Source organism: Pseudarthrobacter kochi (assembly GCF_055412805.1).
This window is the reverse complement of sequence record NZ_JBVAYV010000015.1, coordinates 1-84,787: the sequence shown is the minus strand read 5'-3', so window position 1 is coordinate 84,787 and position 84,787 is coordinate 1. Positions and strand designations below refer to the sequence as shown.

The 84,787-nt window shown below is 68.4% G+C and carries 63 protein-coding genes and 2 pseudogenes; 44 read left to right on the top strand and 21 right to left on the bottom strand.

The window, feature by feature from the left end:
- Positions 1 to 176 precede the first annotated feature (176 nt).
- From ACZY0Y_RS09805 to ACZY0Y_RS09795, 3 genes are all read right to left on the bottom strand, one after another.
- A complete protein-coding gene (locus tag ACZY0Y_RS09805) occupies positions 177 to 869 on the bottom strand; it encodes a hypothetical protein (RefSeq protein ID WP_463957696.1) in 693 nt (230 codons plus the stop codon).
- A 78-nt stretch (positions 870 to 947) separates the two neighbouring features.
- On the bottom strand, positions 948 to 2,207 hold the full coding sequence (locus ACZY0Y_RS09800; RefSeq protein ID WP_463957694.1) for a neutral zinc metallopeptidase: 1,260 nt from the start codon (positions 2,205 to 2,207) through the stop codon (positions 948 to 950).
- 54 nt (positions 2,208 to 2,261) lie between these two features.
- Complete coding sequence (locus tag ACZY0Y_RS09795; RefSeq protein ID WP_463957692.1) at positions 2,262 to 2,900, bottom strand: hypothetical protein; 639 nt, start codon at positions 2,898 to 2,900, stop codon at positions 2,262 to 2,264.
- Positions 2,901 to 3,385: 485 nt separating this feature from the next.
- Here ACZY0Y_RS09795 and ACZY0Y_RS09790 point away from each other — a divergent pair, with 485 nt between their 5' ends.
- Together ACZY0Y_RS09790 and ACZY0Y_RS09785 are read left to right on the top strand one after the other, a co-directional pair.
- Positions 3,386 to 3,571, top strand: a complete 186-nt coding sequence (locus tag ACZY0Y_RS09790) for an excalibur calcium-binding domain-containing protein (protein WP_463957705.1) — start codon at positions 3,386 to 3,388, stop codon at positions 3,569 to 3,571.
- A 328-nt stretch (positions 3,572 to 3,899) separates the two neighbouring features.
- On the top strand, positions 3,900 to 4,535 hold the full coding sequence (locus ACZY0Y_RS09785; protein WP_463957690.1) for a hypothetical protein: 636 nt from the start codon (positions 3,900 to 3,902) through the stop codon (positions 4,533 to 4,535).
- A 133-nt stretch (positions 4,536 to 4,668) separates the two neighbouring features.
- On the opposite strand, the gene ACZY0Y_RS09780 is transcribed toward ACZY0Y_RS09785, so the two are convergent.
- Genes ACZY0Y_RS09780 through ACZY0Y_RS09770 form a run of 3 tightly spaced genes read right to left on the bottom strand, consistent with a single transcriptional unit; the run spans position 4,669 to position 9,900 of the window.
- Positions 4,669 to 6,225 (bottom strand): FAD-dependent oxidoreductase, encoded by a 1,557-nt coding sequence (locus tag ACZY0Y_RS09780; protein ID WP_463957688.1) that lies wholly within the window; start codon positions 6,223 to 6,225, stop codon positions 4,669 to 4,671.
- The gene (locus tag ACZY0Y_RS09775) at positions 6,222 to 8,462 is read right to left on the bottom strand and encodes a molybdopterin oxidoreductase family protein (protein ID WP_463957686.1); all 2,241 of its coding nucleotides are present in this window, start codon (positions 8,460 to 8,462) and stop codon (positions 6,222 to 6,224) included. Before ACZY0Y_RS09775 ends, ACZY0Y_RS09780 begins: the two co-directional genes overlap by 4 nt.
- A 1-nt stretch (position 8,463) precedes the next feature.
- On the bottom strand, positions 8,464 to 9,900 hold the full coding sequence (locus tag ACZY0Y_RS09770) for an MFS transporter (RefSeq protein ID WP_463957703.1): 1,437 nt from the start codon (positions 9,898 to 9,900) through the stop codon (positions 8,464 to 8,466).
- A gap of 335 nt (positions 9,901 to 10,235) precedes the next feature.
- Between ACZY0Y_RS09770 and ACZY0Y_RS09765 the strand changes: the two genes are divergently transcribed.
- Complete coding sequence (locus ACZY0Y_RS09765; RefSeq protein ID WP_463884261.1) at positions 10,236 to 11,648, top strand: MFS transporter; 1,413 nt, start codon at positions 10,236 to 10,238, stop codon at positions 11,646 to 11,648.
- A 136-nt stretch (positions 11,649 to 11,784) separates the two neighbouring features.
- On the opposite strand, the gene ACZY0Y_RS09760 is transcribed toward ACZY0Y_RS09765, so the two are convergent.
- The 3 genes from ACZY0Y_RS09760 to ACZY0Y_RS09750 all read right to left on the bottom strand — a co-directional run bounded on the left by ACZY0Y_RS09760 (position 11,785) and on the right by ACZY0Y_RS09750 (position 15,239).
- Positions 11,785 to 12,516: a glutamine amidotransferase gene (locus ACZY0Y_RS09760; RefSeq protein ID WP_463957684.1), complete on the bottom strand. Its 732-nt coding sequence runs from the start codon at positions 12,514 to 12,516 to the stop codon at positions 11,785 to 11,787.
- A gap of 67 nt (positions 12,517 to 12,583) precedes the next feature.
- A complete protein-coding gene (locus ACZY0Y_RS09755; protein WP_463884322.1) occupies positions 12,584 to 14,359 on the bottom strand; it encodes an acetyl/propionyl/methylcrotonyl-CoA carboxylase subunit alpha in 1,776 nt (591 codons plus the stop codon).
- Positions 14,360 to 14,561: 202 nt separating this feature from the next.
- Positions 14,562 to 15,239, bottom strand: coding sequence for a Maf family protein (locus tag ACZY0Y_RS09750; protein WP_463884257.1), 678 nt, complete (start codon positions 15,237 to 15,239; stop codon positions 14,562 to 14,564).
- Positions 15,240 to 15,494: 255 nt separating this feature from the next.
- Here ACZY0Y_RS09750 and arsD point away from each other — a divergent pair, with 255 nt between their 5' ends.
- Entirely contained in the window at positions 15,495 to 15,887 is a 393-nt protein-coding gene (arsD, locus tag ACZY0Y_RS09745; protein ID WP_463884255.1) for an arsenite efflux transporter metallochaperone ArsD, read from the top strand.
- Between the two features lie 8 nt (positions 15,888 to 15,895).
- Positions 15,896 to 17,656 carry an arsenical pump-driving ATPase gene (gene arsA / locus ACZY0Y_RS09740; RefSeq protein WP_463957682.1) on the top strand — a complete coding sequence of 587 codons (1,761 nt, stop codon included), beginning with the start codon at positions 15,896 to 15,898 and terminating at the stop codon, positions 17,654 to 17,656.
- Here arsA and ACZY0Y_RS09735 read toward each other — a convergent pair.
- From ACZY0Y_RS09735 to ACZY0Y_RS09725, 3 genes are all read right to left on the bottom strand, one after another.
- The gene (locus tag ACZY0Y_RS09735) at positions 17,653 to 17,883 is read right to left on the bottom strand and encodes a hypothetical protein (protein ID WP_463957680.1); all 231 of its coding nucleotides are present in this window, start codon (positions 17,881 to 17,883) and stop codon (positions 17,653 to 17,655) included. The two genes, arsA and ACZY0Y_RS09735, sit on opposite strands and share 4 nt — an antisense overlap.
- Before the next feature lie 71 nt (positions 17,884 to 17,954).
- Positions 17,955 to 18,440: a GNAT family N-acetyltransferase gene (locus ACZY0Y_RS09730; RefSeq protein WP_463957701.1), complete on the bottom strand. Its 486-nt coding sequence runs from the start codon at positions 18,438 to 18,440 to the stop codon at positions 17,955 to 17,957.
- A 35-nt stretch (positions 18,441 to 18,475) separates the two neighbouring features.
- Positions 18,476 to 18,826, bottom strand: coding sequence for an ArsR/SmtB family transcription factor (locus ACZY0Y_RS09725; protein WP_463957678.1), 351 nt, complete (start codon positions 18,824 to 18,826; stop codon positions 18,476 to 18,478).
- Between the two features lie 102 nt (positions 18,827 to 18,928).
- On the opposite strand from ACZY0Y_RS09725, the gene arsB reads away from it, so the two are divergent.
- Genes arsB through ACZY0Y_RS09680 form a run of 9 tightly spaced genes read left to right on the top strand, consistent with a single transcriptional unit; the run spans position 18,929 to position 25,233 of the window.
- Positions 18,929 to 20,020: an ACR3 family arsenite efflux transporter gene (arsB, locus tag ACZY0Y_RS09720; protein WP_463957699.1), complete on the top strand. Its 1,092-nt coding sequence runs from the start codon at positions 18,929 to 18,931 to the stop codon at positions 20,018 to 20,020.
- Positions 20,021 to 20,046: 26 nt separating this feature from the next.
- On the top strand, positions 20,047 to 20,469 hold the full coding sequence (locus ACZY0Y_RS09715) for an arsenate reductase ArsC (protein WP_463883795.1): 423 nt from the start codon (positions 20,047 to 20,049) through the stop codon (positions 20,467 to 20,469).
- Between the two features lie 10 nt (positions 20,470 to 20,479).
- Positions 20,480 to 21,454 (top strand): thioredoxin-disulfide reductase, encoded by a 975-nt coding sequence (gene trxB, locus ACZY0Y_RS09710; protein ID WP_463957676.1) that lies wholly within the window; start codon positions 20,480 to 20,482, stop codon positions 21,452 to 21,454.
- Positions 21,455 to 21,483: 29 nt separating this feature from the next.
- Positions 21,484 to 22,869: an FAD-dependent oxidoreductase gene (locus ACZY0Y_RS09705; protein ID WP_463957674.1), complete on the top strand. Its 1,386-nt coding sequence runs from the start codon at positions 21,484 to 21,486 to the stop codon at positions 22,867 to 22,869.
- Between the two features lie 46 nt (positions 22,870 to 22,915).
- Positions 22,916 to 23,593 (top strand): arsenate reductase ArsC, encoded by a 678-nt coding sequence (locus ACZY0Y_RS09700; protein ID WP_463957672.1) that lies wholly within the window; start codon positions 22,916 to 22,918, stop codon positions 23,591 to 23,593.
- The gene (locus tag ACZY0Y_RS09695) at positions 23,590 to 24,012 is read left to right on the top strand and encodes an arsenate-mycothiol transferase ArsC (RefSeq protein WP_463883789.1); all 423 of its coding nucleotides are present in this window, start codon (positions 23,590 to 23,592) and stop codon (positions 24,010 to 24,012) included. The genes ACZY0Y_RS09700 and ACZY0Y_RS09695 overlap by 4 nt, the downstream gene beginning before the upstream one ends.
- Complete coding sequence (locus ACZY0Y_RS09690) at positions 24,009 to 24,302, top strand: hypothetical protein (protein WP_463883787.1); 294 nt, start codon at positions 24,009 to 24,011, stop codon at positions 24,300 to 24,302. The genes ACZY0Y_RS09695 and ACZY0Y_RS09690 overlap by 4 nt, the downstream gene beginning before the upstream one ends.
- A gap of 43 nt (positions 24,303 to 24,345) precedes the next feature.
- Positions 24,346 to 24,672, top strand: coding sequence for a hypothetical protein (locus tag ACZY0Y_RS09685; protein ID WP_463883785.1), 327 nt, complete (start codon positions 24,346 to 24,348; stop codon positions 24,670 to 24,672).
- A gap of 18 nt (positions 24,673 to 24,690) precedes the next feature.
- A complete protein-coding gene (locus ACZY0Y_RS09680; RefSeq protein WP_463957670.1) occupies positions 24,691 to 25,233 on the top strand; it encodes a DinB family protein in 543 nt (180 codons plus the stop codon).
- 145 nt (positions 25,234 to 25,378) lie between these two features.
- Here ACZY0Y_RS09680 and ACZY0Y_RS09675 read toward each other — a convergent pair whose 3' ends face one another.
- From ACZY0Y_RS09675 to ACZY0Y_RS09665, 3 genes are all read right to left on the bottom strand, one after another.
- Positions 25,379 to 27,919 (bottom strand): MMPL family transporter, encoded by a 2,541-nt coding sequence (locus ACZY0Y_RS09675; RefSeq protein ID WP_463957668.1) that lies wholly within the window; start codon positions 27,917 to 27,919, stop codon positions 25,379 to 25,381.
- Position 27,920: 1 nt separating this feature from the next.
- On the bottom strand, positions 27,921 to 28,598 hold the full coding sequence (locus tag ACZY0Y_RS09670; protein ID WP_463957666.1) for a TetR/AcrR family transcriptional regulator: 678 nt from the start codon (positions 28,596 to 28,598) through the stop codon (positions 27,921 to 27,923).
- A gap of 96 nt (positions 28,599 to 28,694) precedes the next feature.
- A complete protein-coding gene (locus ACZY0Y_RS09665; protein WP_160666969.1) occupies positions 28,695 to 29,087 on the bottom strand; it encodes a YbjQ family protein in 393 nt (130 codons plus the stop codon).
- 213 nt (positions 29,088 to 29,300) lie between these two features.
- Between ACZY0Y_RS09665 and ACZY0Y_RS09660 the strand changes: the two genes are divergently transcribed.
- Positions 29,301 to 29,864, top strand: a complete 564-nt coding sequence (locus ACZY0Y_RS09660) for a hypothetical protein (RefSeq protein WP_463957664.1) — start codon at positions 29,301 to 29,303, stop codon at positions 29,862 to 29,864.
- A gap of 93 nt (positions 29,865 to 29,957) precedes the next feature.
- Here ACZY0Y_RS09660 and ACZY0Y_RS09655 read toward each other — a convergent pair whose 3' ends face one another.
- The 4 genes from ACZY0Y_RS09655 to ACZY0Y_RS09640 all read right to left on the bottom strand — a co-directional run bounded on the left by ACZY0Y_RS09655 (position 29,958) and on the right by ACZY0Y_RS09640 (position 35,258).
- On the bottom strand, positions 29,958 to 31,424 hold the full coding sequence (locus ACZY0Y_RS09655; protein WP_463957662.1) for a dicarboxylate/amino acid:cation symporter: 1,467 nt from the start codon (positions 31,422 to 31,424) through the stop codon (positions 29,958 to 29,960).
- A gap of 245 nt (positions 31,425 to 31,669) precedes the next feature.
- A complete protein-coding gene (locus tag ACZY0Y_RS09650) occupies positions 31,670 to 33,379 on the bottom strand; it encodes a DUF885 domain-containing protein (protein ID WP_463957660.1) in 1,710 nt (569 codons plus the stop codon).
- Between the two features lie 53 nt (positions 33,380 to 33,432).
- Positions 33,433 to 33,678 carry an acyl-CoA carboxylase subunit epsilon gene (locus ACZY0Y_RS09645; protein WP_463883775.1) on the bottom strand — a complete coding sequence of 82 codons (246 nt, stop codon included), beginning with the start codon at positions 33,676 to 33,678 and terminating at the stop codon, positions 33,433 to 33,435.
- Entirely contained in the window at positions 33,675 to 35,258 is a 1,584-nt protein-coding gene (locus ACZY0Y_RS09640; protein WP_463957658.1) for an acyl-CoA carboxylase subunit beta, read from the bottom strand. The genes ACZY0Y_RS09645 and ACZY0Y_RS09640 overlap by 4 nt, the downstream gene beginning before the upstream one ends.
- 276 nt (positions 35,259 to 35,534) lie before the next feature.
- Here ACZY0Y_RS09640 and ACZY0Y_RS09635 point away from each other — a divergent pair, with 276 nt between their 5' ends.
- The 24 genes and pseudogenes from ACZY0Y_RS09635 to gatB all read left to right on the top strand — a co-directional run bounded on the left by ACZY0Y_RS09635 (position 35,535) and on the right by gatB (position 77,357).
- Positions 35,535 to 36,440, top strand: a complete 906-nt coding sequence (locus ACZY0Y_RS09635) for an SDR family oxidoreductase (RefSeq protein ID WP_463883771.1) — start codon at positions 35,535 to 35,537, stop codon at positions 36,438 to 36,440.
- 71 nt (positions 36,441 to 36,511) lie between these two features.
- Complete coding sequence (locus tag ACZY0Y_RS09630; RefSeq protein WP_463883769.1) at positions 36,512 to 37,438, top strand: biotin--[acetyl-CoA-carboxylase] ligase; 927 nt, start codon at positions 36,512 to 36,514, stop codon at positions 37,436 to 37,438.
- The gene (locus ACZY0Y_RS09625) at positions 37,431 to 38,036 is read left to right on the top strand and encodes a PH domain-containing protein (protein WP_463957656.1); all 606 of its coding nucleotides are present in this window, start codon (positions 37,431 to 37,433) and stop codon (positions 38,034 to 38,036) included. Before ACZY0Y_RS09630 ends, ACZY0Y_RS09625 begins: the two co-directional genes overlap by 8 nt.
- Entirely contained in the window at positions 38,026 to 39,405 is a 1,380-nt protein-coding gene (locus ACZY0Y_RS09620; protein ID WP_463883766.1) for an adenylate/guanylate cyclase domain-containing protein, read from the top strand. Before ACZY0Y_RS09625 ends, ACZY0Y_RS09620 begins: the two co-directional genes overlap by 11 nt.
- Before the next feature lie 263 nt (positions 39,406 to 39,668).
- Positions 39,669 to 45,767: an Ig-like domain-containing protein gene (locus tag ACZY0Y_RS09615; protein WP_463957698.1), complete on the top strand. Its 6,099-nt coding sequence runs from the start codon at positions 39,669 to 39,671 to the stop codon at positions 45,765 to 45,767.
- Between the two features lie 254 nt (positions 45,768 to 46,021).
- A complete protein-coding gene (locus ACZY0Y_RS09610) occupies positions 46,022 to 52,060 on the top strand; it encodes an Ig-like domain-containing protein (protein WP_463957655.1) in 6,039 nt (2,012 codons plus the stop codon).
- A 91-nt stretch (positions 52,061 to 52,151) separates the two neighbouring features.
- Positions 52,152 to 53,126, top strand: coding sequence for an AAA family ATPase (locus ACZY0Y_RS09605; RefSeq protein ID WP_463883764.1), 975 nt, complete (start codon positions 52,152 to 52,154; stop codon positions 53,124 to 53,126).
- A 71-nt stretch (positions 53,127 to 53,197) separates the two neighbouring features.
- Positions 53,198 to 54,529, top strand: a complete 1,332-nt coding sequence (locus ACZY0Y_RS09600; RefSeq protein ID WP_463957654.1) for a DUF58 domain-containing protein — start codon at positions 53,198 to 53,200, stop codon at positions 54,527 to 54,529.
- Positions 54,526 to 57,096: a transglutaminase-like domain-containing protein gene (locus tag ACZY0Y_RS09595; RefSeq protein ID WP_463883762.1), complete on the top strand. Its 2,571-nt coding sequence runs from the start codon at positions 54,526 to 54,528 to the stop codon at positions 57,094 to 57,096. The genes ACZY0Y_RS09600 and ACZY0Y_RS09595 overlap by 4 nt, the downstream gene beginning before the upstream one ends.
- Positions 57,093 to 58,532 (top strand): RDD family protein, encoded by a 1,440-nt coding sequence (locus ACZY0Y_RS09590; RefSeq protein WP_463957652.1) that lies wholly within the window; start codon positions 57,093 to 57,095, stop codon positions 58,530 to 58,532. Before ACZY0Y_RS09595 ends, ACZY0Y_RS09590 begins: the two co-directional genes overlap by 4 nt.
- Positions 58,529 to 59,566 carry a PP2C family protein-serine/threonine phosphatase gene (locus tag ACZY0Y_RS09585; RefSeq protein ID WP_463957650.1) on the top strand — a complete coding sequence of 346 codons (1,038 nt, stop codon included), beginning with the start codon at positions 58,529 to 58,531 and terminating at the stop codon, positions 59,564 to 59,566. Before ACZY0Y_RS09590 ends, ACZY0Y_RS09585 begins: the two co-directional genes overlap by 4 nt.
- Positions 59,553 to 61,367 carry an FHA domain-containing protein gene (locus tag ACZY0Y_RS09580; protein ID WP_463957648.1) on the top strand — a complete coding sequence of 605 codons (1,815 nt, stop codon included), beginning with the start codon at positions 59,553 to 59,555 and terminating at the stop codon, positions 61,365 to 61,367. Before ACZY0Y_RS09585 ends, ACZY0Y_RS09580 begins: the two co-directional genes overlap by 14 nt.
- Entirely contained in the window at positions 61,364 to 63,031 is a 1,668-nt protein-coding gene (locus tag ACZY0Y_RS09575) for a serine/threonine-protein kinase (protein ID WP_463957646.1), read from the top strand. The genes ACZY0Y_RS09580 and ACZY0Y_RS09575 overlap by 4 nt, the downstream gene beginning before the upstream one ends.
- 29 nt (positions 63,032 to 63,060) lie before the next feature.
- Positions 63,061 to 63,741, top strand: a pseudogene (locus tag ACZY0Y_RS09570) (hypothetical protein); the annotation flags it as partial.
- Between the two features lie 95 nt (positions 63,742 to 63,836).
- On the top strand, positions 63,837 to 68,282 hold the full coding sequence (locus ACZY0Y_RS09565; protein ID WP_463957644.1) for a type VII secretion EssC family protein: 4,446 nt from the start codon (positions 63,837 to 63,839) through the stop codon (positions 68,280 to 68,282).
- Between the two features lie 132 nt (positions 68,283 to 68,414).
- Positions 68,415 to 70,685, top strand: coding sequence for an NAD-dependent DNA ligase LigA (gene ligA / locus ACZY0Y_RS09560; protein ID WP_463957642.1), 2,271 nt, complete (start codon positions 68,415 to 68,417; stop codon positions 70,683 to 70,685).
- On the top strand, positions 70,682 to 71,518 hold the full coding sequence (locus ACZY0Y_RS09555) for an inositol monophosphatase family protein (RefSeq protein WP_463883748.1): 837 nt from the start codon (positions 70,682 to 70,684) through the stop codon (positions 71,516 to 71,518). The genes ligA and ACZY0Y_RS09555 overlap by 4 nt, the downstream gene beginning before the upstream one ends.
- A 110-nt stretch (positions 71,519 to 71,628) precedes the next feature.
- Positions 71,629 to 72,132 carry a GNAT family N-acetyltransferase gene (locus tag ACZY0Y_RS09550; protein ID WP_160666929.1) on the top strand — a complete coding sequence of 168 codons (504 nt, stop codon included), beginning with the start codon at positions 71,629 to 71,631 and terminating at the stop codon, positions 72,130 to 72,132.
- Between the two features lie 77 nt (positions 72,133 to 72,209).
- The gene (locus ACZY0Y_RS09545; protein WP_463957640.1) at positions 72,210 to 72,731 is read left to right on the top strand and encodes a hypothetical protein; all 522 of its coding nucleotides are present in this window, start codon (positions 72,210 to 72,212) and stop codon (positions 72,729 to 72,731) included.
- A gap of 245 nt (positions 72,732 to 72,976) precedes the next feature.
- Entirely contained in the window at positions 72,977 to 73,360 is a 384-nt protein-coding gene (locus tag ACZY0Y_RS09540; RefSeq protein WP_463883745.1) for a RidA family protein, read from the top strand.
- Positions 73,333 to 73,818: pseudogene (locus ACZY0Y_RS09535) on the top strand (citrate:proton symporter); the annotation flags it as partial. The gene ACZY0Y_RS09540 and the pseudogene ACZY0Y_RS09535, both read left to right, overlap by 28 nt.
- 158 nt (positions 73,819 to 73,976) lie before the next feature.
- Positions 73,977 to 74,273, top strand: a complete 297-nt coding sequence (gene gatC, locus ACZY0Y_RS09530) for an Asp-tRNA(Asn)/Glu-tRNA(Gln) amidotransferase subunit GatC (RefSeq protein ID WP_024367481.1) — start codon at positions 73,977 to 73,979, stop codon at positions 74,271 to 74,273.
- Between the two features lie 4 nt (positions 74,274 to 74,277).
- Positions 74,278 to 75,852, top strand: coding sequence for an Asp-tRNA(Asn)/Glu-tRNA(Gln) amidotransferase subunit GatA (gene gatA, locus ACZY0Y_RS09525; RefSeq protein WP_463883743.1), 1,575 nt, complete (start codon positions 74,278 to 74,280; stop codon positions 75,850 to 75,852).
- Positions 75,852 to 77,357 (top strand): Asp-tRNA(Asn)/Glu-tRNA(Gln) amidotransferase subunit GatB, encoded by a 1,506-nt coding sequence (gene gatB, locus ACZY0Y_RS09520; RefSeq protein ID WP_463957638.1) that lies wholly within the window; start codon positions 75,852 to 75,854, stop codon positions 77,355 to 77,357. The genes gatA and gatB overlap by 1 nt, the downstream gene beginning before the upstream one ends.
- A 23-nt stretch (positions 77,358 to 77,380) precedes the next feature.
- Here gatB and ACZY0Y_RS09515 read toward each other — a convergent pair whose 3' ends face one another.
- Positions 77,381 to 78,286, bottom strand: a complete 906-nt coding sequence (locus tag ACZY0Y_RS09515) for a LysR family transcriptional regulator (protein ID WP_463883739.1) — start codon at positions 78,284 to 78,286, stop codon at positions 77,381 to 77,383.
- A 160-nt stretch (positions 78,287 to 78,446) separates the two neighbouring features.
- Here ACZY0Y_RS09515 and tdh point away from each other — a divergent pair, with 160 nt between their 5' ends.
- From tdh to hutI, 4 genes are all read left to right on the top strand, one after another.
- A complete protein-coding gene (gene tdh, locus ACZY0Y_RS09510) occupies positions 78,447 to 79,493 on the top strand; it encodes an L-threonine 3-dehydrogenase (RefSeq protein ID WP_463883737.1) in 1,047 nt (348 codons plus the stop codon).
- A gap of 50 nt (positions 79,494 to 79,543) precedes the next feature.
- Positions 79,544 to 80,752 (top strand): glycine C-acetyltransferase, encoded by a 1,209-nt coding sequence (locus tag ACZY0Y_RS09505; RefSeq protein WP_463957636.1) that lies wholly within the window; start codon positions 79,544 to 79,546, stop codon positions 80,750 to 80,752.
- 96 nt (positions 80,753 to 80,848) lie between these two features.
- Complete coding sequence (locus ACZY0Y_RS09500; RefSeq protein WP_463957634.1) at positions 80,849 to 81,973, top strand: NAD(P)/FAD-dependent oxidoreductase; 1,125 nt, start codon at positions 80,849 to 80,851, stop codon at positions 81,971 to 81,973.
- Positions 81,974 to 81,984: 11 nt separating this feature from the next.
- Positions 81,985 to 83,187: an imidazolonepropionase gene (gene hutI / locus ACZY0Y_RS09495; protein WP_463957632.1), complete on the top strand. Its 1,203-nt coding sequence runs from the start codon at positions 81,985 to 81,987 to the stop codon at positions 83,185 to 83,187.
- A 21-nt stretch (positions 83,188 to 83,208) separates the two neighbouring features.
- Here the strand turns inward: hutI and ACZY0Y_RS09490 are convergent, their stop codons facing one another.
- Positions 83,209 to 83,889, bottom strand: a complete 681-nt coding sequence (locus ACZY0Y_RS09490; RefSeq protein WP_463957630.1) for a histidine phosphatase family protein — start codon at positions 83,887 to 83,889, stop codon at positions 83,209 to 83,211.
- 87 nt (positions 83,890 to 83,976) lie between these two features.
- Between ACZY0Y_RS09490 and ACZY0Y_RS09485 the strand changes: the two genes are divergently transcribed.
- A complete protein-coding gene (locus ACZY0Y_RS09485; protein ID WP_463883729.1) occupies positions 83,977 to 84,732 on the top strand; it encodes a CPBP family intramembrane glutamic endopeptidase in 756 nt (251 codons plus the stop codon).
- Positions 84,733 to 84,787: the final 55 nt, after the last annotated feature.

Genomic DNA, 84,787 nt, shown 5'->3' with positions numbered 1-84,787 from the left:
ATCATCGAACGCGGCTGACACACGCGTGGATCTATGGAAAAGTTGCACCTGCGAGATGCCTCTCGGATTGGCCAAACGGAGTTCTAGACAAACCCCATTTTTCCCGATCCGACAGGCATTCTCCGTTTAAACCGCCGATACAACCTCAACCCGACCGGTGGATCGAGGCTTAGGGCTCAGGAGCGGGCGTAGGGCGGAACCGTGTCCCAGGCGTTGTAGGGCTTGAACCAGTATTCGAAGCCCAGCCTGTCGGCGTCGTCCTCAAGGACGTCGAGGCTGTCCGAGTAGAGGGCTTCACTGTCCGCGTCCTCCAGCAGGACTTCCTCAACCTGCGCCCGCCAGTCCTCCGGGAGGTCGAGTTCGTAGATGTCTTCGGTGATTTCCGCCTGGTCGAGCAGGCAGCGGACCGCGAGTTCGGCGGCGAGGCATCCGGGGGCGGTCCAGCCGCGGACCAGGGACGCCGTGACGTCGGCGGCGACGACGATGAACTTCTGGGTGAATTTCGAGTCGAAGTTGGACGCGAACTGGGGCGGCAGCGAGGACAGCACCGAGGTCCCGGCGATGTCGGACGGGGTGACGGTCTCCAGTTTGCTCAGGGTGCCCAGATCGCGGAAGAGCTGGTCAATGAGGATACTCGACGAGTTCCACAGCAGGCCGGCCAGCAGGCGGGTCTGCGTCACGGCTTGCTGGCGGTCCTCCGGGGAGACGGCGGCCATTTCGGCCAGATCCTCCGGATCGAACTGGAGCCGCTGTTCCGGGGTCATGTCGTCCGGGTGGGGGTCGAGGCCCAGCAGCTCCAGGCTCAGCCCCGTCAGCTTGTTGGCGTCGGCCAGGAGTTCTTCGGTGATGTCGTCGTCGTCGGCGCTCATGGCACCGATGCTACCCGCCGTCCGTTCCGTGCCCGATTCGCGTTACGCGGCGGTGCCGGGCCGGAGCAGGCCGCAGTGTCACCGGGGCGGCAGTTCCCCCTCGAAGGATGCCGCCCAGTCCACCGCCGGGTTGGGTCCGGGGACCGCCACCCGGACTGTCAGTTGGCCGGCGGGAATGATGGCGCTGACTTGGATCCTTTTGGTCTGGCCAGGTTGCAGGATCCCCAACGGGGTATCGGTCGCGGCTGCCGGAACGGTCTCGGCAAGCAGTCCGCGTTCGCCGTAGCGGACGATCGGGTTGCCCATTCCAGTGGCATCGAATGCCGCCGGGCTGCCGTTCTTCACCGTGATCTCGAAGACCGCAGCCACGCGTACCGTGCTGCCGGCTGCCGCGGTCCCGGTCGGGGTTGGCGTCGCGGTGGAGGGCAACGGCCCTTCAACGTTTTTGTATCCCAGCGGGCTAACGGAAACTTCAATCCCGCTCCGGTAAACGAGCGCGCCGTTCCAGCCGCCGAACTTCATGCCCGGGACGCATCGGGCAATGCCATGGACGCGGCCCTCGTCGAAAGACCGGATGCGTTCAAACGAATCGCCGTGATCGGCGCTGGCGGTCCACGGCGTTTCGTCGCCCAGGACATTGAGGCCCGCGGCCAGTTCCTTCTGGTCGCCTGTTTCCAGGATGAGTTCCCCGTCCGCTGCGGCGCCGAACAGGGCCGCGCCCGCCAGACAATCTGCCTGCAACTCGGAGGCCTTCTCGGTCAGCGAGTCGCCGAGCCGGTCCTGGATGGCATGGCCCCACTCATGCGCGATCACCAGATAGGGCCAGGTGTCACCGTTGGCGTAGCCTTTCTCCATCAGGCCCTTGTCCCACACGACGAAGTCTGCCGGTCGACAGTAGAAAGCATTGTCGGCCGAAAGCGGGGTTTGCCCGCACAGCGGAACACTCGCGGAGTTTCCGTCGTACAGCCCGAGTACTTTGGGCGGACTGTACGTGCCCGGGAAATAGTCGCCCCAATGGCGCGTCCAGAACCCATTGGTGATGATCTCCGCGGTCTGGAGTTCAGCCAGCAGAAGTGCCGGGTTGGGCGTCGGGGTGGGCGTGGGCGTTGGCGTCGGGCTGGGTGTCGGCGTCGTTACCACCGGCGAGGGAACAGTGGCGGTGGAAGGCGGTTTGTCGACCGACGTCGACGGCGTCTGCGCGCTGGCCGCGCCGGTGGGCGTCCCGAACCAGCCGGGCTGGAATATCCAGACGCCCACGGCGGCCACAACCACCATGGTTAAGACCGCAACGCTGACGGCTAAGAGTCGATGGCTCCAGCTACTCTGTGGGTTCGCCATGTGCGAAGACTAACGGCTGGGTCCCGGCCAGAACAGACCTTGCGCCCATCCCGCCTAAGCAGCCGCGGCCCGCTGGTTCCCGGCGGTGGTGCCTCCGTGTGCTATCCGGGCGGAGACGAGATAGGCGATCCCCGCGATCAAGGGGACCACGCTTGCCGCGGCGAGCGAGGTGACCGGGCCCGACCTGCTGACGAGCGTGATCAGGAGCGGCAGCACACCCAGGGCCACGAGCAGCCAGCCGGCCAGCGCGGTGCGCTTCAGGCCGAGCACGGCTGCCGGGAACGACAGGGCGACGACGCTGATGGCAATCACAGGTCCGTTGTCGCTGATGAATGCCCGCAGGGCCGAGGGGTCAAAGGCGAGCCACACGCAGGCCGCAATGAAGGCGGAAGTCAGGGCGAGCAGCAGGGGAGCGGTCACGGCCGGCCAGAACCAGGCCGCCACTGCAAGGATCAGCATCGGCAGCACCCAGGCGAGGGTCATCAGCAGCCCGGCATTCCCGCCCGGATCCTGCAGCGCATAGCCGCCCATGAAGACACCCCCGAGGACCGTGAACACCGCCATGATGGCCGCCCCGGTCCGTTTCAGCGCCGCGGCCCGTCGCTGCGGATCCTTCTCCCGCGCGAAGACAAGACCCAGCACGACGGCGATCACCACGATCGCGGCGAGCGCCAGAATGATGGGGACGTTCATGGGGTGCCTCCTGCGGATGGGCGGGTCCTGGGTTCAGTACACGCTGGTCGAGGGGGCGGGCCAAGGGGAGAAAGGCCCGTTTGGCTGGTGGAGGGATGTGTATTTGTCCAACTGGGCAAGTGTTGGCGACAACACAGGGGAGTTGGAGCGTCTCGCGGTACGGCGACTCCCTAGCCCATCCCAGCCGGACCGGCCCAGGCGCCGGGGCCACCAGCCCCGCCTCCTCCGCGGTCGTCGTTTTTGCCGCAACGTTTGCAGCGCTTATATAGGGCGCCATCGTCTGTGTGTTCAATATGCCAATCGTGTTGAATGTTCAGCTTGCACAGCAACGTCTTGAGCATGAGATCTTCTCCGATCGAATCGAGGGCAAGCGGAGGCCGTTAATCCAATCATCGCCTTCGTGCCGCCGCCGCAGAAGACTGAAGCTGAATTCCTGAACTGTGCGTGACAGGTTTTCGGGTTGCCCGACTTGAGGAGCTGATCAGCTGGCAGCCCAGCAGGCTGTCAAGAACGTTCCAGCTGCTCCTGCGGCGCCGGCAGCTCCGACGGACGTTTACTTCGCAAACTGCACCGAAGCCAAGGCAGCGGGAGCAGCCCCTATCCGCGCGGGTGCGCCGGGGTATCGCACGGCCCTGGACCGCGATCGTGACGGAATTGCCTGCGATAAGTAAGAGACTTCTGGCGGTAAGCAATTAAAGTGGACCACTCTTTGAACTGCACATCCGAGAATCAGATTCTCAATTTCGAATCCAATTTTCTGGGAGTCTTTCAAAGAGTGGTCCGTTCGGCTTTTGGATGCTTAGGGATTGGCTGCCGCTAAGGTACCGGATCACCGGGGCCGGTGGCTTTGTGTCCTCGGGGGCAGTTTCTGATCAGCAATTCCGCAGGATCGGCCCACCTGCCCGCCGAGACCCGTTTCTGTCGAGTAACGTGACGCCCGGCCGGCCGTTTGGGGCGGCCTCCAGATCAACGCACGTCCCTTATCCCGAAAGGCCTTTCATGTCAGGAATCTTCTCCTTTTTCGGTGCCCTGGGCACCACTACCAAAGCTGTCGCGGTAGCTTCAGTCGTCGCAGTTGCCGGCGGCGGGGCCGCAATGGCCGCCTCTGCCGAAACCACAGAGCCAGTCTCCGTGGTATCGGAGGTCCCGGCGGAGACCGCCGATCCGGTTGAGCCTGCGCCGGTTGAGCCTGCGCCGGTTGAGCCTGCGCCGGTTGAGCCTGCGCCGGTCGAGCCTGCAACGGTCGAGCCTGCAACGGACGACCCGGCAACGGTCGTCCCGGCTCCGGACGAGTCGGAGCCTGCAGAGTCGGCTTTGGACGAGCCGGAGCCTGCAGAGTCGGCTCCGGACGAGTCGGAGCCTGCAGAGTCGGCTTTGGACGAGCCGGAGCCTGCAGAGTCGGCTTCGGAAGAGCCGGAGCCTGCAGAGTCGGCTTCGGAAGAGCCGGCGGGCAACTCCGCATGGGCACACGAGAACGCAGCCGCGAAGCGCGCCGCCGGTCAGGCAAACGCGGCAGAGCACCGCAGCGCCAATGCAGCCACACCGGCAACGCCCTCATACGGCGAAGGCCCGGCTGCCAAGGCATCCCCGGCCTCGAAGGCTGAGAACCCGGGCAAGGACAAAAAGAACAAGTAGCCGGCCCTGCAAGGCCCCGGACCCCAGCGGTTCCGGGGCATTTTGCATCGGATTCCACCGATGGGCCGCGGGCTTCGGCGCAGGAGGGGACGGGGGCAGGGGCGACTGGGGCTACAACCTCGGCGGCCCGGCGTCAGGCAACCGCCCCCTGAAAGTGCTTCTCGATCATCCCCTTGATGTCGTCATGGCAGCCGCCGCAGCCTGTCCCGGCGCGGGTGGCGCCTGAAACCTCGGCCACCGTCCCGCAGCCGTCGGTCACCGCAGCAGCAATCTTGGTCCCGCTGACTCCCGCGCACCGGCACACGGTCCGCTCGGGGTCGGCCGCGCCGGGAGCCGCCGCCTGGTCCGGTCCGTCAAGGCGCAGCAGGAGCGACCGGTCCGCGGGGAGCTCGGCGCCTCGCTCGAACAGCTGCACCAGTTCCGCAGCGGTGCGGGGCATGCCCACCGCAACGAGGCCCTCGAGCACCCCGGCACGGGTCGTCATCTTCACGTAGCGGCCATGCTCGGGGTCCGCCCACTGTGCGATCTGCAGCCGGGGGCGGCCGTCCGCGGCCCCCGCAGACAGGGCTTCCTCATCCCAGGGATCCGCGGAAACATCCCCGGCGACGGCCATGGTCAGGCCGCGGGCCTTAAGGACAATGACGCCCGGCAGTTCGGCCGGCAAGGGAAGCAGGAGCTCCGCCTCCTGCGCCCCGGAAGCCAGCAGCGTCAGGTACTCGGCGAGCCATTCCGCCTGCCGCCAGCCCGGGCCCACCAGCCCGGACGGACCGCGCGCCGTGCGGCACTCAAGGCATTCCGGATCGGGACAGCGGACCTCGGCGCAGTCGCCGATCGCAAAGATGTGCGGCTCGTGGTGGGCCCGGAGCTTGTGGTCCACCAGAATTCCGGCGCCGGTGGAGAGCCCGCTGCCCTCCGCGAGCTCGGTCCGCGGCCGGACGCCGCAGGAGAGCACCAGGAGGTCGCCGTCGATCGCGGACCCGTCATCGAGGAGCAGCGCCGAGAACCCGCCGTCGGGTCCGTTGTGCTCGACCCCCGTGGAGCGGGCGTTGCCGGCCATGCGCACGCCGCAGTTCCGCAGCGCCGCCGCAAGCACCGCCCCGCCGCCGCGGTCGATGTTCCGGCCCAGCGGATGCGGGCCGTTGTGCACCACGGTGACCGTGGCGCCTTCCTCGGCCGCGGCGAGGGCCGTCTCCAGGCCCAGCACGCCGCCGCCGAGGACCACCACGCGCTTGCCGCCGGCCACTGCTGCCCGAAGTACTGAGGCATCGCGCAGATCCCGCAGCGCGGTGACGCCCGGCGGCAGCACCGGGGCAGCGGGGTCCGGGTTGATCCCGGTGAGGTTGGGGATCACCGGGCGGGAGCCGGTGGCGAAGACGAGCCGGTCGTAGCCGGCGGCGGTGCCGTCGCTGAGGACCAGCTGCTGCCGGGCGCGGTCCACGCGGCGGACCCGGACGCCCAGGCGGACGTCGACGCCGTCGGCAACCAGCGCGGCGGCATCGGACAGGGCCAGAGCCGACGCCGTGGTCCGGCCGACCCCGAGGTCCGCCACCAGCACGCGGTTGTACGCGGCTTCCGCCTCCTCGCCGACCACCGTCAGGTGCGCCAGCCCGCTGCGGACCGCCGGCAGCAGCTCATCGACCAGCCGCGCGGCCACCGGCCCGAAGCCCACAACAACAATGCGCTCAGTCATGACGCACCCTCTTTCTGCACTTCAGTGGCGCGGAGATTGGCAGCGCCGGGCCGGACCCAGACGTGGCTGAATTTGAATTCCGGCATCCCGGAGATCGGGTCCGTGGCCGCCTCCGTGAGGCGGTTGGCGCTTTCCAGCTCCGGGAAGTGGAACGGCAGGAACACCGTTTCGGGCCGGATCTCCGTGCTCAGCGCGGCGCGGCAGGACACCTCGCCGCGCCCGTTGGTAATGGAGACGACGTCGCCCTCGGCGATGCCCTGCGCGGCGGCGGCCGCCGGATGGATCTGCAGCCGTGCTTCCGGCTGGGCCTCGGCCAGTGCGGCCACCCGCCGGGTCTGCGCGCCGGACTGGTAATGCTCCATCAGCCGGCCGGTGATCAGGGTCATCGGTGTGCCGGCCCGGTCCGCCACAGCCGCAACGCCGGCGGACGCCGAAGAAACAGCACGACGGCGGGGCGTCACCGGGGTGAACACCGCCCGCCCGTCCGGGTGGGCAAAGGAATCGAGGAACAGCCGCGGCGTTCCGGTGCTGCCGGCGGGGTAGGGCCAGTAGGCGGCTTCGCCGCGGTCCAGCATGGCGTAGCCGATCCCGGAGTAGTCGGCCAGGCCGCCGGAGGACGCGAGCCGGAGTTCCTCGAACACGGTTTCCGGATCCTCGCTGAAGGTGGAGGGTGCGTCCAAGGCCTCGGCCAGCCGGGTCATGATCCACAACTCGCTGCGGACCCCGGGCGGGGGAGCGAGGGCCCGGCGGCGGCGGAGCACGCGGCCCTCAAGGTTGGTGAGGGTGCCTTCCTCCTCGGCCCACTGGGTGACCGGCAGGACCAGGTCGGCCTCGGCTGCGGTCTCGGAGAGGAAGAAGTCGCAGACCACCAGGAAGTCCAGGCTTCGCAGCCCGGCGATCACGGCGTTGGCGTCCGGCGCGGAAACGGCGACATTGGCGCCGTGCACGAAAAGGCAACGGACGCCGTCGGGCTGTCCCAACGACTTGAGAAGTTCGACGGCGGGGAGGCCGGGTCCGGGGATCAGCGATTCAGGAACGCCCCACACGGCAGCCACGTGGGCGCGGGCGGCGGGGTCGGTGATCTTGCGGTAGCCGGGGAGCTGGTCCGCCTTCTGGCCGTGTTCGCGTCCGCCCTGGCCGTTGCCCTGGCCCGTGAGGGTGCCGTAGCCGCTGCGCGCGGAGCCGGGCAGGCCCAGCAGCAGCGAGAGGTTGATAGCGGCGGTGGCGGTATCCGTGCCGTCGACGTGCTGTTCCACGCCCCGGCCGGTGAGGATGTAGCTGCCGCCCCGGCGTGCGCCGTCGGCCAGCCGTTGGGCGGTGTCGCGGATCAGGCCGGCCGGGACGCCGGTGAGGGACTGGACGCGTTCGGGCCAGTAGGAGGCGACGCTCCGGGCCAGGGCGTCGTAGCCGTTTGTGCGGGACGAAATATAGCCGGCGTCGGCGAGGCCCTCGTGGATCACGACGTGGGCCAGGCCCAGCAGCAGGGCGAGGTCGGTGCCGGGCAGCGGTTGCAGGTGCAGGCCGCCGCCGCCGTCGGAGGTGAACGCCGCGGTGGCCGAGCGGCGGGGGTCGACGACGATCAGGCCGCCGGCGTCGCGGGCCCCCTGCAGGTGCTGGACGAACGGCGGCATGGTTTCGGCGACGTTGGATCCGAGCATCAGGATGGTGCTGGCGGAATCGAGGTCCGCCAGCGGGAACGGGAGGCCGCGGTCCAGGCCGAAGGCGCGCATCCCGGCGGCCGCGGCGGAGGACATGCAGAACCGGCCGTTGTAGTCGATCCGCGAGGTGCCCAGGGCCAGGCGGGCGAACTTGCCCAGCTGGTACGCCTTCTCGTTGGTGAGCCCGCCGCCGCCGAAGACTCCGACGGCGTCTGCCCCGTAGCGGGTGCGGGTGTTCTTGACGGCGGTGGTGATGAGTTCCAGGGCTGTGTCCCAGCTGACCGGGCGGTGGACGCCGTCGGCGCCTTTGAGCAGCGGTTCGGTGACGCGACCGTGGTGGTTCAGCAGCGTCGCCGACGTCCAGCCCTTGCGGCAGAGTCCGCCGCGGTTGGTGGGGAAGTCACGGCCCGTCACGTTGAGGGGCGCGTCGAGGGGCGCGTCGGGGAGGGCGGCGGCCGGCTGCTCCGGCACGGGGTCTGACCCCGGCCGGGTAGCCGGGGTCAGGACCGCGGGGGTGGTGAGCGTCATGGCGCACTGCAGGGCGCAGTAGGGGCAGTGCGTGTCGGCGCCGGTGGTCATGTTAGACGTGTCCCATCGCGTTTCGGTTGGCGTTGCGGATGTAGCAGAACCAGCACACGGCCAGCATCAGGACATAGGCCCCGACGAAGCCGTAGAACGCGGGGGTGTAGGAGCCGCTGGCGCTGTTGGAGGCGTTGAGGACCTGCGGGATGACGAACCCGCCGTACGCTCCGATGGCCGAGATCAGGCCGAGGGCGGACGAGGCCAGGCGTTGGGTGGTTACCGTGCTGGCGCCGGCCCGTGCTGCCCGGCTGGAGGTGGCGAAGATGACCGGGATCATCCGGTAGGTGGCGCCGTTCCCGAAGCCGCTGACGGTGAACAGGAACAGGAACAGGACCAGGAAGAGCCAGAAGTTCTTCAGCGGGAGCGTCCAGATCATGGTCAGGGTGATGACGGCCATCGCGGCGAAGGCGGCGACGGTCATCCGGGCGCCACCCATGCGGTCCGCCATGCGTCCGCCGTAGGGGCGGGCCAGCGAGCCGACCAGCGGGCCCAGGAAGGCGAGGGACAGGGCAACGGTGCCGACGCCGATCGAGGAGAACGCCGGGAAGTAGTCCTTGATGAGCTTGGGGAACACCCCGGCGAAGCCGATGAAGGAGCCGAAGGTTCCGATGTACAGCAGCGCCATGATCCACAGGTGCGGTTCCTTGAGCGCGGCGAGTGAACCCGCGACGTCGCCCTTGGCGCTGGTGAGGTTGTCCATGTACTTCCAGGCGCCGAACGCGGCGAGGAGGATCAGCGGGACCCACATGAGTCCGGCGACCGGCAGGTTGACGGTGCCGGCTGCCAGCAGGGTGATGGCGATCGGTACGGCAAGCTGTGCGACGGCGGCGCCGAGGTTCCCGCCGGCGGCGTTCAGTCCCAGTGCCCAGCCCTTCTCGCGGGCCGGGTAGAAGAAGGTGATGTTGGCCATGGAGCTGGCGAAGTTGCCGCCGCCGAAGCCGGCCAGCGCCGCGACGAACAGCATGGTCCCGAACGGGGTCTCCGGGTTGGCGACGCACATGGCCAGGCCGATCGAGGGGATCAGCAGGAGCAGGGCCGAGACGATGGTCCAGTTCCGGCCGCCGAAGCGGGGGACCATAAAGGTATAGGGGATCCGGAGGGTAGCGCCCACGAGGCTGGGCATGGAGATCAGCCAGAAGATTTCCGACGTGGTGAAGGTGAAGCCGGCCGCAGGCAGCTGGACCACCACAATCGACCACAGCTGCCACACCACGAAGCCCAGGAACTCGGCGAAAATGGACCAGTTCAGGTTGCGGCGGGCGATGGAGCGTCCCTGGGACTCCCACTGTTCCTTGTTCTCGGCATCCCAGTTGGCGATCCAGCGGCCGGGACGGAATTCGAGGGCGGAACCGCCGGGGGTGGTGCCGGCGTCGAGGCGGGGGGAAGTGCCGGGGGAAACGCCGGTATCGGCGCTCGCAGTTCGTTCAGCAGTCACGGGGACCTCCTTCGGGGAAGTCACGGGGACCTCCTTCGGGGAAGTCACGGGGACCTCCTTGGGGGATGTTGTCCTTCCAAAGTAGGGAAGCCGCGTTTCCGGGACCCTCGCCGTTTGTTAACGTGCTGTGACGTTTGCCTATCGGCGCGTTTGTGGCGGCGTGAGGGGCGAAGGTTGGCGTAGTGTGATGACCACCACGTGAGACCAATCACGATGTCCAAATAGTGGAACTTCTGTCCATTGATTGGACGCGAGATCATATTATGTAAGCATACGTATCCTCTTCCGGGCGGCTTTTTGCAGCACCGGTCCGGTCTTCATGAAAGCGCTACTACATGTCATCCACTGCCACCTCCACGGATCATGGGTCCGCCAAACCAGTGAACTCGCGCGGCCGCGTCATCGTCGCCAGCCTGATTGGCACCACCGTTGAGTTCTACGACTTCTACGTGTACGCCACGGCCGCTGTGCTCGTCTTCCCGAAACTGTTCTTCCCGAACCAGAACGAGACCACACAGCTCCTGGCATCCTTCGCGGTGTTCGGCGTCGCGTTCATCGCCCGGCCGCTCGGCTCCATTGTCTTTGGCCACTTCGGTGACAAGTTCGGCCGCAAGGGCACCCTGGTCGCATCGCTGCTGACCATGGGTATTGCCACGTTCCTGATCGGCTGCCTTCCGACGGCCCTTGTCCCGGGCTGGACCTTCTGGGCCCCGGCGCTGCTGGTTGTCATGCGCTTCGCCCAGGGCCTTGCGCTCGGCGGCGAATGGAGCGGCGCGGCCCTGCTCGCCACCGAAAACGCCCCGGCGAACAAACGTGCCATCTACGGCACGTTCCCGCAGCTGGGTGCCCCGATCGGCTTCATCATCGCCAACGTGATCTTCCTGGTCTTCAGCTACACCCTGACACCGGACGCCTTTATGGAGTGGGGCTGGCGTGTGCCGTTCCTGCTCAGCGCCGTGATGGTCATCATCGGCCTCTACGTCCGGCTCAAGCTGATCGAGACCCCGGCCTTCACCAAGGTCCTGGAATCCAACGAGGTCGCCAAGCTGCCGCTGGCCCGGGTCTTCAAGACCAGCTGGCGCCAGCTGATCCTGGGCACGTTCATCATGCTTGCCACCTACGTGCTGTTCTACCTGATGACAACGTTCACGCTGACCTACGGCACCCGCGCCGCCACCCTGGACGCAGCCAAGGCTGCCGCCGAGAAGGCCGGCAAGCCGATGACCGAGGCGGCCGCGGCGGCGTTCGTCCCCGGCCTGGGCTACACCCGCAACGACTTCCTCTGGATGCTGATTGCCGGTGTTGTGTTCTTCGGTATCTTCACCCTGGTCTCCGGCCCGCTGGCGGAGAAGTACGGCCGCCGCAAGATGCTGATCGCCGTGACCCTCGGCATCTTCGGCTTCGGCCTGCTCTTTGTCCCGCTGTTCAGCGCCGGCTTCGTGGGCACGATGGCCCTGCTGATCATCGGCTTCTCCCTGATGGGGCTGACCTTCGGGCCCATGGGTGCGCTGCTGCCGGAGCTGTTCCCGACGAACGTCCGGTATACCGGCTCCGCCATCAGCTACAACTTCTCCAGCATCCTCGGTGCGGCCGTTGCCCCGTTCATCGCCGTCTGGCTTTGGGAAATGGCGAAGGGCAGCCCCGTCCTGGTCGGCGTGTACCTTGCCTCCATGTCCGTGCTGACGCTGATCGCACTGTTCGTCAGCAAGGAAACCCGCGACCTGGACTACACCAACAACGTGGCCTGACGCCCGCTTCCCGGCCGGGGTTGACGCTCCAGCCCGGTTGCTGAGAGAAATGCCCGGCGTGTTCACTGAACACGCCGGGCATTTCCGTGTCGGCAGGAGGATCCGGGAAAACAACTGGGCGGGAGCACGGCGGGGGCTAGCGCGCGTAGAGCCCCACGAAGTTCCGCAGGATTTTCATCGGTTCCGAGGCGGAGAACCGGCGCGCGTCCTCGATCAGCATTTCGGCCGATTCGGGCGGGAAGTAGCCCGCATGGCGGTAGATGTCGATCCTGGTGGCCAGGCCCTGCGCATCGAGCTCCGGGTGGAACTGGGTGGCGTACAGGTTGGTCTTGATGCGGAACATGTGCACGGGGCAGGCAGCGGAGCTGGCCAGGAGCACCGCGTGGGAGGGCAGGAGGGTGCAGGCTTCCTTGTGGCCGGTGAAGGCCGTGAAGCTCTCCGGCAGCCCGCGCAGCAGGGGGTCCACCAGCCCGTCCTCCGTCAGCTTGATGGTCACGCCGCCAAGGCCCTCGCCGTAGGTCCGGTCGATCACGGCGCCCTGGTGCCGGCCCAGCGTCCCGACCCCGTAGCAGGCGCCGAGGAACGGGAAGTCCGCCGGCACGATCCGGTCGAGCAGGGCCGCGAGTTCATGCTCCACCCGGTGCTGGACGTCGCTTTTCTGCCCGGCGGGGTCGCTGGACGTGAACGGGCTTCCGCCCACAATCACACCGGAGTACTCGGAAAGGTCCAGCGGGGGCAGCGGTGCGGCTTCCATTCGGATGCGCCGCAGCTGCGCGGGTTCGAGGCCGCCGTAGCGCAGGTAGGCTTCGTATTCGTCCTCGGCGGCGGCGTCCTCGGCCCGGGACGCGAGGAGCAGGAATGGTTTCACAGACCAAGTCTGCACGGACGGGACGCAGGGGCACCAGAGGCGCGCCTGCGTCCCGCCAGTCGGGCAGCTACTCGGCGGCCGCGTCCTCAATCAGCGCGATGATGGCGCCGGCGGAGACCGTTTCGCCAGCCGCGGCGGCCAGCCCGATCACGATTCCGGCGCGGTGCGCGGTGAGCGGCTGCTCCATCTTCATGGCCTCGAGCACCACAACAAGATCACCCTCGGCCACAAGGTCACCCTCGACGACGGCCACCTTCACGATGGTTCCCTGCATGGGGGAGGTCAGGGCGTTGCCACTGGCTGCTGCCACGGCGCCGCCGCTGCGGGAGCGCTTCTTGACCTTGGCCGGCTTGGCGGCCCCCGAACCGGCCCCTGTGCCCAGCGACGCCGGGAGAACGACCTCCAGGCGCTTGCCGCCGACCTCGACGACGACGCGCTGGCGTTCGCCGCCGTCGGCCGGTTCAGCCTCGGTGCCGGTCGGCGTCCAGGCGGGGATGTCGTTGACGAAGGCCGTCTCGATCCAGCGGGTGTGGACCTTGAACGGGCCGTCGGCGGGGGCGAAATCCGGGTTGGTGACGACGGCGAGGTCGAACGGGATGACGGTGGGGATGCCCTCAACCACCATCTCCTCGAGGGCGCGGCGGGCGCGCTGCAGGGCCTGCGTGCGGGTGGCGCCGGTGACGATCAGCTTGGAGAGCATCGAGTCGAAGTTGCCGCTGATGACATCGCCCTGCTCCACGCCGGAGTCGATCCGCACGCCGGGGCCGGTCGGGTTCAACAGCCGTGTGATGGTGCCGGGGGCGGGCATGAAGTTCCGGCCCGGGTCCTCGCCGGTGATGCGGAACTCGATCGAGTGGCCGCGGACTTCGGGGTCCCCGTAGCCGAGTTCCTCGCCGCGGGCCAGCCGGAACTGCTCGCGGACGAGGTCGATGCCGGTGACTTCCTCGGAGACGCAGTGCTCCACCTGGAGGCGGGTGTTGACCTCAAGGAAGGAGATGGTGCCGTCCTGGCCCACAAGGAACTCGCAGGTGCCGGCGCCGAGGTAGCCGGCCTCCTTGAGGATGGCTTTGGAGGACTCGTAGAGGCGGCGGTTCTGCTCCTCCGTGAGGAACGGGGCCGGTGCCTCTTCGACGAGCTTCTGGTTCCGGCGCTGCAGCGAGCAGTCGCGGGTGGAGACCACCACAACGTTGCCGTACGCGTCGGCGAGGCACTGGGTCTCGACGTGGCGCGGGGCGTCCAGGAAGCGTTCAATAAAGCATTCCCCACGGCCGAAGGCCGCGACGGCCTCGCGGACGGCGGATTCGAAGAGCTCGGGGATTTCCTCGCGGGTGCGGGCCACCTTGATGCCGCGTCCGCCGCCGCCGAAGGCTGCCTTGATGGCGACCGGCAGGCCGAACTTGTCCACGAACTCAAGGATTTCCTCGGCGGACTCCACCGGGTCGGCGGTGCCGGGAACCTGCGGTGCGCCGACCTTTTCGGCGATGTGGCGGGCCTGGACCTTGTCGCCCAGGGCGGCGATCGCGGCGGGGGAGGGCCCGATCCAGGTGATGCCGGCGTCGATCACCTTGGCGGCGAACTCGGCGTTCTCGGCGAGGAAGCCGTAGCCGGGGTGGATGGCGTCGGCGCCGGAGCGGCGGGCCACCTCGATCAGCTTGTCCATCACGAGGTAGGACTCTGCGGCGGTGTTGCCGCCCAGGGCGTAGGCCTCGTCAGCGAGTTTGACGTGCAGGGCGTCGCGGTCCGGGTCCGCGTACACCGCAACTGAGGCGAGGCCTTCATCGCGCGCGGCGCGGATGATGCGCACCGCGATTTCGCCGCGGTTGGCGATCAGCACCTTGCTCATTCGGCGGGTTTCTGCCGCGGTGCCTTCTTGGGCTGATCGCTGCACGGGATTTGCGGACTGCTCCGAATTTGCTGACAAGGCGTCTCCTTCTTTCCTTCAGGGAGCCTAGCGCGGTTTTGTGGGTTCCGCCGATATTAGTTGCGGATTCCGCGGGTAAAGCGCCCTGCCTTTGTAGGGTTGCTACAAAGGCGCGCGAATTAGCTCACTCGGCCCGGAGCAGTGCGGGATCCGCTGCGCCGGTGGTCCACAGTTCGGTGATGCCCACCTGCGCCTGTCCCAGCAGCCCGCGGAGGGTGGAAATGGACAGCCCGACGACGGCGTGCGGGTCGCCGTCGACCTTGCGGATGAAGGCCCCGCCGTAGCCGTCGATCGTGAAGGAGCCAGCGCACTGCAGTGGCTCCCCGGTTGCGATGTAGGTGTCGATTTCCTCGGGGGTCATCTCCATGAAGTGGACCTCGGCGGAGGTGACGTGCCCGAGGGTAGCGCCGGAGCCGGCGGCCTGGGACTCATCGGTGCCCTCGGTGTCCCTGCAGTCCACGAGCCAGTGGCCGGTGTGCAGTACTCCTTTACTGCCGCTCATCCGCAGCATCCGCTCTTTGGCGACGTCGGCCGTGTACGGCTTGCCGTGTGCCTCGCCGTCGAACTCAAAGACCGAATCGCAGCCGATCACCAGGGCGCCGTCGGCTTCGGGCAGCGAGGCGACGGCCTCGGCCTTGGCCCGGGCAAGCAGCAGGGCGGTGTCGTGCGGGTCTGTCACGCCGTAGCGGGCCTGGACGGCGTCCTCGTCGACGTCCGAGACGAGGATTTCGTGCCGGATGCCGGCATCGGTCAGCAGCTTGGTGCGGGCAGGGGACTGGGAGGCAAGGATAAGGCGGGTCACTGCTCCAGCCTAGTTCACGGCCGGGTGGGGGCCCATGGACTGCGGCGGATCTTCCGGCCGTGCGGCAGCGCCGGGAACTCCATGAGCGGCGTTGCCAACGTCACCCCGGACCCCGCTTTTGCATATCGACAATTATCGATACGCTGAAAGGGTCGCAATCATGATGGTCACGTCCCCGCCGGGACCGCGGCCTGAATGCGTGGGACTCAGTGGTCCGGTATCGCATCGAACCACCACACAGTCAAGGAGCACCACATGCCTGCCATTCGAATCTACGAATCCGCCCTCTGCTGTGACACCGGGGTTTGCGGCCCCGACGTCGACCAGTCCCTCGTGGCTGTGACCGCGGACGTGCGTCATCTCCAGGGCCTCGGTGCCGACATTGCGCGCCACAACCTCGCCAGCGAACCGACTGCCTTCGCGGAGGACGAAACGGTCCGCGGGTTCATGCACCTGGTCGGATCCAAAGGCCTGCCGCTCACCATCGTCGACGGCGTTACGGTCGCCACCGGCAGCTACCCGAGCCGCGGGCAGTTGCTCGCCTTCGCCGGACTGGGCGAAGCCAAGGTTGACCCGCAGTCCCGCCCGGAGCTCGGACTGAGTGAAAAATCCGGCGGCTGCTGCGGCGGCTCGACGAGCTGCTGCTAGGTCCCGGCGTGAAGTTTCTCGAGAACGCGCCCCGTTTCCTGTTCTTTACCGGCAAAGGCGGTGTGGGCAAGACCTCGGTAGCGTGTGCAACAGCGCTCACCCTTGCCAAGTCCGGTCACAAGGTTTTGCTGGTCAGCACCGACCCCGCATCCAATGTGGGGCAGGTCTTCGGCGTGACCATCGGGAACACTGTCACTCCCATCCAGGATGTGCCGGGCCTATTGGCGCTGGAAATTGACCCGGAGCAGGCCGCCGAGGCCTACCGGGAGCGGATCATCGCACCTGTCCGCGGGCTCCTGCCCGAGACTGAACTGGCCGGCATTGCCGAGAGCCTCTCGGGCTCCTGCACCACCGAGATCGCCTCCTTCGACGAGTTCACCAACCTGCTCGCCGGCGACACCTCCTACGGCGACTACGACCACATCGTCTTCGATACCGCGCCGACCGGCCACACGATCCGGCTGCTGCAGCTGCCCGGCTCCTGGACCGATTTCCTGGCGGCAGGCAAAGGGGACCCGTCCTGCCTGGGCCCCCTGTCGGGACTCGACAAGCACAAGCAGGTGTACGCCCAAGCGGTCCAGGCCCTCACGGACCCGGCGAGGACCCGGCTTGTCCTGGTCAGCCGCGCGCAGACATCGTCACTGAGCGAAATTGAGCGGACATACCTCGAGCTCAACCAGATCGGGATCGGGGGAGGATACGTCGTCGTCAACGGCGTCCTGCCGGAAGCCGCAGGGGACGAGGAGCTGGCGCAGGCGCTGCGCGCCCGGGAGGCCGCTGCCATCGCAGCCATTCCCGAGGCGGTCGCCGGTCTGCCCCGTGATGTCCTGGATCTGAAAGCGGGCAATATGGTCGGCATTGCGGCGCTTGAATCCCTGTTCGCGCCCACTTCCCGCGCCGAGATCCCTGATGACGCTGCGCTGGTCCCCGAGATTGAGGACGCCCCACTGGCTGCCCTGGTGAACGAAGTGGAGCTCGGCGGCCACGGCCTCGTGATGTGTATGGGCAAGGGCGGGGTCGGGAAGACCACCGTGGCTGCCGCCATTGCGGTCGCCCTGGCCAAACGCGGGCATGCGGTCCACCTCACCACGACCGATCCCGCAGCCCACCTCACCGAAACACTCCACGGCTCCATCCCGGGCCTCACGGTTTCGCGCATCGATCCGGAAGCAGCCATCCAGGAGTACCGCTATCACGTGATGGAGACCAAGGGCAGGAGCCTGGACGATGACGGGCGCGCTGCCCTCGCCGAGGACCTGATGTCCCCGTGCACGGACGAGGTGGCTGTCTTCCGGCAGTTCTCCAAGGTGGTCCAGGAATCCCGCCGGCACTTCGTGGTGATCGACACGGCACCGACCGGCCACACCCTGCTGCTCCTGGACGCCACCGGTTCGTACCACCGGGAGATCACCCGCCAGGTCGGCGCCACCAAGGGATTCGTGACGCCCCTCATGCGGCTGCAGGACCCGGCCCAGACCAAGGTTGTCCTCGTTACGCTGGCCGAAACAACGCCGGTACTGGAAGCCCAAGAGCTGAAGAGTGATTTGGAACGGGCCGGAATCCACCCGTGGGCCTGGGTCATCAACAACTCGATCGCCGCAGCACACCCGCAGACGCCTTTCCTGCGGGCCCGCGCCGCGAGCGAAATCGAACAGATCACGAAGGTGCACACCCTGACGGACCGGGTCGCCCTCATTCCGTTGCTGCCCGAGGAACCCATCGGCGAGGAGAAGTTGTCGGCCCTGACTGGGACGCGTCTGGCTTGCTAGCCGTCCAGTCGCCCGGCCAGCAGTGCTTCGATGTCCCGGACGGTCGCGTCCAGCCTGGCGATCGTGTCCCGTTGGATGGCCCGCAGGTATTCGGCATCGGACTCGCCGTCCTGCACCCAGTTCTCGTCGCCCGGGGCGTCCATCGCCTGGCGCGTGTTGGCAGTTGCCGTCCTGACGTTGTCCAGCATCGCGCGCAGCAGGTCTTCTGTGGTGGGGGCCTCGGTCATGATGTTCTCCTTGGGTGCGGTCCAGTTGCCAGGTCCTTGGGGCGACTCTGTCGGCATGTGCGTCGCAGGAACTAAAGGGCCTGCGTGCGACGTTCGATCAGGACGGTGTCCCGCCATCGGCCGGCGGCGGGGCCGTGGGCCATCCGGGCGATCTTTTCCCGTCGCCCCACGACCCTGAATCCGTGGGCGAGGTGTAGCTTCAGGCTCGGCTCGTTCTCAGGAAAAATGCTTGCCTGGATGGTCCAGATTCCGTCTTCCTCCGTCGAGACAATCAAGGACCGGAGGAGCGCGGACCCTATCCGCCGGCCGCGGGCCGCCTCGGAAACGTAGATGGAGTGCTCGACGACGCCGGCGTACACCGGACGGGCGGAAACGCCGGACACGGCCGCCCAGCCGAGAATCCCGCCGTCGGGCGCCTCCGCCACCAAACGGTGTGAAGCGAGCCGCGTGCCGTCGAAACCGCGCCAGTCCGGCGCGCCGTGCTCGAACGTTGCCTGCCCGGTCGCGATTCCCTCGCTGTAGATCCTTTGGACCTCAGGCCAGTCCGATTTCTGCATCGGCCGGACCGTGACGCCGGACGCCGGACCGCGGCTCACAGGGACGCCAGGAGGCCGGCCGTCTGCTCCAGGGCGCCAGGGATGAGGGAGTAGTAAGCCCACGTGCCGCGCTTTTCACGGTGCAGCAGGCCGGCGTCGACCAGGATCTTCAAGTGATGGGAGACGGTGGGTTGGCCCAGGTCCAGCGGCTCGGTGAGGTCGCAGACGCAGGATTCACCGGACGCCTCGGCCTTGACCATGGAGAGCAGACGCAGCCGGGTCGGATCAGCCAGGGCCTTGAAGACGAGGGCCTTTTGACGGGCATCCTCCGCGCTGAGGATCGGCCGCGCGGACGGTGCACAGCAGGTCGCGGCGAGGGCCGGCTCAACAGTTTGCAGGGAATTCATGTGTCTATTATGCACACAGATTGACATTCATCGATATAGTTGGGAATACTTCATATCGACAAGCATCAATCTAAAGCTGAGCAGCACAGGAGTCCCGTGAGCATCCAGACTGACCCGTCGCCCGCCCTTGAAGGCGAGGTTGCCGTTGTCGGCAAACTTTCCACCCTGGACCGTTTCCTGCCCGTGTGGATCATCGCAGCTATGGTCCTGGGGCTGCTCCTGGGCAGCTTCATCCCGGGCCTGAACACTGCCCTCGAGTCGGTCAAGATCGGCGAAGTCTCGCTGCCAATAGCCATCGGGCTGCTGGTGATGATGTACCCCGTGCTGGCCAAGGTCCGCTACGACCAGGCGCACCGCGTCGTCGGGGACCGCAAGCTGATGGTCACCTCGCTGGTCCTGAACTGGGTGCTGGCCCCGGCGTTCATGTTCGCCCTGGCCTGGATCTTCATCCCGGACCTGCCCGAGTACCGGACCGGCCTCATCATCGTGGGCCTGGCCCGCTGCATCGCCATGGTGATGATCTGGAACGACCTCGCCTGCGGGGACCGGGAAGCTGCCGCCGTGCTGGTCGCCATCAATTCCGTCTTCCAGGTCATCGCGTTCGGCGCGCTCGGCTGGTTTTACCTGCAGCTGCTGCCGGGATGGTTGGGCCTGCCGACCACCAGTGCCGGCTTCTCCTTCTGGGCCATCACCGCTTCCGTGCTGGTTTTCCTGGGAATCCCGCTGCTGGCCGGATTTCTCACCCGCACGATCGGCGAAAAGGCCAAGGGCCGCGACTGGTACGAAGGAACGTTCCTGCCGAAGCTCGGCCCGTGGGCGCTGTACGGCCTCCTCTTCACGATCACCCTGCTTTTCGCCCTGCAGGGCGGCACCATCACCTCCCGTCCGTTGGACGTCGTCCGCATCGCCCTGCCGCTGCTGGTCTACTTCCTGGTGGTCTTCGGCGCCGGCATGCTGATCGGCAAGTGGCTGGACCTCGGCTACGCCAAGACCACCACCCTGGCGTTCACCGCCGCGGGCAACAACTTTGAACTCGCCATCGCGGTGGCAATCGGCACTTTCGGTGTCACGTCCGGCCAGGCCCTCGCCGGCGTCGTCGGGCCCTTGATCGAGGTCCCGGTGCTTGTTGCACTGGTGTACGTGGCACTTTGGGCCCGCACACGCTTCTTCACGTCCAGCGCCCTTTCCGTCTAACCCCCCAGAAACTTCAGGAGAAACCCGTGAGCACCGAAACCGCCAAGAAGCCCTCTGTCCTGTTTGTCTGCGTCCACAACGCCGGCCGCTCCCAGATGGCCGCCGCCTTCCTCACCACCCTGTCCGACGGCGCCATCGAGGTCCGCTCCGCCGGCTCCCAGCCCGCCGACAAGGTCAACCCGGCCGCCGTCGAGGCCATGGCCGAACTCGGCATCGACATGTCCGCCGAGATCCCGAAGGTCCTCACCACCGAGGCCGTCAAGGAATCCGACGTCGTGATCACCATGGGCTGCGGCGACACCTGCCCGATCTTCCCCGGCAAGCGCTACGAGGACTGGGAACTCGAGGACCCGGCCGGCCAGGGCGTCGAAGCCGTCCGCCCGATCCGCGACGACATCAAGGCCCGCATCGAGGACCTCATCGCATCCCTCACCCCCGCCGCCAAGTAGGAGCACGGCCATGACCGAACAGCTGATCATCATCGGGTCCGGCCCTGCCGGCTACACCGCGGCGATCTACGCCGCCCGCGCCGGGCTCAAGCCGCTCGTCATCGCCGGAGCCGTCACCGCCGGCGGTGCCCTGATGAACACCACCGAGGTGGAAAACTTCCCAGGCTTCCCCGCCGGCGTCCAGGGCCCAGAGCTGATGGACGGCCTCCAGCAGCAGGCCGAGAAATTCGGCGCGCGCGTGGTGTTCGACGACGTCACCGAAGTGACGCTCACCGGGCACCTCAAGCGCGTGGTCACCGGAGCCGGCGAGACCCATGAGGCAGTGGCCGTCATCCTCGCCACCGGCTCCGCCTACAAGGAACTCGGCCTGGCGGAGGAGAAGAAGTTCAGCGGTCACGGGCTCTCCTGGTGCGCCACCTGCGACGGGTTCTTCTTCCGCGACCAGGACATCATTGTGGTCGGCGGCGGAGACTCGGCCATGGAGGAAGCGACGTTCCTGACCCGGTTCGGGAAGTCCGTCACGGTGGTGGTCCGCAAGGGCGAACTCCGGGCCTCCCGCATCATGGCCCAGCGGGCCAAGGACAACCCCAAGATCAGCTTCGCGTGGAACTCCGCCGTCACCGCGATCCACGGCGACGGCAAGGTCACCGGCGTCACCCTGATCGACACCCGGACCGGGGAAACCCGGGAACAGGGCGCCACCGGAGTCTTCGTCGCGATCGGCCATGTCCCGCGCACTGAACTGCTGCACGGCCAGGTGGAGCTCGATGCCGAGGGTTACATCATGGTCGATTCACCCACCACGGTCACCAACCTGTCCGGCGTCTTCGCCTGCGGGGACGCCGTGGACCACCGCTACCGCCAGGCCATCACCGCCGCCGGCACCGGCTGCGCCGCGGCCCTGGACGCCGAACGCTACCTCGCCGCCCTGGACGACGCGGACAGCATCGCCACCGCGCTGGTCGAAGACCCCACCCACGCCTGAGCACCACCACGGATGAAACAGAGGACACCATGGCTGTCACCACAACCCTTCCCGTAGCTGTCATTGGAGCCGGCCCGGTCGGCCTCGCCGCCGCAGCGCACCTGATCGAGCGTGGCCTGGAGCCGCTCATTCTCGAGGCCGGCCCGACGGCGGGTGCCGCGATCGGGCGGTGGCGCCACATCCGGTTGTTCTCTCCGTGGCGGTACAACACCGACGCCGCCGCCGTCCGCCTGCTCGCCGGTAACGGCTGGGTATCACCTGAGCCGACGGCGCTGCCCACCGGCGGCGAACTCATCGACGGCTACCTCACCCCGCTCGCCGCGCTTCCCGCGATCGCGTCCCGCCTGCACACCGGCGCCCGCGTCGTGGCAGTGACCCGGCAGGGCCTGGACAAGACCCACAGCCGCAATCGCGACACCACACCGTTTGTGGTCCGGGTCGAACACGCCGACGGAGAAGTCCGCGACCACCAGGCCGCCGGTGTCATCGACGCCTCCGGCACGTGGTCCACCCGCAACCCGCTCGGAACCTCCGGACTGCCCGCCCTCGGCGAAGCCGCCGCCGCTGACAGGATTTCCGCACCGCTGCCGGACGTCCTGGGCCGCGACCGCGAAGCCTTTGCCGCGCGCACCGCCGTCGTGGTCGGCGCGGGCCACTCCGCCGCCAACACCCTGCTCAACCTCTCCGAGCTCGCAGCCCAGGTGCCCGGGACGAAGATCGTGTGGGCCATCCGCGGCGCATCCGCCGCCAAGGTCTACGGGGGAGGCGACGCCGACGGGCTCGCCGCCCGCGGCCAGCTCGGCAGCCGGCTCCGCAGCCTCGTCGAGACCGGCGCCGTCGAACTTCACACCGGGTTCGGGATCGCCGCCCTCGCCACGGCCGACGGCGCCGTCACCCTGACCTCCACGGACGGCCGCACCCTCGAGGCCGACGTCGTGGTTCCCGCCACCGGCTTCCGCCCCGATCTGGACATCCTCCGGGAACTCCGGCTGGAACTGGACCCGGGAGTCGAAGCCCCGCGTGAGCTTGGTCCGCTGATCGACCCCGAATTCCACTCCTGCGGCACCGTCGAGCCGCACGGCGCCAGGATGCTGGCCCACCCGGAGCAGGACTTCTACATCGTGGGCATGAAGTCCTACGGCCGGGCCCCGACCTTCCTGCTCGCCACCGGCTACGAGCAGGTCCGCTCTGTCGCGGCCGCCCTGGCCGGTGACCGTGAAGCCGCCGACGCGGTCCAGCTCGAACTCCCCGAGACCGGCGTCTGCTCCTCAGACATCGGCAGCAGCTGCGACGTCCCCGCGGCCCTACCCTCGGGATTTGTCGCCGAGACTTCCGGCGGCTGCTGCGGAGCGCCCGAACCGGTCCTCGTCGGGTTCCCCACCGGACTGGCCCACGGCCGCTCCGGCGGGAACTGATCTCCTCACCCCTGCTTTTGTCCACTGACCACACTGGAGAGCTGTCATGACTGACCACCCTGAACAGGGCCTGGGCCTGCAGGACAACACCGAAGTCCTGCAGCGGATCAGCGCGCGGCTGGCAGACCGGTTTGCCGGCATTTTTGCCGCAGAGACGGTCGAACGCTACGTCTTCGAGTCGTACACCGCCCTTGCCCGGACCGCGAAGATCAGCACGTACCTGCCGTCCACCACCGAGCACTTTGCCAGCGACCGGCTCAGCGCCCTGGCCAAGTCCAAGGGGGCCGTCGCCTCCGAGGTCCCCGAAGTGCTGTTCGTCTGCGTGCAGAACGCCGGACGGTCCCAGATGGCCGCAGCACTCCTGAATGTCGAAGCCAAGGGCAGGATCCGGGTCCGTTCCGCCGGCTCCCTCCCTGCCGCCGAACTCGACCCCGCCGTCGTCGCGGCGATGTCCGGAATGGGGCTGGACCTGACCAGGGACTATCCCAAACCCCTCACCGACGACGTCGTGCGCGCCTCCGACGTCGTGATCACGATGGGTTGCGGTGACTCCTGCCCGATCTACGCTGGCAAACGCTACGAGGACTGGGAGCTGGCAGACCCGGCCGGCCTTTCCGTTGCGGCCGTGCGGATCATCCGCGATGAGATCCACGACCGGGTCAAGGCATTGGCAGCATCACTGCTCAGCGCCTCCGGCGCACACGAGGAAGAATCAAACGCATGACCGAGACCACGAAGCAGCCCAGCGTCCTGTTCGTCTGCAGCAAGAACGGCGGGAAGTCCCAGCTCGCCGCCGGACTGATGAACCAGCTAGCACACGGGACCGTCACGGTGCACTCCGCCGGGACCAAACCCGGCAAGTCGCTGAACCCCCAGTCCGTGGACGCGCTGGCAGAACTCGGCATCGACATCACCGGCGAACACCCCAAACCCGTCACCGACGACGTACTGAACGCGGTCGACGTCGTCATCGTCCTGGGCAACGAGGCAAAAGTCGAAGCCCCCGAGGGCAAGCGGCTCGAGGTCTGGGACACGGGCGAGCCCTCCGAACGCGGCATCGAAGGCATGGAACGCATGCGCCTGGTCCGGGATGACATCAAGGCCCGGGTCCAGAAGCTGTATGCGGAGCTCGCCGGGAAGTGACAGTGCCCGCGGCCGTGCTCGCCGGCGCGGTCCGCGGGTGCCAGACCCTGCTGCAGGCCACGATCGTAGGCGACCGCTGGGGCACCCGGAACCTCGGCACCCTGCGGGGAGTCTTCGCGGCCCCGCTGACGGCCGTCACCGCCATCGCCCCGGCTGCAGGTCCGCTGCTTGCCGCCTGGCTCGGCAGCTACTCGGCGATGGCGTACGCCATGGCGGCATCGGCCGCTGCGGCTGCCATTTTCGCCGCTGCCATGAGCCTGCGGGAGAACCGTCGGGCCGCGGTCTGGTGAGGGATTTCAGCCCCGAAATGATCTTGGGGGCCATAATGAGGCCATGCACATTGAACTGCTAACCATTCCGGGTTGCCCTCACAGCCGCTCGGCCCGGGAACTGTTCGCCAGTGCACTGGAGCTGGAAGGCATCGATCCGGCGCTGCTCACGGTCACGGAAATCACCACAGACGCGGACGCGGCAACAGCGTCATTCCACGGCTCACCCTCCTTCATCATTGATGGGACCGATCTCTTCCCGTCAAACGCGGCGCCGGCTCTGACGTGCCGCGTCTATCCGAGCCAGCGCGGATTCACCGGACAGCCGGACCTGGATTCCCTCCGCAAAGCAGTCCGCGGAGTCGTACCCCGGGGCCGGCTGCGGACCTGAGGTGTGGGAGCGCACACCATGGAGCCAACAAGGGATGAGATCACAGCAGGCTACCGCCGTGCCGTCCACGACCTCGACATCTGGCTCGGGAGCACAACGTCCGCGGATCTTCACCGCAAAAGCGACGGAACACGGTGGACCAACGAAGAGCTGCCGTTCCACATGGTCTTCGGCTACATGGTTGTCCGCGCTCTCCTGCCCCTGGTCCGGGTCGTCAGCCGCCTCCCCAAGCCGGCCCGCACCGGGTTCGCCGCCGCGCTGAACGCGGGCACCCGACCATTCGATGTCGTGAATTACGGGGGCTCCCGCGCCGCCGCCCTCGTCTACAACCGGCGAAGGATGGGCCGGAAACTTGATCGAACGATCAATGCCTTGACACAGCGCCTGGAACGCGAGAGCTCATCTTCGCTCGCCCGCTCAATGCCCTTCCCCGACAGGTGGGACCCGTTCTTCAAACCCGTCATGACGCTTCACGATGTCTACGCCTACCCCACACTGCACTTCGACTTCCACGCCAAGCAGCTGAATCTCCGTCGCCCGGAGGGCCGGGACTGGCCCTGAAAGCACCTGCTTGCTCCGCGGCGGTAAGCGGTCATCCGACGCCCCGCGGCGCGAACATGATGACAGCCAGCCGGGCCCACCACCACGCTGGGCCAGGCCGTGGGCCGGGCGCACCCGGGAGATTCACACTCGCGTCCGCTGACGGCTACGGGGCGGTTGCCTCAGCGGTGTCCGTGACGGAACCCGGGAGGGCGGCCGCAGGTTTCCGCAGCTTGGCGCCTTCAACATCCACGTCCGGCAGGATCCGGTCCAGCCAGCGCGGCAGCCACCAGGCCTTTTCGCCGAGCAGGTACATCACGGCCGGGACGATGGTCATACGGACCACAAAGGCGTCAATCAGCACACCGAAGGCCATGGCGAAGCCGAGCGGCCGGACCATGTTCAGGTGCGAGAAGATGAAGCCCGAGAACACGCTGACCATGATGATCGCGGCCGCGGTGACCACGGCGGCGGCGTGGCTGAAGCCGGAGCGGACCGCATGCTTGGCCGATTCTCCGTGCATGTAGGACTCGCGCATGCCGGAGGTGATGAACACCTGGTAGTCCATGGCCAGGCCGAACAGCACGCCGATCAGGATAATCGGCAGGAAGCTCAGCACGGCGCCCGGGTTCTCGACGCCGAAGATGGTCCCCAGCCAGCCCCACTGGTAGACGGCGACAACGGCACCGAACGCGGCGGCGAGCGAGAGCAGGAATCCGCCCGTGGCCAGCAGCGGTACCCAGATGGAGCGGAACACGAGCAGCAACAGGATCAGCGAAAGGCCAACCACGATCGCCAGGTAGGGCGGCAGCGCGTCACCGAGCTTGGTGGACACATCGACGTTGCCGGCGGTCTGTCCGGTGAGCCCGATGCTCACGCCGGTGGTGTCCTTGATCTGGCCCTTTTCGGCGCGGAGCTCGGAGACCACCCGGACGGTGCTGGCGCTGGCCGGGCCTTCCTTCGGGATGACCTGGAACACCGCGGTACGGCGGTCCTCGCTCAGGGCCAGCGGCACGGCGGCGCTGACATTTTCAGTCCCGCGCAGGATATCCGCGACGTCGAACTGCGTGGCCTGGGCCTCGGCTGCGCTGAGCCCCTCGGGGAGGTCGCCCACCACGATGATCGGGCCGGTCATGCCCTCGCCGAAGCTCCGTTTGGTGACGTCGTAGGCCTTGAAGGCCTGCGACGCGACCGGCTCGGAGCTGGCGTCCGGCAGGGCGAGCCGCAGCTGGCTCGCGGGCAGCGCCACAACACCGAGCAGTACCACTCCGGCCAGCAGGGCCAGCCACGGGTGGTTGGTGACGATGCCGCCCCAGCCGTGGCTGCTGCGGTATTCGTCCTTCGTGCGGTCCTCGGTTTCGTGTCCGGGGGCGGCGTTGTGCTGCTCCGCCTTGGCCCAGGCCCGCTTGGAGATCAGTTTCCGGCCCACGAGGGAGAGAACAGCCGGCGTCAGGGTCAGGGCAACGACGACGGCGACGGCTACCGTCGCGGCGGCCGAGAGTCCCATGACGGCCAGGAACGGAAGGCCCGGGACCACGAGGGCCGCGAGGGCGATGATGACGGTAAGGCCGGCGAAGAGCACGGCGTTGCCGGACGTGCCGGTGGCCAGCGCCACGGACTCCTCGGGGTCCATGCCGGCGAGCAGCTGGCCGCGGTGCCGGTTGACGATGAACAGGGAGTAGTCGATGCCGACGGCGAGGCCGAGCATCAGCGCCAGCATAGGGGAGATGGAGCTCATGTCCATGGCGCCGCTGAGGGCGAACGTTGCGCCCACACCGACGGCGACGCCGACGACGGCCATCAGCAGCGGGAGGCCCGCGGCGATCAGGGTCCCGAGCATGATGATCAGGACCAGGGCTGCGACCGCGATGCCGAGGATCTCGGCGGTGCCGAAGAGCTCGGAGATGTCCTCGCTGATTTCCTTGCTGGGCAGGGCGGTGACGTTGGCGGCGGAAACCTCCTTGACGATGTCCTGGACTTCCTGGCGGACCTCGGGCTTGAGGCCGTTGATGGAGGTCTTGAACTGGACCTGCGCGATCGCGGCCTTGCCGTCCTCGGAGACGAACCGGAGGCCCTTCGAGGCTTCCAGCTGGCGTGTGCCGAGCGCCAGCTTGGCCTCGCCGGCGTCCAGTTCCTTGGTGCCGGCGTCGAGCTTGGCCTGGCCTTCGGCGAGGGCAGCCTTCTGCTGGCCGAGCTGCGCCTCGATGGCGGCCGGCGGCATTCCGGCGGCCGTCATCTGCTGTTCGGCAGCTTCCAGCTTGGCCTTTCCTGCGGCGAGTTCGGCGGCGGCCGCCTCCAGCTGGGCCTTGCCGGCGGCGGACTGCTCCTTGCCGGCGGCGAGGTCGGCGGCGGCCTTGTCCAGCTGAGCCTGGGTGGCGAACGGGTCAACAGTGCCCTGGACCTCCGGGAGGGTCTTGAGCTTGGCCAGCGCAGCCGTGACGGCATCCTTTCCGGCCGGGCTGAACTGGGCGCCGTTGGCCTCGAACACAACGCTCGCCGAACCGCCGGAGGATGAGGGGAGCTCGCTCTTGAGCTTGTCCGCCATCTGCTGCGTCTCGGTACCGGGGATTTGGAAGTTGTTGGACAGGGTGCCGTGGAAGGCAGCTGCCGCGCCACCGACGGCCACCATCACGGCAAGCCAGACGGAGATGACGAGCCAGCGGTGCCGGTAGGAGAACTTGCCGAGGCGGTAGAGCAAAAGTGCCATGTCAGTGCCGATCTGGGAAAGGGGTGGCGGTGGAATTTTTGGCCGAAATAGTGGCCTGGTGGGTCTCGGGGTTGGCGAATCCGGAGCCCAGCAGACCCATGGAATCGATCAGGAGTTGCCGGAGGGTGGAAAGCGATTCGGCGGAGAGGGAGCCGCCGCAGCGCGCGAACCAGACATCCATGGCGGCTTTGCCGCAGTAGATGACGGAACCGGCGAGGGCGCGCAGGTACAGTTCGTCGATCTCGACGCCGCCGCCCTGACTGAAGCGATCCCGGGCGGCGTCAGTAATCTCGGCGGTGCAGTGGTCCCACGCTTCCAGTTCGGAGCGGTTGAGCTGCGGGTTGGACTGGCCAAGGCTGTAGAGTTCGGCCAGCGGGGCGATGGTCATCGGGTCGGCGAGCTCAACGAGGGCCGCCCGCGCAGATTCCAGGATGGGCTCATCGGCGGGCCGGAGCCGGAACTGCTGGAGCGCCGTGTCCAGGAACCCGTGGGTCACCGAGGCGATGACCACTTCAGTGCTGCTGAAGTAGTTGAAGAAGGTCCGGCGGGAGATTCCGGCGGCTTCGGCAATGTCCTCCACCGTGAAGTTGCCCGGGCCCTTGGAGCGGAGCAGGCCGAGCGCCGCTTCCGTTATGGCCTGCCGGGTGGCGGCCTTATTCAGCTCGCGGCGCGATGGCACTGACAGTAGTTCAGGGGGCGCGGCGGCGGACGCCGGGGGCGCGGCTGCGCGAGAAGGAGACGTGGACACGCGATTACACTACGTGCATGTTTGCACTCAGGGCAAGTTTTTATCCGCGCCGGACTTCGTCAGGAAAACGGACTGGCCGGTGGCGCCCGGTTCGCCCGCCGGGATGGGGACAGCGAACACGGCCGTGCCGTAGGCGCAGACCTCGGTCCACGTGGTCCCCAGCTGCGAGTTGTCGAAGCGCATGGCAACAATCGCGTTGGCCCCGCGCTGTTCCGCCTCCGTGACCATCCGGGCCATGACCTGTTGCCGGCTCTCGTAAAGCATGCGGGTCATTTCGGGCAGTTCCCCGCCGCCGATTGAGCGGAAACCGGCCATCACCTGGCCGCCGATATCCCGGGCCCGGACGGTCAGCCCCATCACTTCGCCGAAGACGGCGTCGATCCGGTGGCCGGGGATGTCGTTGGAGGTCACGATCAGCATGCCCTGAGCCTACCCAGTCGCGGATGCTCCGGACCGGAACCGCCGCGGGAAACCCGGCCCCGTTGAACTGCCCGGGCCGTCACAAACCTTCACAGGAAGATGAAAGGTTCCGAACAGCTCCTGCCGAAGCGGCCGGCGGAGACTGGAACCACGTCTTGGAAGAGACAACCACCAATCGCAGCCGTCACCAGGCTGCAGACCAGGAGACAGCACATGTCACGTACGAAGAGAATGACGCTCGCCATTTCGGCCGGGGCTCTTGCCCTGGGCGCCGGCCTTGGAGTTACCGGTATGGCGGCAGCCGCCACCACTCCGTCCCCCACCCCCAGCTCCAGCGCCTCGGCAGACGCGACGCCCGGCACCACTGACGGCCCGGGCATGCGCGGCGGACATGGACATGGTGGCGGAGAGCGCGGTGCCGCCCAGGCTGCAGCTCTGGCAGCCAAGCTCGGCGTTGATGAGGCCAAGGTGACCGAGGCCCTTCAGGCCTTCCGCGAAGCCAACAAGCCGACCACCCCGCCGGCCGAAGGCACCAAGCCCGACCGTGCCACCATGGACGCGGCACTGGCGAAGTCCCTGGCGGCGTCGCTGGGAATTGACGAATCCAAGGTCACCACGGCCCTGGAGGAGCTGCGGACCGCGGCCCAGGCTGGCCGCGCTGCGGAGCTGAAGACCAGGCTGGACAAGGCTGTCACCGACGGCACCCTGACCCAGGCCGAGGCAGACGCCGTCACCAAGGCCGTGGAGAAGGGCGTGATCGGCGGCGGCGGACACTAGGACCGCCCTTCGCTGCCGTCCCTGACGCGGCAAACAAGAGAAGTCCCCGGGAACCTCCCGGGGACTTCTTTTGTTATGCCTGACCCAAGTGGGTTATGCCTTGGCGCCTGCCAGCTCGCGGCCTTCCGGCGACGCTGTGGGGGCGGCGGAGGGGTCGACGGCGGCGGTAGTGTCGTCTACTGTGCCGTCGACTGTGCCGTCGACTTCGTCGGCGAACGGGTCGCCGTTGCGCGGCGCGTTGTACAGCGACTCGTCCAGGATGCCCTGGCGCTTGGCCACGATCGTGGGGATCAGCGCCTGCCCGGCCACGTTGACGGCGGTGCGGCCCATGTCCAGGATCGGATCGATCGCGAGCAGGAGCCCGACGCCGGCCAGCGGCAGTCCCAGCGTGGAGAGCGTCAGCGTCAGCATCACGACGGCGCCGGTGGTGCCGGCGGTGGCGGCGGAACCGAGCACGGAGACGAGGGCGATCAGCAGGTACTGGGTGAAGTCGAGCTGGATGCCGAAGAACTGGGCCACGAAGATCGCCGAGATGGCGGGGTAGATCGCGGCGCAGCCGTCCATCTTGGTGGTGGCGCCCAGCGGCACGGCGAACGCGGCGTAGGCGCGGGGGACACCCAGGCTGCGTTCGGTCACGCGCTGGGTCAGCGGCAGGGTGCCGACCGAGGAGCGCGAGACGAAGGCCAGCTGCACGGCCGGCCAGACCCCGGAGAAGTACTGCTTGACGGACAGGCCGTGGGTGCGGATCAGGACCGGGTAGACCACGAACAGCACGAGGGCCAGGCCCACGTAGATGGCAAAGGTGAACTTGCCCAGGGAACCGATGGTGTCCCAGCCGTAGATCGCCACAGCGTTGCCGATCAGGCCGACGGTGCCGATCGGGGCGATCCGGATGATCCACCAGAGGACCTTCTGGATGACGGCGAGGGCGGAGGCGTTGAGGTTCAGGAAGGGCTCGGCCGCCTTGCCCACCTTCAGCGCTGCGATGCCGACGGCGACGGCGATCACCAGGATCTGCAGGACATTGAAGCTCACCGCGGTGGTGGCGACGCCGTCGGTGACGGTGGTGCTGGCGCCGAGGCCCAGGAAGTTCTTCGGGAACAGCCCGGTCAGGAACGCCCACCAGTCACCGGACTTGCCGGCGTATTTGGCTTCCTGGGTGATCCCCGTGTTGGCGCCGGGCTGCAGGAACACGCCCAGGCCGATGCCGATCAGCACGGAGATCAGCGCGGTAATGGCAAACCAGAGCAGCGTGTTCCAGGCCAGCCGTGCGGCATTGGAAACGGCGCGCAGGTTGGAGATGGAGCTGACGACGGCGGTGAAGATCAGGGGCACGACGGCGGTCTGCAGCAGCGAGACGTAGCTCGAGCCGATGGTCTGCAGGGTGGCGCCGAGGGCGTTGGGGCTCGCCTTGGTGCTGCCCGTGTACTTGGCCAGGAGGCCAAGGCCCAGGCCCACGATCAGGGCGGCGATGATCTGGAAGCCGAACGAACCGGCCCACTTGGGCAGCGGGAAGCCGGTCTTTCCGGCGGGTGCGGGGGTGCTTGTCTGAGTGCTCACCGGAACACGCTAGGACCGGCGCAGCTATCACGACGAACGGATGTTGAGAAATGTTACGCGGCAGGTTTTAAGGCACGGCCGCGGAATCCCGGGAATGACGCCGCAGGACTGCCCGTTTGTGAAGATATTCCGGCCCCCGGTGTGGCGATTGTCTCGCTGGCCTGCGCCGAGGTGAGAGTTTGCGCCCATGTCATTGAAGGACATGGGCGCGAAATCTCACCTCGGCGGGGCCAGCGGGACAGGCTCTATCCCAGCAGGGCGCGCTTGAGGGTGTCGAGGCCGACGGAGCCGATGTTGAGGGCCTTGGTGTGGAAAGCCTTGAGGTCGAAGCCGGGGCGGGTTTCGAGCTCGGCGCGGATCTGCTCCCAGAGCCGCTGGCCCACCTTGTACGACGGCGCCTGGCCCGGCCAGCCGAGGTAGCGGGTGAACTCGAACTTCAGCTGGCCCTCGCTGATCGCGAGGTTTCGCTGAAGGAACCCGTAGCCCGTGTCCGGAGTCCAGGTGCCCGACCCCCAACGCTCGGGCACCTCCAGCTCCAGGTGGACACCGATGTCGAATACGACGCGGGCGGCCCGCATCCGCTGCATGTCCAGCATGCCCATGTGGTCGCCCGGGTCCTTGAGGTAGCCCAGTTCCTGCATCAGTTTCTCGGCGTAGAGCGCCCAGCCTTCGCCGTGGCCGGAGGTCCAGCAGACGTTCCGGCGCCATTTGTTCAGCAGCTCGCGGCGGTACGTTGCGGTCGCGACCTGCAGGTGATGGCCCGGGACGCCCTCGTGGTAGACCGTGGTGGTCTCGGCCCAGGTGGTGAAGGTGTCCTCGCCCGGCGGTACTGACCACCACATGCGGCCCGGGCGGCTGAAGTCGTCCGAGGGGCCCGTGTAGTAGATGCCACCTTCGTCGGTCGGGGCGATCTTGCACTCAAGGGTCTTCATGACCTCCGGGATGTCGAAATGCACACCCGCGAGGTCCGCCACGGCCTTGTCGGAGAGCTCCTGCATCCAGGCCCGGAGGGCGTCGGTGCCCTTGAGTTGCCGCGCGGGGTCGTTGTTCAGGACCTCTTTGGCTTCCTCGATCGTGGCGCCCGGCCGGATCTCGTTGGCCACGCGCTCCTGTTCGGCGATCAGCCGGTCGAGCTCCTGCACGCCCCAGGCGTAGGTTTCCTCGAGATCCACTGCGGCGCCCAGGAACGCGCGCGAGGCCAGTGAGTAGCGCTCGCGGCCGACGGCGTCCTTCTCCGGGGCGACGGGCAGCAGCTCGGATTCCAGGAACCCGGCCAGCCGGGAGTAGGCCACGCGTGCGGCGGCAGCACCGGCGTCGAGCCTGTACTGCACGTCCTCGGGCAGCGGCCCGTCCGCGGTCTTGGCGTTGGCAGCAAGACTGGCGAAGAAACCGTCCTCCGCGGCGTGCTTCGTGGTCTGTTCGATCACGATCCTGACCTGGCGTGCCGCGGCAACCTTGCCGTTGTCCTTGGCGGCCCGCAGCGACACGATGTAGCCGTCCAGGGCGGCGGGGACGTTGTGTGCCCGGCCCGCGATGTGCTCCCACTGCGTGGCGGTGTCCGTCGGCATGAGGTCGAAGATCGCGCGGATCTCCTGCGCCGGGGAAGCGATGTTGTTCAGCTCGGCCAGGTCCCAGCCGGATTCGTGGATTTCCAGCTGCAGGCCCAGGCGCTCGCGCATGGCATCCAGGGTGACGGCGTCGACGTCGTCCGCTGGCTCCAGCCCGTCCAGCGCGGCGAGGGCCCCGCGGGCGGCCGTGGCGAATTCCTCGTGCCCGGCGGGGGAGAAGTCCTGGTATTCGGTTTCGTGCCCGGGAAGCCCGAGTTCCGTGGCGAAGCTCGGGTTAAGCCGGATCAGAGTGTCCGTGAAGGCATCGGCGACGGCATCGATGGCAGTGTGCGGGCGCACTGGAACCGTGGTGTTGGCGGCAGTGTTGTCAGTGGGTTCGGTAGTCACCCGAAAGACACTAGCCGGGCCGCGCCAGTTATGAAAGGGTTACTGAACTTTTCCTAGCCGCGGCTGCGTTTCCACGAGCCGGGGCCCGGCTTCGGTGCCAGCTGCAGCTGCTGCCGGCGGATCCAGTGCCGGGCGCTCGGCTTTTCCGGGGCGGCCGGCCCGCCGCTGCCCAGGGACAGCACGACGGCGGTCAGGGCCGCGAGCTCCTCCGGCGTCGGCTCGCCCTTGATGACGGCGAGCAGGGGCTGCTCCGCCGGCTGGTTGTCGGCGGGCCCGGCCGCCGGATCCGCCGACGTCACAGCGGGATGTTCCCGTGCTTTTTGGCGGGCAGGCTGGCGCGCTTGTCCCGTAGGGCACGCAGGCCCTTGATGATCTGGACCCGGGTCTCGGACGGGGCAATGACGGCGTCGACGTAGCCGAGCTGGGCAGCCTGGTAGGGGTTGAGCAGCTCCTCCTCGTACTGCCGGATGACCTCGGCGCGCTTGGCCTCGACGTCGCCGCCGGCCTCCGCGACCGCGGCGAGTTCGCGGCGGTACAGGATGTTGACCGCCCCCTGGGCGCCCATGACGCCGATCTGCGCGGTGGGCCAGGCCAGGTTCAGGTCGGCGCCGAGCTTCTTGGAGCCCATCACGATGTACGCCCCGCCGTAGGCCTTGCGGGTGATGACGGTCAGCTTCGGCACGGTGGCCTCGGCGTAGGCGTAGAGCAGCTTCGCGCCGCGGCGGATGATGCCCTGGAACTCCTGGTCCTTGCCCGGCAGGAAGCCCGGTACGTCCACGAGCGTGATGATCGGGATGTTGAAGGCGTCGCAGTGCCGGACGAAACGTGCCGCCTTTTCCGAGGCGGCGATGTCCAGCGTGCCGGCAAACTGCATCGGCTGGTTGGCCACAATGCCCACGGTGTGGCCCTCGACCCGGCCGTAGCCGATCATGACGTTCGGCGCGTACAGGGACTGCATCTCCAGGAAATGCGCGTCGTCGACGATCTGCTCGATGACCTTGCGCATGTCGTACGGCTGGTTGGCCGAGTCCGGGATCAGCGCGTCCAGGGCGAAGTCCTCGTCGTCGAGCTCCAGCGCCTGGGAGTGCTCCAGCACGGGGGCCTCGGCGAGGTTGTTGGACGGCAGGAAGTCCAGGAGCTCGCGGACGAATTCGACGGCGTCGGCCTCGTCGGAGGCGAGGTAGGTGGACGTTCCTGTGTTGGCGTTGTGCTGCCGTGCGCCGCCGAGGGTCTCCATGTCCACGTCCTCGCCCGTGACGGTCTTGATGACGTCCGGGCCGGTGATGAACATGTGCGAGGTCTTGTCCACCATGACCACGTAGTCGGTCAGGGCGGGGGAGTAGGCCGCGCCGCCGGCGGAGGGGCCCATGATGAGCGAGATCTGCGGGACAACGCCGGAGGCGTGGACGTTGTTGCGGAAAATGTCCGCGAACATCGCCAGCGAAGCGACGCCCTCCTGGATGCGGGCGCCGCCGCCGTCGAGGATGCCCACCACGGGGCAGCCGTTGCGGAGCGCGAACTCCTGGACCTTGACGATCTTTTCGCCGTTGACCTGGCTCAGCGAGCCGCCGTAGACGGAGAAGTCCTGGCTGTAGACCGCCACGGGGCGGCCGTCCACGGTGCCGTAGCCGGAAACCAGGCCGTCGCCCAGCGGCTTCTTCTTCTCCATGCCGAACGCCGTGGAGCGGTGCACGGCGAGGGCGTCGAACTCGACGAAGGAGCCGGCGTCCAGCAGCAGGTCGATGCGCTCGCGGGCGGTGTTCTTACCGCGGGCGTGCTGCTTCTCGATCGCTTCCGGGCCGGAGGGCTGCTCAGCACGGGCCTGGCGGTCGCGGAAATCGGCAATCTTTCCCGCGGTCGTGGTCAGATCGTGGCTCATCAAGTGTCTCCGGCTCTGTAGCTGATGTTCTGCTGAATCGTGTGGTGCTTTTTGGTGCTGTGGCCCTGCCCGCGTGGCGCTTTAGCTGGTATCCACAAAAGCCGGGCCTTGATGGCAAGTCTAGTGAGGCCATTGGCCCATGCCGCTGTAGAAAACCTACAATATTCGGCCAGACTCCCACCGGCACCGCCTCGTGGGGGCGTCCGGACGTTGTCCGGGCGCCCCGCGGCGCGTCAATGTTACCCGCCAGTAACATGGGTCGGCTAGAGTGTCCTCATGACTTCGAGCAATGACGCTTCGGCCGCCGCCCCGCACTCCCGGCAGCCCGGGCCGTACCAGGCCGCCGGTACCCTCCAGGGCCGCACCATCCTCATCTCCGGCGGAAGCCGCGGCATCGGCCTGGCCATCGCCACCCGAGCCGCGCGAGACGGCGCCAACATCGTCCTGATGGCCAAGACCGGCCAGCCGCACGCCAAGCTGGAAGGCACGGTCTACTCCGCCGCCGAACAGATCGAGGCAGCCGGCGGCCAGGCCCTGCCGCTGGTCGGCGATGTGCGCAACGACGCCGACGTCGCCGGCGCTGTCGCCGCCGCCGTCGAGCGCTTCGGCGGGATCGACATCGTCATCAACAACGCCTCCGCCATCGACCTGTCCAAGACCGACGACGTCGACATGAAGCGCTACGACCTGATGCAGGACATCAACGTCCGCGGCACCTTCCTGCTCTCCAAGCTCGCCCTGCCCGCGCTGCGCGAGTCCGACGCCGGGCAGATCCTGACGCTCTCCCCGCCGCTGAACCTCGACCCCAAGTGGGCCGGAATGCACCTGGCCTACACGATGGCGAAGTACGGCATGAGCCTGACTACCCTGGGCCTTGCCCAGGAGTTGAAGATCGACGGCATCAACGTGAACTCGCTGTGGCCCTGCACCCTGATCAACACCGCCGCGATCCGCAACATGCCGGGCGGCGAGAAAATCGTCAAGGGCGCCCGCGGCCCCGAAATCATGGCGGACGCGGCCCACGCCGTGCTGACCAGCAGCAACGCGATCCCGGAGTCCGGCAGCTGGAGCGGCAACTTCTACACCGACGAGCAGGTCCTTGCGGCCGCCGGGGTCACGGACTTCACCCCGTACAGCCTGGGCGCCCCGGAAGAGAAGCTGATCCCTGACATCTTCCTCTGAGTTCCCTGTGGTTCCGTATCCCCGGCCGGGCGGGAAGAGCCACCGGGCCGGTAACTCGGTAGGATTCAAGCATGGAAGCCGCGCAGGAAGCCCCGGACCGTCCGCCCCTCGATGTGAACGCCCTCAGCGATGAGGCGTTCCTCTCCGCCAACGGCATTCCGCAGCTCACGGTGGTGGACTCCACCGGCTCCACCAACGCGGACCTGCTGCGCGGCGTCACCGAGGATCCCCGCGCGTATCCGGACCTCACCGTGCTCACCGCCGAATACCAGAGCGCGGCCCGCGGCCGCCTCGACCGCCGCTGGGAAGCGCCCGCCGGCAGCTCGGTCTCCGTCTCGCTGGTGCTGCGCCCGGTCAACGCCGGGGGGCGCCCGCTGCCGACCCAAAGCTACTCCTGGCTCTCTCTGCTCGCGGCACTTGCCCTGCGCGAGGCGCTCCTGGAAACAGCCGGAATACCCGCGGAGCTCAAATGGCCCAACGATGTCCTGGTCCGCGGCCGTAAGATCGCCGGTATCCTGGCCCAGCTGGGCCCGATGGCGGGAGGAGCCGTGCCACCCGTCGTCCTCGGGACCGGACTGAACGTCACCCTGACCGAGGCGGAACTTCCGGTGCCCACGGCCACCTCCGTGCTGCTGGAACACCCGACGACGGTGGACCGGACCGAGCTGCTCAAGAGCTACCTGTCCCGGTTCGCCACGCTCTACCGCGGTTTCTGCAACGCCGACGGCGATCCCACCGCCGGGCTGGCCGGCGGCCCCTCGCTGCACAAGCGGGTCGAACACTTGCTGACCACGCTGGGCAGGCAGGTCCGTGCCCAACTCCCCGGCGACCACGAAATCATCGGCCACGCCACCCGGCTGGACGACTACGGCTCCCTCATGGTGGTGGACTCCGGGGGACACGAGCACGTGGTGACGGCCGGCGACGTCGTGCACCTGCGGCCCTGGACGCCGCCGGGCGAGGGAAGCGCCGGCAGCGCCGAAAGCGGCTATGCGTAAAGAGCTCCTCCCGGGCGAACAAGTGATTGTGGTGACCCGGCCGCAGCCCCGGACCCTGATCGCTCCGGCGCTGCTGTTCATTGCTGTTCCCGCCCTCGCCGCTTTTGCCTGCGCCTGGATCGTCAAAGGCGGCCCGGCCAAGCTGGTCCCGATCATCGCGAAGGAGACCAAGGAGTGGACGCCGTGGCTGATCGGGATCTGTATTGCGCTCGCCGCCTGGGTGCTGCTGGGCTACTGCCTGCCGCGGGCCATGACCTGGCACGCCACGAAGTACACCCTGACCAGCCAGCGCCTCATTGCCCGCTACGGCATGCTCAGGCGGCGGGACCAGCAGGTTCCCCTGGCCACCGTTCGTCATGTGGTCATCCACCAGTCGTTGCTCCAACGCGTATTGCGGTCCGGGAATATATCCTTGGAAACCGGGCACCCCGCCAGCATGGTGGTCCCCGACGTCCCGGAGGTCGCGACGTTCCGAAATTTTGTCCTCGACGCCGTCGACGACCTCCCGCGGGAGGTCCTTGGGGCCGTGGACCTGATGCACTACCCCGATGCGGCGTGGCCGTGGGAGACGAGAGAAGGTGGAAGAGATGAGCGCTGAGAACGATCACCGGGACACCGGACTGCTGGCCGACGAGCCGTCGCACCTTTCGGATGCCTTCGTCGAGACCGCTAGTCTCGAAGCAGCCGTCCTCGATGCCGTCGCCGCCGGCGGTGGCGACGTCACCGAGGAAGTCCCCGAGGAAGACACCGACGCTGATGCCAACTCCGAGGCATGGCTTCCCGACTCCGCGGACACTGACGTCACGGCAGAGCCGAGGACGGATGACGCCGCTGACGCAACGTCCGCAGGACCCGCCGACTCCGACGCCGACGACGCGACGGCAGCAGGCGCGGGCACCGCCATCACTCCTCCCACCGGCACCATGTCCGCCGAACGCATCGCGCTGAAGGCCCTCGAGCAGCGGCTGCTCGGCGGGGAACGCAAGCTCCGCCGTCGTGAAGTCGCCTCCGGCGCCGGCCTGTCACTGCTCTCCGCCCGCAAACTCTGGCGCGCCCTCGGCTTTCCCAACATCGGTGACGAGGACGTTGCCTTCACCGAACGCGACCAGGCCGCACTGAACACCATCGTGGACCTGGTCCGCGCCGGAAAACTCACCGAGGAAGCCGCGATTTCCGTTACCCGCGCCATCGGCCAGATGACGGACCGCATGGTGGTCTGGCAGATCGAAGCGCTTGTCGAGGACATGGTCCACCAGCAGGGCGTCACCGACGCCATGGCGCGCAAACGACTGGTCAGCGAACTGCCCTCGCTGGTGGACGCGATGGAGGAAATGCTGCTCTATTCCTGGCGCCGCCAGCTCAACGCCGGTGTCCAGCGACTCGCCGTCCGGGCAGAGGCCGGACTGGCGTCCAGCGAGGAAGGCCGCGAAGGCGACGAGGACGACGCGCCGCTGCCGCTGGCCCGGGCGGTCGGCTTCGCGGACCTGGTTTCCTACACGAGCCTGTCCCGCCGCATGAACGAAAAAACCCTTGCCCAACTGGTGCAGCGCTTCGAGAACAAATGCGCCGAGATCATCTCCGTGGGCGGCGGCCGCCTCGTCAAGACGGTGGGCGACGAAGTCCTCTACATTGCGGAAACCCCGGCAGCCGGGGCAGAAATCTCCCTGGCCCTGTGCCAGGCCTTCACTGAAGACGAAATACTGCCCGAGGCACGCGTCGCCATGGTCTGGGGTCGCATCCTCTCCCGCCTGGGCGACATCTACGGGCCCACGGTCAACCTGGCCGCGCGGCTCACTGCTCTGGCGGATCCCGGAACGGTGCTGGTGGACTCGATGACAGCAGCCGCGCTGGAAAACGACGAACGATTCGTCCTGCTGCCGCGGCCGGCCGAGGACGTCCGCGGTTTCGGCGAAATCCACCCGGTCCAGCTGCAGCGCGGCAGCGGCCGCGGCCTGGTCCTGGACTAAGCGCCCCTGACCTGCGCCGATGCAGGGCCCTCCGGGCCAGGCTCCGCCAGGTTTCTCTAATCGATAGCTAATATGCGATAGTCGAGGATATCCGGCACCAACACGGGCGATGCCCCCTGCGTGGTGGCCGTGACCTTCTGGGGGACACAGCAGACATGAAGACCTTCCTTGCAGCCCTGCGGCCCAAAAACCGCCGGACGGGTCCGGCGCGCCCGCAGGCCGTCCCCTTCACCCGTCCCTTGACCGACCGCCGCCGGCGCCTGATGGCCGGGACCGGCCTCGTTGCCGCCTCCGCCGTCCTGGTCACCGGGGCCATCATTTATCCGGGGTTCAAGACCACTGAGGTGGAGCTGAACGACGGCGGCGTGTGGGTGGTGTCGAAGTCCAAGAATGCGGTGGGGCGGTTGAATTATCCGTCGCGGGTTTTGGATGGGGCGGTGACGCCGGCGTCGGAGACCTTTGACGTGCTGCAGGATGCTTCGACGGTGTTTGTCGATGACAGTGCGGGGTCCACGCTGAACCAGGTGTCGGCGGCGCAGATGCGGTTGGGTGGGGATAAGAAGCTGCCGGGTGCCGCGGTGGTGAGTTTCGGTTCGAAGGTCATTTCGGTGACGGACGCGGCGAAGGGCACGGTGTGGGCGCTCTCGCCCGCCACGGTAAACGGCTTTGATGCGGAGAACTCCGAACCGGTCCTGAAGGGCTCGGAGGGGACCGTCTCGGCGGTCGGGGCTGATGACCGGATCTACAGTGCCGATCCGAAGACCGGGCAGGTCACGGTGACGAGCGTGGATGCCGACGGCGGGCGTACGGACGCGAAGGTGAGCACGTGGGAGGGGCTTAAGGGTGCGGGGGATCTGCAGCTGACCGTGGTGGGGGATGCGCCGGTGGTCCTGGATGCGGGGCGGGGGAAGCTGTTCCTGCCGGGCGGGCGGGAGCTGGCGTTGGCGGAGGCGCGGGACGCGAAGTTGCAGCTCTCCGGACCTGCAGCGGACGCGGTGGCCATTGCGACGCCGAAGGCGTTGTTGCGGCAGCCGCTGGATGGTTCGACGGCGAAGACGGTGACGTTCGGCGGGCAGGGGGTGCCGGCGGCGCCGGTGCAGCTGGCCGGGTGTGTGCATGCGGCGTGGTCGGGGGCGAACAAGTATGTGCGTGAGTGCGTCAATGTTGCCGATAACAAGACGGTGGATGTGCCGAAAGCGTCCGCGTCGCCGTCGTATGTGTTTCGGGTGAACCGGGACCTGGTGGTCCTGAACGATGTGAACTCCGGCAATGTCTGGCTGGTGAACCAGAACATGCAGCTGGTCAACAACTGGGACGACGTCATTCCGCCACAGCAGACCTCCGACGACGCGGACAAGGACTCCGCCGACGAGGTCCAGCAGACCGTGCTCCCGGACCGCACCAAACCCAACAGCCCACCCGCCGCCAAACCCGACACCTTCGGCGTGCGCGCCGGCAAGACCACCATCCTGCCCGTGCTGGACAACGACACCGACCCGGACGGCGACATCCTCACCGTCCGCACCCCGGACCCGCTCACATCCGGGCTGCTTGCGCCGATCTACGGCGCCACCGGCTTCCAGGTCAGCGTCGGGGCTGACAAGACCGGCTCGGAATCCTTCAAATACACGGTCGACGACGGCCGAGGACTCTCCGCCAGCGCCGACGTCACGCTCAACATCGTCCCGCCGGGGGAGAACACCGCACCGCGGCAGAAGCCCAACCGCAACACCACCCTCGTGGTGCAGTCCGGCAAGATCGTCAGCCAGAACATCCTCACCGACTGGATCGACCCCGACGGCGACGACCTCTTCGTCGTCGGCGCGGCCAGCAGCGACCCCCGCGACCAGGTCAAGGTCCGGCCCGACGGCCTGCTCAGCTTCCAGGACGCCGGTTCCGAGCCCGGACGCAAGACCGTCACGGTCACCGTTTCCGACGGCCGCTCCAGCACCGAAGGCAAGGTCACCGTCGACGTCCGTGCCGCGGGTGCGCTGCCGCCGATCGCCAACGCGGACCACCTCGTCGCCGTCGCCGGCGTGGACACAGTGATCGCCCCGCTCAAGAACGACTCCGACCCCCAGGGCGGCGCCCTCCGCCTCGCGCAGGTCACCCCGGACGGCAACTCCACCGCCACCATGGGCGCGGACCAGCAGACCTTCACGTTCAACTCCACCGCCCAGGGCGCCCACTACGTCTCCTACCTCGTCACCAACGGGCCCGCCAGCGCCCAGCAGCTGGTCCGCGTCGACGTCGTCCCCGGCGGCGGGGACGGCGCCCCGGTGGCCGTCCGCGACACCGCCCTGCTGCCCAGCGGCGGCAGCGTCCTGGTGGACGTTCTCGGCAACGACTCCGATCCCTCGGGAGGAGTGCTGGTGGTGCAGTCCGTGACCGCGGCGGACGGCCTGCCGGTCAGTGTGGCCGTGCTGGACCACTCCGTCGTCCGGATCAAGGACGTCCGCGCGCAGGGCCAGCTCAGCGTCAAATACACCATCTCCAACGGCAAATCCTCCGCGAGCGGGGAGATCGCCGTCCTGGTGGTCCCCGCACCCTCGAAGCTGCAGGCGCCGCAGGCCAAACCGGACGAGGCAACCGTGCGCGCCGGGGACGTCGTCACCATCCCCGTGCTGGAGAACGACACCGACCCCAACGGCGGCAAGCTCACCCTCGAACCGGTGCTGGCCCAGCAGCCGGACGCCGCCGACGGCCGGATCTTCACCGCCGGCGGCGTGCTGCGCTTCATTGCCGGCGAAGTCCCGAAGACCGCCTACGCGATCTACAAGGTCACCAACGCCTCCGGGCAATCGGATTCCCAGCAGGTCACCATCCGCATCCGGGCCCGCGACGACGAACGCAACACCCGCCCCGAACCCAAAAACCTCACCGCCCGCGTCGTGGCCGGCATGACCGTGCGCATTCCTGTGCCGCTCGACGGCGTGGACACCGACGGTGACTCCGTCCAGCTCACCGGCGTGGACAAGGCCCCCGCCATGGGCACGGCCGTGGTCAAGGACGGCTACCTCGAATTCACCGCCGCCGGCAACGCCGCCGGCACGGACACCTTCAGCTACCGCGTCCGGGACCGGATCGGCGCCGAAAACACCGGCACCGTCATCGTCGGCATCGCGCCACAGGAAGCCAACAACCAGAAGCCCATCGCCGTGGATGACGCGGTGGACGTCCGCCCAGGCCGCAAGATCGCTGTCGAGGCCCTCCAGAACGACTCGGACCCGGACGGGGACCCGATCAGCCTGGTCGGCAACGGTTTCGAGGCCCGCCCCGGACTCGCGGTCGAGGCGGCCGAGGGCGGCAAGGTGCTCCTCACCGCCTCCGGCGCCGCCGGCAACGAGAGCGTCAGCTACAAGATCCAGGACGACAAGAAAGCCCAGGGCAGCGCCGTCATCCGGGTCCGGGTCAGCCCGGACGCCGCGTTGAAACTGCCCGTCGCCAAAGACGACGTGGTGACCCCGGCCGAGACGCTGGGCAAATCCGCCGTCGACGTCCCCGTCCTGAAGAACGACACCGACCCCGACGGCGTCGCCGCCGAGCTCAAGATCAGCCTGCCCGACGGCAACCCGAACGCCCGGGTGGGCGACGGCAGTGTCCGGGTGGCCCTCGCGCCGAAGGACCAGCTGGTCCCGTACACCGTCACCGACGTCGACGGCCAAAGCGCGACGGCGGTCATCTGGGTCCCAGGCCAGGGTGAACAGCACCCCACGCTGGCGAAAACCGACGTCATCGACGTGATGGCCGGCAGGCAGATCGACCTGGACCTGAACGAGTACGTCCGGGTCAGGGAGGGCCGCACGCCCCGGATCACCCAGGTGGACAACATCCGGGTACAGGGCGCTGACCCGCAGAACGTCGTGGCCGGCAACGGCAGCGCGCTGCGCTACGCCGCGCTCAAAGACTACGTGGGCCCAGGCTCCGTCACCTTCGAAGTCACCGACGGCACCGGACCGGACGATCCGCAGGGCCTCAAATCCACCCTTAGCATCATCACCAAGGTCATTCCCGATCCGAACGCCAACCACCAGCCGAGCTTCAACGGAGCCACCCTGGAAGTGCCGAAGGCCGAGTCCGCCAGCCTGGAACTGGGCAACCTGGCCAAGGACGTGGACTCCGAGGACCAGGAGAAGCTCACGTTCGAACTCGACGGCACCCTGCCCGAAGGCTTCAAGGCCTCTGTGGACGGCGGAACCCTGAAGGTCACCTCGGACGCCACCAAGGCCGCCGGCTGGAAGGGCAGCATCCCGCTCAAGGTCACCGACGGCCGCTCCGAGCCGGTCAAGGCCAGCATCACGGCAACCGTCGTGGCCTCCAACCGGCCCTTGCCGGTTGCCAACGAGGACGTCATCGAGAAGGCCAACGCCGGCAAGACCGAGACCATCAACGTGCTCGCCAACGACTTCAACCCCTTCAGCGACACCCCGCTGAAGATTGTCGCCGCCACGGTGGAAACCGGCTCCGCCGCCGGACAGCCAGCCATTGCCGGCGACTCGATCACACTCACCCCGGCCGCCGGTTTCAAGGGCGTGATGGTGGTGCGCTACACCGTGATGGACAAAACCGGTGACGTCTCCCGGCAGACCGACGGCCGCGTCCGGATCACGGTCCGGGACAAACCGGACGCCCCCTCGGCACCCTCGGCGACCGACGTACGCAGCCGGACCGCGGTGCTCAAATGGGCTCCGCCCTCGGACAACGGCGCCACCATCACCAAATACACCGTCCGCTCAAGTGGCTTCAGCCAGGACTGCCCCACCACCACCTGCACACTCAGCGGACTGACCAACGACGTCAAGTACGTCTTCACCATCACCGCCACCAACGAGGTGGGGGACTCAGCACCGTCCGCGGCCTCCAACGAAATCCGGCCCGACGAGAAGCCCTCACCCCCGGAGGCGCCCACGGCCAAAGCCGGGGATAAAAACATGGTGATCAGCTGGCCCGCGGCCAAGACCGAAGGCTCCGCCGTGAAGACCTACAACCTCGAAATCTCCCCGCCGCCGGCCAGCGGGATCGCCGTGAAGAACGGGGTGGCCGGCCTCAGCTACACCTGGCCCGGACTCACCAACGGCGTGCGCTACAAGGTCCGCGCCCAGGCCGTCAACGAACTCGGCCCCTCCGAGTGGGGCCTGTACTCCGCCGAGGACAACCCGGCAGGCGTACCCGCCGCCCCGGCAGCCCCGACGACGTCGGTGGCGTCCGCCGTGGGCACCTCCAACCAGCTCAAAGTGAACTGGACCGAGCCGAACACCAACGGCGACGCCATCAAGAACTACTACGTCACCATGAGCGGCGGCGGTGGCACCACCCAGACCCAGATGGTCGCCGGAACGGTGCGGACCGCGAACTTCACCGCGAACAACTCCGAAACCGGCTACACCTTTACGGTCCAGGCCGAGAACAAGGCCGGCAAGGGCGCGGTCAGCGCGGCCTCGGCGCCGCGCCGTGCCACGGGCAAGCTTGGGCAGGTCTCCGGCATGAGCGCGACGCCGGCGGACACCGGCGGCGCGGGCAGGGCCGTGGTTATCAACTTCCGGGAACTCGACGCGGCCGGACGGAACGGCTCCCAGCCCGGCGAGGTCAGCTACACCTACTACGCGAGCCCCGGCGGAAAAACCGGAGGGATCACCCCCGGCCAAAAGATCGGCGGCTTCACCAACGGTGCCGCCACCACGATCACGGTCACCGCCAACTCGTCCGTCGCGCCCAGCTCCGACGCCAGCACCGGGGCCACAGCCACGCCGTACGGAGCGCCCGGAACCCCCTCGGCGTCCGGACAGAACGGCACCGAAAACCAGCGGAACCTCAGCTTCAGCTGGAGCTCGCCGTCGACGACCACCAACGACGTCGCGTACACCCAGATCAGCATCGACAACGGCGGCTGGGAACGGGTCGCGGCCTCGGGAAGCCGGACCGTCAACACCGGCGGCTTCAGTGAACCGCACCAGATCCGGGTCCAGACGGTCAACTCCCTGGGCGCCGGCGGGGCGATCGCCTCGGCCTCCGCCCAGTCCGGGACCGAGAAGACCCGCTGGAGCACCAGGCTCAACTCCGGGATGTATCGCAGCTGCACGGACCTGCCCGGCGCCACGTCCTATGACAACAGCCAGCCGGGAAACTTTACCTGCGACGGGCAGGGCGGCACCGACCGGCCCTGGATGGGCGCATCTGATGTCTTCGACATCATGTGCTGGAAGCCGCACGGCACCCCGTACAGCGGGAACGGCGAGTGGTACTACATCATGCGCGGTTCGCCGAACCAGACGCGCTGGATCGATTCCCGTCACACGACGATTGGACCGCCAGGCCAAAGCGGCGTCCCGCTCTGCACCTTCCCGGTCGGAGCAACACCATAGCCGCGGCGGGCCCGGTGCGGGCACCGGCCGGTGGGCAGTCCTGCCCATCGCCCACCACCGGATCATTCGGTAGGCTGGCGCGGGAAGTGGGCGGCCTTGTCTCGGGCCTGCCGGGGAACCACGATGCCATCCTGAAGGAAAGCTGAGCTGTGACACGTCTGCCCGCACTGGGGTCCAAGAAGCCGGGATCCAAAATATCCGGGTCCAACACGCGGCGCCCCCATCATCCGGTCTCAAACAAACGGCGCAGGAAGTTGCTCACCGCCACCGCCATCGTCTCCGCTGCGGCGGTGCTGATTACCGGGGCCATCATTTATCCGGGGTTCAAGACCACTGAGGTGGAGTTGAATGATGGCGGCGTGTGGGTGGTGTCGAAGTCCAAGAATGCGGTGGGGCGGTTGAATTATCCGTCGCGGGTTTTGGATGGGGCGGTGACGCCGGCGTCGGCGACCTTTGACGTGCTGCAGGATGCTTCGACGGTGTTTGTCGATGACAGTGCGGGGTCCACGCTGAACCAGGTGTCGGCGGCGCAGATGCGGTTGGGCGGGGATAAGAAGCTGCCCGGCGCCGCGGAGGTGAGTTTCGGCTCGAAGGTCATTTCGGTGACGGACGCGGCGAAGGGCACGGTGTGGGCGCTCTCGCCGTCCACGGTGAATGGTTTTGATGCGGAGAACTCCGAACCGGTCCTGAAGGGCTCGGAGGGGACCGTCTCGGCGGTCGGGGGTGATGACCGGATCTACAGTGCCGATCCGAAGACCGGGCAGGTCACCGTGACGAGCGTGGATGCCGACGGCGGGCGTACGGACGCGAAGGTGAGCACGTGGGACGGGCTTAAGGGTGCGGGGGATCTGCAGCTGACCGTGGTGGGGGATGCGCCGGTGGTCCTGGATGCGGGGCGGGGGAAGCTGTTCCTGCCGGGCGGGCGGGAGCTGGCGCTGGCGGAGGCGCGGGACGCGAAGCTGCAGCTCTCCGGACCTGCAGCGGACGCGGTGGCCATTGCCACCCCGAAGGCTCTGCTCAAACAGCCGCTGGACGGTTCGACGGCGAAGACGGTGACCTTCGGCGGGCAGGGTGTTCCCGCGGCGCCGGTGCAGCTCGCGGGCTGCATCCATGCGGCGTGGTCCGGGGCGAACAAGTATGTCCGGGACTGTGCCAACGACGCCGATGACAAGACGGTCGCAGTGCCGAAGGCATCCGCCGCGCCGAAATACGTCTTCCGGGTCAACCGGGACCTGGTGGTCCTGAACGATGTGAACTCCGGCAATGTCTGGCTGGTGAACCAGAACATGCAGCTGGTCAACAACTGGGACGACGTCGTCCCGCCCAAGAACCAGTCCAATGACCAGGACAAGGAATCCGCGGACAACAACACCATTAACGTCCTGCCGGACCGCACCAAACCGAACCGGCCCCCGGAAACCAAGCCCGACGCCGTCGGCGTCCGCCCGGGCCGCACCACCATCCTCTCCGTGCTGGACAACGACACCGACCCCGACGGCGACGTCCTCACGGCCAGCGTCGGGAACACCGGCCCCAAGTCCGGCAGCCTGGAGAACATCTACGGCGGAACGGCTTTCCAGGTCACCGTTCCCGCGGACGCCAAGCCGGGCAACGAGAGCTTCGCCTACAACGCCGCGGACGGCCGCGGGCTCACCGCCGCCGGCAGCATCACCCTGAGCGTCGTGGGCCCGGACGAGAACAAGCCACCGCTGTTCAAGCGCGGGGACCCCACCACCATGCTGGTGGAGCAGGGCAAAACCGTCAGCCAGAATATCCTCACCGACTGGACCGACCCGGACGGCGACGACCTGGTCCTGATGGACGCCACGGCGGACAACGACCAGGACCAGGTCAAAATCCGCCGCGACGGTCTGCTGACCTACCAGGACTCCGGCGCCGCGCCCGGCAAGAAATCCGTCACCGTGTCCATCTGGGACGGCCGGGCCACCACCACCGCCAAGGTGATCATCAACGTGCAGCCGCCCGGCGCCCTGCAGCCCGTGGTCAACGCGGACCACGTGACCGCCGTCGTCGGTCAGGACCTTGTGATCGCGCCGCTGAAGAACGATATGGACCCCAATGGGGGCTCCCTGCGCCTGGCCCAGGTGGAAGGCGCCGGCACGGCCCAGCTGGGACCCGTGACCGACGGCGGCACCTTCACGTTCCGCAGCGACACCGCCGGCCCCGTCTACCTGACCTATATCGCCAGCAACGGACCGCAGAGCAGCCAGGGCCTGATCCGGGTGGACGTGGAGTCCGGCAAGGACGCCGGCAATCCGGTGGCCGTGCACGACGTCGCCCTCCTGCCCGTCGGCGGCAGCGTGCTCCTGGACCCGCTGGCCAACGACTCGGACCCGTCCGGGGGTGTGCTGGTGCTGCAGTCCGTCCAATTGCCGGAGAACACCACCGCCTCCGTCAGCGTGATCGATCACAGCGTGCTGCGGATCACCGACGTTGTGGGCACCAAGGATCCCTTCACCTTCCGGTACACCATGTCCAACGGCACCAAGTCGGCCACCGGCAGCGTCTCCGTGGTCCCCGTCCCCGCCCCCGCCGTCGTCGAGGCACCGCAGCCCAAGCCGGACGAAGTGAACGTGCGCGTCAACGACGTCGTCACCATCCCGGTACTGGCCAACGACACCCACCCGCAGGGCGAAAAGCTGAACGTGGACCCGGTGCTCCCGCAGCCCGTCCCGGAGGCCGACGGCAAGAGCTTCATCTCCGAAAACAACCTCCGCTTCATCGCCGGGGCGCAGCCCAAAACGGTGCGCGCCATCTACAACGCCGTGGACCCGCAGGGCCAGAAGAGCGCCGCGGCCGTCACTATCCACATCCTGCCGCTGGAAGGCGCGGAGAACACCCGCCCGCAGCCGAAAAACCTCACCGCCCGGGTAGTGGCCGCCGGTTCCGTCAGGATCCCGGTGGAACTTGACGGGATCGACCCCGACGGCGACTCCGTCCAGCTGACCGGCATCGACAGTACCCCGGCGAAGGGCACCGCCACGGTGGGCAGCAACTTCATCGACTTCACCGCCGCCGGGGACGGCGCCGGCACGGACACCTTCCGCTACAAGGTGGTGGACCGCCAGGGTGCCGTCAACACAGGGACCGTGACTGTGGGCATCGCCCCGCGCGGGGACACCAACCAAAAGCCCACCCCGGTGGACGACGAGGTCAAGGTCCGTCCGGGCCGGCAGATCGCAGTGGATGCCATGCGCAATGACACCGATCCCGACGGCGACCCCATCCGCATCATCGGCGACGGCATCGAGGCCGCCCCGGAACTCCAGGCCACCGTCAGCAAACAAAGCGGCCGCGTCCTCGTGCTGGCTCCGGGCCAGGAAGGCACCGTCAACGTCCGCTACGCGGTGGCCGATGACCGCGGTGCCACGGCCGGTGCCGCGATCGCCGTCAAGGTGCAGAAGGACGTCCCGCTGCTGGCCCCAATCGCCCGGGATGACCGGGTGACCTCGGCGCAGACGCTCGGCAGGACCGCCGTCGAGGTACCCGTCCTCAAGAACGACGAGGACCCCGACGGCGTCGGGGAGAACCTTCGGATCGCCACGGACGCCAAGACCGCCCGGCCCGGCGCCGAAGGCACCATGGTTGTCGAGCTCACGGAACAGCCGCAGCTCATCCCGTACACCGTCGAAGACGTGGACGGGCAGAAGTCCACCGCCATCATCTGGGTTCCCGGGCTGGGCCAACAGGTCCCCACCCTGGCCAAGGACGAGGTCATCGAGGTCATCGCCGGGCAGTCCGTCACCGTTGACCTCAACGAGTGGGTCAAGGTGCGCGAGGGACGCACGCCCCGGCTGACCCAGACGGACCGGATCAAACTCATTGGCGCCGACGGCTCGGACCCCGTGGCCGGCAACGGCACCGCGCTGAAGTACACCGCCGGCAAGGACTACGTGGGCCCCGGCTCGCTCAGCTTCGAAGTCACCGACGGCTCCGGCCCGGACGATCCCGCCGGCCTGAAGGCCACGCTCAGCATCCGCACGAAGGTGCTGCCGGACCCCCAGCGGAACAACCCGCCCGTACTGCTCGGCAGCCAGCTGGACGTACCCAAGGGGGACTCTTCCACCACCGACCTGGCCAAGCTGACCACCGACCCGGACCAGGGTGACGTGGACAACATGAACTATGAGGTCACCGGCGGTGTGCCGCAGGGCTTCGACGCCCGGATCGACGGGAAGTCGCTGAAGGCCTCCGCCAAGGACGGTACCGCTGCCGGGACCACCGGCGCCGTCCAGGTCAAGGCCAGGGACCCCCGGGGCCTGGAGGCCACGGCCACGTACCAGCTCACTGTCACCGCCTCCAACCGGCCCAAGCCGGTGGCCAACGACGACGTCGAACCCAACGCCGCCGCCGGCAAAGCCGTCACGGTCAGCGTGCTGGCCAATGACGCCAACCCGTTCCCGGAGACGGCGCTGAAGATCATCTCGGCCGTCACCGAGACCGGCCAGGGCACTGCCGCCGCGGGAGGCGACACCGTGACGGTGACGCCCGCGGCCGGCTTCTCGGGAACCATGATTGTTGCCTACACAGTGGCCGACAAGACCGGGGAATCCTCCCGCTACGCCACCGCCCGGATCCGGCTGACGGTCAAGGACAAGCCGCTGGCCCCGGCCACCCCCCAGGCCCAGAGCGTGGGCGACAGCACCGCCCTGCTGAACTGGAGTGCCCCGGCGGACCGCGGCTCCGCGATCACCAAGTACACGGTCTACGGCGAGGCCGGCTACCGCCAGGACTGCCCGGCCAATTCGTGCACGCTCAACGGGCTGAGCAACAACGCCAAGTACCACTTCCAGGTGACCGCCAGCAACGAGTACGGCGAATCGGACCGCTCCCCGGCCTCGGCCGAGGTGCGCCCGGACGTCAAGCCGGACACCCCGGCGGCGCCGGCGGTGAAATTCGGCGACACGCAGCTGACCGTGACGTGGGCGGCCCCGGCATCCAAGGGCTCGCCCGTGAAAAGCTATGACCTGGAGATCTCGCCGGCACCGCCGGGACAGAACGCCCAGATCCAGAACCTCAGCGCGGTGAGCTACGTCTGGAAGGGCCTGAAGAACGGCGTGGCCTACAAGGTGCGCGTGCTGGCCCGGAACGACGCCAAGGAACCCTCCGAATGGAGCGCCTACTCCGCCGCCGAAACCCCCGCCGGGGTGCCGGTGACCCCGGCGGCTCCCAGTGCCAGCCAGGCCGGGTCCGTGGGCGCCCAGAGCCAGCTCAAGGTGAACTGGGCGGCGCCGAACAACAACGGCGACACCATCTCCAGCTACACACTCACCACCTTGCGCGGCGGGGCCGCAGTGGCGACCCAGCAGGTCGCCGGCACCACACAGAACGTCACGGTGGACAACTCCGAGGCGGACTACACCTTCACCGTTTCGGCCACCAACAAGGCCGGAACCTCCGGGGTGAGCCCGCAGTCGGCGCGGATCCGGGCCGCCGGCAAGCCCGGCACCGTCAGCAGCGGGACCGTCAAGGAGACCGGCACCAGCGGCCAGCTGGCCGTGACGTTTACCCCGCTCACCCAGGCCCAGCGCAACGGCTCCCAGGACACGGAGATCACCTACCGGTGGTCAACCGCCAACGGTTCCGGCCCGATCAACGCCGGAGGCGGAACCATCGGCGGCCAGCCCAACGGCCAGAACGTGACCGTCAACATCATCGCCACCTCCACCAAGAACAACGTGGCCGGGGACGCGAACGCGATCGGTACGGGCAATCCCTACGCCCCGCCGGGCGCGCCCAACGTCAACGGCGGGAAGTCCGGCGTCGGGGATGGCCAGGTGCACTGGACGTGGAACGACCCCGCCACCAACGGCAGGGCCCTGGACCACTATGAAGTGAACCTGGACGGCGGTGGCTGGACGTCCGTGGGCAAGGTCAACAGGTTCGACGCTGCCGGGGGTGGCTGGGACAAGACCAGGTCCCTGCAGGTCAGGGCCTTCACCGTGGTCTACGGCGGGGCCGGACAGGCTTCGGCCACGTCCGGGAACGACCCGACCCCGCCTGTCGCGCTGTCACAGATCCAGGTGGATGCCTCCAGCGTCCGGACGTGCCCGGGGCAACCTGGCGTCAGGGACTCCTACAGCGACGGCCCGCCCAAGTCTTGCGGTGCCGGCTGGGTGGACCGGTCCGAGGGCAGGCTCGACATCAACTGCACCAAGGACATCTACAACAACGGCACCCCGTGGTTCCGGGTGACCCAGGGCAGCCATCCGGGCTGGTACGTCAAGTCCACCACCGTGGATCTCTACGGTCCCCGGCCCGGCGGCTGCTGATGGGGTCAACTAAGCTCAGCAGCGGACACTGCGGGGCTCCCCGACAGCAGCGCAGCACACCCTTCCACCCAGAACAGAAGAGGACCAACCCATGACCATGACCACCGAACAGGCCGAATGGTTTTCCGGCACCTTCGAAAAGCTCGTCGCCAACGTCGGGCAGGCTGTCCTGGGCAAGGCCCACGTCATCCGGCTGACCTTCACCGCCATGCTGGCCGAGGGACATGTCCTCTTCGAGGACGCTCCGGGCACCGGCAAGACGTCGCTGGCGCGGGCCCTCGCGGCCACCGTCCAGGGCTCCAACAACCGCATCCAGTTCACCCCGGACCTGCTGCCCTCCGACGTCACCGGCGTGACCATCTATGACCAGAAGACGCAGAAGTTCGAGTTCCACAAGGGGCCCATCTTCAACAACATCGTCCTGGCCGACGAAATCAACCGGGCCTCGCCCAAGACCCAGTCGGCGCTGCTGGAGGTCATGGAAGAATCCCGGGTCACGGTGGACGGCACCACCTACGAGGCGGGCCGGCCGTTCATGGTGATGGCCACCCAGAACCCGATCGAACAGGCCGGCACCTACCGGCTGCCCGAGGCCCAGCTGGACCGGTTCCTGATCAAGACTTCCATCGGCTACCCGGACCACGCCTCCACGGTGCAGCTGCTCGGCGGCGCCAACCTCAAGGACCGCTCCAAGGACATCACCCCCGTCATCACCACCCAGGCGATCGCGGACATGGCCGACCTCGCCGCGACCACCCACGTGGACACCGCGGTGCTGGAATACATCTCCCGGCTTTGCGAGGAGACCCGCAATGCCCCGGAGACCCGCCTGGGCGTTTCCGTCCGCGGCGCCCTCGCGATGGTCCGTGCCTCCAAGGTCTGGGCCGCCAGCCAGGGCCGCAACTTTGTGCTCCCGGATGACATCAAGGACCTGGCCGCCGTCGTCTGGACCCACCGCCTGGTGATGGACCCGGAAGCCGAGTTCTCCGGCGCCACCGCCGACGCCGTGCTGGCGCGCGTGCTCGGCGAAGTCGCCGCACCGCAGCAGCGCGCTTCCGTGGTCTAAGGGCGCCGGCTAGCAGCAGCGTCCAGAACCCCACCGGCATCCCGTCACCCAGCACGAACAAAGGCACCCATATGTCCTCCAGCACTCCGCTGACCCGGCTTGCTGAGCGCCTGCAACGGCCCTTCCACCGGGACGGCAGGCCAACCCGGCTGCACCCGGCTTCCCTGTGGCGTGAGGCCGGCAGCACCGCCGGCGTCGCCCTGGCCCCGGCCTGGCGCTCCGTCCGGGGGCTCTGGCTGCGCCGCGTGTGGCCGGTCCTGTCCGTGGTGAGCGTCCTGGGCTGGTCCGTGCTGGCGGCCGCGGTCCTGCTGTGGACCGTGGGCCAGGCGTTCGGCTGGCAGGAAGCCAAGGCAGCCGCGATCGCCGCGTTCGTCCTGTTCGTCCTCGCCGTCGGATTCATCCTGGGCCGGTCCTCCTACGGCGTTGTCCTGGACCTGGCCCGGACCCGGGTGGCCGTGGGGGACAGCGCGGTCGGCAGCATCGCGGTCTCCAACACCTCCGCCCGCCCCCTGCTGCCCGCGGACCTGGAACTCCCGGTCGGCGCCGCCACCGCCGTCTTCCACCTGCCCCGGATGAAGCCGCAGCAGGTCCATGAGGACCTGTTCACCATCCCCACCGCGCGCCGCGCCGTGATCGTGGTGGGCCCCGTCCGCTCCGTCCGGGCCGACCCGCTGCACCTGCTGCGCCGCCAGGTGCTCTGGACCGAACCCGAGGACCTGTTCGTACACCCGAAAACCGTGGCGCTGGCAGGCTCGGCCGCCGGCTTCATCCGTGACCTCGAAGGCATGCCCACCACCGACCTCTCCAGCGCCGACGTCTCCTTCCATGCCCTGCGCGACTACGTACCCGGGGACGACCGGCGGCACATCCACTGGAAAACAACGGCCCGGACCAACAAGCTGATGGTCCGACAGTTCGAGGAAACCCGCCGCGCCCACCTCGCCATCTCGCTGTCCATCAACACGGACGAATACGCCTCCGAAGAGGAATTCGAGCTGGCCATCTCCGCCGCCGCCTCGATCGGACGGCAGGCGATCCGCGAACAGCGCGACCTCGACGTGCTGACCCAGAAAGGCCCGCTGCGCTGCGAAACCGGCCGCAACATGCTCGATGACATGACCCGGCTCGTCGGCGCACCGCAGCGCAAAACCGCCGTCGACCTCGCCCGGAGCCTCGCGGACACCGTCCCCAACGCCTCCGTCGTGTTCCTGGTGGTCGGCAGCAACGTCACCCCCACCCAGCTGCGCTCCGCCTCCGCGTCGGTGCCCGTGGGCGTCCGAAGCCTCGCCGTCCGGCTCCAGTCCGGCGCCGCCCCGGCCAGGGCAAACATCGGGGACCTGACCGTACTGACCCTCGGCGACCTCTCTGACCTGGCCATCGTGCTGAGAAAGGCGGCAGCATGAGCACCGCAACAACGCCACGCCGCCGGAACAACACACCGGCAGGGAAGCGTTCCGGCAAACCTTCCGGCTTCGCCGGTGGCCAGCCGGCCTGGCATCCCGCGCTCGACGCCGGTGCCCTCACCGTGCTGCTTGGCCTCGGCGTGCTCGGGTTCAGCCTCAGCTTCGGCGGCGACCCGTACTACCTGATCGCGGGCTTCGGCGGCATCCTGCTGGGCCTCGCCCTCGCCGCGGCCAACGTGCACTTCCGGCTTGGCCTGCTCATCACCAGCGCCCTGGCGCTCGGCGTGTACCTCGTCTTCGGCACCGCCCTGGCAGTCCCGGAGGCCTCGATCGCTGGCGTCCTGCCCACCCTCGACTCACTGCGCACCCTGCTGCTGGGTGTCGTGTTCGCCTGGAAGGACATGCTCACCGTCGGCGTTCCGGTCGGCACCGCCGGCGGGACCCTGATTGTGCCGTTCCTGAGCTCGCTCCTCACCGCGCTGGCCGCCGGGCTGCTGATCTGGCGGCTCAAGAGCCCGTACTGGCCGCTGCTGCCGGTGCTGGTGCTGTTCATCACCGGCATCGCCTTCAGCACGAACGCCGGATTCCTGACTGTGGAACGCGGCATCTCACTCACCGTGGTCGCCATCGCCTGGGCCACCTTCCGCCGCGACGCGCTCCGCCGCAGCGACACCCGCAAGGTCTCCGTCAACCGGCTGGAGACGGACGAGGCCACCGCCCGCGCCGCCACCCTGCGCCGGCTGGGCACCGCCGCCGCCGTGATCGCCGTCGCCATCGGCATCACCGCCGTCGCGTCGCCCCTGGTCACCGCCGGCGACGACCGCAGGGTTCTGCGCAACACGATCGTCCCGCCGTTCGACCCCAAGGACTACGTCACCCCGCTGGCGAGCTTCCGAAACTTCGTCAAGGACAAAAAGGACGACAACCTCTTTGTCGTGAAGGGCCTGCCCAAGGATGCCAGGGTGCGGCTCGCCGCGCTCGACTCCTTCAACGGCACCAACTACAACATGGACCCGAACGGCTCCGGCAGTTTCAGCAAGGTGGGCGACGCAAAATCCATCAACACCTTGGCGGACGCCGGCGGGATCGTGCCCGGCAACAATTACGCCCTGGACATCACGATCGAGGACTACCAGGGCTACTTCCTGCCCGGCGGCCGCAGGACCACCGGCATCAGCTTCACCCGCGACGGCTCCAGCGCGGCGTCCGGCCTGTACTTCAACGCCGGCACGGACACGGCCGTGACCACCAAAGGGCTGGCGAAGGGCGACTCCTACCGCGTCCAGGTGGCAGACCCCGCCACCCTGGAACACGGGCAGCTGACGCAGTACGACTTCGCCAAGATCTCCTTGCCGGACCCCGCCGAGGTGCCGCCCGTCGTCGGGTCCCAGGCGAACGACCTCGCCGCCGAGGCCCCCACGGCCATCGACCGGGTCCGCCAGGTCGAGGCGCACTTCCAGAAGAAGGGCGCCTTCAGCAACGGTCTGATCGCCGACGGCCAGCTCCCCAGCGTCTCCGGCCACGGTGCCAACCGCATCCGGAGCCTGCTCACCGCCAAGCAGATGCTCGGCGACGACGAACAATACGCCGTCGCGATGTCGCTGATGCTCCGCCACCTCGGCATCCCCTCCCGCGTGGTCATGGGGTTCTACCCGGATCCCAAGAGCCCGGAAAACGGCGCCGGCGAAGTGCAGATCACCGGCAAGGACGTCCACGCCTGGGTCGAAGTCGCCTTCGACCGCGCCGGCTGGGTGTCCTTCGACCCCACCCCGCCGAAGGATAACGTGCCGATCCCGCCGGATCCGGAGAACAAGTCCAAACCCAAGCCGCAGGTGTTGCAGCCGCCGCCTCCGCCGCAGGAGCCCGCGGACCTTCCGCCGGACTCCTCACCGGATGCGCTGGATGCCGACGAGAAGAAGAACAACCCCTGGCTGTTCTGGGGCCCTCTCCTGACGGCGATTGGCCTCGCGCTGATCCCGGTCGGGATCCTGGCGCTGCCGCTGCTGCTGATCGCCCTGTTGAAATCCCGGCGCCGGAGGGCCCGCTTCAGCGACGGCCCCCCGACGCAGCGCGTCGGCGGCGGCTGGAACGAAGTCGTCAGCCTCGCGACCGACCTCGGCGCAGGTGTGGACAGCCGCGCCACCCGGCGGGAGTCCGCCGTCGTACTCGCCGACGCGTTCCCGGCCGCACGGGGGACCACCACGCTGCTCGCCCACCGGGCCGACGCCGCAATCTTCGGTGCCGGCCAGCCGAGCGAGGACCAGGTGCGGCAGTACTGGGAGATCGTGGACGGCTCGCTCAAGGAGATGACCGGAACGCTCGGGTTCTGGGGACGGCAGCGGGCCCGGTTCTCGCCACGCTCCCTGCTGGCCGACGGCCGGGCCGCGCTCACAGCCGGGGGCCTCAAGCTGCGCCTCCCCGTCAGGAAAGGCGCCGCACCCGCAGGTCCCCAAACGCCGGCAGGTACAGTGGAGTCCGGCCCGGCGGCAGCAGCCCACCCTGATGCGGCCGCCGGCACCGCAGCCGACGCCAGCCAGCCCGCCAGGAAGAACCACCACGAGCCATGACCGACGACGCCGAACGCTGCCCGCGCTGCCAGCAGCCGCTCCGCCAGGGGGCTGCCTTCTGTACCTCCTGCGGCACGCCGCTGAGCAACCGTTCCGCCCGGAACGCCCGCAATGTGCGGGAGCTGCCCCCCGCCCCACTGATCCCCGGTAGTATCCCGGTAACGCAAGGCCCGGCCACGGGCCGCGGACAAGGGGGAGGTCCTTCCATGCCGAACAAGCTTGAGCTGGTACCCGCCGCTGCCGGAAAGCGCCTGGGTGCCGCCGTCCTGGACTGGCTGCCGCCAGTGGCCATCCTGACAATCCTGCTGGCGATCGGTGCCGCCGGGATCACCAGGAGCCAAAGCGGCGGCTTCATCGTGTACGACACGTCGTCCCTGGTGCTGTTCGGCGGCATCGGTGCGGGCCTCACGGCCATCTACACCGTGGTTCTTGCCACACTCGAAAGCCGTTCCGGCGTGACCCCCGGAAACAGCCTCATGGGCATCCGCAGCACCGATGCTGACGGCTTCGCGCCGGGCGGGGGAGCGGTGTTCCTCCGCGGCCTCATCACCGGCGCCGGCGTGCTGCTCGCCGTGATCGCCACCGCGGCCGTCATGATGTTCCAGTGGTTCGCCATCGCCCTCCTGGTGCTGGGGCCGCTGGTGTTCCTGGCCGCAGCCTGGGCTGTGGTCGTGGTGCTCTCCAGCTCCTGGGACTCCAACGGCAAGCTCCGCGGCTGGCACGATACCGCCGCCAAGACCCTCGTCTTCGATGTGAAAGCCGGCCGCAACCCGATCACCACCGGCGGCATCCAGGGCCCGTACAGCTTCGCGCCGCTGGACCTTCCTCCGGTCCAGCAGGTCGCCTCGCCGCTGGCGGGGGCCATGGCCGCAGCTCCGGCCGTACTCCATCCCCACCAGCGGCAGCCGGCTGCCGGCGTGCAACCGCCGGCCGTTGTGCAGCAGCCCGCCGCCGCAGCACATCCCGCAGCCGCGCTACCGCCAGTTCCCCAGCCGGCGTCGTTCGCGCCGGCGGCCCGGACCGCCACCGTCCCGCCGGGCACCCACCCCGACGACGACCACGACCGCACCCAGGTCCGCGGCGACACACACGCCCCGGTCACCGTGGCGATGCTCCGGATCCGGCTGGACGACGGCCGCGACATCGAGCTGGACCGTACGGTGCTGGTCGGCCGGAACCCCGCCGGACACCCCGGCGAGGAACCGCTGCAGCTCATCCCGGTCGCGGATCCCGGCCGTTCCATTTCCAAGACCCACCTCCATCTGCTGGCCGGAAACGGGGGCGTCTGGGTGACGGACCGCAACTCCACCAACGGCAGCGCCGTCACCACCCCGGACGGTATCCGTACCGCCCTCGCGGCGGGGGAGCCCACCCACGTCCGCCCAGGTTCCACCGTGCACTTCGGTGACCGCTCCTTCTACCTAGGACAGGCATGATTCCCCAGCCGGCCGCCGTTCCCCCCTCAGCCAACTCCGACGCCGGACCCGTGCCGGCGCCCGACGGTTCCTCCAGCAGTTCCTCCAGCGGTTCCTCCAGCCTCCGGCTGAATTGCGGTTACGGCACCGACCGTGGCCTGCGCCGCGAAATGAACGAGGACTCCTTCATTGCCTCCGACCCCGTCTTCGCGGTCGCGGACGGCATGGGCGGGCATGAGGCCGGGGAGATCGCCAGCGGCATCTGCGTCCGCACGCTCGCGCGGATCCCGCAGCTGGCGCGCGGGAAGCGGGACGCCACCGCCGGCGTCGTGCAGGAGCACCTGCTCATGGCCGACGAAAGCATCCGCGAGGCCACCGGCGCCCGCGCCGGCACCACACTCTCCGGCGTCGTGGTGGTGGAGCAGATGGGTGCCCCATACTGGCTGGTCCTCAACATCGGCGACTCCCGGACCTACCGCCTCAGCCACGGCCAGCTCAGCCAGGTCAGCGTCGACCACTCCGAGGTCCAGGAACTCGTGGACGCCGGGCAGATCAGCCAGGCGCAGGCTGCCGTGCACCCGCGCCGGCACGTCGTCACCCGTGCCCTTGGCACCGGCGACGAGATCGAGGCCGACTACTGGCTGCTGCCCATCGAGGAAGGCGACAGGATCCTGGTCTGCTCCGACGGGCTCAACGGCGAACTCGACGACGAGCACATCTCCAATATCCTCCGTTCCCACGCGGACCCGCAGGCGGCCGTGGATGAGCTCATCCAGGCGGCCCTGCGCAGCGGCGGCCGGGACAATGTCACCTGTATTGTGCTCGACGCGACGGATGTCAGCGACGACGACGGCGCCGCCCGGACAGCGCCGCGCAGCGCCGCCGCAGCGGAGGACGAGGACACCCTGCCCCGCACGGACGCACTGGAGTTGGCCCCCAACGGGGAACTGGCGTCGGAGGACGGGACTGTTGAAGGACACGCTGTTGACCGCCAGGCTGTTGCAGGACGGGCTGTTGAAGGACAGGGCAAGGACGCGACTGATGTCAGGCAGTAACCCCGCCGCTGCTGCGCGTTACACGCCTGGCAGCTGGCTCGGTGTGGTGCGCTCCGGAACCGTGGTGCTCCTGCGCCCGGACAGTTCGCCTGCCCTGGTCCAGTCACTGTGGGAACTCCTCGCCACCGTCCCCGAAGCGCACGAAGTGCTCGACGCCGTGTCTTCGGCCTCGGGCGGTTCGCTCGCCCGGCTGCCGTGGTTCGCGATTGTGGCCAACCGGGGCTCCGTGCAGGCTTTCCTGCGCGGCGGGATCGACCTCACCGTGGACCTGCCTTCCGGCCCGGTGGACCTGAACGGCCGCGACGTCACCACCTGGACGGAACGGCGCTTCGCGGCAGCTGACGGATTCAGCCTGACCGTCCCCGGCGCCGAAGCCGCGGGGGCGCCCGGCGCTGCCCTGGACCTTCCGCTGGCCGACGGCGTGGTCCTGCTCCAGGGCCTGCGGGTGGACGTCACCGGAGCCGCCGCACGCGAACCCTCCCTGAGTTTTCCGGCAGCTGCAGTCCCGGTAGTTGCAGTCCGGGCGGCGACAGAAGAAGTGGCAGCGCCGGACGACGAAATCCTGGCGGCAGCCGAAGCCGACATTGCAGCCGAAGCCGGGAACGCGGCTGAACTGAGCGAGCACGGGGCGTCGTCGGCGACCGTACTTGAGTTCCCCGGCGAGGACCTCGAGCTGGACGGGACCCTGCACGAGGAACCCGAGCCGCTCACGGAACCGGAACCGGAACCGGAACCGGAACCGGAACCGGCCGGGCATGAGCCGGAACCGTCCGGGCCGCAGGAGCCGGCGGCTCCGGAGACGGCCGACCAGGAGCCAACCGGCACCTACGACCACCTCTGGGAACAGACGGTGATGCGGAACATCGAAGACGCGGCCGTCCGAGAGGATCCCGACGCCGACGCCGAACCCGCCGCCGGGTCCACTAGTGCAGACCCCGCACCCGAAACGGCGCCCGATCCGGAGCCGGCGGCAGCGCTGGAGGCTGCGGAACCCGAGGCCGCTCCTGCTCCCGCGCCGCCCGCGGCACCACGCCCGCCGTCCACCGGGCTGATCGACTCCGTGCCGTGGCACACCGGCGGCGACCGTGCCTCGTCGACCGCGTCCCGGACGCCCGGGCAGCCGGCCCCTCCAACAGCACCTTCACCGCTGCCGGCCGCACCGCTGCCGCCGTCGGCCCCGCAGGCGGGTGTCCCGCAGCGTGTCCAGCTGTCGGCCGCGCTGCCGGAAACCGACGCCGACCACGACGGCCAGACGATCATGAAGGGCGATCTCGCGGGACCCGGCGCGCTGCCGGACGGCGCAGCGCGACCGTCCACCGGGCCGGCTGCGGCACCGGCCACCGGACCCATGGTGCTGGCCCGCGTCTGCCCGCAGGGCCATGCCAACCCCTCCACCTACGCCCAGTGCGGCCGCTGCGCCCAGCCGTTGCCCGGCGAAGGTGTCCAGGTCCGGCGGCCCCGCCTGGGCCGGATGCGGCTGTCCAGCGGCGAACTGGTCGACCTCGACCAGTCACTCATCGTGGGACGCCAGCCTTCCGTGTCCCGCGTCCAGGGCGGGGTGATGCCCAGACTGGTCCAGGTGGCGAGTCCCAGCGGGGACATCTCCCGCTCGCATGTGGAGGTCCGGCTCGAGGGCTGGCACGTCATGCTGTGCGACCTCAAGGCGACCAACGGCACCGTCCTGGTCCGTGAAGGCCAGCCCCCGCGCCGGCTCGCCCAGGGCGAGATGGCCATCCTGCTCGACGGCGACATCGCCGAAGTCGGCGACGGCATCTCGCTGCGCTTTGAGGAGATCCCGTGAGCTCAAAACGGCCCGTAGCCCCGCCGCCAGTCATTCCGGGCTTCACCTACATCAGCCTGCTCGGCTCCGGCGGCTTCTCCGACGTCTACCTCTACGAACAGGACCGGCCGCGCCGCAAGGTCGCCGTCAAGGTGCTGCTTTCGGACCTGAAAACCGAAGGCGCCCGCCGCCGCTTCGAATCCGAAGCGAACCTGATGGCGCAGCTGTCCTCGCACCCGTACATCGTGACGATCTTCGAGGCCGAGATCACCGACACCGGGCACTCCTACCTCGCCATGGAGTACTGCTCCCGGCCCAGCCTGGACGTCCGGTACCGGCGGCAGGGCTTCAGCGTGGATGAGGTCCTCGCCGTCGGCATCCAGGTGGCGTCCGCCGTCGAGACCGCCCACCGGGCCGGGATCGCACACCGCGACATCAAGCCCGCCAACATCCTGGTCACGGACTACAACCGGCCGGCCCTGACCGACTTCGGCATCTCCGGCACCCTCGCCGGGGACGCCGATGAGGACGCTGGCATGTCCATCCCGTGGTCCCCGCCGGAGCAGTTCACCGGCCACCACGTCGACGGCGTCCTGGTGGACGTCTGGGCCCTCGGCGCCACGCTTTACACCCTGCTGGCCGGGCGGTCCCCGTTTGTGCTGCCGGGGGCGGACAACTCCCAGCGTGAGCTGATCTCCCGGATCAGCAACCTGCCGGTGCCGAAACTGGGCCGCGCCGATGTGCCGGAATCCCTGGAACTGGCGCTCTCGACGGCGATGGCCAAGTCCGCCTCCTCCCGCTACTCCTCGGCGCACGCCTTCGCCCTGGCCCTGCAGCGGATCCAGGCCGAACTGAACCTCTCCGTGACATCGTTCGAAGTCCTGGAGGAGCCGCGCGCCGAGGAAAACCACCCGGATGACGGCTTCGAGGAAACCCGGGTCCGCAGCGTCGCCTCGATCGACCCGGACGCCACCGGCAACGCCCCGACATTCCCGGCCAGGTTCCCCGGCACGGACACCAGTTCCACGGTTGACAACGCCACAACCTACAACGGCGCCACCAACAACGGGGCCGCCAACAACCTCGCCACCGTCCAGCGCCCGCCGGCGATGCCCGCCTTCGACGCGCCCGGGAGCGCCGGTTCTGCTGCCGGCACCGCCGCCCCCGACGACGACCTCGCGGCCACTGTCAACCGCTCCAGTGCGGCGGCCCCCGCAGGCGGCCCGGATGACGGCGCAGGGGAGCGCCCGGCCGGCCACGGCCGCCGCAACCTGCTGCTCTCGGTCGTCGGCGGCACCGTCCTGGTGGCCGCCGTCGTCCTCGGAATCGTGGCGGGCACCACCCGGCCCGGGCCGGCACCGAAAGCCACGGAGCAGGCCAGTAAACCGCCCGCGGACGCGCTGGACAACGGCACCGTCCCGGACGTCACCGCGCTGGCCGGGGTGGCCGGCCCGGCCGGAAAGGTCAGCTTCACCTGGACCAATCCGCAGCCCAAACCCGGCGACAGCTACAAGTGGCGGGTCCACACACTCAAGGGCGACGGCGACTACCAGTCATCCGCCGGGCCGGCCGCCGATATTGCGGCGAATCCGGCCGAACCCAGCTGCATCCAGGTCATGATCGTCCGCAGCGACGGGGCATCCTCGCCGCTGGGACCGGATTCCATCGCCTGCGTCAGCAAATAGCACCAACGAATTCCAGAAAGGCACGGCACATGGGGGATCTGGCAATAGATTTTTGCGGCGAGTGGCATGAGCCCTCGGACGAGGACGTCTTCAGCATCGGCCGCGAAGGCGACCTTGAGGTGGACGACAACCCGTACCTGCACCGGCAGTTCCTGCAGATCGCCCGCTATGACGGCATCTGGTGGCTCAGCAACGTCGGCAGCATGCTCTCCGCAACCATCGCCGATGCCTCCGGCGGGATGCAGGCGTGGCTCTCGCCGGGCGCCCGGATTCCGCTGGTTTTCAGCCACACCAACGTCATTTTCACCGCCGGCCCCACCACCTACGAGTTCGCCGTGCACCTGAGGACCCCCGCCTTCCGGCAGGAATCCCGCGACGAGGACAGCGGCGGCGACACCACCATCGGCCCGGTGGTCTTCACCGACTCGCAGAAGGCCCTGATCGTTGCCCTCGCCGAACCCATGCTGCGCCGCGAGGGGACCGGCTTCAGCGCCATCCCGTCCTCGGCCGAGGCCGCCAAAACCCTGGGCTGGGCCCTGACCCGGTTCAACAGAAAGCTGGATAACGTGTGCGACAAACTCGACAAGGTCGGAGTCGCCGGACTGCGCGGCGGCGGCGGAAAACTCGCCACGAACCGCCGCGCGCGGCTTGTGGAACACGCCGTCACCTCACACCTCGTGACCCCGGCGGACCTGCACCTGCTTGAAAAGCACAACGCTGAAAAGCACAACGCTGAAAAGCACAACGCTGAAAAGCACAACGCTGAAAATCCGGCCGCCACTGACCTGAACGGAACCGACAAAGCGTGAGAATCCGACTGACGCTCCGCCGCGACCCGGCCGACGCCAAAGACCTCGCCGTCACCGTTGACGGACTCGCTACGGTGGCGGACATCGCCACCCAGCTCTGGGCCGCCGACCCCGCCCGGCGGGGGACCCCGCCGCCGTCGAACCTGTCCCTCAGCATCGAGGAAGCCTTCGCCGCCGGCGGCATGAAGGGCAGCATCCTGGACCGCACGGACAACCTGCTGGAATCCGGGCTCCGGCCCGGCTCCATCGTCTCGCTGACGCAGCTGAGCGAGCAGTTTGCGACGCCCGGCTTGAGCCGGGGACCCGCGGCGGCGACGCTGCGTGTGCTGTCCGGGCCCGACGTCGGACGCGAATTCTCGCTGCCCTCGGGCACCAGCTACATCGGCCGCGGCCGCGACGTTGATGTCCGGCTCATGGACCCCCTCACCTCCAAGCGGCACGCCCGCATCACGGTCGGCGAGACGGTCGAGATCGTGGACACGAATTCGGCCAACGGGCTGCTGATGGACGGGCTGCCGGTCACCAGGGCCATGCTGAACTCCTCGGACACCGTGGCCCTGGGCGACACGACCGTCTCCGTGGTCTCGCTCGGCACCGGGCACAGCTCCGCGCCGAGCTCCCCGCTGATCGACTTCAACCGCTCACCGCGGGTGGTGCCGCGCTTCGAGCAGCAGAAACGGATGCTCCCGGCCGGGCCCAAGCGCCAGGAGCACCATGCCTTCCCGTACATCATGATGCTCGCGCCGCTGATGATGGGCGGCATCCTGTTCGCCGTGACGCAGAACGTGCTCTCGGTCGTGTTCATGCTGATGATGCCGCTGTTCATCGTGGGCCATTACGTGGACCAGAAGCTGCAGGCCAAGCGGGAACGCAAGGAACAACTCAAGCAGTTCCGCGAGTCCATGGCCGCGTTCCGGACGGACATCACCCGGCTGCAGAACGTGGAGCGCTCGGTCCGGCTGCAGGAAGCACCCTCGGTCAGTGACACCGTGGACTCTATCTACAAGCTCGGCCCGCTGCTCTGGACCCACCGTCCCGAGCACACCGGTTTCCTGGGCCTGCGCTTCGGCCTGGGCACGGCGCCCTCGCGGATCCAGTTCGAGGAGCCCGGCAACAACGAGACCGAAGCCGAATACATGGCCGAAATCCAGGCGTGCCTGGCCCAGTTCCGGGACGTCGAAGGCGTGCCGATCGTCTCGCAGCTGCGCTCCGCCGGCTCCTTCGGCCTCGCCGGTTCCCGCGGCCTCGTCGACGACGTGGCCCGCGGCATGGTCCTGCAGCTCGTGGGGCTGCATTCGCCCGCGGAAGTGGTGGTGGCCGCCATCACCTCGGCGCAGTCGAAGGAACGCTGGGAATGGCTGCAGTGGCTCCCGCACGTCGGCTCCGGCCACAGCCCGCTCAGCGGCGACCATCTGGCCGCCGGACCCGCGGGCGGTTCGGCCCTGCTGTCCCGGCTGGAGGACCTGATTGACCAGCGGGAGGCTGCCTCCCGCACCCCGCACCCGGCCCTGCGGCCCGGCGTCGACCCGCTGAGCTCCGATCTCGCGGAGCCGCTGCTGCCCACCGTGCTGGTGGTCGTCGAGGACGACGCCCCGGTGGACCGCGGCCGGCTCACCCGGGTACTCGAGCGGGGACCGGATTCCGGGGTGCACGTGATGTGGGTGGCTTCCTCCGTGCAGCAGCTTCCGGCTGCGTGCCGGGACTTCATGGCCGTCGACGGCGAGAACGGCACCACCACCGGCCAGGTCCGGCTCGGCCGGCACACCTTCCCGGTGAGCTGCGAAAGCCTCGACGCCGGCCTCGCCGCCCAGCTGGCCCGGATGCTCACCCCGGTGGTCGACGTCGGCAAGCCGCTGGAAGACGACTCCGACCTGCCGCGCGCCGTCTCCTACGCGACCCTGATCGGCAAGGACTTCCTGGACAACCCGGCGGCCGTGGCCGAGCGGTGGACCGAAAACAACTCGGTCCGTGCCTCCGCCGTGCCCAACCGCAAGGACAACGGCACGCTCCGGGCCCTGGTCGGTTCCAAGGGCATCGAGCCGCTCTACCTCGACCTCAAGAACGAGGGCCCGCACGCCCTCGTCGGCGGCACCACCGGCGCCGGCAAGTCCGAGTTCCTGCAGTCCTGGGTGATGGGTATGGCCGCGGCCTACAGCCCGGACCGGGTCAGTTTCCTGTTTGTCGACTACAAGGGCGGCGCCGCGTTCGCGGACTGCCTGCACCTGCCGCACACTGTGGGCCTGGTCACCGACCTCTCCCCGCACCTCGTCCGCCGCGCCCTGACCTCGCTGCGGGCCGAGCTGCACCACCGGGAACGGCTGCTGAACCGGAAAAAGGCCAAGGACCTGCTGGAACTCCAGCGCGAAGCGGACCCGGAAGCTCCGCCGTACCTGATCATCATCGTCGACGAGTTCGCGGCCCTCGCCACCGAGGTGCCGGAGTTCGTCGACGGCGTGGTGGACGTCGCCGCCCGCGGCCGGTCCCTGGGCCTGCACCTGATCCTGGCCACCCAGCGGCCCGCCGGCGTGATCAAGGAAAGCCTGCGCGCCAACACCAACCTGCGCGTGGCGCTGCGGATGGCCGACGAGGACGACGCGATCGACATCCTCGGCGTGCCCACGGCGGCGTACTTCGACCCCGCCATTCCCGGACGCGGCGCCGCCAAGACCGGCCCCGGCCGGATCCAGGGCTTCCAGACCGGCTACGCCGGCGGCTGGACCACGGAGAAGCCGCAGCGGCCGCAGATCGAGATCGTCGAGATGGCCTTCGGCTCCGGCCCGGCCTGGGCCGCCCCGGCGCCCGAGACCCCGGTGAAGGAGGAAGCGGCGGGCCTGAACGACATCGCCCGGATGACCGCCAACATCATCAAGGCCGCCGACGTGCTCTCCATCGAACCTCCCCGCAAACCCTGGCTGGACGAACTCGCCACCACCTACGACTTCTCCCGGCTGCCGAACCCCCGGACGGACGAACGCCTGCTCCTCGGCGTCGCGGACGATCCCGCGCACCAGGACCAGCCCACCGTGTTCTACGAGCCGGACCGGGACGGGAACATGGCCATCTACGGCACCGGCGGCTCGGGCAAGTCCGCGGCCCTGCGCGGCATCGCGATCGCCGCCGCGGTCACGCCGCGCGGCGGGCCGGTGAACGTCTACGGCATCGACTGCGGCTCCTCGGGGCTGAAGATGCTCGACGGGCTGCCGCACGTCGGCGAGATCATTAACGGCGACGACGTCGAACGCGTCGGCCGGCTCCTGCGCTGGCTCCGCGACCTCGCCGACGACCGCGCGGCCCGCTATTCGGAAGTCCGCGCGTCGACCATCGTGGAGTACCGCACCCTGGCGGACCAGCCGGCGGAAAAGCGGATCTTCGTGCTGGTGGACGGCATGTCCGCCTTCCGTGAGGCCTACGAGTACAGCAAGCTCTCCGCGCTGTGGGACATCTTCCTGCAGCTCGCCACCGACGGCCGTCCGCTCGGCATCCACCTCGTGATCAGCGGGGACCGGCCCAACTCGGTCCCGGCGTCGCTGCTGGCCTCGATCCAGCGCCGGCTGGTGCTGCGCCTCTCCTCCGAGGACGACTACATGTCGATGGACGTGCCCAAGGATGTCCTGGGCCAGGCCTCGCCCCCGGGACGCGGCCTGCTGGGCAACCTCGAGGTGCAGCTCGCGGTGCTCGGCGGCAACTCCAACCTGGCCGTGCAGGCCCGCGAGGTCCACAAACTCAGCGAGGCCATGCTGCGCCAGGGCGTGGAACGGGCCCCGCAGATCGAGCGCCTGCCGGACCAGGTCGACCTCGACATCCTGCCCGCCGGCAGCCCGGACCTGCCCGTCATCGGCGTCGACGACGAGACGCTCCAGCCCGCCGAGATCCTGGCCAAGGGGCCGCTGCTGCTGGCAGGCCCGCCCGGGGCCGGCCGCACCGTCGCCCTGGTCACCCTGGCCTACGCGCTGCGCCGGTCCAACCCCGGCGTCGAACTGATCTACGTTGGCTCGCGGCGCTCCGCGGCGGCGTCCCTGAAGCTCTGGGACCGCTCCGTAGTGGGCGCGGACGACGTCGAGGAAACCATCGACGGGCTGGTGGACTACTCCACCGGCACGCCGGGCAAGCTCGCGATCTTCATCGAGGGCCTGACCGACTTCACCGACACGGGCGCGGAATCCGGGATCGAACGGCTCGTCACGGCCTCGATCAAGGCCGACCAGTGGGTAGTGGGCGAATCCGAGACTTCCACCTGGTCCTCGGCCTGGTCCCTCGCGCAGCCGTTCAAGTCCGGCCGCCGCGGCCTCCTGCTCAACCCGGGCGACATCGACGGCGACAGCCTGCTCAGCACCTCGCTGGGCCGGATCAGCACGGACTTCGTCCCCGGCCGCGGCTACATCGTGGGCCGCGGCAAGGTCCGCAAGCTCCAGGTCGCGCTGCCTCCGGAGAACCGGAACTAAGCACCCAGTCCCTTCCCAACTGACTGGCAGCAGGGGCCGTTTTGGACGCCCAGAACGGCCCCTGCGGCGAGTCAGTTGGGGTGGACGCCGACCGGACCGGACAATGTCTGTGATGTAGGGCAGGATAGGTCTGTGAGCACAGGGAACACTGCAGCAGCTGCCGACACACAGACGCCCTCCGAGGCCGTCCGCGAAGAGTACGAGGTCCTTGTCGAGGAGGTCCGCAAGCACCGCTTCGCGTACTACCAGGAGGACGCGCCGATCATTTCCGACGCCGAGTTCGACGAACTCTACCGGCGGCTGGAAACCATCGAGGCCATGCACCCGGAACTCGTGGCCAACGATTCCCCGACCCAGGAGGTGGGCGGCGAAGTGTCCGCCGCCTTCGCCGCCGTCGAACATCTGCAGCGTATGTACAGCCTGGAGGATGTCTTCTCCCTGGAGGAGCTGGAGGCGTGGATCGCCAAGGCCGAGGCCAACATCGCCAAACTCGGCAACGGGACGCCGTCCTGGCTCACGGAACTCAAGATCGACGGCCTCGCCGTCAACCTGCTCTACCGCGACGGTGTGCTCATCCGGGCCGCGACCCGCGGCGACGGCACCACGGGGGAGGACATCACCCACAACGTCCTGACCATCAAGGAGATCCCGCAGCAGCTCAGCGGGGCCGGCTTCCCGGCCGAGATGGAGGTCCGGGGCGAGGTCTTCATCCCGTCCAAGGCCTTCGCCGAATTCAACGAGGCACTGATCGAGGCCGGCAAGGCGCCCCTGGCCAACCCCCGCAATGCCGCCGCCGGCTCGCTGCGCCAGAAGGACCCGGCGGAAACCGCCAAGCGCCCGCTGCGGATGTACGTGCACGGCATCGGCGCCCGCGAAGGACTCGAAACCGCCAGCCAGTCCGACACCTACCGGCAGCTCGCCGAGTGGGGGCTGCCCACCAGCCCGTACTTCGAGGTCCTGCCCGGGCTGGCGGACGTGCTGGAATTCATCACCCGCTACGGCGACAAACGCCACAGCCTCAGCCACGAAATCGACGGCATCGTGGTCAAGGTCGACGCCTTCGCCACCCAGCGCGCGCTCGGCTACACCTCCCGGGTTCCGCGCTGGGCCGTCGCCTACAAGTACCCGCCGGAGGAGGTCCACACCAAGCTGCTGGACATCGCGGTCAACGTGGGCCGCACGGGCCGCGTCACCCCGTACGGCGTGATGGAACCGGTCAAGGTGGCCGGCTCCACCGTGGAGATGGCCACACTGCACAACCAGGAGGTGGTCAAGGCCAAGGGCGTCAAGATCGGCGACATCGTGGTGCTGCGCAAGGCCGGGGACGTCATCCCGGAAATCGTCGGGCCTGTCCTGGCCCTCCGCGAGCAGCAGGATCCGCCGGTCCGCGACTTCGTGATGCCCACCGAATGCCCCGCCTGCGGCACCCCGCTGGCCCCGGCGAAGGAAGGGGACGTGGACATCCGCTGCCCCAACTCCCGCTCCTGCCCGGCGCAGCTGCGCGAACGGGTGTTCCACCTCGCCGGCCGCGGCGCCTTCGACATCGAGGCCCTCGGCTGGGAAGCCGCCATCGCCCTGACCCAGCCGGCCGAGCCGGAAACCGCGCCGCTGACCACCGAAGCGAACCTGTTCCGGCTCACGCCCGAAGACCTCGCCGACGTCCGCATCCGGCGGGAAAAGCGGTCCAAGGGCGTCGCCACCGGCGAGTTCGAGCTGGTGCCGTATTTCTACAGCAAGGGCACCGCGAAGACGCCGTCCAAGCCCACGGCCACCACCGGGAAGCTGTTCCGCGAGCTGGAGAAGGCCAAGACCCAGCCGCTCTGGCGGGTCCTCGTGGCGCTGTCCATCCGGCACGTGGGCCCGCGGGCCTCCCGTGCGCTCGCGACGGCGTTCGGCAGCATGGACGCCATCCGGCAGGCCTCCGAAGAAGAGCTCGCGCACGTCGACGGCGTCGGGCCGGTGATCGCGGCCGCCCTGACCGAATGGTTCACCGAGGACTGGCACCGCGAGATCGTGGACACCTGGGCGTCCGACGGCGTCCGGATGAAGGACGAGCGCGACGAGTCCACGCCGCGGACCCTGGAGGGACTGACCATCGTGGTGACCGGCAGCCTGGAAGGCTTCAGCCGGGACGAAGCGAAGGAGGCCATCCTGGTCCGCGGCGGCAAGGCATCCGGCTCGGTCTCGAAGAAGACGGACTACGTCGTGGCGGGCGAAAACGCCGGCACCAAGCTGGACAAGGCCGAACAGCTCGGCGTGCCGGTTCTGGATGAGGACGGCTTCCGCGCGCTCCTGGCCGAAGGCCCGGCGGACGGTGCCGCGGAACCGGCCAGCGGGGACGGCGCCGGCGACGGCGCCCGTGAGGATGCCGAAGAGAACCACCAGGAAGCTGGGACCGAATGAGCCCCGATGCCCCCGACCGCCCCGCCGGCCTCCCGGCCACGCTGCTGGAACTCGCGCAGCGGGCCGCAGCGGCCGGGGCCGCGGTCCTGGCCCGCCGGAACACCGCCGAATTGGACGTCAGCAACAAAGGTGACTCCGGGGACTGGGTGACCGCCTTCGACCTCGCGGCGGAAACCGCCGTCCGGGACGTCATCACCGCGGCGCGGCCGTTCGACACCATCACCGGGGAGGAAGGCGGCACGGTCCTGCCGGCGTCGCCCAGCGGCTACCGCTGGTCCATCGACCCGCTCGACGGGACCACCAACTTCATCCGCAACATCGTCTACTACGGCACGTCGGTGGCCGTGGCCGACCCCGACGGCGTCTGGCTGGCCGGCGTCGTCAACGCCCCGGCCCTGGGCCGGAGGTACTACGCGCTCCGCGGGCAGGGCGCCTGGCTCGAGGAAGACGGCCGGGTGACACAGCTGTCCGGCCCGGTCGCCGGGCGCACGGGCCAGATCCTGGCCACGGGTTTCAGCTACGACCCCGCCGTCCGGGCCGAACAGGCGGCCGGGCTGGGCAGAATCATGGACGGCTTCGCCGACGTCCGCCGCCTCGGTTCCGCCGCCCTGGACCTCTGCCTCGTGGCGGACGGCACCCACGATGCCTACGGTGAACGGGGCCTGAACGAACACGACTTCGCCGCGGGCGCCCTGATCGCAGAAGAGGCCGGATGCTGGGTGCGCCGTCCGCGGCTGACCAGCCCGCTGGCCGGCGGACCTTCCGACGACGAACGCCTCGCGGCCTGGACCTGCGCCGGGACGCTGGAGCTCTCCGGAAAATTCCCGCTGTAGCCCAGCCGTTGCCGGCCGGCCGTTGGGCTGATGCCGGCCGTTCTGATAGTTCAGTCACGGAAACCGCAGTTCCGTGTCCTGGGCGGCGCGCCCGCCCGTAGCATGGACAGGTGCATCCCCAGATCAAGATCCGTCCAGCAGTTCCGGCCGACTACGACGCCATCGCGCGCATCACCCGGGATGCCTATCTGGCCGCGGGCTACTTTGAGAGCGCCGACCACCCGTACATGCGGCAGATCCAGGACGTGGCCCGGCGCGCCGCGCACGCCACCATCTGGGTGGCCGAACGCGCGGGACACATCGTCGGCTCGGTGACGCTGGCCGTCGCCGGCGAACCCTATGCGGACATCGCCCAGGATGACGAGCTCGAATTCCGGATGCTCGTTGTGGACCCGGCCGTCCAGCGCAGCGGCGCCGGCAAGGCCATGGTCCACGCCATCCTCGACCACGCGCGGTCGCTGCCCGGGATCAATGCCGTGGCGCTGACCACCGGTCTGACCTGGGAAAGCGCCCACGGGCTTTATCTCAAGACCGGCTTCCAGCGGGCCCCCGAGCGCGACTGGGTGGTGCCGGACACCGACATCAAACTGCTCGTCTACCGCCAGGAGCTGTAGGCGCGGAGGGCTGCCGCTTCGGTGGGGTAGGGTGTGGGTCAATCGAAACGCTCAGGCAACGGCTACCTGGAGGACCCATGGCACCGCACATCCCCGGCTCAATCGACGGGAAGCTCCTCGGCCTGTACCTCTCGGACCACCTGACCGGCTCCACCGCCGGCGTCTCCCGGATCCAGCGCATGGCCGAGGCCTTCGCCGACACCCCGGTGTCCGCCGAACTGTCCCGGGTCAGCGCGGAAATCACCAGGGAACGCGACGTGCTCCTCGGCCTGATCCGGGACCTGGGCGTGCGGCAGCGCCCGCACCGCCAGGCCGCCGCCTGGCTGGCCGAGCACGCCGGCCGGCTCAAGCTCAACGGCCGCATCGTGCGCCCGTCGCCGATGACCATGGTGCTGGAGGCCGAACTCATGCGCGCCGCGGTACTGGGAAAGCTTGGCGGCTGGCAGACCCTGGAAGAGCTGGCACCCGAGCTCGGGCTCGACCCGGCCACGTTCACCGCGCTCGCGGACGACGCCCGTTCCCAGATTGAGGCCCTCAGCCGCGTCCACGAGTACGCCCGCACCAACGCCTTCCGCAAGAACCGGGACATCGGCAGCTGACGGGGAACACCCTTATCCTGTGCCGTGCCGTGATCGTCCGGGGGCACTTTGGCCGCAATTTTCGACGTTGGCGCCTTAACTGACGGCGTGTCCGCGCCAATGTGCCCCCGGAACGCCGTCGGCCCCGGCGGGGGTGCAACCCGGCAGGAACCCAGCCACGCGACATATTTCCGCGCGGTTACCGGCAGCGCCTCGCGCCGCCCTAAAGTGGTGCCGACTCCAGCCACACTGCGAAAGGCACCTCCATGCGCAAAACATTCGGCACCGGTTCCGTCTGGGAACAGAAGGTCGGCTACTCCCGGGCGGTCCAGGTGGACAACACGCTCTATATCTCCGCCACCGCCGCCAGCGGCGAGGACGGCGTGGTCGGTGCGGACTTTTACACCCAGACCCGCTACATCCTGGACAAACTCGGCGCCGTCCTGGCCGACGCCGGCTTCGACTACGCGGACGTGGTCCAGTCCAAGCTGTACCTCACGGACATCAGCCAGTGGGAGGAAGCCGGACGCGCCCACGGCGAAGTCTTCGGTGAGATCCGCCCCAGCCTGGCCCTGGTCCATGTGCTGCCGTTCCTGGATCCCAAGATGCTGGTCGAGATCGAACTCGTCGCCCACAAGAGCGCCGGCTAACAGCAACCCTGACGGTTGCCGTCATGGTCACGCTCGTCGCCAACATCATTCCGCTCCCGTTCGTCTTTATGGTGGGCTCCGCCATCGCCCTGCTGGTCAACTTCCCGAAGGTCAAGGACCAGGGCGCCCAGCTCATCGCCCACGCCCCGTCGATCGTTGCCGTCGTCAGCATGGTCATGGCCGCTGCAGTCCTCACCGGCGTCCTTAACGGCACCGGCATGGTCAAGGCGATGTCCGAATGGCTCGTCGCCATCATCCCCGCGGACATGACCCGCGCCTCGATCACCGGCCAGCCCTTCCACCTGCAGAGCCCGCTGGTACCCGCGATCCTGCTCCTGGTCTCCCTCGCGAAGGTGGACCTGGGCGACCACCACAAAAAGGTCCTTTGGCGCACGGCCGTCATCTCCCTGGTCATGCTCGCCACCGGAGTGCTCACGGGAGCCATCGCCATCGGCTGACACCCGCCATCAGCAACGCGGGGTCACCTACGGCCCATTCCGGACCTCCGGATGGGCCGTAGGTGACCCCGCGTTGTTTGGCATGGTGCCGGGAAGTAACAGCATGCGAACCCACGTAGACTGGGACGGAAAATAATCCGAACTTGCAGGGGAGATCCATGGCTGCGATCAATCGCGACGACGTCGCGCATCTCGCGCGTCTCGCGCACATCGAGATGAGTGCTGAAGAGCTCGACAGGATGGCCGGCGAACTCGCCGTCATCGTCGAATCAGTGAAATCCGTCAGTGAAGCCGCCGGTGACGACGTCCCGGCCACGTCCCACCCGATCCCGCTGACAAATGTGTTCCGCGAGGACGTTGTGGGCCACACTTTCACCGCCGAGCAGGCACTCTCCGGCGCCCCCGACGCATACGAAGGCCGCTTCAAGGTCCCGGCAATCCTGGATGAGGGCTAAGAACATGACTGAGAACAACGAACTGATCCGCTCCTCTGCCGCAGCCCTCGCCGGCAAGCTCGCCGCCCGCGAGGTCTCCGCCGTCGAGGTCACCCAGGCCCACCTGGACCGCATCGCCGCCGTCGACGGGAAGGTCCACGCCTTCCTGCACGTCAACACGGACGAGGCGCTCGCCGTCGCCGCCGAGGTGGACGCGATCCGCGCCGCCGGCGGCGCCGCTGCCGAAGAGCTTCACGCCCTCGCCGGTGTGCCGATCGCCGTCAAGGACCTGATCGTCACCGTCGGCCAGCCCACCACGGCCGGCTCGAAGATCCTCGAAGGCTGGCACAGCCCCTACGACGCCACCGTGGTCAAGCGCCTGCGCGCCGCGAAGATGCCGATCCTGGGCAAGACCAACCTGGACGAATTCGCGATGGGCTCCTCCACCGAGCACTCCGCCTTCGGCCCCACCCACAACCCCTGGGACCTCGACCGGATCCCCGGCGGCTCCGGCGGCGGTTCCGCCGCCGCCGTCGCGGCCTTCGAAGCCCCGCTGGCGCTCGGCACCGACACCGGCGGCTCGATCCGCCAGCCCGGCGCCGTCACCGGCACCGTCGGCGTAAAGCCCACCTACGGCGGAGTGTCCCGCTACGGCGCGATCGCCATGGCCTCCTCGCTGGACCAGATCGGCCCGGTCTCCCGCACCGTGCTGGACTCCGCCCTGCTGCACCAGGTCATCGGCGGCCACGACCCGCACGACTCCACGTCGCTGCAGGACCCGATGGAGGACCTTGTGGCGGCCGCGTCGATCGGCAACGTGCGCGGCATGAAGATCGGCATCATCAAGGAACTCCACGGCGAGGGCTACCAGGCCGGCGTCGAGAACCGCTTCAACGAATCCCTCGAGCTGCTCAAGGGCGCCGGCGCGGAAATCGTTGAGGTTTCCTGCCCCAACTTCAAGTACGCCCTGGGCGCCTACTACCTGATCATGCCGTCCGAGGCCTCCTCGAACCTGGCCAAGTTCGACGGCGTCCGGTACGGCCTGCGGGTCCTGCCCGAAGACGGCCCGATGACGATCGAACGCGTTATGGGCGCCACCCGCGCCGCCGGCTTCGGCGACGAGGTCAAGCGCCGCATCATCCTGGGCACCTACGCGCTGAGCGCCGGCTACTACGACGCCTACTACGGCTCGGCCCAGAAGGTGCGCACCCTGATCCAGCGCGACTTCGACGCCGCGTTCGCCAAGGCCGACGTGCTGATCTCCCCGACGGCGCCCACCACGGCGTTCAAGCTCGGCGAGAAGCTCAACGACCCGCTGGCGATGTACCTCAACGACGTTGCCACCATCCCCGCCAACATGGCCGGCGTGCCCGGGCTGTCCCTGCCCGGCGGCCTGGCCGACGAGGACGGGCTGCCGGTCGGCGTCCAGCTGCTGGCCCCGGCCCGCCAGGACGCCCGGCTTTACCGCGTCGGTGCGGTGCTCGAATCCCTGCTCGAGGCACAGTGGGGCGGCCCGCTGCTGGACAAGGCTCCTTCCCTGACTGATCCTGCACCGGCAGTTGCTGCTGGCGCCCCCGCGAGCCACGGAGGTTCCCACTAATGACTGACGCAACCCTCAGCTTCGAAGAGGCGATGGAGAAGTACGATCCCGTCCTGGGCTTCGAGGTCCACGTGGAACTCAACACCAGGACGAAAATGTTCTCCTCCGCGCCGAACGTCTTCGGCGACGAGCCCAACACCAACGTCAACGAGGTGGACTTGGGGCTCCCCGGCGTCCTGCCCGTCGTGAACAAGACCGCGATCGAGTCCTCGATCAAGATCGGCCTGGCGCTCAACTGCACGATCGCCGAGACCTGTCGCTTCGCCCGGAAGAACTACTTCTACCCGGACACCCCGAAGAACTTCCAGACCTCCCAGTACGACGAGCCCATCGCGTACGACGGCTACCTGGACATCGAGCTCTCCGACGGCACCATCTTCCGCGTCGAAATCGAACGTGCGCACATGGAGGAGGACGCCGGAAAGCTGACCCACATGGGCGGCGCCACCGGCCGCATCCAGGGCGCGGACTACTCCCTCGTGGACTACAACCGCTCCGGCGTGCCGCTCGTGGAGATCGTCACCAAGCCGATCGAGGGCGCCGGCAGCCGCGCGCCCGAGCTCGCCAAGGCCTACGTCGCCGCCGTCCGTGAGATCGTCAAGAACCTTGGCGTCTCGGACGCGAAGATGGAACGCGGCAACGTCCGCTGCGACGCCAACGTCTCGCTCCGCCCGCACGGCCGCGAACGGTTCGGCATCCGCTCCGAGACGAAGAACGTCAACTCGCTGCGCGCCGTCGAACACGCCGTCCGCTACGAGATCCAGCGGCACGCCGCCGTGCTGGACTCCGGCGAGCCGGTCGTCCAGGAAACCCGTCACTGGCACGAGGACACCCGCACCACGACCTCGGGCCGGCCCAAGTCCGACGCCGATGACTACCGCTACTTCCCGGAGCCGGACCTCGTGCCGATCGTCGCCTCACGCGAATGGGTCGAGGAGCTCCGGGCCACGCTGCCCGAGCCGCCGGCCGCCCGCCGCAAGCGCCTTCAGGCCGACTGGGGCTACTCCGACCTGGAGTTCCGCGACGTCGTCAACGCCGGCGTCATGGACGAGATCGAGGAAACCATCGCCGCCGGCGCCACCGCCACGGTGGCCCGCAAGTGGTGGATGGGCGAGATCGTCGGACGCGCCAAGAACGCCGACGTCGACCCCGGCCAGCTCGGCGTCGCACCGGCCACCATCGTGGAACTGAACCAGATGGTCGAGGACGGCAAGATCAACAACAAGATGGCCACCGAGGTCCTCGACGGCGTGCTCGCCGGCGAAGGCACCCCGGCGGAAATCGTCGAAAAGCGCGGCCTCGCCGTAGTCTCCGACGACGGCCCCCTGCTCGAAGCCATCGACGCGGCCCTCGCCGCGCAGCCCGGCGTCGCGGACAAGATCCGCGGCGGCAAGCTCCAGGCGATCGGCGCGATCGTCGGCAGCGTGATGAAGGCCACCCGCGGCCAGGCCGACGCCGGCCGTGTCAAGGAGCTGATCCTGGAGCGCCTCGGCGTCGAAGGCTAGGCCCCTGCTGCGAGCTACTTGGGCTAACGCACCAGTTCGGTCATGATGGTCTGCAGTGCTTCGCAGACCATCATGACCGATCTGCGTTTAAGGTTCTCGGGACGGGCCAGGACATCGATCCGACGCCGGGTGCTGATGCCCTCGAGCGGCCGCAGCACAATGCCCGGGTTCAGCACCGGCCGCGCCGTGTACCGCGGCAGCAGCCCGATCACACTCCCGGTCGCCACGAGCGCCGCCACCGTGGAGTAATCGTTGATCCGGTGGACGATGTTCAGTTCCCGGCTGGAGACGGCGGCGACGGCGGAGAGCACGTCCGCGGGGGAGTAACCGGTGCGGCTGGTCACCCAGGGTTCGCCGACGACGTCGTCCGCCGTCACCGCCCGCTGGGCGGCCAGCCGGTGCCCGGCCGGCAGCGCGACGTCCAGCGGCTCATGCGCCAGCGGGATCACCGCGACCCGCTCCTGGGGCCAGCGCGGGCTGTGGTCCATCCGGTGCGCGAGCACCAGGTCATACCGGGCCGTCAGCGCCGGGAAGTCCTGCTGCGCCACGTCCTCGTCCGTGAGCAGGATCCGCGGCTGCCCCGGCGCGGACAGCAGCCGGGCCAGCGGCGCGAACAACGCCTGCCCCGCGCTGTGGAAACCGCTCAGCGTCACCGGCGCCACCGGGGAGCCGTGGTAGGCGCCGATCGCCGTCCGGGCATCGGCCATGGCGCTCACGACGGCGGCCCCGGCGTCCGCGAGCACCTGCCCGGCCTCGGTCAGGACCAGGTTCCGGCCCTCCTTGCGGGTCAGCGGAACCTCCACGGATTTCTGCAGGGCGGCCAGCTGCTGGGATACCGCCGACGGCGTGACGAGCAGGGTTTCCGCGACGGCCTTGACGCTCCCGAGCGCCCCGAGTTCGCGGAGCACCTCCAGCTGGTGGATTTCCATGCCACCCAGTCTATGCGCAAGTAAAAGCTAAATCGTCGATTGAGAAAAATCCGGTTGTGCTAATGCTTTGCAGCGGCTCTAATGGGGGTGAGTTGACCCACACAGCTGTCCCAGGCAGCGGACCACACGTGCTTGATGGATGGCACAGTTAGGAAGGCCCATGAAGGCTCTCTACAAGGCCGGCGCCCACGCAGGCTTCGAGCTGGTTGACCGTCCCGAGCCGGAAACCGGCCCCGGCGATGTCAAGATCCGCGTCATGACTACCGGCATCTGCGGCACCGACCTGCATATCCAGTCCTGGGACGCCTGGGCGCAGGGCATCATCAACGCCCCGCTGATCGCCGGCCACGAGTTCTACGGCGAAGTCGTCGAGACCGGCGAGGACGTCCTGGATGTCAAGGTCGGGGACCGCGTCTCCGGCGAAGGCCACGTTGTCTGCGGCATCTGCCGCAACTGCCGCGCCGGCCGCAAGCAGATGTGCATCAACACCGTCAGCGTCGGCGTCCAGCGCGACGGCGCGTTCGCCGAGTACGTTCTCATCCCCGAAACTAACGTCTGGGTGCACCAGGACCCCTCCGTGACGCCGGAACTTGGCGCCATCTTCGACCCCTTCGGCAACGCCGTCCACACCGCGCTCAGCTTCCCCCTGGTCGGCGAGGACGTGCTGATCACCGGTGCCGGGCCCATCGGACTGATGGCGATCGCCGTCGCCCGCCACGCCGGCGCCCGCAAGATCGCCATCACCGACGTCTCCGCGCCGCGGCTGGAACTGGCCCGGGCCCTCGGCGTCGACCTCGCGATCGACGTCTCGAAGATGCGCGTCAAGGACGCCCAGCGCGAGCTGGGCATGCGCGAGGGATTCGACATCGGCATGGAAATGTCGGGACACCCCACGGCGCTGCCTGAGATGATCGACAACATGAACCACGGCGGCAGGATTGCGATGCTGGGACTGCCCAGCCAGTCCATCGACATCGACTGGGGCAAAGTGGTCACGCATATGCTGACCATGAAGGGCATCTACGGGCGCGAAATGTTCGAGACCTGGTACGCCATGAGCGCCATGCTGTCCTCCAACCCGGTCCTGCGCGCCAACATCTCCGCCGTCGTCACGGACACCCTTCCCGCCACCGACTGGGAAAAGGGCTTCGAGATCGCCCGCGCCGGCGTGGGCGGCAAGGTGGTCCTGGACTGGACCTGCTTCTAACCCGCCACCGTTTCGGCCCACCGACCCCACCAGCTGAGGAGCCCAACCAAATGTATTCAGCCATCAAGGACCAGCTGCAGCACGAACTGGACGAGATCCGCAGCGCCGGACTGTTCAAGACCGAGCGGCACATTGACTCGCCCCAGGCCAACCACATCAAGGCCGGCCAGATCGGCGGGTCCAGCGCGGACGTGCTGAATTTCTGCGCCAACAACTACCTGGGCCTCGCGGACCACCCGGAGATCATCGCCGCCGCCAAGTCCGCGATGGACGAGCGTGGCTTCGGGATGGCCAGCGTCCGGTTCATCTGTGGCACCCAGGACCTGCACCTGGCGCTGGAGGCACGCGTCTCGAAATTCCTCGGCACCGAGGACACCATCCTGTTCTCCAGCTGCTTCGACGCCAACGGCGGTGTGTTCGAATCGCTCTTCGGCCCGGAAGACGCCGTCATCTCCGATGCGCTGAACCACGCCTCGATCATCGACGGCATCCGGCTTTGCAAGGCCCAGCGCTTCCGCTACGCCAACCAGGACATGGCGGACCTCGAAGCCAAGCTGATCGAGGCCAGCACGCAGGAGAACCCGGCCCGGCGCAAGATCATCGTCACCGACGGCGTCTTCTCGATGGACGGCTTCCTTGCCCCGCTCGAGGCGATCTGCGACCTCGCCGAAAAGTACGACGCCATGGTCATGGTCGACGACTCGCATGCCGTTGGCTTTATGGGCGCCAGCGGTGCCGGCACCCCGGAGCACGCCGGCGTTTCAGACCGTGTGGACATCTACACCGGCACCTTCGGCAAGGCCCTGGGCGGTGCCTCCGGCGGCTACGTCTCCGGCCGCCGCGAAGTCGTCGCCATGCTCCGCCAGAAGGCCCGCCCGTACCTGTTCTCCAACTCGTTGGCCCCGGCCATCGTCGCGGCCACGCTGAAGGCCCTGGACCTCGTGGAGAACTCCGGCGAACTGCGCAGCAAGCTCTTCGCCAACGCCGGGCTGTTCCGGAGCCGCATGAGCGAGGAAGGCTTTGAGCTGCTCCCGGGCGAGCACGCGATCGTCCCGGTCATGTTCGGCGACGCCGTGATGGCCGCCAAGGTGGCGGACGCCATGCTGCACAACGGCGTCTTCGTTACGGCGTTCAGCTACCCGGTGGTGCCCAAGGGCGCGGCCCGGATCCGCGTCCAGCTCTCCGCCGCGCACAGCGCCGGGGACGTCGAGGCGTGCGTGCAGGCCTTCGTGCGCAGCCGAGCCGCCGTCGCCGGTTAGGACCGGCGGCCAACCGGAGCTTCACCGGCTGAGCAGATCCGAGGTTGCGGCGCCACAAGGGGCGCCGCAACCTCATCCGTCTGCAAGGATGGAACCATGTCAGCTAATTACGATGTCGTGATTGTCGGCGGCGGTATCGCCGGCTTGTCCCTTGCCTCAGCCCTTGCCGGGAAATGCAGGGTCGCGCTGGTCGAAGCCGAGCAGACCCTGGCGTACCACACCTCGGCACGCTCAGCCCGGCAGCTGATCCCCAGCTACGGGCCGCCCGCGGTCCAGGAACTCACCCTCCGCACCCTCGAACTGATCGCCGCCCAGGACGCCGCCCGGCCGGAACCGGTGCTCTCGCCGCGCAGCTTCATGTTGATCGGCGACGACGCCACCGTGCGGGAGCAGGCCAGCGGGCACATGCGGCCGATCACCCATGCCGAGGCCCTGGAACTCTGCCCGGCCCTGCTCCCGGACTCCTTCGCCGCCGCGGGCCTGGACACCGGCTCCTTCGCCTGCAATGCACCCCTGCTCCTCGAGGACCACCGCCGGCGCGCCGAAGCCGGCGGCGTGGACATCATCACCGGCGCCCGGGTCCACTCGGCCCAGCGCCTGGGCTCCGGCTGGGAACTCGGCGCCGGGCAGGAAGGCTTCCAGGCCGCCGTCGTGGTCAATGCAGCCGGCGCCTGGGCCGACGAACTGGCCGTGCTCAGTGGCGTCGAGAAGGTCCAGCTGCAGCCGTACCGGCGCACCGCGGCGATTGTCGACGTCGAGCACCCCCTCCCTGAGTCCAGCCCCATGGTGGCCGCCGCCGACGACTCCTTCTACTTCCGGCGCGACGACGGACAGGTCCTGATTTCGCCATCGGAACACGAACCGAGCGGGCCCGAGGACGCGCGGCCCCACCCGGGGGACATCGAAGCGCTCATCGCCCGGCTCAACACCCTGACCACCCTCGGCATCCGCGGTGTCCGCCAGGCCTGGACGGGGCTGCGGACCGAAGCGGCCGACGGTGTCCCGGTGGTGGGGTTCGACGCCGAAGCCCCCGGATTCTTCTGGCTCGCCGGCCAGGGCGGCTACGGCTTCCAGACCTCCTCCGGCATCGCCGAACTCGCCGCCGGGCTCATACTCGCGGGCCGGGGCGCCGGGCCCGCCGCGGGCGCAGACACCGCCGCCGGTCCGGCATCCCGGACAGCGGAGGCCCTGGCGGCGACGCGCTGGTCCATCCGGCGCTGAAGAATGGACTCATGAGCACCCTGATCACCAACGTTGCCGAGCTGATGACCCAGGACCTGGACCACCGGGTCCTCAAAGACGCGGCCGTGGTGATCGAGGGCGAACGGATCGCCTGGCTGGGGCAGGCGGGGGACGCCCCGGCCGCCGATGAGGCCGTCGACGCGGGCGGCCGCGCCCTGCTGCCCGGCTGGGTCGATTCGCACACCCACCTCATCTTCGCCGGCGACCGGACGGCCGAATTCGAGGCCCGGATGGCGGGGGAGGGCTACAGTGCCGGCGGGATCGCGGTGACCACCGGCGCCACCCGGACCACCAGCGACTTCGACCTCACCCGGCTGGCGATGGGCCGCGTGGCAGAGGCCGTCTCGCAGGGCACCACGTACCTCGAAACCAAGACCGGCTACGGCCTGGATGTTGAGAACGAGGCCCGCAGCGCCCGGATCGCCTCGACCGTCGTCGACGAGGTCACGTACCTCGGCGCGCACCTTGTGCCCGCGGGGATGGACGCCGAGGAGTATACGGAGCTGGTGTGCGGCCCCATGCTGGCCGCCGTCAGGCCGTTTGTGCGCTGGGCCGATGTCTTCTGCGAGCGCGGTGCCTTCACCGAGGACCAGTCCCGGCGCGTGCTCCAGGCCTGCCGGGACGCCGGACTGGGCCTGCGGTTGCACGGCAACCAGCTCGGCGAGGGCCCCGGCGTAAAGCTCGCCGTGGAATTCGGCGCCGCCAGCGTGGACCACGTCAACTACCTGTCCGTTGCCGACGTCGATGCCCTCGCGGCCAGCTGGTCCGGCTGGGACGGCGGCGCCGGACGCGGCACGGTGGCGACGTGCCTGCCGGCCTGCGATCTGTCCACCCGCCAGCCGCTGGCACCGGGCCGGGAACTGCTCGACGCCGGCGTGCAGCTCGCACTGGCGTCCAACTGCAACCCCGGCACCTCCTACACCAGCTCGATGGCGTTCTGTGTCACCACCGCCGTGCTCCAGATGAGCCTCAGCGTCCACGAGGCCGTGCGCGCCGCAACGTACGGCGGTGCCCTGGCCCTCGGCCGGGAGTCCGGCAACGACGCCGACGGCGAACGCGCGGTCGGTTCGATCGCCGTCGGACACCGCGCGGACCTGCACCTGCTCAACGCCCCGTCCGCCACCCACCTGGCCTACCGGCCCGGCATTCCGATGACCCACGCCGTCTGGCGGGCCGGTGTCCGCGCCCGCTGACGCCGGAATGAAGCGCGGCCGCTAGAAGAACATCGGCGGGGCGTCCAGGACAGTCTCGTCGACGCGGCGGGCCTCCCACTGGCTGAACGCCTTGTCGAGCTCGTACTTGCCGTCCGCGGAACGGTACAGGGTGCGGACCTCGGCGTTGTCCGGGTTGTTGAGTGACTCGAAGTACTCCACCGACCAGTGGAACCAGCGCATGCAGAACAGCCGCATGGTGAGCCCGTGGGTCACGAACAGCGCGTTGGGGGCGTAGCTCGGCTTCGACCAGTGCCGGTACAGGGTTTCCATAAAGGAGGAGATCCGGTCATAGACGTCGGAGCCGGACTCGCCTTCGCGGAAGCGGTAGAAGAAGTGGCCGTAGGCGTTGCGGAGCTCCTTCTGGTCCTCAATCTCCCCGGCGATCTGGAAATTCGCCCAGTCCTGCTCCCGCAGCCGCGGCTCCTCGATCACCCGCTCCACCAGCGGGCCGAGATTGAGCGCCTCGAGGGTCTGGTAGGCACGCAGGTAAGGGGAGACGTACACACAGACGGGCTTGCCGTCCAGCAGCCGCCGGACCTCGTCACCGGCTGCCCGGGCCTGTTCGACGCCGAGCCCGGTCAGCGGGATCCGGTAATCGGGCACCCGGTTGTAGATCGAGGTGTCGGCATTGGCGGCGGACTGGCCATGCCGGATCATGATGATTTTCCCGGGCGCACTCATAAACCCCAAGCATAGGCCCGGGCGGCCGGCAGCCCCGGTAACGCCCGGTTTCAGGCAACTACCGGAAAGTACAGGCAAGATAGGAACATGTTGGTTCCCTCCCGCCGTCGGCTGCGGACAGAAGTGTGGATTGTCCTGGGTCTGTCACTGGGGCAGTCGGCCGTCTACTCGGTGGTGCAGCTGCTGGACAAAATGACGAAGGCGCCGCTGGCCCAGGGGACCTCCACCCTGAACCGCTCGCAAAGCCCCCGCGAGTACTTTGACCTCACCTACCAGCTGCTGGACATCTTCTTCGCCCTCGTGCCTGTGGCACTGGTGATCTACTTCCTCTCCGAGCACCGCACCGCGGCCGCGGCGTGTGGCAAGCTGGGCTTCAATTTCGCCCGGCCCGGCAAGGACCTGCTGCAGGGAGTGGGCCTCGCGGCGCTGATCGGAATCCCGTCGCTGGGCCTTTATGCGGCTGGCCGGGCGCTGGGGATTACGACGGCGATCATCCCCAGTGCGCTCGACTCCTACTGGTGGACGGTGCCGGTGCTGATCCTCTCCGCGATCCGGCACGGGATCGTGGAGGAAGTGATCGTGGTGGGCTACCTGCTGGACCGGCTCCCCAAGCTGGGCTGGGCCATGCCCGTTGCCATCTTCGCCAGCTCGATGCTGCGCGGCAGCTACCACCTGTACCAGGGGTTCGGGCCGTTCGTCGGCAACGCCATCATGGGTGTGATTTTCGCGCTGGTCTATCTCCGGACCCGCCGCGTGATGCCGCTGGTGATCGCCCATGCCGTACTGGACATCGTGGCGTTCGTCGGCTTCAGCCTCTTCGGCAAGGCCATCGGCCTCGGCTGAGCGTGCCAAACCAACGCGGGGTCACTTAGCGCCCGTCCGGAGCCTCCGGACGGGC

Excerpts from the sequence above, each read along its gene's own strand:
- tdh (WP_463883737.1), top strand. The coding sequence starts at position 78,447 with ATGAAGGCTCTCTACAAGGCCGGCGCCCACGCAGGCTTCGAGCTGGTT.
- ACZY0Y_RS09755 (WP_463884322.1), bottom strand. The coding sequence starts at position 14,359 with ATGAGCAAGGTGCTGATCGCCAACCGCGGCGAAATCGCGGTGCGCATC.
- ACZY0Y_RS09595 (WP_463883762.1), top strand. The coding sequence starts at position 54,526 with ATGAGCACCGCAACAACGCCACGCCGCCGGAACAACACACCGGCAGGG.
- ACZY0Y_RS09735 (WP_463957680.1), bottom strand. The coding sequence starts at position 17,883 with ATGACCGAGGCCCCCACCACAGAAGACCTGCTGCGCGCGATGCTGGAC.
- ACZY0Y_RS09540 (WP_463883745.1), top strand. The coding sequence starts at position 72,977 with ATGCGCAAAACATTCGGCACCGGTTCCGTCTGGGAACAGAAGGTCGGC.
- ACZY0Y_RS09485 (WP_463883729.1), top strand. The coding sequence starts at position 83,977 with ATGTTGGTTCCCTCCCGCCGTCGGCTGCGGACAGAAGTGTGGATTGTC.
- ACZY0Y_RS09500 (WP_463957634.1), top strand. The coding sequence starts at position 80,849 with ATGTCAGCTAATTACGATGTCGTGATTGTCGGCGGCGGTATCGCCGGC.
- gatC (WP_024367481.1), top strand. The coding sequence starts at position 73,977 with ATGGCTGCGATCAATCGCGACGACGTCGCGCATCTCGCGCGTCTCGCG.
- trxB (WP_463957676.1), top strand. The coding sequence starts at position 20,480 with ATGACCGAACAGCTGATCATCATCGGGTCCGGCCCTGCCGGCTACACC.
- ACZY0Y_RS09765 (WP_463884261.1), top strand. The coding sequence starts at position 10,236 with ATGTCATCCACTGCCACCTCCACGGATCATGGGTCCGCCAAACCAGTG.
- ACZY0Y_RS09620 (WP_463883766.1), top strand. The coding sequence starts at position 38,026 with ATGAGCGCTGAGAACGATCACCGGGACACCGGACTGCTGGCCGACGAG.
- ACZY0Y_RS09590 (WP_463957652.1), top strand. The coding sequence starts at position 57,093 with ATGACCGACGACGCCGAACGCTGCCCGCGCTGCCAGCAGCCGCTCCGC.
- ACZY0Y_RS09600 (WP_463957654.1), top strand. The coding sequence starts at position 53,198 with ATGTCCTCCAGCACTCCGCTGACCCGGCTTGCTGAGCGCCTGCAACGG.
- ACZY0Y_RS09680 (WP_463957670.1), top strand. The coding sequence starts at position 24,691 with ATGGAGCCAACAAGGGATGAGATCACAGCAGGCTACCGCCGTGCCGTC.
- ACZY0Y_RS09795 (WP_463957692.1), bottom strand. The coding sequence starts at position 2,900 with ATGAACGTCCCCATCATTCTGGCGCTCGCCGCGATCGTGGTGATCGCC.
- ACZY0Y_RS09585 (WP_463957650.1), top strand. The coding sequence starts at position 58,529 with ATGATTCCCCAGCCGGCCGCCGTTCCCCCCTCAGCCAACTCCGACGCC.
- hutI (WP_463957632.1), top strand. The coding sequence starts at position 81,985 with ATGAGCACCCTGATCACCAACGTTGCCGAGCTGATGACCCAGGACCTG.
- ACZY0Y_RS09580 (WP_463957648.1), top strand. The coding sequence starts at position 59,553 with ATGTCAGGCAGTAACCCCGCCGCTGCTGCGCGTTACACGCCTGGCAGC.
- ACZY0Y_RS09640 (WP_463957658.1), bottom strand. The coding sequence starts at position 35,258 with ATGAGCCACGATCTGACCACGACCGCGGGAAAGATTGCCGATTTCCGC.
- ACZY0Y_RS09785 (WP_463957690.1), top strand. The coding sequence starts at position 3,900 with ATGTCAGGAATCTTCTCCTTTTTCGGTGCCCTGGGCACCACTACCAAA.
- ACZY0Y_RS09725 (WP_463957678.1), bottom strand. The coding sequence starts at position 18,826 with ATGAATTCCCTGCAAACTGTTGAGCCGGCCCTCGCCGCGACCTGCTGT.
- ACZY0Y_RS09695 (WP_463883789.1), top strand. The coding sequence starts at position 23,590 with ATGACCGAGACCACGAAGCAGCCCAGCGTCCTGTTCGTCTGCAGCAAG.
- ACZY0Y_RS09555 (WP_463883748.1), top strand. The coding sequence starts at position 70,682 with ATGAGCCCCGATGCCCCCGACCGCCCCGCCGGCCTCCCGGCCACGCTG.
- ACZY0Y_RS09705 (WP_463957674.1), top strand. The coding sequence starts at position 21,484 with ATGGCTGTCACCACAACCCTTCCCGTAGCTGTCATTGGAGCCGGCCCG.
- ACZY0Y_RS09490 (WP_463957630.1), bottom strand. The coding sequence starts at position 83,889 with ATGAGTGCGCCCGGGAAAATCATCATGATCCGGCATGGCCAGTCCGCC.
- ACZY0Y_RS09730 (WP_463957701.1), bottom strand. The coding sequence starts at position 18,440 with ATGCAGAAATCGGACTGGCCTGAGGTCCAAAGGATCTACAGCGAGGGA.
- ACZY0Y_RS09660 (WP_463957664.1), top strand. The coding sequence starts at position 29,301 with ATGTCACGTACGAAGAGAATGACGCTCGCCATTTCGGCCGGGGCTCTT.
- arsD (WP_463884255.1), top strand. The coding sequence starts at position 15,495 with ATGCCTGCCATTCGAATCTACGAATCCGCCCTCTGCTGTGACACCGGG.
- ACZY0Y_RS09505 (WP_463957636.1), top strand. The coding sequence starts at position 79,544 with ATGTATTCAGCCATCAAGGACCAGCTGCAGCACGAACTGGACGAGATC.
- ACZY0Y_RS09605 (WP_463883764.1), top strand. The coding sequence starts at position 52,152 with ATGACCATGACCACCGAACAGGCCGAATGGTTTTCCGGCACCTTCGAA.
- gatB (WP_463957638.1), top strand. The coding sequence starts at position 75,852 with ATGACTGACGCAACCCTCAGCTTCGAAGAGGCGATGGAGAAGTACGAT.
- ACZY0Y_RS09615 (WP_463957698.1), top strand. The coding sequence starts at position 39,669 with ATGGCCGGGACCGGCCTCGTTGCCGCCTCCGCCGTCCTGGTCACCGGG.
- ACZY0Y_RS09780 (WP_463957688.1), bottom strand. The coding sequence starts at position 6,225 with ATGACTGAGCGCATTGTTGTTGTGGGCTTCGGGCCGGTGGCCGCGCGG.
- ACZY0Y_RS09625 (WP_463957656.1), top strand. The coding sequence starts at position 37,431 with ATGCGTAAAGAGCTCCTCCCGGGCGAACAAGTGATTGTGGTGACCCGG.
- ACZY0Y_RS09775 (WP_463957686.1), bottom strand. The coding sequence starts at position 8,462 with ATGACCACCGGCGCCGACACGCACTGCCCCTACTGCGCCCTGCAGTGC.
- ACZY0Y_RS09805 (WP_463957696.1), bottom strand. The coding sequence starts at position 869 with ATGAGCGCCGACGACGACGACATCACCGAAGAACTCCTGGCCGACGCC.
- ACZY0Y_RS09545 (WP_463957640.1), top strand. The coding sequence starts at position 72,210 with ATGGCACCGCACATCCCCGGCTCAATCGACGGGAAGCTCCTCGGCCTG.
- ACZY0Y_RS09685 (WP_463883785.1), top strand. The coding sequence starts at position 24,346 with ATGCACATTGAACTGCTAACCATTCCGGGTTGCCCTCACAGCCGCTCG.
- ACZY0Y_RS09700 (WP_463957672.1), top strand. The coding sequence starts at position 22,916 with ATGACTGACCACCCTGAACAGGGCCTGGGCCTGCAGGACAACACCGAA.
- ACZY0Y_RS09675 (WP_463957668.1), bottom strand. The coding sequence starts at position 27,919 with ATGGCACTTTTGCTCTACCGCCTCGGCAAGTTCTCCTACCGGCACCGC.
- ACZY0Y_RS09800 (WP_463957694.1), bottom strand. The coding sequence starts at position 2,207 with ATGGCGAACCCACAGAGTAGCTGGAGCCATCGACTCTTAGCCGTCAGC.
- ACZY0Y_RS09635 (WP_463883771.1), top strand. The coding sequence starts at position 35,535 with ATGACTTCGAGCAATGACGCTTCGGCCGCCGCCCCGCACTCCCGGCAG.
- gatA (WP_463883743.1), top strand. The coding sequence starts at position 74,278 with ATGACTGAGAACAACGAACTGATCCGCTCCTCTGCCGCAGCCCTCGCC.
- ACZY0Y_RS09630 (WP_463883769.1), top strand. The coding sequence starts at position 36,512 with ATGGAAGCCGCGCAGGAAGCCCCGGACCGTCCGCCCCTCGATGTGAAC.
- ACZY0Y_RS09665 (WP_160666969.1), bottom strand. The coding sequence starts at position 29,087 with ATGCTGATCGTGACCTCCAACGACATCCCCGGCCACCGGATCGACGCC.
- ACZY0Y_RS09515 (WP_463883739.1), bottom strand. The coding sequence starts at position 78,286 with ATGGAAATCCACCAGCTGGAGGTGCTCCGCGAACTCGGGGCGCTCGGG.